Source organism: Nocardioides sp. CPCC 206347, assembly GCF_048654605.1.
GTDB lineage: Bacteria > Actinomycetota > Actinomycetes > Propionibacteriales > Nocardioidaceae > Nocardioides.
The window spans coordinates 109598-201593 of sequence record NZ_JBMCYZ010000008.1; the positions used below are offsets into that span (position 1 = coordinate 109598).

General features: G+C 70.2%; 86 protein-coding genes, 4 tRNA genes and 1 pseudogene. 37 read left to right on the plus strand and 54 right to left on the minus strand.

Going from position 1 to position 91996, the window contains the following annotated elements:
- Nucleotides 1-51: 51 nt before the first annotated feature.
- On the minus strand, nt 52-318 hold the full coding sequence (locus ACOACQ_RS22505; RefSeq protein ID WP_378603888.1) for a MoaD/ThiS family protein: 267 nt from the start codon (nt 316-318) through the stop codon (nt 52-54).
- A gap of 137 nt (nt 319-455) precedes the next feature.
- On the opposite strand from ACOACQ_RS22505, the gene ACOACQ_RS22510 reads away from it, so the two are divergent.
- Complete coding sequence (locus tag ACOACQ_RS22510) at nt 456-1190, plus strand: response regulator transcription factor (protein WP_378603614.1); 735 nt, start codon at nt 456-458, stop codon at nt 1188-1190.
- Between the two features lie 7 nt (nt 1191-1197).
- Here ACOACQ_RS22510 and ACOACQ_RS22515 read toward each other — a convergent pair whose 3' ends face one another.
- A complete protein-coding gene (locus ACOACQ_RS22515) occupies nt 1198-2748 on the minus strand; it encodes an FMN-binding glutamate synthase family protein (RefSeq protein WP_378603611.1) in 1551 nt (516 codons plus the stop codon).
- Between the two features lie 91 nt (nt 2749-2839).
- Between ACOACQ_RS22515 and mshD the strand changes: the two genes are divergently transcribed.
- The 3 genes from mshD to ACOACQ_RS22530 are packed head-to-tail and all read left to right on the plus strand — an operon-like array spanning nt 2840 to nt 8958.
- A complete protein-coding gene (gene mshD / locus ACOACQ_RS22520) occupies nt 2840-3709 on the plus strand; it encodes a mycothiol synthase (RefSeq protein WP_420289311.1) in 870 nt (289 codons plus the stop codon).
- A 30-nt stretch (nt 3710-3739) separates the two neighbouring features.
- Entirely contained in the window at nt 3740-8353 is a 4614-nt protein-coding gene (locus tag ACOACQ_RS22525; RefSeq protein ID WP_420289312.1) for a hypothetical protein, read from the plus strand.
- 11 nt (nt 8354-8364) lie between these two features.
- Nucleotides 8365-8958 (plus strand): hypothetical protein, encoded by a 594-nt coding sequence (locus ACOACQ_RS22530; protein ID WP_378596685.1) that lies wholly within the window; start codon nt 8365-8367, stop codon nt 8956-8958.
- 5 nt (nt 8959-8963) lie between these two features.
- On the opposite strand, the gene ACOACQ_RS22535 is transcribed toward ACOACQ_RS22530, so the two are convergent.
- Nucleotides 8964-9998 (minus strand): alpha/beta hydrolase, encoded by a 1035-nt coding sequence (locus ACOACQ_RS22535; RefSeq protein WP_420289313.1) that lies wholly within the window; start codon nt 9996-9998, stop codon nt 8964-8966.
- An 86-nt stretch (nt 9999-10084) separates the two neighbouring features.
- Between ACOACQ_RS22535 and ACOACQ_RS22540 the strand changes: the two genes are divergently transcribed.
- The 3 genes from ACOACQ_RS22540 to ACOACQ_RS22550 all read left to right on the plus strand — a co-directional run bounded on the left by ACOACQ_RS22540 (nt 10085) and on the right by ACOACQ_RS22550 (nt 14063).
- Nucleotides 10085-12226, plus strand: coding sequence for an RNA degradosome polyphosphate kinase (locus tag ACOACQ_RS22540; RefSeq protein ID WP_420289314.1), 2142 nt, complete (start codon nt 10085-10087; stop codon nt 12224-12226).
- Between the two features lie 188 nt (nt 12227-12414).
- Nucleotides 12415-13032, plus strand: a complete 618-nt coding sequence (locus tag ACOACQ_RS22545; protein WP_378596682.1) for a DUF47 domain-containing protein — start codon at nt 12415-12417, stop codon at nt 13030-13032.
- A gap of 2 nt (nt 13033-13034) precedes the next feature.
- Complete coding sequence (locus ACOACQ_RS22550; RefSeq protein ID WP_378596681.1) at nt 13035-14063, plus strand: inorganic phosphate transporter; 1029 nt, start codon at nt 13035-13037, stop codon at nt 14061-14063.
- A 9-nt stretch (nt 14064-14072) separates the two neighbouring features.
- Here the strand turns inward: ACOACQ_RS22550 and ACOACQ_RS22555 are convergent, their stop codons facing one another.
- The 6 genes from ACOACQ_RS22555 to ACOACQ_RS22580 all read right to left on the minus strand — a co-directional run bounded on the left by ACOACQ_RS22555 (nt 14073) and on the right by ACOACQ_RS22580 (nt 19835).
- Complete coding sequence (locus tag ACOACQ_RS22555; RefSeq protein ID WP_378596680.1) at nt 14073-14813, minus strand: winged helix-turn-helix transcriptional regulator; 741 nt, start codon at nt 14811-14813, stop codon at nt 14073-14075.
- Entirely contained in the window at nt 14813-15592 is a 780-nt protein-coding gene (gene pstB, locus ACOACQ_RS22560) for a phosphate ABC transporter ATP-binding protein PstB (protein WP_378596679.1), read from the minus strand. The genes ACOACQ_RS22555 and pstB overlap by 1 nt, the downstream gene beginning before the upstream one ends.
- A gap of 14 nt (nt 15593-15606) precedes the next feature.
- Entirely contained in the window at nt 15607-16665 is a 1059-nt protein-coding gene (gene pstA, locus ACOACQ_RS22565; RefSeq protein WP_420289315.1) for a phosphate ABC transporter permease PstA, read from the minus strand.
- Nucleotides 16662-17618: a phosphate ABC transporter permease subunit PstC gene (pstC, locus tag ACOACQ_RS22570; protein ID WP_378596677.1), complete on the minus strand. Its 957-nt coding sequence runs from the start codon at nt 17616-17618 to the stop codon at nt 16662-16664. Before pstC ends, pstA begins: the two co-directional genes overlap by 4 nt.
- A gap of 93 nt (nt 17619-17711) precedes the next feature.
- Entirely contained in the window at nt 17712-18800 is a 1089-nt protein-coding gene (locus ACOACQ_RS22575; protein ID WP_420289316.1) for a phosphate ABC transporter substrate-binding protein PstS, read from the minus strand.
- Between the two features lie 162 nt (nt 18801-18962).
- On the minus strand, nt 18963-19835 hold the full coding sequence (locus ACOACQ_RS22580; RefSeq protein WP_420289317.1) for an NUDIX hydrolase: 873 nt from the start codon (nt 19833-19835) through the stop codon (nt 18963-18965).
- Between the two features lie 47 nt (nt 19836-19882).
- On the opposite strand from ACOACQ_RS22580, the gene ACOACQ_RS22585 reads away from it, so the two are divergent.
- Complete coding sequence (locus tag ACOACQ_RS22585) at nt 19883-20956, plus strand: hypothetical protein (protein ID WP_378596675.1); 1074 nt, start codon at nt 19883-19885, stop codon at nt 20954-20956.
- Nucleotides 20957-20987: 31 nt separating this feature from the next.
- On the opposite strand, the gene ACOACQ_RS22590 is transcribed toward ACOACQ_RS22585, so the two are convergent.
- Nucleotides 20988-22433, minus strand: coding sequence for an MFS transporter (locus ACOACQ_RS22590; protein WP_420289318.1), 1446 nt, complete (start codon nt 22431-22433; stop codon nt 20988-20990).
- Between the two features lie 159 nt (nt 22434-22592).
- Here ACOACQ_RS22590 and ACOACQ_RS22595 point away from each other — a divergent pair, with 159 nt between their 5' ends.
- Genes ACOACQ_RS22595 through ACOACQ_RS22610 form a run of 4 tightly spaced genes read left to right on the plus strand, consistent with a single transcriptional unit; the run spans nt 22593 to nt 26481 of the window.
- Nucleotides 22593-22904, plus strand: coding sequence for a metal-sensitive transcriptional regulator (locus ACOACQ_RS22595; RefSeq protein ID WP_378596673.1), 312 nt, complete (start codon nt 22593-22595; stop codon nt 22902-22904).
- A gap of 43 nt (nt 22905-22947) precedes the next feature.
- Nucleotides 22948-23166, plus strand: coding sequence for a heavy-metal-associated domain-containing protein (locus ACOACQ_RS22600; protein ID WP_378596672.1), 219 nt, complete (start codon nt 22948-22950; stop codon nt 23164-23166).
- On the plus strand, nt 23163-24155 hold the full coding sequence (locus ACOACQ_RS22605) for a hypothetical protein (protein ID WP_420289319.1): 993 nt from the start codon (nt 23163-23165) through the stop codon (nt 24153-24155). The genes ACOACQ_RS22600 and ACOACQ_RS22605 overlap by 4 nt, the downstream gene beginning before the upstream one ends.
- A 25-nt stretch (nt 24156-24180) precedes the next feature.
- The gene (locus ACOACQ_RS22610) at nt 24181-26481 is read left to right on the plus strand and encodes a heavy metal translocating P-type ATPase (protein WP_420289320.1); all 2301 of its coding nucleotides are present in this window, start codon (nt 24181-24183) and stop codon (nt 26479-26481) included.
- A 4-nt stretch (nt 26482-26485) separates the two neighbouring features.
- Here ACOACQ_RS22610 and ACOACQ_RS22615 read toward each other — a convergent pair whose 3' ends face one another.
- The 4 genes from ACOACQ_RS22615 to ACOACQ_RS22630 form a co-directional block, all read right to left on the minus strand.
- Nucleotides 26486-26641, minus strand: coding sequence for a hypothetical protein (locus ACOACQ_RS22615; protein WP_378596667.1), 156 nt, complete (start codon nt 26639-26641; stop codon nt 26486-26488).
- 157 nt (nt 26642-26798) lie between these two features.
- Nucleotides 26799-27002, minus strand: coding sequence for a cold-shock protein (locus tag ACOACQ_RS22620; protein ID WP_109697153.1), 204 nt, complete (start codon nt 27000-27002; stop codon nt 26799-26801).
- Nucleotides 27003-27261: 259 nt separating this feature from the next.
- Nucleotides 27262-28329: an alanine/ornithine racemase family PLP-dependent enzyme gene (locus tag ACOACQ_RS22625; RefSeq protein WP_420289321.1), complete on the minus strand. Its 1068-nt coding sequence runs from the start codon at nt 28327-28329 to the stop codon at nt 27262-27264.
- A complete protein-coding gene (locus ACOACQ_RS22630) occupies nt 28326-29474 on the minus strand; it encodes a DUF1611 domain-containing protein (RefSeq protein ID WP_378596665.1) in 1149 nt (382 codons plus the stop codon). Before ACOACQ_RS22630 ends, ACOACQ_RS22625 begins: the two co-directional genes overlap by 4 nt.
- Nucleotides 29475-29682: 208 nt before the next feature.
- Here ACOACQ_RS22630 and ACOACQ_RS22635 point away from each other — a divergent pair.
- Nucleotides 29683-29755 (plus strand) — tRNA-Lys (locus ACOACQ_RS22635).
- A gap of 30 nt (nt 29756-29785) precedes the next feature.
- Here the strand turns inward: ACOACQ_RS22635 and ACOACQ_RS22640 are convergent.
- The gene (locus ACOACQ_RS22640) at nt 29786-30205 is read right to left on the minus strand and encodes a Fur family transcriptional regulator (RefSeq protein WP_378596664.1); all 420 of its coding nucleotides are present in this window, start codon (nt 30203-30205) and stop codon (nt 29786-29788) included.
- Nucleotides 30206-30376: 171 nt separating this feature from the next.
- Here ACOACQ_RS22640 and ACOACQ_RS22645 point away from each other — a divergent pair, with 171 nt between their 5' ends.
- Nucleotides 30377-31486 carry a hypothetical protein gene (locus ACOACQ_RS22645; RefSeq protein WP_378596663.1) on the plus strand — a complete coding sequence of 370 codons (1110 nt, stop codon included), beginning with the start codon at nt 30377-30379 and terminating at the stop codon, nt 31484-31486.
- A 57-nt stretch (nt 31487-31543) separates the two neighbouring features.
- A complete protein-coding gene (locus tag ACOACQ_RS22650) occupies nt 31544-32224 on the plus strand; it encodes a PaaI family thioesterase (protein WP_378596662.1) in 681 nt (226 codons plus the stop codon).
- 131 nt (nt 32225-32355) lie between these two features.
- Here ACOACQ_RS22650 and ACOACQ_RS22655 read toward each other — a convergent pair whose 3' ends face one another.
- Nucleotides 32356-33843 (minus strand): NAD(P)/FAD-dependent oxidoreductase, encoded by a 1488-nt coding sequence (locus ACOACQ_RS22655; protein WP_378596661.1) that lies wholly within the window; start codon nt 33841-33843, stop codon nt 32356-32358.
- Nucleotides 33844-34088: 245 nt separating this feature from the next.
- Between ACOACQ_RS22655 and ACOACQ_RS22660 the strand changes: the two genes are divergently transcribed.
- The 3 genes from ACOACQ_RS22660 to ACOACQ_RS22670 are packed head-to-tail and all read left to right on the plus strand — an operon-like array spanning nt 34089 to nt 35815.
- On the plus strand, nt 34089-35069 hold the full coding sequence (locus tag ACOACQ_RS22660) for an ATP-binding protein (protein WP_378596660.1): 981 nt from the start codon (nt 34089-34091) through the stop codon (nt 35067-35069).
- A gap of 30 nt (nt 35070-35099) precedes the next feature.
- Entirely contained in the window at nt 35100-35492 is a 393-nt protein-coding gene (locus ACOACQ_RS22665) for a fluoride efflux transporter FluC (protein ID WP_378596659.1), read from the plus strand.
- The gene (locus tag ACOACQ_RS22670; RefSeq protein WP_378596658.1) at nt 35486-35815 is read left to right on the plus strand and encodes a fluoride efflux transporter FluC; all 330 of its coding nucleotides are present in this window, start codon (nt 35486-35488) and stop codon (nt 35813-35815) included. Before ACOACQ_RS22665 ends, ACOACQ_RS22670 begins: the two co-directional genes overlap by 7 nt.
- Nucleotides 35816-35877: 62 nt before the next feature.
- Here ACOACQ_RS22670 and ACOACQ_RS22675 read toward each other — a convergent pair whose 3' ends face one another.
- The 3 genes from ACOACQ_RS22675 to ACOACQ_RS22685 form a co-directional block, all read right to left on the minus strand.
- Nucleotides 35878-36234: a metallopeptidase family protein gene (locus tag ACOACQ_RS22675; protein WP_420289322.1), complete on the minus strand. Its 357-nt coding sequence runs from the start codon at nt 36232-36234 to the stop codon at nt 35878-35880.
- A 65-nt stretch (nt 36235-36299) separates the two neighbouring features.
- Nucleotides 36300-36373 (minus strand) — tRNA-Asp (locus ACOACQ_RS22680).
- Between the two features lie 84 nt (nt 36374-36457).
- A tRNA-Glu gene (locus ACOACQ_RS22685) sits at nt 36458-36530 on the minus strand.
- A gap of 154 nt (nt 36531-36684) precedes the next feature.
- On the opposite strand from ACOACQ_RS22685, the gene ACOACQ_RS22690 reads away from it, so the two are divergent.
- The 3 genes from ACOACQ_RS22690 to ACOACQ_RS22700 all read left to right on the plus strand — a co-directional run bounded on the left by ACOACQ_RS22690 (nt 36685) and on the right by ACOACQ_RS22700 (nt 38967).
- A tRNA-Phe gene (locus ACOACQ_RS22690) sits at nt 36685-36758 on the plus strand.
- A 123-nt stretch (nt 36759-36881) separates the two neighbouring features.
- The gene (locus ACOACQ_RS22695; protein ID WP_420289323.1) at nt 36882-37673 is read left to right on the plus strand and encodes a phosphatase PAP2 family protein; all 792 of its coding nucleotides are present in this window, start codon (nt 36882-36884) and stop codon (nt 37671-37673) included.
- Complete coding sequence (locus ACOACQ_RS22700) at nt 37603-38967, plus strand: hypothetical protein (RefSeq protein ID WP_420289324.1); 1365 nt, start codon at nt 37603-37605, stop codon at nt 38965-38967. The genes ACOACQ_RS22695 and ACOACQ_RS22700 overlap by 71 nt, the downstream gene beginning before the upstream one ends.
- Before the next feature lie 126 nt (nt 38968-39093).
- Here the strand turns inward: ACOACQ_RS22700 and ACOACQ_RS22705 are convergent, their stop codons facing one another.
- The 6 genes from ACOACQ_RS22705 to ACOACQ_RS22730 all read right to left on the minus strand — a co-directional run bounded on the left by ACOACQ_RS22705 (nt 39094) and on the right by ACOACQ_RS22730 (nt 44468).
- A complete protein-coding gene (locus ACOACQ_RS22705) occupies nt 39094-39276 on the minus strand; it encodes a DUF3073 domain-containing protein (protein ID WP_378596724.1) in 183 nt (60 codons plus the stop codon).
- A gap of 178 nt (nt 39277-39454) precedes the next feature.
- A complete protein-coding gene (gene purM / locus ACOACQ_RS22710; protein ID WP_378596725.1) occupies nt 39455-40516 on the minus strand; it encodes a phosphoribosylformylglycinamidine cyclo-ligase in 1062 nt (353 codons plus the stop codon).
- A gap of 16 nt (nt 40517-40532) precedes the next feature.
- Nucleotides 40533-42023, minus strand: coding sequence for an amidophosphoribosyltransferase (gene purF, locus ACOACQ_RS22715; RefSeq protein WP_378596773.1), 1491 nt, complete (start codon nt 42021-42023; stop codon nt 40533-40535).
- A gap of 87 nt (nt 42024-42110) precedes the next feature.
- On the minus strand, nt 42111-43466 hold the full coding sequence (locus ACOACQ_RS22720; RefSeq protein ID WP_420289325.1) for a dipeptidase: 1356 nt from the start codon (nt 43464-43466) through the stop codon (nt 42111-42113).
- Between the two features lie 37 nt (nt 43467-43503).
- Nucleotides 43504-43863 carry a sterol carrier family protein gene (locus tag ACOACQ_RS22725; RefSeq protein ID WP_420289326.1) on the minus strand — a complete coding sequence of 120 codons (360 nt, stop codon included), beginning with the start codon at nt 43861-43863 and terminating at the stop codon, nt 43504-43506.
- A complete protein-coding gene (locus ACOACQ_RS22730; RefSeq protein WP_378596729.1) occupies nt 43863-44468 on the minus strand; it encodes a helix-turn-helix domain-containing protein in 606 nt (201 codons plus the stop codon). The genes ACOACQ_RS22725 and ACOACQ_RS22730 overlap by 1 nt, the downstream gene beginning before the upstream one ends.
- A gap of 81 nt (nt 44469-44549) precedes the next feature.
- On the opposite strand from ACOACQ_RS22730, the gene ACOACQ_RS22735 reads away from it, so the two are divergent.
- Both ACOACQ_RS22735 and ACOACQ_RS22740 read left to right on the plus strand, forming a co-directional pair.
- Complete coding sequence (locus ACOACQ_RS22735) at nt 44550-45818, plus strand: MFS transporter (protein WP_420289327.1); 1269 nt, start codon at nt 44550-44552, stop codon at nt 45816-45818.
- A 72-nt stretch (nt 45819-45890) separates the two neighbouring features.
- Complete coding sequence (locus ACOACQ_RS22740) at nt 45891-46919, plus strand: hypothetical protein (protein WP_378596731.1); 1029 nt, start codon at nt 45891-45893, stop codon at nt 46917-46919.
- Nucleotides 46920-46960: 41 nt separating this feature from the next.
- Here the strand turns inward: ACOACQ_RS22740 and purL are convergent, their stop codons facing one another.
- Nucleotides 46961-49285: a phosphoribosylformylglycinamidine synthase subunit PurL gene (gene purL, locus ACOACQ_RS22745; protein ID WP_378596774.1), complete on the minus strand. Its 2325-nt coding sequence runs from the start codon at nt 49283-49285 to the stop codon at nt 46961-46963.
- 158 nt (nt 49286-49443) lie between these two features.
- On the opposite strand from purL, the gene ACOACQ_RS22750 reads away from it, so the two are divergent.
- Nucleotides 49444-50874 (plus strand): glycoside hydrolase domain-containing protein, encoded by a 1431-nt coding sequence (locus ACOACQ_RS22750; protein WP_378596732.1) that lies wholly within the window; start codon nt 49444-49446, stop codon nt 50872-50874.
- A 54-nt stretch (nt 50875-50928) separates the two neighbouring features.
- On the opposite strand, the gene purQ is transcribed toward ACOACQ_RS22750, so the two are convergent.
- From purQ to ACOACQ_RS22770, 4 genes are all read right to left on the minus strand, one after another.
- The gene (gene purQ, locus ACOACQ_RS22755) at nt 50929-51597 is read right to left on the minus strand and encodes a phosphoribosylformylglycinamidine synthase subunit PurQ (RefSeq protein WP_420289328.1); all 669 of its coding nucleotides are present in this window, start codon (nt 51595-51597) and stop codon (nt 50929-50931) included.
- Entirely contained in the window at nt 51594-51839 is a 246-nt protein-coding gene (gene purS, locus ACOACQ_RS22760) for a phosphoribosylformylglycinamidine synthase subunit PurS (protein WP_182377931.1), read from the minus strand. The genes purQ and purS overlap by 4 nt, the downstream gene beginning before the upstream one ends.
- Nucleotides 51840-51894: 55 nt before the next feature.
- Nucleotides 51895-53451, minus strand: a complete 1557-nt coding sequence (locus tag ACOACQ_RS22765; RefSeq protein ID WP_420289329.1) for a long-chain-fatty-acid--CoA ligase — start codon at nt 53449-53451, stop codon at nt 51895-51897.
- 96 nt (nt 53452-53547) lie between these two features.
- The gene (locus tag ACOACQ_RS22770; RefSeq protein ID WP_378602753.1) at nt 53548-54444 is read right to left on the minus strand and encodes a phosphoribosylaminoimidazolesuccinocarboxamide synthase; all 897 of its coding nucleotides are present in this window, start codon (nt 54442-54444) and stop codon (nt 53548-53550) included.
- A gap of 79 nt (nt 54445-54523) precedes the next feature.
- Here ACOACQ_RS22770 and ACOACQ_RS22775 point away from each other — a divergent pair, with 79 nt between their 5' ends.
- Complete coding sequence (locus tag ACOACQ_RS22775; RefSeq protein ID WP_378602756.1) at nt 54524-55501, plus strand: sulfotransferase family protein; 978 nt, start codon at nt 54524-54526, stop codon at nt 55499-55501.
- Here ACOACQ_RS22775 and ACOACQ_RS22780 read toward each other — a convergent pair.
- Nucleotides 55498-56391: a hypothetical protein gene (locus tag ACOACQ_RS22780; protein ID WP_420289330.1), complete on the minus strand. Its 894-nt coding sequence runs from the start codon at nt 56389-56391 to the stop codon at nt 55498-55500. The two genes, ACOACQ_RS22775 and ACOACQ_RS22780, sit on opposite strands and share 4 nt — an antisense overlap.
- 92 nt (nt 56392-56483) lie before the next feature.
- Here ACOACQ_RS22780 and ACOACQ_RS22785 point away from each other — a divergent pair, with 92 nt between their 5' ends.
- The 3 genes from ACOACQ_RS22785 to ACOACQ_RS22795 are packed head-to-tail and all read left to right on the plus strand — an operon-like array spanning nt 56484 to nt 58111.
- Nucleotides 56484-56846 (plus strand): hypothetical protein, encoded by a 363-nt coding sequence (locus ACOACQ_RS22785; RefSeq protein WP_420289331.1) that lies wholly within the window; start codon nt 56484-56486, stop codon nt 56844-56846.
- 47 nt (nt 56847-56893) lie between these two features.
- Complete coding sequence (locus tag ACOACQ_RS22790; RefSeq protein WP_420289332.1) at nt 56894-57220, plus strand: antibiotic biosynthesis monooxygenase family protein; 327 nt, start codon at nt 56894-56896, stop codon at nt 57218-57220.
- A gap of 24 nt (nt 57221-57244) precedes the next feature.
- Nucleotides 57245-58111, plus strand: a complete 867-nt coding sequence (locus ACOACQ_RS22795) for an SDR family oxidoreductase (RefSeq protein ID WP_420289333.1) — start codon at nt 57245-57247, stop codon at nt 58109-58111.
- A 105-nt stretch (nt 58112-58216) separates the two neighbouring features.
- On the opposite strand, the gene ACOACQ_RS22800 is transcribed toward ACOACQ_RS22795, so the two are convergent.
- The 14 genes from ACOACQ_RS22800 to ACOACQ_RS22865 form a co-directional block, all read right to left on the minus strand.
- Nucleotides 58217-59503, minus strand: a complete 1287-nt coding sequence (locus tag ACOACQ_RS22800) for an ABC transporter substrate-binding protein (protein WP_420289334.1) — start codon at nt 59501-59503, stop codon at nt 58217-58219.
- A gap of 52 nt (nt 59504-59555) precedes the next feature.
- A complete protein-coding gene (locus ACOACQ_RS22805; protein ID WP_420289335.1) occupies nt 59556-60683 on the minus strand; it encodes a branched-chain amino acid ABC transporter permease in 1128 nt (375 codons plus the stop codon).
- Nucleotides 60680-61567: a branched-chain amino acid ABC transporter permease gene (locus ACOACQ_RS22810; RefSeq protein ID WP_420289336.1), complete on the minus strand. Its 888-nt coding sequence runs from the start codon at nt 61565-61567 to the stop codon at nt 60680-60682. The genes ACOACQ_RS22805 and ACOACQ_RS22810 overlap by 4 nt, the downstream gene beginning before the upstream one ends.
- Nucleotides 61564-63399, minus strand: coding sequence for an AMP-dependent synthetase/ligase (locus ACOACQ_RS22815; protein WP_420289337.1), 1836 nt, complete (start codon nt 63397-63399; stop codon nt 61564-61566). Before ACOACQ_RS22815 ends, ACOACQ_RS22810 begins: the two co-directional genes overlap by 4 nt.
- Nucleotides 63396-64223, minus strand: a complete 828-nt coding sequence (locus tag ACOACQ_RS22820; protein ID WP_420289338.1) for an ABC transporter ATP-binding protein — start codon at nt 64221-64223, stop codon at nt 63396-63398. Before ACOACQ_RS22820 ends, ACOACQ_RS22815 begins: the two co-directional genes overlap by 4 nt.
- Nucleotides 64220-65008: an ABC transporter ATP-binding protein gene (locus ACOACQ_RS22825; RefSeq protein ID WP_378604536.1), complete on the minus strand. Its 789-nt coding sequence runs from the start codon at nt 65006-65008 to the stop codon at nt 64220-64222. Before ACOACQ_RS22825 ends, ACOACQ_RS22820 begins: the two co-directional genes overlap by 4 nt.
- Before the next feature lie 134 nt (nt 65009-65142).
- Nucleotides 65143-65637 carry an SRPBCC family protein gene (locus ACOACQ_RS22830; RefSeq protein WP_420289352.1) on the minus strand — a complete coding sequence of 165 codons (495 nt, stop codon included), beginning with the start codon at nt 65635-65637 and terminating at the stop codon, nt 65143-65145.
- Nucleotides 65565-67004 carry an adenylosuccinate lyase gene (gene purB / locus ACOACQ_RS22835; protein ID WP_378604530.1) on the minus strand — a complete coding sequence of 480 codons (1440 nt, stop codon included), beginning with the start codon at nt 67002-67004 and terminating at the stop codon, nt 65565-65567. The genes ACOACQ_RS22830 and purB overlap by 73 nt, the downstream gene beginning before the upstream one ends.
- Before the next feature lie 29 nt (nt 67005-67033).
- Complete coding sequence (locus ACOACQ_RS22840) at nt 67034-67585, minus strand: GNAT family N-acetyltransferase (RefSeq protein ID WP_420289339.1); 552 nt, start codon at nt 67583-67585, stop codon at nt 67034-67036.
- Entirely contained in the window at nt 67518-68135 is a 618-nt protein-coding gene (locus tag ACOACQ_RS22845) for a hypothetical protein (RefSeq protein ID WP_420289340.1), read from the minus strand. The genes ACOACQ_RS22840 and ACOACQ_RS22845 overlap by 68 nt, the downstream gene beginning before the upstream one ends.
- Before the next feature lie 27 nt (nt 68136-68162).
- Nucleotides 68163-68702, minus strand: a complete 540-nt coding sequence (locus tag ACOACQ_RS22850) for a Uma2 family endonuclease (protein ID WP_378604521.1) — start codon at nt 68700-68702, stop codon at nt 68163-68165.
- Nucleotides 68703-68827: 125 nt separating this feature from the next.
- Nucleotides 68828-69325 (minus strand): GNAT family N-acetyltransferase, encoded by a 498-nt coding sequence (locus tag ACOACQ_RS22855; protein ID WP_378604518.1) that lies wholly within the window; start codon nt 69323-69325, stop codon nt 68828-68830.
- Nucleotides 69326-70609 (minus strand): phosphoribosylamine--glycine ligase, encoded by a 1284-nt coding sequence (gene purD / locus ACOACQ_RS22860; protein ID WP_420289341.1) that lies wholly within the window; start codon nt 70607-70609, stop codon nt 69326-69328.
- Nucleotides 70610-70630: 21 nt separating this feature from the next.
- Entirely contained in the window at nt 70631-71494 is an 864-nt protein-coding gene (locus ACOACQ_RS22865; protein WP_378596827.1) for an alpha/beta hydrolase, read from the minus strand.
- A gap of 112 nt (nt 71495-71606) precedes the next feature.
- On the opposite strand from ACOACQ_RS22865, the gene ACOACQ_RS22870 reads away from it, so the two are divergent.
- Both ACOACQ_RS22870 and ACOACQ_RS22875 read left to right on the plus strand, forming a co-directional pair.
- On the plus strand, nt 71607-72173 hold the full coding sequence (locus ACOACQ_RS22870) for a TetR/AcrR family transcriptional regulator (protein WP_378596828.1): 567 nt from the start codon (nt 71607-71609) through the stop codon (nt 72171-72173).
- 49 nt (nt 72174-72222) lie between these two features.
- Entirely contained in the window at nt 72223-74340 is a 2118-nt protein-coding gene (locus ACOACQ_RS22875) for a serine/threonine-protein kinase (RefSeq protein WP_420289342.1), read from the plus strand.
- 34 nt (nt 74341-74374) lie between these two features.
- Here the strand turns inward: ACOACQ_RS22875 and ACOACQ_RS22880 are convergent, their stop codons facing one another.
- Nucleotides 74375-75658: an adenylosuccinate synthase gene (locus ACOACQ_RS22880; RefSeq protein ID WP_378604509.1), complete on the minus strand. Its 1284-nt coding sequence runs from the start codon at nt 75656-75658 to the stop codon at nt 74375-74377.
- Nucleotides 75659-75864: 206 nt separating this feature from the next.
- On the opposite strand from ACOACQ_RS22880, the gene ACOACQ_RS22885 reads away from it, so the two are divergent.
- Nucleotides 75865-76239, plus strand: coding sequence for a nuclear transport factor 2 family protein (locus tag ACOACQ_RS22885; RefSeq protein ID WP_420289343.1), 375 nt, complete (start codon nt 75865-75867; stop codon nt 76237-76239).
- A 15-nt stretch (nt 76240-76254) separates the two neighbouring features.
- On the opposite strand, the gene ACOACQ_RS22890 is transcribed toward ACOACQ_RS22885, so the two are convergent.
- A complete protein-coding gene (locus tag ACOACQ_RS22890) occupies nt 76255-76446 on the minus strand; it encodes a hypothetical protein (protein WP_378604503.1) in 192 nt (63 codons plus the stop codon).
- 80 nt (nt 76447-76526) lie between these two features.
- Nucleotides 76527-77954 carry a carboxyl transferase domain-containing protein gene (locus ACOACQ_RS22895; protein WP_378604500.1) on the minus strand — a complete coding sequence of 476 codons (1428 nt, stop codon included), beginning with the start codon at nt 77952-77954 and terminating at the stop codon, nt 76527-76529.
- A 36-nt stretch (nt 77955-77990) separates the two neighbouring features.
- Between ACOACQ_RS22895 and ACOACQ_RS22900 the strand changes: the two genes are divergently transcribed.
- Nucleotides 77991-78944 (plus strand): diacylglycerol/lipid kinase family protein, encoded by a 954-nt coding sequence (locus ACOACQ_RS22900; protein WP_420289344.1) that lies wholly within the window; start codon nt 77991-77993, stop codon nt 78942-78944.
- A gap of 10 nt (nt 78945-78954) precedes the next feature.
- A complete protein-coding gene (gene lysS, locus ACOACQ_RS22905; protein ID WP_420289345.1) occupies nt 78955-80661 on the plus strand; it encodes a lysine--tRNA ligase in 1707 nt (568 codons plus the stop codon).
- A 35-nt stretch (nt 80662-80696) separates the two neighbouring features.
- On the opposite strand, the gene ACOACQ_RS22910 is transcribed toward lysS, so the two are convergent.
- From ACOACQ_RS22910 to ACOACQ_RS22920, 3 genes are all read right to left on the minus strand, one after another.
- Nucleotides 80697-81767, minus strand: coding sequence for an alkaline phosphatase family protein (locus tag ACOACQ_RS22910; protein WP_420289346.1), 1071 nt, complete (start codon nt 81765-81767; stop codon nt 80697-80699).
- Nucleotides 81764-82750 carry a zinc ribbon domain-containing protein gene (locus tag ACOACQ_RS22915; protein ID WP_378604484.1) on the minus strand — a complete coding sequence of 329 codons (987 nt, stop codon included), beginning with the start codon at nt 82748-82750 and terminating at the stop codon, nt 81764-81766. Before ACOACQ_RS22915 ends, ACOACQ_RS22910 begins: the two co-directional genes overlap by 4 nt.
- 92 nt (nt 82751-82842) lie before the next feature.
- Nucleotides 82843-83262 (minus strand): DUF3151 domain-containing protein, encoded by a 420-nt coding sequence (locus tag ACOACQ_RS22920; protein ID WP_378604481.1) that lies wholly within the window; start codon nt 83260-83262, stop codon nt 82843-82845.
- A 57-nt stretch (nt 83263-83319) separates the two neighbouring features.
- On the opposite strand from ACOACQ_RS22920, the gene ACOACQ_RS22925 reads away from it, so the two are divergent.
- Complete coding sequence (locus ACOACQ_RS22925; protein WP_420289347.1) at nt 83320-84876, plus strand: DHA2 family efflux MFS transporter permease subunit; 1557 nt, start codon at nt 83320-83322, stop codon at nt 84874-84876.
- On the opposite strand, the gene ilvA is transcribed toward ACOACQ_RS22925, so the two are convergent.
- Nucleotides 84873-86165 carry a threonine ammonia-lyase IlvA gene (gene ilvA / locus ACOACQ_RS22930; protein ID WP_378604475.1) on the minus strand — a complete coding sequence of 431 codons (1293 nt, stop codon included), beginning with the start codon at nt 86163-86165 and terminating at the stop codon, nt 84873-84875. The genes ACOACQ_RS22925 and ilvA overlap by 4 nt on opposite strands.
- Before the next feature lie 4 nt (nt 86166-86169).
- Complete coding sequence (fbaA, locus tag ACOACQ_RS22935; protein ID WP_378604472.1) at nt 86170-87201, minus strand: class II fructose-bisphosphate aldolase; 1032 nt, start codon at nt 87199-87201, stop codon at nt 86170-86172.
- A 115-nt stretch (nt 87202-87316) separates the two neighbouring features.
- Between fbaA and ACOACQ_RS22940 the strand changes: the two genes are divergently transcribed.
- The 3 genes from ACOACQ_RS22940 (at nt 87317) to ACOACQ_RS22950 (ending at nt 91898) form a co-directional block, all read left to right on the plus strand.
- Nucleotides 87317-88195, plus strand: coding sequence for a hypothetical protein (locus tag ACOACQ_RS22940; RefSeq protein WP_420289348.1), 879 nt, complete (start codon nt 87317-87319; stop codon nt 88193-88195).
- Nucleotides 88192-88689, plus strand: coding sequence for a SigE family RNA polymerase sigma factor (locus tag ACOACQ_RS22945; protein ID WP_420289349.1), 498 nt, complete (start codon nt 88192-88194; stop codon nt 88687-88689). The genes ACOACQ_RS22940 and ACOACQ_RS22945 overlap by 4 nt, the downstream gene beginning before the upstream one ends.
- A 71-nt stretch (nt 88690-88760) precedes the next feature.
- Nucleotides 88761-91898: a DUF7507 domain-containing protein gene (locus ACOACQ_RS22950; RefSeq protein WP_420289350.1), complete on the plus strand. Its 3138-nt coding sequence runs from the start codon at nt 88761-88763 to the stop codon at nt 91896-91898.
- Here ACOACQ_RS22950 and ACOACQ_RS22955 read toward each other — a convergent pair.
- A pseudogene (locus ACOACQ_RS22955) lies at nt 91895-91996 on the minus strand (IS481 family transposase); the annotation flags it as partial. The gene ACOACQ_RS22950 and the pseudogene ACOACQ_RS22955 overlap by 4 nt on opposite strands.

Sequence of the window (91996 nt, forward strand, 5' to 3'; positions counted from 1 at the left end):
GACGACCGGGGCGAGTCTAACCGTGCGCGTACCCCGCGCGCGGGAGCGTGTTCATCCCCCGGCGAACGGCGGCAGGAACTCCACCGTGTCCCCCGGTCGTACGACGACCGCGGCCGGGTCGCCGGACGACACCGGGCGGTCACCGACCAGCACCGAGCACGCCTTGACGACGTCGGGAAGACGCCCGTCGGGGTGGCGCCGCACCACCTCGGCGACCAGTTCGGTCAGGGAGACCGGACCCGGGACGTCGATCTCCTCCTCGGGCACCCCGGCAGCAGATCGTGCGGCCGCCCAGTAGCGCACCCGGATGACCTGCATCTCATTCACCGTCGTGTCCTTCCCCGTTGCACCGTTGTTTCGGTATCGTCCCCCATAGGAAAACCGGCCGGGACCCAGCGTTGCGTTTCGGTCTCACACCCGGCACGCGCCCACGCGTCGCCAGTGAGGAGACCCGAATGAGCACTCTCCTGCTTCTGACCAGCGCGTTGCAACCGTCGGCCGAAGTACTGCCCGGTCTCGCCCTGCTCGGCCACCAGGTCAAGATCCTGCCCGCCGAGGGCAGTGCCCTCCTCGAGGCGCCCGAGTCCGACCTGGTGCTCGTCGACGGACGTCACGACCTGGCCAGCTCCCGTGACCTGTGCCGCCTGATCCGCACCACCGGCACCGAGGTGCCCGTCATCCTCGTGGCCACCGAAGGTGGCCTGGCCGTGGTCAACCACGACTGGGGCATGGACGACGTCGTGCTCCACACCTGCGGTCCCGCCGAGCTCGAAGCCCGGATCAAGCTGGCCATCGGCCGGCTCGCTGCGGCTCGCGACGCGGCCGACCCCGACGCCCACGTGATCCGTTCCGGTGAGGTCGTCGTCGACGACGCGACGTACACCGCGAAGGTCGGCGGCCGGGTGCTCGACCTGACCTTCAAGGAGTTCGAGCTCCTCAAGTTCCTCGCCCAGCACCCGGGGCGCGTGTTCAGCCGCCAGCAGCTGCTCCAGGAGGTCTGGGGCTACGACTACTTCGGTGGTACCCGCACTGTCGACGTCCACGTGCGTCGCCTCCGCGCCAAGCTCGGCCCCGAGAACGAGACGCTCATCGGGACCGTCCGCAACGTCGGCTACCGGTTCGTGCTCCCGTCGAAGGACGCCGAGACCGACGCCGCACGGATGGCTGAGCGCAACTCGCTCGACGCCTGAGGTCCGCTCAGTCGGAGGCGTCGGGCTGCTCGTCGAAGTGGTCGCTGGTGTGCATCAACCGCGTGATCTCGTTCCTGAGGTCCGGTCCGATCTCACCCCAGCCCTCCTTGTATCCGTAGACCGACGCCAGTGAACGCGCGTCGTAGTCGCCGTTGAAGATGTCGACGTCGGCACAGGTGATCAGGGACGGGTGGGCGACGCCGACCGCGGCCGAGATGCGGGTCAGCTCCTTGCGCATCGTCCGGAGGTAGACGCCTGCGCGGTCCGCCTTGGACGTCACGTCGAGGCCGCGGACCAGCCAGGGGTTCTGGGTGGCGACACCGGTCGGGCAGTGGTCCGTGTGGCACTTCTGCGCCTGGATGCACCCGATCGAGAGCATCACCTCCCGCGCCACGTTGATCATGTCGGCACCGAGCGCGAACGCGACCACCGCGTTGTCGGGCAGGCCGAGCTTGGCAGACCCGATGAAGGTGATGTCATCGGTGAGCCCGAGCTCGGCGAAGGTGCCGTAGACCCGCGAGAAGCCCATCCGGTACGGCAGCGAGACCGAGTCGGCAAAGATCAACGGCGCCGCACCGGTGCCGCCTTCCCCGCCGTCGAGGGTGATGAAGTCGACGCCCCGGTCGCGCGGCGACATCAGGCGGGCGAGGTCCTCCCAGAAGTCCATCGCGCCGACGGCCGACTTGATGCCGACTGGGAGGCCGGTCTCGGCGCCCAGCATCTCGACGAAGTCGAGCATCGAGTCGACGTCGTGGAACGCTGTGTGCCGCGACGGGGAGGAACAGTCCTTGCCCTCCGGGATGCCGCGAATGGCCGCGATCTCCGGCGTCACCTTTGCTGCCGGCAACAGGCCACCGAGACCTGGCTTGGCGCCCTGGCTCAGCTTGATCTCCAGGGCCTTGACCGGCGCCGTCTCGATCATCGCCTTGAGCTTGTCGAGCGAGAAGTTGCCGGCGTCATCACGGCAGCCGAAGTACGCCGTACCGATCTGCACGATCAGGTCGGCGCCGTTGCGGTGGTACGGCGAGATCGATCCCTCGCCGGTGTTGTGCAGGCACCCCGCCGCAGCCGCCCCCTTGTTGATCGCGGTGATCGCGTTCGAGGACAACGACCCGAAGCTCATCGCCGAGACGTTGACGACCGACTCCGGGCGGAACGCCTTGGCCCGACCGCGTGGACCGCCCAGCACCTTGGCGCTGGGCAGGGTCCAGTTGTGGTCCTGGTCGCTCGGCAGCTTGTCGGCGAAGGTGCGCTGCTTGATGTACGCATGGCCCTGGGTGTGCTCGACGTCGAGGTCGGTCCCGAAGCCGAAGTAGCTGTTCTGCTCCTTGCTGGACGCATAGATCCAGGTGCGCTGGTCGCGGCTGAACGGCCGTTCCTCGTCATTGCCCGTGACGATGTACTGCCGAAGCTCCGGACCGATGGTCTCCAGCCAGTACCGGGCGTGAGCCACGACCGGGAAGTTGCGCTGGAGAGCGTGCTTCTTCTGGACGAGGTCGCGTACCGCGACCGCGCCGAGGGCCACGGCTGCCCCACTCACCGCGTGGCTGAGTTTCATGGGCCAGTCCTACAGCGTCACGGTGTCACATGTAAACGGTCTGTGGCGATCGGGTTCGGCCGCAGGTAAACCCGCGCGATAGCGTCGAGGTGTGGCCATCGACGACCTGCTCACCGGCGAGACCGCCCTCGCTGCCATCGCCGACGTCCGCCGGGCCTCCCGTGAGCACGACGGCGCGGACCCCCTCGACGAGGCCGCCCACCTGCGCCTCAAGCACCACGGCCTCGACGGCCTGGGCGCCTGGGTGACCAGGGACGGCTTCGCCCTGCGACGCGGCGAGGAGGTGGATCTCGCGGTCGCGCCGGCGGCCCGCCGGCACGGCACCGGCCGCGCGCTCGCCGACCTTGCCTGTGCCGCACCGGGGCCGCTGGCCGCGTGGTCCCACGGTGACCACCCCGCTGCCGCCGCGCTCGCGGGGCCCCTCGGATTCGCGCGCACGAGGGAGCTGTGGGTGATGCGCCGACCGACCGCCGTACCGCTCGCGGCGGCGGAGCCGCCTGCAGACGTGTCGATCCGTGACTACGGCTCCGGCGACGCCGCGGAGTTCCTGGCCGTCAACGCCGCCGCCTTCGCCCACCATGCGGAGCAGGGCGACCTCGACCTCCACGGACTCGAGGAGCGGATGGCCGAGCCCTGGTTCGACCCCGCCGGTCTCCTCCTGGCCGTCGACCGTGGCGGCCACCTGCTCGGTTTCCACTGGACCAAGCAGCATGACGCGTCGACGGGCGAGGTCTATGTCGTCGGCGTGGCGCCTGCCGCGCAGGGCCGCGGGCTGGGGCGCGCGCTCACCCTCGCGGGCCTGCACCACCTCGCGTCACGCGGAATCGAGGAGGTGCTGCTGTACGTCGAGTCGGACAACGTCGCGGCACGCCATCTGTACGACGGCATCGGCTTCACGCACGCTCCGACGGACACGCATGTGCAGTACCGCCGCTCGGACGTTCTGGAACATGCACCGTAACTCCGGCAGGCATGAGTAGATTTACCCTTCATGACTTCGTTCACTGACGGCGAGCCCGAGTCCGAGGACTCCGGGCACGCCGACGCGCCCTCAGGACGCGGTCGTGGACGACGCAACCGCCTGTGGCGGCGCCATGACCAGGACGCGCCGGCCGTCGGCGAGCTCGAGCCTGACGAGATCCAGGAACTGCTGCGCCGCAGCCACACCGCCGCCGTGCTGGACGCCGGCAGCGAGGCGCACCCCAGCGCCCCGGCGCTCCACGACCCCGACGGACTCGTTCCCGAGGACCCGGACAACATCGCGGCGCGCGTCGCCCACCGGGCCCACCCCATCGCCGAGCCGGCGCCAGGCACCGACGACGTCGACTGGGGCTCCCTGGTCAGCCCGGCCGCACTGACCGGGACCGACGCCGACGACCTCGAACCGCCCGTCGTCCCGGCCGACCCTGCGCAGGGCGCTCATTCCGGCCCCGCGGACTGGGCGGACGTCATCGACCGTGCGGTGGGTCGCCGGATCGCCGACCTGCCCGTCGAGGAGACCGTCGACATCGAGGCCGTCGCCACCGGGCGCGGCCTGTCCGAACGGCTCGAACGCCTGCGGGTGGACTCCCCCGCGGACGAGAGCGCCGCGATCACCGACGACGAACCCGTGGACGAGCCGGCAGCAGTGCCCCCGGCGCAGCCGGTCGACGAGGAACCGATCGACCCGAACGACTGGTCCGCCATCATCTCCCGCGCCACGCGGCGCCCGACGATCGATCCGCTGACGGACCCGCTCGAGCCCACGCCCGAAACGCTGCCCCTCGGGATTCTCGACGAGCAGGCCACCGCTCCGGGCGAGCCCGACGTCGAGGCAGAGGTCCCAGCAGAGGTCGCAGCAGAGGTCCCCGCTGAAGTGGTCGAGGAAGCCGTCGAGGCCGAGGTCGTGGCCGAACCGGTGATCGACTTCCTGTCCCCGGAGACGGCGTTCGAGGATCCTGCCGAAACGGCGCCGGAACCGGAACCGGAGCCCGAGCCCGAGCCGGAGCCGGAACCGGAACCGGAGCCGGAGCCCGAGCCCGAGCCGGAACCCGAGCTCGAGCCCGAGCCCGAGCCCGTCGCTGACCTGGTCGCCACGGAGGAGCCGGCGGACGTCGAGGAGACGCCGGACCACGCTCCCGAGGAACGTTCACTCGGCGACCGGGTGACCGACGAGGTCGCCGGCCAGCGCGTCATCGCGGCCGCTGTCGACGGAGGCTTCGCCGAGCCCATTCCCGCCCCCGCCCCCAAGGGCCTGGCCCGGTTGCGGCGCCGGGGCAGCGGGCCGAGCGCGGCGCCCAAGCCGGACGCACGCGTGATCCCGGACTTCGTCGATGCCCCGATGCTCGAGGAGCCGATCCCGAATGCCGACGGTCCGCGCGACGTCCCGCGCCGACCCTCCGAGGTGCTCGCGCACGCCCGCGCCGAGATCGAGGCCGAACTGACCCCGACCGTCGTACCGACGGACGGCGACGAGGAACGCGACAGCGCCGCTCCCGAGGGGCCGGACAACGCCGAGGTCGTGGCCGCGCTGGCCGCCCGCCTGCGCCGCGACGCCGAGCTGGCCGCGGCCGAACAGGCGGCCGAGCGCCTCGTCGCGGAAGAAGCCGCGCAGCGGGCCAACGTCGCTCGCGCCGAGGCCGACCGCCTCGCGCAGGAGCAGGCGGAGACCGCGGCGACCGCTCACCGAGCCCGGGTCGAGGCCGAGGAGCTCGCCCGCGCCGAGTTCGCCGCGCGCGAGGCAGCCGAGCGCGCCGCCCGCGAACGCGCCGAATCCGCCGACGCCGAGACCGCCCGCCGCGAAGAGGCCGAGCGGCACGCGATCGAGCAGGCCGAACGCGCCTCCGCGGCCCACGCCGAACGCTGGGCCGCCGAGGACCGGGCCCGTGAACAGGCCGAGCTCGCCGCCGCAGCCGCAGCCGCACGTCAGGTCGCCGAGGCCGCGGCCGAGCAGCACGCCGCCACCGCCCGCCAGGCCCACGACGACCGCGCGATCGCCGAGGAACGCGCCCGCGTCATGGCTGAAGCAGCGGCCGTCAGCGCAGCCGAGCACGCCGAGTTCGCACGACGCATGCTCGAAGAGCGTGCAGCGACCGAGCGAACCTCCGCCGAGATCGCCCAGGCCCGCGCCCTCGCCGAGGACGCAGCCCGGCAGCAGGCTGCGCTCGCCCAGGAAGCCCACAAGGCAGCCGAGGCAGCCGAGGACCGCGCCCGGCTGCTCGCCGAACAGGCTGCCGCCAGCGCCGAGGAGCACGGTGCCCTCGCCCGCCAGGCCGTGGAGGGACGCGCCGCTGCCGAACAGGCCGCTGCTGACCACGCGCGCCTCGCCCAGGACGCACACGAGTCGCGTCGGGCAGCCGAGCAGGCCGCTCTCGAACAGGCCGATCTCGCGCGCATCGCACTCGAGACCGCCGAGGCCGCTGAGCGCCGGGCCGAGGAAGCCGCCGAACGCGCCGAGGTACAGGTCGCGGCACGCGTGGCGGCCGACGAATCCGCAACCCAGCAGGCGCAACGCGCCGAGGAGGCCCACGAGGCCCGGCGCCTCGCCGAGGTCGCCGCGCGCGAACAGCTCGAGCTCGCCGCTGAGGCGCAGGCAGCGGCAGCGTCCGCCCACGCCTCTGCGGCCTCCCTCGCCGAGGAGAACCGTGCTGCGACCGAGGCGCTGACCCTCGCGGCCGAGTTCGCCGCGGGCGCGACGCAGGCCCGCATCGACGCCGAGACCCGCGCCGCAGCAGCACTGGCCGAGCTCGAGGCGTCGGCCGCCGTCCACACCCAAGCCGTGAGCAGCCTGCAGTCCGAGCTGCTCCAGGCTCAGGAAACCGCACTCGAGCATGCCCGGGCGCGCGCCGAGGCCGAGGCCATGGCGGCCGCCCAGACGCAGGCACGCGCCGAAGCCGAGGCCCTCGCTGCCGAGCAGGTGCGCGCACGTGCGGACGCCGAGGCACGCGTCACCGAGATCGCCCAGGAACGCGAACAGGCGATCACGGCCGCAGCGCTGGCTCGTGCCGAGGCCGAGGCGCTCGCCGCTGAACAGGCCGCAGCACGGGCCGACGCCGAAGCGCTCGCCGCAGCACGCGCCGCGGACAGCTCGCGTGCCGCCGAGCTCGCCCACGAACACGAGGTGGCCGCTGCCGACGCCGTGACTGCCCGGGCGCAGGCGGAGGCACTCGCCGCCGAGCAAGCAGCCGTTCGCGAGGCAGCCGAGGCCCGCGCCGCGGAGCTCGCCCAGGAACGCGACCGCGCCGTCGCCGAGGCCGAGCGTGCCCGCGCCGCCGCCGAGGCGAACGCCGCCGAACAGGCCACCGCGCGCGAAGCCGCCGAGGCCCGCGCGGCCGAGCTCGCCCAGGAGCGCGAGCAGGCCATCGCCGACGCCGCCGCGTCCGCCGCCGCCGCCGAGGCCAGGGCCGCAGAGCAGGCCGCCGCACGCGAGGCAGCCGAAGCCCGCGCCGCAGAGCTCGCCCAGGAGCGGGAGCAGGCCATCGCCGACGCCGCGGCGTCCCGCGCCGCAGCCGAGGCCAAGGCCGCCGACCTCGCCGCACAGGTCGCCCGGATCCGGGCTGAGGTGAGCGCCGCCTCTGCCGTACCTGCTGAACCGGACGTCGTGGTCGAGCCCGCCGCCCTTGCGGAGCCGGTCGTCGAGGCCGCGGACACCGAGCCGGAAGCGCAGCTCTCCCTGGTCGAGCAGTGGCGCGCCGGGTCGACGACGGATCAGGACCCGGCCGACGAGACCGACGAGCTCATCGACGTCGATCCAGTGGACTCGGGCGAGGACACCGGCGAGGAGTACGGGGAGGAGTCCGCGGACGCCGAACCCGTCGCCAGCCTGCTCGACCAGTGGCGTGCATCGGCCGAGCCCGAAGCGGCCGAGCCCGAGACCGTCGAGCCCGAAGCCGCCGAGCCCGAGACCATCGAGCCCGAAGCGGCCGAGCCCGAGACCATCGAGCCCGAAGCGGCCGAGCCCGAGACCGTCGAACCCGAAGCGGTACCCGTCGTCGATCTGGTCGACGAGGTCGACGAGGTCGTCGCCGAAGAGGCCGAGCCCGTCGTCGAGCCTGAGCCGGTTGACGAGCGTGAGCCGGTTGACGAGGTCGCCGACGAGGAGCCCGAGCCCGTCGAGGAAGCACCCGTCGCGGAACCCGAGCGCGACGACCACGCGACTGCGGTCGTCGCCGCCGTGAGCGCCGCCCCGGCGACCAAGGGGATCCCGTTCCACGCCAAGCGGGGCAACGACAGCCTCGGCCCGATCGCGATCCTCGCGGCCCTGGCCTGTGCGGCCGTGGTTGCCCGGATGGCGATCATCGGCACCCTGCGCGACGACATCGCCCTGAGCGGCACGATGACCGGCGCGGCCGCGATCCTGCTGATGTACGCGCTCAAGATGAGCAACACCTCGCGCAGCGTCCACATCGACGAGGCCGGCCTGCTCAAGGTGACGGTCGGTGACACGAGCAGCCGGTTCGACCTGACCAGCCCGAACACCAAGATCGAGCAGACCGGTTCGGCCGGGCAGCGCAACTGGCGGGTCCTGATCCTGCGTCGCAGCATGTCCCCGGTCGCCATCGATTCGCGGATGGTCGACCCCCACACCTTCATGGAGGCTCTGCGGCAGTGGAAACCGGACCTCTAGGCACCGACCCGGTGACCCCGCTCCAGGCCGAGCGGGATGCTCTCGCCCGCCGCTGCGCCGACGCCGAGGCAGAGGTACGACGCCTCAGTGACGAGCTCACCTCCGCGCGGGCCCAGATCGCCGCCCATGCGGCTGCGGAGTCGAAGGCCGGTTCCCTGTCGCTCTTCGACGGGGACTCCGCGGGCGACCGACTGACCGGCGACGGCAGCGACCCCCGCGTGCTCTCCTTCATCCTGGGCGCCACTGCTGCGGTGGCCGGCATGGTGACGCTGCTGGCCATGCTCAACGGCAAGCTGGGGAGCCTGTTCGGCCTCGCGATGCTTGCCCTGACCATCGGGCTGGCGTGGGGCGCGGCACGCACACGGATCATCCCCGTCGAGGTCGAGGTCGCGCGTGGCGTCGTCTACGTCAAGCACGGCGAGTCGACGCACCGCTTCGACGTGAAGAAGCCCGAGACCCAGGTGCTGGTCGTCGGTCGTCCCGGTGATTCCGACTGGGCCGTGCACTTCCCGCGTCGGGGCCTGGATCCCTTCGTCATCGACGCATCGATGGTCGACCCGCAGAGCTTCCTGCAGGAACTCCGGGAGTACCGTCCCGAGGTCTGAGTCCCTCAGCCCAGGGCCGCTCGCACCTTGCCGGCGATCTCGAGTACGGCGGCCCGGCTTGTGCGCCCCGCGCCCACGATGTTCAGGAAGCCGTGGATCTGGTCGACGTACCGTCGCAGTTCCATGGCCACGCCGGCATCGGCCAGGCGACGTGCGTAGGCCTCTCCCTCGTCACGCAGCGGGTCGAACCCAGCGGTCGCCACGTACGCCGGCGCGAGCCCGGCGGGCAGCTCGGCTCCGAGCAGGTGCACCCGCTCGTTCGTCAGGTCCGCTGCGGTCGGGAGATAGGTGCGGTCGACCATCGCCATGTAGTCGGCCGTGAGGAAGAGGTCCTCGCCGAAGAGCCGCAAGCTCTCGGTGTCGCGGTCCGGCCAGGTGCACGGATAGACGAGGAGCTGGAACGCGAGCGGCAGACCAGCACGCGCAGCCGCGATGGCGGTCCACGCGGCGACTGCCCCTCCGGCGGAGTCACCGGCCACACCGATCCGGGTCGGATCGACACCGAGCTCCCCTGCGTGCTCGAACACCCAGCGCAGCGCGGCCTCGGCGTCGTCGAAGCCGCCCGGGAAGGGGCGCTCGGGCCCGAGGCCCCACTCGATCGCCAGCACGGGTACGCCGGATTCCTCCGCCAGCACGCGACAGGGCGCGTCGTGGCTGTCGAGGTCGCCGTACATGAATCCGCCGCCGTGGAAGAACAACAGCACGGGACGCCCTGCCGTGGCGGAATGCGGGCCGTGAGGAAGGTAGTGCCGCGCGGGAAGTCCAGCCACCGTGAGCTCTTGAACGGCACCGATCGGCGGGGTGCCGCCCACGATCTGCGCATTGGACAACATGTCGGCCCGGCCCAGCGCGATGTCCGGCACCTCCACCATCGCTCGCTTGCGCGCCAGCTGCTGCACCCGCAGCATCAGCTGCAGGTCGGTGGCGAGCGTCTGTCCGTCGAGAACGAGCGGGCGTCCGGCCAGGACGCGCTGCACCTTCTCCGGAAGCGCCATGAGCGACGTCAGGAAGCGGGTCTCGACGGCGGTCTGCAGGCTCACGCGCCTCAACCTACTGAGCGCACCGGGCCCGGGGCCACCCGGCTCGTGGTCACCTTCCGTTCACCCTGAACTGCCACACTCGCTGCATGTCCACCGAGCAGCACGCCACTCCCGGGACCCCTGGGGCGCCCGGCCTCACCGCCGTCCCGCCGTACGTGCCCTCGTCCGCACTGGAGGACACGATCGCCGATGCCGCGGACCGCTTCCTGGACCGCGAGCTCTCCTGGCTCCACTTCAACGAGCGTGTGCTCGAGCTGGCTGAAGATGAAGGGCTGCCGCTCCTCGAGCGCACCCGCTTCCTCGCGATCTTCACGAGCAACCTCGATGAGTTCTTCATGGTCCGGGTGGCCGGGCTCAAGCGCCGGATCGCGACCGGCCTCGCGGTGCGGGCCGCGAGCGGAATGATGCCGCGCGAGGTCCTCGAGGCGATCTGGTCCCAGACGTCTGCACTCAGCCGCCGCCAGACCGACGTCTTCCACCACAAGATCGTGCCCGCCCTGCGCGACGAGGGCATCGAGCTCGTGCGTTGGGCCGACCTCGAACGCGACGAGCAGAAGTTCTGCAAGCGTCTCTTCAAGGAGCGCGTGTTCCCGGTCCTGACGCCCCTCGCCGTCGACCCGGCCCACCCATTCCCCTACATCTCGGGCCTCTCGTTGAATCTCGCGGTCCTGATCCGCAACCCGAAGTCCGGCAAGGAGCTCTTCGCGCGAGTGAAGGTGCCCTCGAACTTCGACCGCTTCGTCTCGCTCGGCAACGCGCGCTTCGTCCCGCTCGAGGACGTCATCGGCGCCCACCTCGGCCGGCTGTTCCCCGGCATGGAGGTGCTGGAGGTGCACACCTTCCGGGTCACCCGCAACGAGGACCTGGAGGTCGAGGAGGACGACGCCGAGAACCTCCTCGCTGCGCTCGAGAAGGAGCTGCTGCGCCGCAAGTTCGGCCCGCCGGTGCGCCTGGAGGTCGAGGAGTCGATCGACCCGTCCGTGCTCGAGCTGCTCGTCTCCGAGCTCGACGTCACCGAGGAGGAGGTCTTCCGGCTCCCCGGTCCGCTCGACCTGCGCGGCCTGCACTCCATCGCAGACCTGCCGCGCGAGGACCTGAAGTACCCCTCGTTCGTACCCGTCACCCACACCCGGCTGGCCGAGGTGGAGTCCGCTGCACCGGTCGACGTCTTCAAGGCGCTGCGCCGCCGCGACGTACTGCTGCACCACCCGTACGACTCGTTCGCGACGTCCGTGCAGCGCTTCATCGAGCAGGCCGCTGCGGACCCGCACGTGCTGGCGATCAAGCAGACGCTCTACCGCACCTCGGGTGACTCGCCGATCATCGACGCCCTCATCGACGCCGCCGAAGCAGGCAAGCAAGTACTGGTACTGGTCGAGATCAAGGCCCGCTTCGACGAGCAGGCCAACATCCGCTGGGCCCGCAAGCTGGAGCAGGCCGGCTGCCATGTCGTCCACGGCCTGGTCGGCCTCAAGACGCACTGCAAGCTGGCGATGGTGGTCCGCGACGAGCCCGAGGGCATCCGGCGCTACACCCACATCGGCACGGGCAACTACAACCCGAAGACCTCGCGCACCTACGAGGACCTCGGCCTGCTCACGACGAACGAGGCCATCGGCGAGGACGTCGCCCACCTCTTCAACAACCTGTCCGGCTGGTCGCGCAAGGCGACCTACGAAGAGCTGCTGGTGGCACCGGACTCGGTGCGCAGCGGCCTGATCGACCAGATCCACGCAGAGATCGCGCACCACCAGGCGGGACGACCCGCCGGAGTCCGGTTCAAGGCGAACTCCATCGTCGACGAGCCGCTCATCGACGCGCTCTACCTCGCGTCCTGCGAGGGCGTACCCGTCGAACTGCTCGTCCGCGGCATCTGTTCGCTGCGCCCCGGAGTCCCCGGCCTGAGCGAGAACATCAAGGTCCGCTCCATCCTGGGACGATTCCTCGAACACAGCCGGATCTTCGACTTCGAGGGCGGCGGCGAGCCGGTCACCTGGATCGGCTCGGCCGACATGATGCACCGCAACCTGGACCGTCGGGTCGAAGTGCTGGTCCGGCTTCCCGAGCAGAGTCGTGACGAGGTACGACGCCTGCTGGACCTCGCGTTCGCACCCACCACGCAGTCGTGGGAACTCGGCGCGGACGGCCAGTGGCAGCGCAATGACGGCGAGATCCACCTCCAGGAGACCCTGATCGAGGCCCAGCGGCACCGCCGACTTTCGCCCTGATCCGACGGCCGACGACACCCCGGAGGGGTGGCAACACCCCCTCTGACCTGCACGAACACGCGATGGCCCCGCCAGTGCGCCGTTGAGCGTGGGACGTGCCACACTGTCTGCGGTGCTGTGGGTTTGCGTTCATCCGAGCGTTTCCCCCTAGCATGAAGCCGTTCGTCTCCGCCTCAACGGGAGTACTTGTGGGTCTGCGTCTCCGTCCGGTCGATAACTCCTTCTACGTACTCTTCGCGGAGTCGGCTCAGCATCTGGTGGGTGGAGCCGAGCTCCTCGCCGAGATGCTGTCCGACGACTCCGACAAGGCCGACGTCGCCGAGCGCATGCGCGCCGCCGAGCACGCCTGCGACGAGACCACGCACTCGATCGTCAAGAAGGTCAACAGCACCTTCGTGACGCCCTTCGACCGCGAGGACATCTACGCGCTCGGGTCGGGCCTCGACGACTGCATGGACATGATGGACGAGGCCGTCGACCTCATCCTGCTCTACGAAGTGAAGACCTTGCCTCCCGAGCTCTCCGAGCAGGTCGAGGTGCTCCAGCGCTGTGCCGAGCTGACGGCCGCGGCGATGCCGCGCCTGCAGTCGATGCAGTCGCTCGACGACTACTGGATCGAGATCAACCGTCTCGAGAACACCGGCGACCGCAACCACCGGCGCACGCTGGCCAAGTTGTTCTCGGGCGAGTTCGCGACCATCGAGGTCCTCAAGCTCAAGGACATCGTCGAGTCCCTCGAGGGCGCCATCGACGCGTTCGAGCGGGTCGCCAACACGGTGGAGCAGATCGCCGTCAAGGAAGGCTGAGCGTGTCCCTCACCCTGGCGATCGTGATCGCCGTGGTCGTCATCGCGCTCGTTTTCGACTACACCAACGGCTTCCACGACGCGGCGAACGCCATCGCGACGTCGGTGTCGACCCGTGCGCTCACGCCCCGGATCGCCCTGACCCTGGCCGCGATCATGAACTTCCTCGGCGCCCTGCTGGGGCAGGAGGTCGCGAAGACCGTCGCCGACGTGATCACGATCGAGGACAAGACCGGCCATCTCCTGGTCGGGGTCCATCACGGTCTCGTGGTCGTGATGGCGGGCCTGCTCGGCGCGATCATCTGGAACCTGATCACCTGGTACTACGGCCTCCCGTCGTCCTCCTCACACGCCCTCATCGGCGGCCTGGTGGGCGCCGCGATCGCCGGCGGTGTCGCCGTCAAGTGGGACACCATCGTCCAGAAGGTCCTCATCCCGATGGTGCTGTCGCCGCTCTTCGGCTTCTGTGCAGCGTTCGTGGTCATGACGTCGATCATGTGGATCTTCCGCAAGGGCAACCCGCACAAGATCAACCGCGGCTTCCGGGGCATGCAGACCGTCTCGGCTGCCGCGCTCGCGCTCGGCCACGGCCTGCAGGACGCCCAGAAGACGATGGGCGTCATCCTGCTGACGCTGGTCATCGCCTACCCGGCGTCGTACAACATCGAGACGCTGCCCATCTGGGTGGTCCTCCTTGCGGCAGGCGCCATCTCGGCCGGGACGTACGCCGGCGGCTGGCGCATCATGCGCACGCTCGGTCGCAAGATCATCGACCTGGACCCGCCGCGCGGCTTCGCGGCCGAGTCGGTCGGCGCCACGGTGCTCTACTCGACGGCGTTCATCTTCCACGCGCCCATCTCGACGACCCACACGATCACCTCGGCTGTCATGGGCGCCGGCGCCACCAAGCGCTTCAACGCGGTCAAGTGGGGCATGGCACGCACCATCCTCACCGCCTGGGTGTCGACCTTCCCGGCCGCTGCCCTCGCGGCCTGGGGATGCTACGAGATCCTCAGCCTCCTGCTCCTCTGAGCCGAGCGGCTAGGTGCCGTCGACCGTCAGGCTGTAGCCCCGCCCGCGGATGCGTCGTACGACGGCAGCCTCGCCGAGGCGCGCACGCAGGCGCGTCACGTGCATCGCGATGGTGTTGCCTCCCGGACGGCGACCGCTGGTGCCCCAGATGGCGTCACGGAGCTCCTCGTCGGTGACGACGCCGGGCGAGGACAGCATCAGGGCACGCAGGAGCTCGAACTCCTTCAACGGCAGGTCCGCGATGCGCTGCCCGCCGACGCGCACCGTGAAGGCGGTGGCGTCCAGCTCGATGGGACCCACCTCGAGGCGGGCATGGTCCGCCACGGAGCGCGGCGCGTGCGTCATCAGGTCCCACACCTGCTGCGCCGCATAGGGACGGAGTACGACGGCCGAGGCGCCCGCGAGCATCAGCGGCCCGATTCCGTCCGACGGGGCGCGGTCACCGTCGCCGAGGTCGTCTGCACCGGCGATGACGTAGGGCGAGCCGTGGCGCCGGATCCGGCTGACGAAGTCGTCGGCCGCGATGCCGGGGGCCTCCGGGGCAACGACGACGGCGTGCGGATCGACGCGCCCGAACTCGACGAGTCCGTCCAGGGTGTCGCCCACCCAGGTGACATGAACGCCGTGGCCGGCCATCGCGTCGGCGAGACCGAACTCGTCGCCAGCCGGGTCGACCACCAGCAGCTGGGCACCCGACGTCTCGGTCCAGCGGTGGAAGTAGGCGCGGACCGACTGACGGCGGGCGTTCATCAGCCGAAGCGGCCGGAGATGTAGGCCTCGGTGGCCGGGTCGTCCGGGTTGGCGAACATCTTCTTGGTGGGGTTGAACTCCACCAGGTGCCCGGGCTCGCCGGTTGCCTTGAGGTTGAAGAAGCCGGTGTCGTCGGAGACCCGCGCCGCCTGTTGCATGTTGTGGGTGACGATGACGATCGTGTAGTCGTTCTTGAGCTGGTGGATCAGGTCCTCGATGGCCGAGGTCGAGATCGGGTCGAGCGCCGAGCACGGCTCGTCCATCAGCAGGATCTGCGGCTCGACCGCGATCGCGCGGGCGATGCAGAGGCGCTGTTGCTGGCCACCGGAGAGGCCCATGCCCGGCTTGTTGAGCCGGTCCTTGACCTCGTTCCAGAGGTTGGCGCCGCGCAGCGACTTCTCGACGACGTCGTCGGTCTCGGACTTCGACATCCGGCCCGAGTTGAGCTTGAGGCCCGCGACCACGTTGTCGGCGATCGACATGGTCGGGAACGGGTTGGGCCGCTGGAAGACCATGCCGACCTGGCGGCGCACGGCCACCGGGTCCACGCTGGCGTCGTACAGGTCCTGGCCGTCGACGACGATCTTGCCCTCGACGCGGGCGCCGGGGATCACCTCGTGCATGCGGTTCAGCGACCTCAGGAAGGTGGACTTGCCACACCCCGACGGACCGATGAAGGCGGTGACCGCTCCGGCGCGGACGGTCATGTTGACGCCCTCCACCGCGAGGAAGTCGCCGTAGTAGATGTTGACGTCGGAGACGTCGATGCTCTTGGCCATGATGAAACTCCCTCTCAACCCTTCTTGGGGGCGAAGATCTTGCCGACGATGCGTGCCACGAGGTTGAGCACCATCACGATGAGGATGAGTATGAAGGCGGCGCCCCAGGCGATGGCCTCTGCGGGGGCGTCGCCCCGGACGTTCTGACCGTAGATCAGGACCGGCAGGGTCGTCATGGCGCCGTCGAACGGGTTCATGTTCGTCCGGTCCGTGGCTCCCGCGATCAGCAGCAGCGGGGCCGTCTCGCCGATGACACGCGAGGTCGCGAGGGTGATGCCGGTGAGGATGCCGCCCAGCGCCGTGGGGAGCACGATCCGGACGATCGTCTTCCACTTCGGCGTACCGAGGGCGTAGGCGGCTTCGCGCAGCTCGTCCGGGACCAGCATCAGCATCTCCTCGGTCGCCCGTACGACGATCGGGATCATCAGCAGCGAGAGCGCCACCGAGCCACCGAAGCCGGACACGTAGGCCGGGCCGAAGATCAGCGTGAACACCGCGAAGGCGAAGAGGCCGGCGACGATCGACGGGATGCCCGTCATCACGTCGACCAGGAAGGTGATCACCTTGGCGATCTTGTTCTTCTTGCCGTACTCGACGAGATAGACGGCCGCCATCACGCCGACGGGCACCGAGATCAGCGCCGCACCCAGCGTCACGAGCAGCGTGCCGATGATCGCGTGGTAGATGCCGACCGGCTGGTCGATCTGGGTCTTGAAGAACGAGTAGCTCAGGAAGGTTCCGTCGATCCGCCCGGCACCCTGGTCGATGACGCGCCACAGCAGCGAGGCGAGCGGCACGATCGCGACGATGAACGTGGTCCAGATCAGGCCGGTCATCAACCGGTCGGTGGCACCGCGGCGGCCTTCGATCGCCAGTGACCAGACCGGCAGGACGACCAGGAACGAGATGCCGGCGAGGATCGCGGCACCGACGGTCCCCACACCGAGCACCAGGAGCAGGGCACCGAACGCAGCAGCAATCGCGGCGACGATCCACTCCGCGCGCTGCGGGAGCCGCGGGTGGGTGAGCGGGATGTGCGCGCGGTCGGCGGGCGCTTGTTCGAGCGTCGTCATCGTGCCATCCGCCTTTCGCTACGGCCGATGATCCATCGCGCTGCGAAGTTCACCAGGAAGGTCAGCAGGAAGAGCACGAGGCCGGTGGCGACGAGCACGTTGAGCAGGTCGGCGCTGCGCTCCTTGTACTTGAGCGCGATGTTGGCCGCGATCGACGTCGGGCTGGACTGCGCGATGACGTTCCACGACAGGTCGAAGCCGACCGAGAGGACCATGGTCACGGCCATCGTCTCGCCGAGCGCGCGGCCCAGGCCGAGCATGACCGCCGAGACCATGCCCGAGCGGGAGTACGGGAAGACCGTCATCCGGATCATCTCCCAGCGCGTGGCACCGAGGGCCAGCGCGGCCTCCTCGTGCAGGCGGGGGGTGCGCGAGAAGACCTCGCGCGAGATCGCGGTGATGATCGGCAGGATCATGATGGCCAGCACGATGCCGGCGGTCAGCACGGTGCGACCGGCCGTGCTCGGCTCGCCGAAGAGCGGGATGAAGCCGAGGTGCTCGTGGAGCCAGTCGTGCATCGGCACGAGCTTCTTGGCGAGGTAGAACGCACCCCAGAGGCCGTAGACGACCGACGGTACGGCGGCCAGCAGGTCGATCACGTAGGCGACCGGCGTGGAGATCCAGCGCGGCGCGTAGTGGCTGATCACCAGCGCGATCCCGAAGGCGAGCGGGACCGCGATGATCAGCGCGATGATCGAGGCGGCGAACGTTCCGACGAGCAGCGGGAAGACGTACCCGAGGAAGCTCTCCGCGTGCGGACCGTAGACCTCGCCGGACTTGGTGAAGCCCGTGGCGCCCTTGATCGCGAGGAAGATGAAGACACCGGCCAGCGCGGCCATGATCACCAGGCCGGCAGCGAGGGCCAGGCCGGAGAAGATGCGGTCGCCGACGCCACCGCGGACGCTCGCCCAGTCGTTGGGCTGCTCCTCGATCTCGGCGGTGGGGGCTGTCACTGGATTCACCTCGGGGTTAGGGGGTACGGATCGCGGGGCCGGCCCACGGGGTGAGGGGTGAGGACGGGATCGCCGTCCTCACCCCTCCGTGGATCACTTGGCGGAGATGCCCGCCACGATCTCCTGCGCCTTGGTGGCGGTCTCCGGCGCGAGCTTCGCGGAACCCGCGAAGTCGGACGAAGCGGCCTGGCCCTCGTCGGACACGATGAACTCGAGGTAGCCCTTGACGTTGGCGGCCTCGGCAGCGTCGTCGTACGTCTCGCAAGCGAGGAGGTACGACAGGAGGATCACCGGGTAGGCGCCGGCCTCGGTGGTGTTGCGGTCGACGTCGACGGCGATGTCGGTCTCGTCGCGGCCCTCGACGACCGGGGAGACCGAGACGGTCTTCGCGGCGCCCTCGGGCGAAGGAGCAACGAACTCCTCGCCGACCTTGACCGAGACGTGGCTGAGGTCGGTGGCCTGGCTGGCGTCGGCGTAGCCGATGGCACCGTCGATGTCGGCGATCTGCTTGACGACACCCGAGGTGCCCTCGGCGGAGAGACCACCGGAGACCGGGAAGGCGTCCTCGGCCTCGTAGGCCCAGTCCTTCTCCGCCGTCTTGGCGAGGTAGTCGGTGAAGTTCTTCGTGGTGCCCGAGTCGTCGGCGCGGTGCACCGCGGTGATCTTGGTGTCAGGCAGCTCGACACCCTCGTTGGTCGCGGCGATCGCAGCGTCGTTCCACTTGGTGATCTTGCCCGCGAAGATCTTGGCGATCGTGGCGGCGTCGAGCTTGAGCTCGTCCACACCCTTGAGGTTGAAGGCGATCGCGATCGAGGAGATGTAGGCCGGGACCTCGATGATGTTGCCGCCGCAACGCTCCTTGGCGGCCGCGAGCTCCTCTTCCTTGATGTAGGAGTCGGTGCCGGCGAAGGACAGCGCCTTGGCAATGAACTGGCCGCGGCCGTCCGTCGAGCCGAGCAGCGAGTAGTCGATGGTCAGGCCGCTGTTCTTGCCCTGGAATGCGGTCTTCCAGGCCTCCTGGGCCTTCTCCTGCGACGTTGCGCCGCCGCCCTTCAGGTTGCCGCTCAGGTCGCTGGACGCAGCGTCGTCGCCACTCTCGTTGGAGGCGCCACACGCGCTCATGAGCAGGGCGAGGGCAGCAACACCGGGGATCGCGGCGCTTCGAATGGTCTTGAAGTTCAAGGAACTTGCCTCTCAGAGGTGAGGGGCTTTGTCTTCTCGGGGCCCCCCGATTCGTACTGGACAACTGAGAAGTTAGGGAGCGTCGGTAACGCAAGTCCCCGGCCGATCTGAACGCATGGTGAACAGTGGCGGTCGGGGCGGGATTGCGGCGTGGTGCGGGTCTCAGACGACGAAGCGGGGGCGGTGCCGCTCGACGGCGACGACCGCTCCCTTGCGCACGTGGAGCACCAGCATCTCGGCGGCTTCCAGGGGCGGCGTGCCGCTCGCGCCGTCCAGCCCGAGGGCGTCGTACACGCACGGGAGGACGGGGCGGTGCGTGCACAGGACGACGCCCTGGTCGGAGTCGACGAGCTCCTCGACGATCCGCGTGACCGCGCGCTCCGTGGCGTGCTCCTCGCTCAGCCGACGCCGCAGGTCCAGGTCGTGGCCGGCCAGCTGCGCGAAGGGCTCGACGGTCTGCACACAGCGGGTGCTCGTCGAGGTCACGACCCGCGTGACGTCGTACGCGGCCAGCAGCGGGACGAGCCGGTCGGCCTGCAGCTCCCCGGTGCGCAGCAGCGTGCGGGCCGCGTCGTCGCCCTTCCAGGCGCTGCGGGATCGCGCCTGCGCGTGACGGAGTACGACGACCGCGCGGGTCTTGCGGCGTACGCGCAGTGCCGCGGCGAGGGTCTCCCGGTCGCGGTCGTAGGTCAGCAGCGCCGGAGCCTCGTCGAACGGCACCCAGCGGACCTGGTCGATCTCGTGGTTCGGGCGGTACCCGGACACGTCGTCGTCGCCGACCACGCGGCCGGTCCAGTAGTAGACGGTCTTCATCCGGCGGCCGACCGGGTAGCGCTGGGTCGGCAGCGGCGGTCCGAGACGGGCGTGGATGCCCGTCTCCTCCGCCACCTCCCTCACCGCGGCCGCGGTGGGGTGCTCGGCGCGGTCCAGCTTGCCCTTCGGGAACGACCAGTCGTCGTACTTCAGGCGGTGGACGAGGAGCACCTCGCGACCGGGACGGAACACCACCACGCCGGCAGCGAGGATGTCGGGCACGTGGCCTAGTCTCACACCAGATCGACCGAGTTGAGGAGACCCCTTCGGTGTTGCGCCGTCTGACCGCCTTCAGGGCCCGGTCCCGCTGGGTCGTCGTCGGCCTCGTGGTCCTGCTCGTCGCCGTGGCCGGCCTGGTGACCTGGCGGCTCACGCGGGACGACGCCAGCCGGTTCGCCGCGGCCGCGGCGCTGGCCCCGGAGTCCTCTCAGCGGTTCAGCTGGACCGACTGGGCCGGCGTGCGCGACGAGCTCGGCGCCGATCTCTCCGCTTCCTCGTCGGCCGACGAGCTCGCCGACTTCCTGCTCGCCGCCTTCGACCGCGACCTGTCGGCCACGACCGCCCTCGCGGAGTCCGCGCCCACGCTGCAGTCGACCTTCGGGTTCTCCCCCGCCAACGTCGACTGGGAACTGTTCGCGCAGGGCAAGGACGGCGCCGTCGTGATCCTCGGGATGCCCGACGACTTCGACTTCGACGGCCTCCGGTCACGCCTCGAGGAGATCGGCTTCGAGAAGCCCGATGAGGCCGACGGCGTCTGGCGCGGCGGGGTCGACCTGCTGGAGACCCTCGACGGCCCGGTCACGCCCGAGCTCGCCGTCCTGCAGATCGACGAGGAGTCCGGGCTCCTGTTCGGCAGCGACGACCCGAACTTCCTCGAGGAGCGCGGCGACGTCGAGCGCGGCGAGGCGGCCGACGGCATCGCCGCCGTCGTCGACGCTGCCGGCCCGGCCCTCAGCGCGTCCGCCTACACCGGCGACTACGCCTGCGCCGAGCTCTCGATGAGCGGAGCCGACCCGGCCGACCGCACACGGGGTGCCGAGCTGATCGAGGCCGCCGGCGAGGTGCACCCGCTGACCGCCTTCGCGATCGCGGCACAGCCCGCGGGCGACGTACGGGTGGCGATGGCGTTCGAGAACAACGACCAGGCCCGCACCGACGCCGACACCCGCTCGAAGCTCGCCGCCGGCCCGGCCCCCGGCCAGGGCGGCACCTTCCCCGAGCGGTTCAGGCTCGGGAAGGTCGCCGCTACCGACAAGACCGTCACCATGGAGCTCGAACCCGCGGAAGGCACCTTCGTGCTGTCCGACCTGAACCAGGGGCCGGTTCTCTTCGCCACCTGCTGAGCCGGGTTGGGCTCGGGTCAGCAGGAGCGGGTCAGGCGGCCACCTTGTCGGCGGTGTCCTGGGCGCCCGTCGCGGCGCCGGTGGCAGATCGGAACAGCGCCAGGGTCGACAGGGCGCCGACGCCGGCGACGGTTGCTGCACCGATGAAGGCGGCCGAGAAGCCATCGGTGAGCGCTGCCTTGTCGCCGATCTGGTCGGCCCCGTTGGCTGCGGCGATCGCCGTCATCACGGCCAGGCCGAGCGCTGAGCCGACCTGGTAGCTGGTGTTGACGATGCCGGAGGCCAGGCCTCCCTCCTCGGGCCGGGCCGCAGAGATCGCGGTGCCCAGGGTGGGGATGAAGGCGAGCGACATGCCGAGCGCTGCGACCAACGACGCCGGGAGCACGTCGACCGCGTAGGAGCCGTCGGGGTCGATCAACGCGAGCCAGGCGAGACCGGCAGCGAGCAGGACCAGCCCGGTCACCGTGGCGACCTTCGGACCGAGGGCCGCGAGCACGCGCGGCGCGATGGCCATCATCCCGACCATGATCAGCAGCGTCATCGGCAGCAGTGCCGTGCCGCTGGGGAAGGCGGTGTAGCCGAGGACCTGCTGCAGGTAGAGGTTCAGGAAGAACCACATCGGGATCCACGCCGCACCCAGCAGGAGCTGGGCGAGATTGGCTGCAGCGAGGTTGGGTGCACGGAAGATGCCGAGTCGCACCAGCGGCTCATGCCCCCTGGCCTGCCCGATGACGAACCCGACGAGCAGGACGGCTGCGACAGCGAGCACTCCCCAGGTCTGGCCGGAGTCCCAGCCGACCTCGGGCGCCCGGACGACGGCGTACACGGCGGCACCCAGGCCAGCAGTGACAGTGAGGGCACCCAGCAGGTCCACCCGACGGCCGGTCCCGGCTCCACCGGCGGGCATGACGGACGGCACGACCGCGAGGACGAGCAGAGCGATCGGGACGTTGAGGTAGAACACCCACGGCCAGGACAGGTACTCGGTGATCAGGCCTCCGAGGAAGACCCCGGCGGTGCCACCGGCCGGTGCCGCGGCGCCGTACAGCGCGAGCGCCTTGGGCAGTTCCTTCGGACGGGCACCGAACAGCATGAACAGCAGCGTCAGGGCCGAGGGCGCGATCAGGGCCGAGCCAACACCCTGGACCGCGCGACCGAGGAGCTCGACCTCGACGTTGCCGGCGACACCGGCGACCAGGGATCCGCCCAACAGGACGACCCATCCTGCCGAGAAGACCCGACGGGCGCCGAACACGTCGGAGAGCTTGCCGCCGAGCAGCAGCAGGCCGGCAAGGGCGACGACATAGGCGTTGAACACCCAGGACAGGTCCTCCTGCGTGAAGCCGAGCTCGACCTGCATCCGGGGAAGTGCGACCCCGATGATCGAGGTGTCCATGATCACCATGAACTGGGCCGCTGCGATGACTGCGAGCCCGAGCCAGCGGCGGTTGGGCGCCGGCGAGGTGGTGGTTGGCATCAGATTCTCCTTTGTCGGGACGTCCCGGGATTCGGGACTTCGTGGTTGCGATTAATACCCTAGGGGGGTACCGTATTCCACGAAGCCGGACCATAGCACCGAATACCGGAGGGGGGTACCCTGAGAACGACGGAGACATCCACCGAGAAGGACAGCCCGATGCCCCAGGACCACGACGCACACCAGCACAGCTACATCGCCAACAACACCAAGGCGGACTACCTCAAACGGCTGCGCCGCATCGAGGGCCAGGCCCGCGGGCTGCAGCGGATGGTCGAGGAGGAGAAGTACTGCATCGACATCCTCACCCAGATCTCCGCGATGACGAAGGCACTCGAGGCCGTCGCGCTCGGACTGCTCGACGAGCACATGGCGCACTGCGTCGTGAACGCCGTCGCAGCGGGCGGCGACGAGGCCCAGATCAAGCTCAAGGAAGCCTCCGACGCGATCGCCCGCCTTGTCCGCGCCTGAACCCCACCGATCCACACCACCTGACTCCCGAAAGGAATCAGCCATGAGCCAGCCCGCCAGCCACACCGCCAGCTACACCGTCACCGGGATGACCTGCGGACACTGCGTCGCCTCGGTCACCGAAGAGGTCCAGGAGATCCCCGGCGTCCAGGACGTCGCGATCGACCTGCCCACCGGCGCCGTCACCATCACCAGCGCCGAGATCCTCGACGACGCCGCCGTTCGGGCCGCCGTCGAGGAAGCCGGCTACCAGCTCGCATGAGCACCCCCATCAGGGTCGCCGGGTTCCTGGCCGCCATCGGCGCGATCTTCGGGATCGCCCTCCTGGTCGGCCAGGTCGTCGGCCCGGTGGACGACGAACCCGCGGGGACGCACGACACCGCCCACGGGGACGAGGAGGCCGCCGAAGGCGAGCACGGGGGCGGCCACGGCGACGGGTCGCCGGCCGAACCCACATCCCAGGAGGTCCCGGGAGGACTCATGGTCTCCCAGAACGGCTACACCCTCGGCCTGGCCGAGCCGGGTTCCCGGGCCGGCCAGGACCGGCCGGTCGCGTTCACGATCACCGGACCGGACGGCAAGCCAGTGACGTCGTACGACGTCGAGCACGAGAAGGAGCTGCACCTGATCGCCGTACGGCGAGACTTCTCCGGCTTCCAGCACGTCCACCCCGTTCTCGACGAGACGTCCGGGGTCTGGTCGATCGACCTCGACCTCACCCCGGGGACGTGGCGCCTCTTCGCCGACTTCAAGCCGGCTGGCGCCGACGCACTCACCCTCGGGACGGACCTCGCCGTCGACGGTGACTACCGGCCCGCAGGTCCCTCGACCGAGAACCGCACCGCGAAGGTCGACGACTACGAGGTCACGCTCGATGGCGACCTGACCGCCGGGTCCGACGCGAAGCTGACCCTGAGCGTCGCCAGGGACGGCCAGCCGGTCACCGACCTCCAGCCCTACCTCGGCGCCTACGGCCACCTCGTCGCGCTGCGCGGCGGCGACCTCGCCTACCTCCACGTCCACCCGGACGGTGAGCCCGACGACGGCACCACGAAGCCGGGTCCGGAGGTGGTGTTCTACGCCGCTGTCCCCACTGCCGGGACCTACCACCTCTACCTGGACTTCCAGCACGACGGCGTCGTTCGCACCGCGGCATTCACCGTCGACGCGGGCGGTGTCGCCACACCGGGCGACGACGGCCCGTTCGACGCCAGCCCTCCCGCCGAGCACGGCGGCCACGCCGGTCACTGACCGGCCCCTTCCACAGGAGACAACGATGACCACGCAGAGTCAGTCAGGCACCCCCGCCGCCGGTTCGATCGAGCTGGCGATCACCGGGATGACCTGCGCGTCCTGCGCCAACCGGATCGAGCGCAAGCTCAACAAGCTCGAGGGCGTCAGCGCCACGGTCAACTACGCCACCGAGAAGGCGAAGGTCACCTTCGAACCCGACGTGGCTCCCGAGGCCCTGGTGGCGGCCGTCGAGCAGGCCGGGTACGGCGCCCGACTCCCCCAGCCGCCCGACGCGCCTTCGGCAGGCGGTGCCGAATCACCCGAGGAGCACGCGCTCCAGGTGTTGCGGCAACGGCTCGTGATCTCGGCGGTCCTGACCGGTCCGGTGATCGCGATGGCCATGGTCCCCGCACTGCAGTTCACGAACTGGCAGTGGCTCTCACTCACGCTGGCCGCACCAGTGGTCGCGTGGGGTGCCTGGCCGTTCCACAAGGCCGCATGGACCAACCTGCGCCACGGCACCTCGACCATGGACACACTGATCTCCCTCGGCACCCTGGCTGCGCTCGGGTGGTCGCTGTACGCCCTGTTCTGGGGCACGGCCGGCACCCCGGGCATGACCCACCCCTTCGAGCTGACCATCGAGCGCAGCGACGGAAGCGGCAACATCTACCTCGAAGCCGCCTCGGGTGTCACCACCTTCATCCTGGCCGGCCGCTACTTCGAGCAGCGGTCCAAGCGCAGGGCCGGCTCGGCGCTGCGCGCCCTGCTCTCCCTCGGCGCCAAGCAGGTCGCGGTGCTCGGCCCTGACGGCACCACGGAAACGAACGTGCACGTCGAACAGCTCGCCGTCGGCGACCTGTTCGTCGTGCGTCCCGGTGAGAAGATCGCCACCGACGGCGTGATCGAACGCGGTACCTCAGCGGTGGATGCGTCGATGCTCACCGGCGAGTCCGTGCCGGTCGAGGTCAGCCCCGGAGACGCGGTGGTCGGCGCGACCGTCAACGCAGGCGGTCGCCTGGTCGTGCGAGCGACCCGCATCGGCAGTGACACCCAGCTCGCCCAGATGGCGCGGCTGGTCGAGGACGCCCAGAACGGCAAGGCCCAGGTCCAGCGCCTGGCCGACCGGATCTCGGGGATCTTCGTCCCGATCGTCATCCTCCTCGCCGCCGGCACGCTCGGCTTCTGGCTCGGAACCGGCAACGGTCTGGCGACGGCGTTCACCGCGACGGTCGCCGTCCTGATCATCGCCTGCCCCTGCGCCCTCGGCCTGGCCACGCCCACTGCCCTCATGGTCGGCACCGGCCGCGGCGCACAGCTCGGCATCCTGATCAAGGGCCCCGAGGTGCTGGAGTCCACCCACGCTGTCGACACCGTCGTGCTCGACAAGACGGGCACCGTCACCACCGGGAGGATGACCCTGCGTGACGTGATCGCGGCCGACGGCGAGGACGCCACCGAGGTGCTGCGGTACGCCGGCGCTCTCGAGGACGCGTCGGAGCATCCCATCGCCCGGGCCATCGCCGAGGCCGCAAGGGACGAGCACGGCTCGCTCCCCGAGGTCGAGGACTTCGCCAACGTCGAAGGGCTCGGCGTCGAGGGTGTCGTGGTCGACGGCTCCGACAGCACGGCGAGCCATGCGGTCCTCGTCGGGCGCCCGCAGCTGCTCGCGGAGTGGTCCCAGCACCTCACGCCCGACCTGCAGAAAGCACTCGAGGACGCCCAGTCGACGGGCGGCACCGCCGTCGCAGTCGGCTGGGACGGCAGGGCGCGCGGAGTCGTCGTGGTCGCCGACGCGGTCAAGCCGACCTCGGCCGCCGCGATCCGTGAGCTGCGCGCACTCGGCCTGCGCCCGGTGCTCCTCACGGGCGACAACGCTGCTGTCGCGCGGACCGTGGCCGCCGAGGTGGGCATCGACGAGGTCGACGTGTTCGCCGACGTCCTGCCTGCCGACAAGGTCGACGTGGTCAAGCGGCTCCAGGGCCAGGGCAGGGTGGTCGCGATGGTCGGCGACGGCGTCAACGATGCCGCGGCGCTTGCGCAGGCCGATCTCGGTCTGGCCATGGGCACCGGAACCGACGTGGCGATCGAGGCGAGCGACCTCACCCTGGTCCGCGGCGACCTCCGGGTGGCGGTCGACGCGATCCGGCTCTCGCGCAGGACCCTGAGCACGATCAAGGGCAACCTGTTCTGGGCGTTCGCCTACAACGTCGCGGCGCTGCCCCTGGCTGCCGCCGGTCTGCTCAACCCGATGCTCGCGGGTGCGGCCATGGCGTTCTCTTCAGTGTTCGTGGTCTCCAACAGCCTGCGGCTGCGCGGGTTCAAGGCACTGGCGAGCGGCTGAAGGATCAGGCGCTCAGCGGAGCAACGCCGAGGATCCGGTCGATCTCCTCGAGCGAGAGACGGTCGTCAGAAGCGCTGGCGGCGATGATCAGGTTGGTCGTCAGCTCGACCTCCACCATGAGGTCGCCGTCTTCGAGGGTCACGTCGAACTGGTCGCCCATGGTCCCTCCTCACGCCACCTGCAGACGGTCTTCAGGCACCATCTTCCCTCCAACCAACCCCCACAAACCCGAAAGTTCAGCAAAAATTCGTGCGGCCCCGCCGACTGGCGGGGCCGCACCGAAGACGCGAGGTCCTCTCAGGTCGAATCAGTCCCGCTCAGAGGGGACGGACGTTCTCCGCCTGCGGGCCCTTGGGGCCCTGGGTGACGTCGAACTCGACCTTCTGGTTGTCCTCGAGGGACTTGTAGCCGGAGGACTGGATCGCAGAGTAGTGAACGAAGACGTCGTCGCCGCCACCCTCCTGCTCGATGAATCCGAAGCCCTTCTCGGCGCTGAACCACTTGACGGTGCCCTGAGCCATTGTGCTCGTTACTCCTTGTGTCGGGGCGAGAGCCGCCACCTCGGCGACCCGCAACTTATGCGATGACACGTCGCTCCGACCCGTGATGGGACACCACAAACCAGATACGCCGTCGGCCACATGCTCCGCAGGCGTTCACCTTCGAACTGCATTCGCTGCGAGATCGAGCCTATCAATCGCAGACGACAGGGAAACCTCCCGAATGCCACGATCTTGCGCTCGTGCATGAAGGTTCTGCTACGCACACGTGACGTGCCTGCTAACAGCCCGTTCGTTCGCGGCGCGACACGAAGGGCGAGGTCGCCGCCCTGACCAGGGCGCCGTACCCGAGTCCGAAACGGATCTCCTCACCGACCGCGGAGGGGTGGTCGCCGAGGTCGAGCACCAGGTGGTCGCTGCTCATCCCGAGGACCGTGATCCCGTCCGGCGGCACCAGTCCGTCCGGATCGGCGTCCTGCCGACCGAGCGCGACGATCGCCTGGCGCACGGTGCCGGTGCCGGTCCGATCGGGGACGACACCGAAGGCGGACTGCGCCTGGTCGCCCCACGGCTGGAACGGCTTGTCGACGCGCTCGATGACCTCGCCGACCAGGGCGAACGCATCGCGGTGCAGGCCCTCCAGCGGCGTGCGGTTCAGCGGTTCGACGCCGAGCAGGATCGCTTCGCCGAGCCGCAGGTCGTTGATCCGCCCGACGTTCGTCGACGACACCGCCCAGTCGAGGTTCGCCGAGTTGCCGCCGGAAACCGTGGTGAGCGTGACGTCGTACGACGTCTCGACGGTGGTGACGAGGTCGCTGAGGACGCCCATGTTCCGGTCGTCGGGGACGACGCCGTTCTGGCAGGCCAGGTTGGCACCGAGGCCGGCGAGGCGGAGGGAGGGAGCAGCCAGCACGAGGCGTACGGCGGCGGCGACGTCCTCGACGGGAATGCCCTCGCGCAGGTCACCGAGCTCGACCATCAGGACGACGTCGTGACGGAGCCCGGCGAGCTCGGCCGCACCGTCCAGCGCCCGGAGCACCGCGGCCTCCGTGTTCAGGCTGCAGGTGGCGGCCCGTACGACGGCATCCACCTGGCTGAGCATGGGCGAACGGATCAACGTGCGTGACGTCGGTCCGTCCAGCCCAGCCAGTCGATCGAGGTTGGCGACCCGGGAGTCCGCCAACCCCTCGGCGCCGCCGCGGAGCATCGCTGCTCCGACCGCGGGCGAACCCAGGACGGCCTTGGTGACACCGGTGACGCGGATGCCCGCAGGGGCCAGCCGATCCACCAGGACGCGGGTGTTGGCCTCGAGCTTGTCGAGGTCGATCTCGAGCCGGGGTGCGCTCACACCACGGCGGCCCGGGCGGCCCGCACGCGCTCCCGGAGCTCCGGGTAGGCCTTGAGGACCATCTCGACCAGCTCGGAGCCGGGCCGCGTCAGCGGGTCGGTCACGGGCAGGCCCAGGCGCAGGCGATGCTCGGCAATCGAGTCGCTGAGCTCGTCGGCGGTCATCTCTTCGTGGTTGATGGTGACGCCGATGACGCGGGTGTCCGCGAAGGCCTCGATCAGCTTGATCTCGCTGTCCGCGGTCGGCATCGGCATCATCGGGAAGTCGCCCAGGACCTGGCGCTTGGGCGCGTGCTGGACGATCACTCCGTCCGGCCGGCTGCCGCGCAGGATGTGGCCCGAACTCAGGTACGCGGGGTGGCTGAGCGCCCCCTGGCCCTCGACCACGATCACGTCGGGGTCCTCGTTCTCGAACGCCAGCACCACCTGGTGCTCGACCTCGCCGGAGATGAACTGCGGGACCATGGCGTCCAGCGCGGCGCCGTACTTGCCGCCCTGGATCAGGGTCGTCTGGCCGGTGCCGACCATGACCGCCTTGATGCCGTGGTCGTTCAGCGCCTGGACCAGCAGCGTCGCGGTGGTGCGCTTGCCGATCGCGCCGTCGGTGCCGAGGATCGCGATCCGCGGGCAGGTCACGTCGAAGATGCGGCCCGTGAAGAGGTGCAGGTCGCGCTTCTCCTTGGGGCGGCGTACGTCGGTGATGGTGACCCCGGCGATGAGCGCGGCGGACACGAACTCGGCGTCGTCGTTGAGGAACTCGTGCAGGCCGTTGATGATGTGCATCCCGCGGGCGATGCCGTCGAGGAGGACGACGCGCTGCGTGTCGGAGAGCAGGCCGTCGGCCGGGGCGACCCCGCAGATCAGGTAGTCCGGGACGTGGCCGGCGTGCGCGATCGACTCACGCAGCGACGCCAGCACCGGGATGCCGTTGGGGATGTCGTCGAGGAACTGGCCCGAGTCGACGCCGGCGCGCATGCTGTCGATGACACTGAGCACTTCGTACTTCTCCGAGTGCCGGACCAGGCCGTTGGCCGTCTTGCCGTCCTGCTCGCCGAACTGCGCTTCGCAGTAGACGACCGCGGTCGAGCCGACCGGCAGGTCGAAGGGCTGCGCGGGCACATTGGTGTCACTGGTGAGCAAAGGCAAGTCGATTCCTCTGATTGGCTCAGAGGAGGCGACGGGCTTCGTGGCCGGGCGGTGTGGCCCAACGGTCAACGAGGCGTCTGCCCTGAGGTGGCCGACAAGCGTGTCGACTTCTTCACTGTAACCGGCCGGACACCATAAGCCTGCCTCGACGACGACCTCCGCCCGGCCCGCGGCGAGCTCTTGGCTACAGTTCCCCGGTACGGATTTCGGGCCCCTAGCTCAATTGGCAGAGCAGGAGACTTTTAATCTCTTGGTTGTGGGTTCGAGTCCCACGGGGCCTACTGATTGCCGCCGAATCGCCTGGCGATCACCTATTCGGCGGGCAGCGCGGCGCACTCCGCGCACAGTCCGACCAGCTCGACGGTGTGACTCACGTCGATGAAGCCGTGCTCGTCGCCCACGGAGTGGGCCCACTTCTCCACCGCCGATCCGGTGATCTCCACCGTCCGCCCGCAGGAGCGGCAGACCAGGTGGTGATGGTGCGAGGTGCTGCACCGGCGGTACGTCGTCTCGCCGGCCGGGGTGTGGCGTACGTCGACGTCGCCAGCGTCGGCCATCGCCTGGAGGGTGCGGTAGACCGTCGCGAGGCCGACCTTCTCCCCCGCCTGCCGCAGGCTGTCGTGGATCTCCTGGGCGCTCTGGAAGTCGACCCCCGCACGCAGGGCGTCGGTGATCGCCAGGCGCTGCCGGGTCGGTCGCAATGAGCTCGGTCGCTCGTCGGTCTCGGACACCACTCACCTCCAGAAAATGGGAACCGCTCTCAATCTACCCGGCCGTCGATGCCGCCGAGGGACCAGTCCACATGGTCACAACGGGCTATACGGAGAGGTCCTTCGAACCCAAGACGGAGAACTTCCTGCGGAGTACGCTCAGGCGTGGGAGAGGGAAGGGAGGACTCTGTCATGGGGAGCAATGACGAGTTCGGACCGGACACAGAGACGATTCGTGCCTGGCTGAACAAGCGCGCCAGCTACGCGAAGGACGCCCGGGTCATCGGAGCACCTCGCGGGGGCGGCGGCCTGGCGACCGCGACGGCACCCGCGGCGACCGTCACGCGGGGCGCATCGCCGCGCGAGGAGTTCGTGACGCCGACCCTTTCCAGCAGCCCCGACAGCACGTCCGTGGGCCGCTCGGTCCTCGCCGCGCTCGGCGTCGAGGGAGACGAACCCGCCGTCGACGTACCCGCCACCAGCGTCGACACCACGGCCGCCGGCCGCTCGGTCGTCGACGCCCTGCACGACCCGATCGAGGCCCCGCGCCGCGAAGCCAGGTCGAAGGACAAGCGCGCCAGGCCCGGCAAGCCCGAGAAGGCGGCCAAGCCGGAGAAGGCGGCCAGGCCGGAGAAGCCGGTCCGGCAGTCCGGACCCGTCGTCCGCGTCACCCGACCGGCGCCCACCGCTGGCACGGCCCCCTCGGACGGCACCACCGACACCCCGCGCGTGCGGGCGCAGTCCCTGGCGCCCACCACCGCCACTCCCCAGGTCCAGCAGAGCCGCTGGACCGAACCCGAGGAACACCTCAACGCCTACCACGCCACGACCGACGCCGACTTCCCTGCTCGCGGCACGGCCCGCAAGGTGCTGTCGCTGACCCTGGCTGCCGTCCTTGCGGCAACCGCCGTGACGTCGTACGTCGCCTATCAGGACCGTACGGTCTCCGCCATCGGCATCGCCGGGACGCTGGCGTTCCTGACCCTGGTGGTCTGGGCGGTACGGGCGGGCTGCACGACCACGAAGATGGCCATCCGCCGCGGCAAGCTGTCGATCGAGCGCGGTGGACATGTCGACCTGGTGGACGTGGGCAGCTCCTACACGCCGATCGCGATCGTCGGCGAGCCCGGTCACCGCCACTGGACGGTGCTGATCGAGCGCAAGGGGATGCCGCTGGTGGTCATCAAGTCGTCGATGGTCGACCCGCACTGGTTCACCACGGCGCTCTACCGCCTGCGCCCCGAGCTGCGGCCCGGCGCCGTCGACGAGAACGGCTACGCCACCAGCGACGCCTTCGCCTGACGCACGGTGGCGGGAGTCACGCTCCACTCAAGTGAAACGTGTTCTACCCTGAGTGACATGGATTGGTTCCCGCTCGACGACGATTCCGACGACGCGTCGATCACCCGCGAGAGCCAGATGTGGGCGCCGTACACGCAGGCCGTCCGCGACCTGATCGACGTGAGCGTCCGCACGTCGGTCGACGAGGACGAGATCCAGGCAGCCACCGCGCAGATCGAGGACGTCGTCGCCCGACTGCGCAAGGAGCAGCTGACCGAGACGCTCGGGATCGTCCACCAGCCGGCTGGCCGGCGCCGCCCCTGGGGCAACCCGGTCATCGGCGTCCGCAACCCGATGGCCCCGCTCCTGACCGTCAGGTCAGCCGAGGGCCGGGTCGAGTCCGACTTCCACTGCGGGGCCGCGTTCGAGGGCCCGCCGGGGCTGGTGCACGGCGGCGTCGTGTCGATGATCCTCGACCAGGTGCTCGGCCACGCGGTCGGCACCACCGGGCGACCCGGGATGACGGGCACGCTGACGATCGTCTACCGCCAGGGCACGCCCCTCGGCGACCTGCGCTGCGAGGCCTGGGTCGATCGCCAGGAGGGCGTGAAGACGTGGGCCAGGGGTCAGGTCATCGGCCCGAACGGCGTCACGGCCGAGGCCGAAGGGGTCTTCATCCTGCCGCGAGCGATCCGCGAGCGCCTCGCCGCGGCCGAGGCGGGCGGCGAGCCCGTCCGCGGCCTGCGGATCTTCGAGTGACCGTGGCCGTGCCCTCTTGTTCGTGACCGACCGGGTTTCGAGACGCGCGGATCCGACCTCGTGCCTCGGTCGGACGCGCCCTCAACCTCTTCGGACCACGCCGTTCGCGACTTCGTCGCGCCTGGCGGACCTCAGACCTTCACGCCACGCTTGTTCTCGTCGCTGAGGCGAGCCTCTTCCGCTGCCTGAGCCTCGAGCTCCGCCCGACGCCGCTCGGCGTCGTCGAACTCGCCGGGCTGGGACACCAGGTCCGTCGCACCGCGCTCGAGGCGCTGCAGCGCGACGCGGGCGAAGATCTGCTGCTCGGTCGAGGTGCGCTCCGAGCGACCGGTGCCGATGAACGAGATCAGCCAGTGCAGGACAGCGGTGAACTGGTTCTTGAAGCCCGTGATGTAGAAGAGGTGGACGACCAGCCACATCAGCCACGCGATGACGCCGGTCAGGCGCAGCCGACCGACCATCGCGACGGCGCGGAAGCGGCTGATGATGGCCATCGAGCCCTTGTCGAAGTACTTGAACGGCGACTGTGCGGGCTTGCCCTTGAGCCGGCCGTCGATCTCCTTGGCGGCGTACTTCGCGCCCTGGATGGCGACCTGGGCCACACCGGGGAGGTTGTCGAGGGCGATCATGTCGCCGACCACGAACACCTCGGGGTAGCCCGGGAGCGTCAGGTCGGGGTTGACCGCGATCCGGCCGGCGCGGTCGAGCGGGGCGCCGGTCTGGTCGGAGAGCTGCTTGCCCAGCGCGTTGGCCTGGACGCCAGCCGCCCACACCTTGGCGACGGCGTCGATGCGCTTCTCGGAGCCGTCCTTGTACTTCACGACGAGACCGCGCTCGTCGACCTGGGACACGAGGGCACCGAGCATGACCTCGACACCGAGCTTCTCCAGCTTCTCCTGGGTCCACTTGCCGAGCTTGGCGCCGAACGGCGGCAGCACCTGGGGCGCCGCGTCGACGAGGATGACGCGCGCCGTACGAGTGCTGATGGCCCGGAAGTCGCGGGTCAGCGTGCGGTGCGCGAGCTCGGCGATCTGGCCGGCCATCTCCACACCGGTCGGGCCGGCTCCGACGACGACGAAGGTCAGCAGGTGGTCGACGTTCTCGCCACGGGAGGCACCCAGCTCGGCCATCTCGAAGGCACCGAAGATCCGGCCGCGCAGCTCGAGGGCGTCGTCGATGCTCTTCATGCCGGGGGCGAACTCGGCGAAGTGGTCGTTGCCGAAGTAGGACTGGCCGGCACCGGCCGCCACGATCAGCGAGTCGTACGGCGTCACGAGCTCGCGACCGAGCACGTGCGAGGTGACCAGGCGGTTCTCGAGGTCGACGGTCGTGACCGTCCCGAGCAGCACCTGTGCGTTCTCCTGCTTCGCCAGCACCTCGCGGGTCGGCGGGGCGATCTCGCCCTCGGAGAGGATGCCGGTCGCGACCTGGTAGAGCAGGGGCTGGAAGAGGTGGTGCGTGGTCTTCGCGATCATGGTCACGTCGACGTCCGCCTTGCGGAGCGCCTTGGTGCCGAAGAGGCCACCGAATCCGGAGCCAATGATCACGACCTGGTGGCGGTCAGACCTGCGCACGATCGCGCGATCCGACGTCTCCGGCGTGGTGTCGCCTGCTGCCATGGCTTCCTCCTGGACGCTTGTGACGCCTCTTCGATGAACCTCTGTTCGGCATTCTTCCGCCTCAGGGCCGCCCGTCCCAACACGTGGCCATCGTCTGGTCGGTCACAGTCGGTCGGCACGCGTCACCAAATCTGGAAAACTCTGTTGGTTTAGTTGCGCGTTCAACGGGGTATCGCCTTCGGGATCGGCACCTCACGGACCGACAAGAAGACTCGGGCACGAAACCGCAGTGGAAGGTTCACCCCGTGCAGCACCGGCAGACCCTGGAGTTGGCCCCCGGGCCGCGCAGCGTCCACGACGCGCGCCGCTGGGCCGTACAGACCTGCCGTGAAATCGGCCGCGACGAGCTCGTCGACTGCGCCGAGCTGGCCATCTCCGAACTGGTCACCAACGCCGTCCTGCACGCCGAGGGCCCTGTTCGGACCCAGTTGCGCGGCACCACCGAGCACCCCCGGTTCGAGGTCCACGACGCGACCACCGTCGCACCCCAGCCCGCAACCCTGGCCGGCGGGTTCGACCTCGACGCCTTCGACCTCGACATGTTCGACGCCCTCGACGAGGAGCAGCTGCTCACGCTCACGACCGTCGGACGCGGCCTGGACATCGTGGCCCGCGCCTCGGTCGCCTGGGGCGCCGAGATCGAGGAGGACGGCAAGGCGGTGTGGTTCGAGCCCGCGACCGAGCTCTCGGAGACCGCCGGCGCGCCGTACCAACTGACCTACAGCTTCGCACCGCTGGCCGAAGAGCACACCCGCGTCGGCGAGGTCGCGGTCCAGATCAACGGCGTGCCGATCATCGAGTTCGGCCAGTTCCAGCGCCACCACCGCGACCTGCGGCGCGAGATCCGCCTGCTGGCCCTGGCCCACGAGGACGACTACCCCCTGGCCCGGGTGCTCTCGGAGCACTTCGACGCGCTCGAGCGCCCGTTGCGCGCGAACATGGGCCGCGAACAGGTCGACTCCGCCCACGCTGACGGCCACACCGCCGTGGACCTCCGGCTCCGGATGCCGCGCGAGGCCGCGCGCCAGATCGGCGGACTCGTCGACCTGCTCGACGCCGCCGACGACTTCAGCCGTGCCAAGCGCCTGCTGACCGCGCCCCGTACCCCGGAGCAGCGGGCCTTCCAGATCTGGTTCCTCGGAGAGTTCCGTCGTCAGTCGGCCGGAGCACCGCCGGTCTCCTGGCAGGGCAACGCCGGCTCCGGCGCGCCGTCGCGCGCACTCTGATCGCTGCTGGCGCACCTCTAGCATCACCGCATGAGTCCCTCCCCACGGCTGCTGCTCGCCGTGGCAGCCGGGGGCGCCGCCGGCTCCCTGCTCCGCTTCGGCGCGGGCGAGATGGCCGCTGACGGCGCCGGCTTCCCCTGGACCACCTTTGCGATCAATGTCGTGGGCTCGACCCTGCTGGCCGGGCTGCTGCTCCTGCCGCTGGCCCGCCGGTCCGCGGCGTGGGCGGCGGGGCTCGGCCCCGGTGTCCTCGGCGGCTTCACGACGTTCTCGGCGACCTCCGAGCAGGGTCGCGCCCTCCTGGCCGACGGCCGTACCGGCCTCGCCGCCACCTACCTCCTCGGCACCCTGGCCGCCTGCCTCGTTGCCGTGACGGTCGTGGGCGCCCTGGCGCCGCCCCTGCCCGAGGAGGACGAATGGTGACCGCGCTGCTGGTCGCCCTCGGGGGCGCCCTCGGTGCCCCGCTGCGCTACGCCCTCGGCCAGCGGTACGACGGCCGGTGGCACCACGGGACGCTGGCGGCCAACCTCGTGGCCAGCCTGCTGCTGGGCGCCTGCGTGGGCTGGTCGCTGGACGGTTCGGTGTACGGCCTGGTCGGGACCGGGTTCTGCGGCGGCCTGTCGACGTACTCATCGCTGGCGGTCCAGGCACGTGATCTGGGACCGGCGCGCGGGGCCGCCTACGCGGCCGTGACCCTCCTGGGCGGGCTCGCCGCCTGCGCCCTGGGTTTCGCCCTCACGCGATAGTCCCGGGTCAAAAGCACCGCGACACGCACCCATCCGGTGCTTTTGGCCCGGGACTACCCGCCTCAGGCGTAGCCGAGCTCGTGCAGCCGGTCGTCGTTGATGCCGAAGTGGTGGGCGACCTCGTGGACGACGGTGATCCGGATCTCCTCGGCAAGGTCCTCGGCGTCGTCGCACATGTCGAGCAGCGGGCCGCGGAACAGGAAGATCCGGTCGGGCAGCTGCGCGCCCATCGAGCCGTCGCGCTCGGTGAGGGCAACGCCGTCGTACAGGCCGAGCAGGTCGTCGGGCTCACCCTCGGGCGGCTCGTCCTCGACCAGCACCACCACGTTGTGCACGAGGCGGGCGAGCTGTTCGGGAATCTCGTCGAGGGCTGCGTCGACGAGGGCGTCGAAGTCCTCGGGGCTCATCTCGACCGGCACGGGAGTCATTCTTGCCTGTGTCCAAAAAGCACGACGCCCGGACCTTGCGGACCGGGCGGTACTCGCGACCCTGACGAGACTCGAACTCGCGACCTCCGCCGTGACAGGGCGGCGCGCTAACCAACTGCGCTACAGGGCCTTACGTTGCTACTGGTGAAGCGGTGGAACTCTAACCCAAGGGTCTCCGCGGAATCCAATCGGGAACCACTTCGTCCTCAGGCCGTACCCCCAACGGGATTCGAACCCGTGCTACCGCCGTGAAAGGGCGACGTCCTAGGCCGCTAGACGATGGGGGCCTGCCACGCCAGACCGGAGTCAGGCACGGCCGGGACAGCATAGTGCGAGCACGCACGAAGCGCCCAACCGCCGTCGTCCAAGGGCCCTTCCGCGGCCAGGGTCGCCCTCGCTTTCGTACGACGGCACCCCCTCCGGTAAGGTGTGCGACTGCCTGGCCAGGTAGCTCAGTTGGTACGAGCGACCGACTGAAAATCGGTAGGTCGGCGGTTCGACCCCGCCCCTGGCCACACGCAAGGAACACCCCCGTCGGGACACCGACGGGGGTGTTCTGATTTGTCTTCGCTGATCGTTCCCGGCGAAGGCGCCGGGCATTCAGGTGGCAGTCAGGTTGCCTCCCGCACGCTGCTCCCATGGCAACCACCACGCTGCTGCCGCAGGTCCCCGCGATCCGCCCGATGGCCACTCCCCGTCGGGGCGCGCTGAGCACGGCACTGCTCCTGGCGACGGCGTTCGTCGCGCTGGCTGCCGTCGTCCGCAGCGGCCTGACCGCGTCCACCGAAGGCCGCCTGCAATCGCTGCCGGTCTGGTCCGCCGAGCACGGCCTGATGCCGCTCCTGCGGGCCCTCGAGGTCGCCTTCCACCCGGACAACGTCGCCTTCGTCGGCCTGGTCATCGCGGGTGCGTACCTGCTCCGCGGGCAGGTGCGCGTGGCCGGGTTCGTGGTCGCCACCCTGTGGCTGACGCGCTACGCCACCAGTCACCTGAAGTCACTCGTCGGCCGGGAGCGCCCGTCGTGGCAGTACGGCGGCCACGAGCACGTCGGCGCGGCCTTCCCCTCCGGCCACGCCTCCGCGGCCGCTGCGCTCGTGGGCGTGATCGTGGTGCTCGGTCTCGTCAGCGCCACGAACGAGGGGCAGCGCCGCCGCTGGACCCACCTGGCCTGGACACGGGGCGCGATCGTGCTGGTCGTCGTCGGCGCGGACCGGATCCTGCTGGGGCGCCACTACCCCACCGATGTGCTCGCCGGATGCCTGCTGGCCGCCTGCATCACGCTGGTCGTCGCCGTTCTGGCCGGGCTGGTCCCCGCGCGCCGGGTTGAGCCCGGCACAGGCGACGCGGGACAGTCGTCGGGTGCTCCCCCGCTTCGAGACCATCGCCCGACACCGGCCGGTGGCGATCGTCGGAGTCCCGTGCGTCAGTGAGGAGTACGACGCGGGCGCAGGACCGCGGTCAGGAAGCGCAGCAACACCCCTCCTGGCGCCGTACGCCGCCATCGAGGTGGCGTTGCCCCCTGACGCCCGTACGACGACCCTGGCCCTCACAGGCACGGACGGCTCCGCGCTCGGGGTCAGCCTCACCGAGGGCGCGGTGGGGCTGTCGGTGGCCGTCGGTGGCTCCTCGACCGCGCACCGGAGCCGTCGTCACGGCCGCGTCGGAACCCCACCGGCCCGACTGGCCCTGACCCTCACCGGGACACACCTGGCGGCGCTGACGCTCGAGAACGGCGCCTGGGTGGTCCGGGGACGCGTCGACCTCCGCGGGATCGTCGACACCCGGGACGGCACCTGGCTGGCCGGACTGACCAGTTCATGGACCGGCGAGGTCCGGGCCTGGTCGGCCGGGGGCTTCGGGCAGCTCGGCCTGCGCGACATCCGGCTCGTGTCGCACGCCGACGGGTCGCCGTACCGCGATGAAGGAGGGGTGCTGTTCACGGCCACCAGCGCCGGCCCGGGCTTCTTCGACACCGGCCACACGTCGGTCTGGCAGCTGGCCGACAGCGGCCTGACCCACCGCGCCGACCTGTTCTTCCAGCGCCCGGACCGTCCCGGCGCCTTCGGCGACCACGCCACGCACCTGGTGCGTGACGGCGAGCAGTGGCTGGTGGCGACGAGCACGTGGGCCGACTTCCCCGCCGACAAGGCCGAGCGACGCGACGCGACCGTCCAGATCACCGTGGCGGAGTCGACCGGGGACCTGCTCCGTGGCCAGCACCTGCTGGCCACGCGGTCGCTGGAGGTGCCGACCGACGGGCCGAGCGTGGGCGTGTGGGATCCGCACCTGGTGCGCACCGAGACCGGTGAGTGGCTGGTCGGCTACGTCAGCGCGAGGAAGTTCTTCGACTTCCATCCCGTGCTCGCGTCCGGGCCCTCGCTCGACGACCTCACCCTCCGGGGAGCAGCGACCGACCGCCGCGCGACCGAGGGCACCACGATCGTGCGCATCGGGGACGACTGGCGAGTGCTCGCCAGTGACGGCAGGGACAACTCCAGGGCCACCCGCGGGCGGTTCCCGGTCTTCGACCTGGACCTCCGCGAGATCGGCACCCTGGAAGCGCCGTACCCCACGAACATCCCGTGGCCGACCGTCATCGCTCCGGACGAGTACCGGCCCGATGACGGATGGTCACTGGTGACGTTCGACGGGACGCCCGCAGGCGGGCGGCTCGCCGGTTACGGCACCCACGGGGATGTCGTGGTGATGCGCGCCAGCCGGTGAGGCTGACGGACGCGCTGTTTGATTCAGTCGCGCAAATTACTCAGTCGCGCGGCAGCGCGTCGGGAGGCGTCCCCCGGGCAGCTTGCTGCCCCGGATCTGCGTCGAAGACGCGCTCGCGCAAATGATTCAGTCGCGACGGTCGGAGTAGTCCGACCACTCGTCGCGCTCGTCGACCTTCTCGGCGACCTCTCGCGGAGCGGGCTCACCATGGAGCTCGCGCGCAAGGGCCGACAGATCGGTCTCGTGCGTCTGGTACTTCAGGTCGCGTGCGACCTTGGTCTGCTTGGCTTTCGCTCGGCCGCGGCCCATAGGGTCCAGCCCCCTCGCACACTTGGCCGGTAGCCCTCGGGGCCCCGGACTGCTGAATCTGAGTCTCGTGGGCACAACATTACATGGCCCGTGGATGTTCCCGTACTCCGGTCTCGGCGATCCGCCGGGTTTGAGGCCCACGTCACCAATCGGGTCCCCCACCGGGTTCCCGACCGCGTCACCAACCGGGGTGCCGGCCCACCAGTTCGACGGTGCCCTTGAGCTCCGGGTCGGCCGCGACGTCGCCGGCGACCCAGGCATTGATCCCGAACTCGGCCAGGCGGGCGATCGCGGCGTCGACCGAATCGGGCGCGACCATCGCGACCATGCCGACGCCGCAGTTGAGCGTGGCCTCGAGGTCAGGCTGGGAGACGTTGCCGAGCTTGCGGACGACGTCGAAGACGGGGCCGGGCGTCCAGGTGCCGCGGTCCAGAGTGGCCTTGAGCTCGGGCGGCATGACCCGCGCGAGGTTGTTGGCCAGGCCGCCACCGGTGACGTGCGCCATGGCGTGCGTCTCGGTCTCGCGGGCGATGGCCAGCGAAGGCTTCGTGTAGAGCCGGGTCGGGACGAGGAGCTCCTCGCCCAGGGTGTGGCCGAACTCGTCGACCTGGCGGTCGACCGTCCAGCCGGCCTGGGTGAAGAAGACGTGGCGGGCCAGGGAGTAGCCGTTGGAGTGGAGGCCGCTGGCCTCCATCGCGATCACGACGTCCCCGGCGCGCACGAGGTTGGCGCCGAGCAGGGCGTCGGCCTCGACGACACCGGTGGTGGCGCCCGCGACGTCGTACTCATCGGGGGCGAGGAGACCGGGGTGCTCCGCGGTCTCGCCACCGACGAGCGCACAACCCGCCTCGACACATGCTTCAGCGATGCCCTTGACGATGGCGGCGATCCGCTCGGGAACCACCTTGCCCGTCGCGATGTAGTCGGTCATGAAGAGCGGCTCGGCACCGCAGACGACGAGGTCGTCGACGACCATGCCGACCAGGTCAAACCCGATCGTGTCGTGCTTGTCCATCATCTGCGCGACGGCGACCTTGGTGCCGACACCGTCCGTGGAGGTGGCCAGCAGCGGGCGCTTGTAGGCGAGCAGGGCCGAGGCGTCGAAGAGTCCGGCGAAGCCGCCGAGGCCACCGAGCATCTCGGGGCGGCGGGCCTTCTCGACCCACTCCTTCATGAGGTCGACGGCGCGGTCCGCGGCCTCGATGTCGACTCCGGCGCGCGCGTAGGCGTTGTCGTTCATGGTTCTCCGGCCAGGATCAGGGGTTGTTGAAGACGGGGAGTGCTTCGCCGTGGGTGCTCGGCTGAAGCGTTGCTTCGAGCAGGTGCTTGCCGAGCAGGCTCTCGTCGGGAAGCTCGATCGGGTACTTGCCGGTGAAGCAGGCCGTGCACAGGGTGCTCTCCTGCTGGCCGGTGGCGTCGATCATGCCCTCCAGCGAGATGTAGCCGAGGCTGTCGGCGCCCACGGACGCGGCGATCTCCTCGGGCTCGAGCCCGTTGGCGATCAGCTCGGCGCGGGTCGCGAAGTCGATGCCGTAGAAGCACGGCCACTTGACCGGCGGGCTGGAGATCCGGACGTGCACCTCGAGGGCGCCTGCCTCGCGGAGCATCCGGACCTGGGCACGCTGCGTGTTGCCGCGCACGATCGAGTCGTCGACGACCACGATCTTCTTGCCGCGGATCATGTGCTCGAGGGCGTTGAGCTTGAGCCGGATGCCGAGCTGGCGCAGGGTCTGGCTGGGCTGGATGAAGGTCCGCCCGACGTAGGCGTTCTTCACGAAGCCCTGGCCGAACGGGATGCCGCTCTCCAGGGCGTAGCCAGCAGCAGCCGGGGTGCCGGACTCGGGGACCGGGATGACCAGGTCGGCGTCGACCGGGAACTCGCGGGCCAGCTGTCGGCCCATCTCGACGCGCGCCTCGTGGACGCTGCGGCCCGCGATGGTGGCGTCCGGTCGGGCGAGGTAGACGTACTCGAACACGCAGCCCTTGCGGCGCGGCTCGGCGAACTTGTGCGAACGAAGGCCGTCCTCGTCGATGACGATCAGCTCGCCCGGCTCGACCTCGCGCACGATGCTGGCGCCGACGGTCGCCAGGGCGGAGTCCTCACTGGCCACGACCCAGCCGCGCTCCAGTCGACCGAGCACGAGCGGCCGGATGCCCTCGGGGTCGCGGGCGGCGTACAGGGTGTTCTCGTTCATGAACACGAAGGAGAACGCGCCGTTGACGAGCGGCAGCAGCTCCATGGCACGGGCCTCGAGCGACTGGTCGGGGTGGTGCGCGAGCAGCGCGGTGACCAGGCTGGTGTCGTTGGTCGCGGCTTCGAGGTTGCGGGCGTGGATGTCCAGCTCGCCCTCGTCGCTCGGCAGCTCGGCGACCATCTGCGCCAGATCGGCGGTGTTGATGAGGTTGCCGTTGTGGCCGAGCGCGATCGAGCCGTCGGCCGTGGGCCGGAAGGTCGGCTGCGCGTTCTGCCAGGTGCTGGCGCCGGTCGTCGAGTACCGGCAGTGGCCGACCGCGAGGTGGCCACCGAAGGACGCGAGGGTGTTCTCGTCGAAGACCTGGGAAACCAGTCCCATGTCCTTGTAGACGAGGATCTGCCGACCGTTGCTGACCGAGATCCCTGCAGACTCCTGGCCCCGGTGCTGCAAGGCATAGAGGCCGAAGTAGGTCAGCTTGGCGACGTCTTCACCGGGGGCCCACACACCAAAGACTCCGCACACGGTGCTGAGCCTACCGGCCGAGCGCCGGATCCCTCATTTCGTCCGAGTTGGGGTTTGTCACCGTCGAGTTGGGGTTTGTCGACGTCGTACGGCGGTGACAAACCCCAACTCGGCGAATCAGGACGCGCCCAGGTTGCGGAGCAGCAGGGCCTCGGCGAGCAGGACCTTCTCGAACTCGGCCAGGTGCAGGCCCTCGTTGGGGCCGTGGGCCCGGGTGTCGGGGTCCTCGACGCCGGTCACGAGCACGGAGGCCTGCGGGAACGTCTCGAGGAACTCCGCGATGAACGGGATCGAGCCACCGACGCCCATGTCGACCGGCTCGGTGCCGTCCCAGGCCTCGGCGAACGCGGCCCGCGCGGCGTCGTACGACGGCCCGGTGGCGTCGATCTGCGTGGCCTCACCGGTGTCGACGACCGTCGTGGTCAGGGTGGCGCCCCACGAGACGTTGGCCTCGAGGTGGCGCTGCAGGCAGGCCAGGGCGTTCTCGGTGGTGTCGCCGGGGGCGATCCGGAGCGAGATCTTCGCGCGCGCCGCGGGGACGAGCGTGTTGGAGGCGCCGTCGACCTTGGGGGCGTCGAGACCGGTGATGCTGAGTGCCGGCTTGGTCCAGAGGCGCTCGACGGCCGAGCCCTCGCCGATCCACTCGATGCCGGCGGCGGCGCCGGACTCGGCGCGCAGGCGGTCCTCCGGGTAGTCGACGTCGGCGGCGGGGCCACTGAACAGGCCTTCGACGGCCACGTTGCCGCGGTCGTCGTGCAGCGTGGCGATCAGGCGGGACAGGGTGATCAGGGCGTCCGGCACGAGGCCGCCCCACATGCCCGAGTGCACGGCGTGGGTCAGGGTGCGGACCTCGACGTCGACGCGGACCAGGCCCCGGAGCGAGGTGGTGAGCGCGGGGACACCGATGTCCCAGTTGCCGGAGTCGGCGATCACGATGACGTCGGCAGCGAGCCGGTCCTGGTAGGCCTTGAGCAACGCGGGGAGCGTGTCGGAACCGACCTCCTCCTCGCCCTCGATGAAGACCTTCACCGTGACCGGCAGCTCGTCGCCGAACGCCCGCAGCGCGGCGATGTGGGTGATGATCCCGGCCTTGTCGTCCGCGGCACCGCGCCCGTAGAGGCGGCCGTCGCGCTCGGTCGGCTCCCACGGCGGGCTGTCCCACTCGGCGTGGTCGTTCTCGGGCTGGACGTCGTGGTGCGCGTAGAGCAGCACGGTGGGCGCACCGTCGGGGCCGGCACGGTGGCCGATCACGGCAGGCGGAGCGCCGTCGTACGCCCGGACGATCTCGACGTCGACGCCTTCGGCAGCGAAGAGGTCGGCCGTCGCCTGTGCGCTGACCTCCACCTGGTCGAGGCGGTCGGGGTCAGCGCTGACGGACTGGATCCGGACGAGGGCCTCGAGGTCCGATCGGACGCCCGGGAGGAGCTCGGCAAGACGCGTACGCAGGTCATGGGTGGAGACAGGTGCGGTCATGGGCCCCAACTTATGACCTGGCCGCGTGTCGCCGAAATCACCCCAGGGGGAGGTACGGCGCCAGGTCGGTGCGCTCGCCACTGGCACGGACCGTCCCCGCCTCGACGGCCTCGGCCCAGGTGAGGTCGCCGGTCGCGAGCGCGATCCAGGTCCCGGCGTCGGTCTCGATGACCGCCGGCGGAGTGCCGCGCGTGTGGCGCACCCCCTCGACCACCTGGACGGCGGCGTACGGCGGCACCCGCACCTCCACCGACCGTCCGGGCGCGATCGCCTCGAGCAGCGCGAGGTAGTGCTTCGTGAGCAGCCGCAGGTCGCCCCGCTCCGGGGTGTCGGACGCCAGGCGCCCGAGGGCGTCCGCGACCAGTTCGGGGTCTGCGGGGCGCAGCCGGGACGCCATCAGTCCTCGCCCGCCGAGTCCGACGAGCCCGACGAGCCCGACGGCGACTGGGGCAGCTCCGGGTACGGCTGGATCAGCTGGAACACCGAGTAGGTCTCGCGGTCGGCGTCGACACCGCCCGCGCGGCCGACGTCCCGGTACCGCTCGACCACGGCACCGAGCTCCTCCATCAGCTGCTCGGACTCCTCGGCCGACAACAGCAGCGACCACTCGGACACGCTCTTCTTCACCGGCGTCTCCGCCTGGTCCAGTGCGCGTTCGACCAGGTGCCGGCCCCACTCGATCGCGTTCCGCTGGAACACCGTGTACGCCGCCCGTCCGCCCGGGCGGGCGAGCATGTCCGAGGTCCGGAACCGGATGCCGTCCGGATCCACCATCCGCCACACCCGGTCGCGCCGGTCCCGGGCGGCGTCGGGGTCCTCCTCGACCAGGCCGTACTTGGCCAGCTGCCGCAGGTGGAAGCTCGCCTGGTTGGCCGGGATGTCGATGCGCCGGGCGATGTCTGCCGCGCGCAGCGACCCAGCCGCGGAGAGCTCGTGCAGCACCCGGTTGCGGGTCGGGTGGGCGATCGCGCGCAGGATCCGCGGGTCGTCGTACATCACCATGGGCGCAGCCTACCGACATGCGCACGACTCTTTGCGCAATATGTATTGCGCAATGGTTGTTGCGCAACTTATGGTGCGGGCATGTCGTCCTTCCGAGCGCTCTCCCGCAACCACGACTTCACGGCCCTTTGGGTCGGGGCAACGGTGTCCGAGCTCGGCACCCGGATCACCGCGTTCGCCATGCCGCTCGCGGCGTACGCGCTCTCGGGATCAGCGTTGTGGGCCGCAGCCGCCGAAGGGATCTTCCTGCTGGGCATGGTCGCGATGCTGCTGCCGGCCGGGGTGCTCGCGGACCGTCGGCACCGACTGCGCCTGATGCGCTTCTCCCTCGGTTCCGGCGTCGTTCTCTACGGCACCCTCGTGGTGGCCGGTGTCAGCGGCACCCTGACGCTGCCGCACCTGCTCGCGGTCGCGCTGGCCACCGGGGTGGTCACCGGGCTGTTCAGCCCCGCGGAGTACTCCGCGATCCGCAGCATCGTGTCCCAGGAGGAACTGCCGACGGCACTCAGCCAGCAACAGGCGCGCCAGCACGTCGCCGGACTGCTCGGCGGACCCGTGGGCGGCGCCCTGTTCTCCCTGGCGCGGTGGGCGCCGTTCGCCGCCGATGCCGTCACCTACGCCATCGGCTGGCTGCTCCTCGGCCGGGTCCGTGCCGACCTCTCCCCCGAGCCCGCCCCCAGCGACTCCCACCCGGTCCGCGACCTGGGCGAGGGACTCCGCTTCCTCTGGGACCGGCCGTTCCTGCGCGTCCTGCTGGTCTGGTCCCCCGCCGCCAACCTGTCGATCAACGCGCTCTTCTTCCTCGCCCTGCTCCGCCTGATCGAGGCCGGCTTCCCCGCCTGGCAGATCGGCCTCGTCGAGACGGCGATCGGGGCCTTCGGCATCCTCGGGGCCCTGGCCGCGCCCCGGCTGATCGACCGCTACGCGACCGGCCCCCTGACGATCGTGGTCGCGTGGAGCTTCGTGCCGCTGTCGCTCCCGCTCGCGCTCTGGAACCACCCGTGGGCGCTGGCCCTGGCCGCATCCGTCGGCATGTTCCTCAATCCCGCCGGCAACGCCGGGGTGATGGCCTACCGGATGGCGATCACCCCGCCCGCCCTGATCGGACGGGTGCAGTCGACCATGCAGTTCACCTCGATGCTGACCATGCCGTTGGCCCCGGTGCTCGCGGGCGTGCTCCTGTCCGTGCTCGACGGCGGGACAGCCGTCCTCGCCCTGACGGCCTTCGTTGCCGCCGTGGCCCTGATCCCGACCCTCGCGCGGTCGGTACGAACGGTCCCCCGTCCGCGGGACTGGCCGCGCCTCGCAGACCCGCGCGCAGACCTCGACCCCGTCCTCGCGCAGGCCTGAGAACGGGGCCTGCGGGGGGCGTGATGGTGAGCCACCGCGGTGCGACGAGGTCGCGCCCGTCAGAATGGGTCCATGGTTCTCCGTCGCTGTGCTGCCGCTGCCCTCGGGCTACTGGTCCTCGCACCGGGACTCACCGCCTGCGGTGACGACGCCGGGGTCGAGGTCGGCGACGTCGTGGCGGCCCGGGCTGACGACCAGTTCAGTGAGGGCTCGCCCTCCTCCGTGGTCCTGCCCCGCGGGCGGCTCGAGATCTCCTTGGGCGAGCCGACCGACAAGCTCGGCGCCGACGACACCCGCCAGCTGGAGGCCATCACCGCGCCCGCAGGCAGCACGTTCGTGCCGCTCACGTGGCAGTACGACGCCGCGACCTTCAACGACTACGCCGACTTCCTCACCACCGAGAGCACCCCTGCGATCACGCTCTTGGCCGACGGGGCGTCGTACCGCCTTCCTGCACCGCGGGAGACGGGCGAAGGGTCCGCGTCGTTCTACGTGCTCGTCTCGGGATCGGCGAAGGAACCCAGCCTCGCCGTCGACTTCGAGGGTGTGAAGCAGACGGTCGACCTGGCCACCGGGGAGCGCGACGCCGGCCTGGCGGAGCCCCTCTACGACCTCAAGCCCCCGAAGGACAAGGCCAGCAACTGCACCACGGACGCGACCTTCGCCGAGAAGGTCGTCGTGGCGGACTTCGCCTGCAGCGTGCGCCGCGTGGTGCGCCTCCCCTACGCCGGCAGCGCCTGGGCCGAGCCCGACCACACGTGGCTGGGCGTCACGATCCGCACCTCACTGGGCCGCTACGCCGTGTCCGCGGACGCCCGCTCCGGAGCGATCTACTACCCCCTCGAGGTCACGCCGACCTTCACGCTGGGCAAGGTCAAGTCCGCCGCCGTCATCGAGGACACCGCGTCCCGGTCGTGCCCCGACCTCACGCAGGGCGGCTGCACCACCGTCTACAACGTGGTCTTCGACCTGACCGAGGGAGCCTCGACCCGGCTCGGTGCGACCTTCACCTACGACATGACCCAGACGTCGATCTACGGCGGCGCGGACGCCGAGGAAGAGATCACGGCGGACATCGAGGTCCGCACCAAGGTCCGCTGACCCGCCCCGGGCGACGCCCGGAGCTGATCAGCCGAAGGCGATCAGCCCAAGGCAGCCGGCAGGGTCGCCGTCCAGGCGTCCCGCAGGTCAGCGACGGCGACGTCGAACTGGCCCTCGACCACGAGGGACTCGCCGCCGGTGGTGCCGAGCACGGTCATCGGGACGTCGTGGCGCGCACACAGCGCACGCAGCTCGTCGATGTCCACGTCCTCGACGGTGACGACGGCGCGCGCCGCCGACTCGGCGAACAGGCCCACGAACGGGTCACCCTCGAGCGTCACGGTGGCTCCGATCCCGCTGACCATCGCGCCCTCGGCCAGCGTCTGTGCCAGGCCACCGTCGGACAGGTCGTGCGCGCTGGTCGCCAGGCCCACGAGGTCCTTCAGGAGTCGGGCGAGGCTGCGCTCGGCGGCCAGGTCGACCTGCGGCGGCAGGCCGCCGAGGTGGCCGTGCACGACGTTGGCCCATTCGGAGCCGGACAGCTCCTCGCGGGTGGTGCCGAGCAGGACGATCTGCTCGCCGGCCGCCTGGAAGGACGACGGCGTCCGGCGTCGTACGTCGTCGACGACGCCGAGCACGGCCACGACGGGCGTCGGCAGGATGGCCGTCTCGCCGGTCTGGTTGTAGAGGCTGACGTTGCCGCCGGTGACGGGGATGCCGAGCTCGAGGCAGGCATCCTTCAGGCCGCGGCAGGCCTCGGCGAACTGCCACATCACGTCGGGGTCCTCGGGGGAGCCGAAGTTCAGGCAGTCGCTGACGGCCAGCGGGACGGCACCGCCGGTGGCCACGTTCCGGTAGGCCTCCGAGAGGGCGAGCTGGGCGCCGGCGTACGGGTCGAGCTTGGCGAAGCGGCCGTTGCAGTCGGTGGCGAGCGCGACACCGAGGTTGGTCTCCTCGTCGACGCGCACCATGCCGCTGTCGGACGGCTGCGCGAGGACGGTGTTGCCCTGCACGTAGCGGTCGTACTGGTCGGTGATCCAGGACTTGTCGCAGAGGTTCGGGCTCGCGACGAGCTGGAGCAGCGTGGCCTTCAGCTCCTCGCCGGTGGTCGGGCGGGCGAGCGCCTCGGCCTTGTCGGCCTGCAGCGCGTCCTGCCACGACGGGCGGGCGAACGGGCGCTCGTAGACGGGGCCGTCGTGGGCGACGGTCCGCGGGGGGACGTCGACGACGGTCTCGCCGTGCCAGTCGATGACCAGGCGACCGCTGTCGGTGACCTCACCGATCACGGCGGCTTCGACGTCCCACTTGGTGGTGATCGCGAGGAACGCCTCGATGTCGGCGGGCTCGACGACCGCCATCATCCGCTCCTGGCTCTCGCTCATCAGGATCTCCTCGGGCGACAGCGTCGAGTCGCGCAGCGGCACCTTGTCGAGGTGCACGTGCATGCCACCGTCACCGGCGGACGCGAGCTCGGAGGTCGCGCAGGAGAGGCCGGCACCGCCGAGGTCCTGGATACCGGCGACCACGCCGGCCTGGAACAGCTCGAGGGTGCACTCGATGAGGAGCTTCTCCATGAACGGGTCGCCGACCTGGACGCTGGGCCGCTTGGCCGGGCCGTCCGCGTCGAAGGTCTCGGAGGCGAGCACGGACACGCCGCCGATGCCGTCGCCACCCGAGCGGGCGCCGTACAGGACCACGAGGTTGCCCTCGCCGGATGCCTTGGCGAGGTGGAGGTCCTCGTGGCGCAGCACGCCGACACAGAGCGCGTTGACGAGGGGGTTGCCGAGGTAGGACTCGTCGAAGACGGCCTCGCCGCCGATGTTGGGCAGGCCGAGGCAGTTGCCGTAGCCACCCACGCCGGCGACGATCCCGGGCAGCACCCGGTGGGTGTCGTCGGCGTCGAGCGGGCCGAAGCGCAGCGGGTCCATCACGGCGACCGGGCGGGCGCCCATCGCGATGATGTCGCGGACGATGCCGCCGATACCGGTCGCGGCGCCCTGGTAGGGCTCGACGTACGACGGGTGGTTGTGGCTCTCGACCTTGAAGCTGACGGCGTAGCCCTGGCCGATGTCGATGACGCCGGCGTTCTCGCCGATGCCCGCGAGCATCGGGCCGATAGGAGTCTCCTGGGGAATCTGGGAGAACTGCTTGAGGTGCACCTTGGAGGACTTGTACGAGCAGTGCTCGCTCCACATCACCGAGTACATCGCCAGCTCGGAGCTGGTCGGACGGCGCCCGAGGATCTCCTTGATCCGGTCGTACTCGTCGGTCTTCAGACCGAGGTCGGCCCAGGGCTGTTCTCGGTCCGGGTCGCCGGTCGCGACCGCGACGGTGTCGAGCGCGGGACGTGCGGGTGCAGGAACGGAGTCGGCCACGGACGCAAATCTATCGGCCGGGGTCGGCGTTCCCTCCGCCCGCTCCCCCATGAGATCGCTCACCACCGCACTCCGGGGGTCCCGGGACGGCTCGCGCCGCGAATTACAGGTCTGTAGTTATCACCGAGGCCTGTTACGGATGTGAAAGTTGGGGTTACCGTGACATGGCCACCACGGCCCTTCCCACTTCCCCTGGAGTTGTTTCCGCCATGTCTGTCCGGCTCGTTCCCACTTCGGTACGACGACCCGCACCGCACGCACGCCTGCGCACGCAGTCCGGTCGACTCGCCACAGGGGTGCTGGCCGCCGTCCTCGCGCTGACGTTGCTCGGACAGCTCCAGGGCGACACACCGAAGGCGACTCCGCGTCCGATCGACCTGACCGCCGCCGGCACCAACCCGGTGACGCCAGGCAACTTCACCGGCTACGGGTTCGACCAGTGCGTGGCCCCGACCCAGGCGAAGATGGACGCCTGGCTCGAGAACTCGCCGTTCCTGTCGGTCGGCATCTACATCAGCGGCAACTCCCGTGCCTGCCGCAGCCAGCCGAACCTGACGCCGGCCTGGGTGACCCGCCAGCTCGTGCAGGGCTGGCGCCTGCTGCCGATCACGCTGGGCCCGCAGGCCAGCTGCAGCACGCGCTACCCCAAGTACAAGGACGACCCGACGATCAACCCGGACCCGACCAGCAGCTATGCGAAGGCCAAGGCGCAGGGCAAGCTCGAGGCGGAGCGCGCCGTGGCGGCGGCGAAGGCGTTGGGCCTGGCCCCGGCCAGCACGCTGTTCTACGACCTCGAAGGCTTCGACCTCGGCAACACGCGCTGCCGCCAGTCCGCCGTCGCGTTCATGCACGCCTGGACGCTGCGCGTGCACGGGCTGAGCTACAAGTCCGGCTTCTACTCCAGCGCCGGTTCGGGCATCAAGATGCTCGACGACGTCGCGAAGAACTCGCCCGGCGTCGCGTTGCCCGACCAGCTCTGGATCGCCCGCTGGGACGGCATCGCCAACACCACGGTCAGTTCCGCCTACCTGTCCCCCACGGCCTGGCTGCCCGGTCGCCGCGTGAAGCAGTACCAGGGCGGACACAACGAGACCTGGGGCGGCGTGACGATCAACATCGACCGCAACTTCCTCGACCTCGGCAACTCCACACCGGCGGCCGAGCGCCACTGCTCCGGCATCCGGATCGACCTGGTGCGGTACTCCGCCGTCAAGCCGCCCACCGCCTCGGTCGTGCCGAACGCCACCCGGGTCAAGGCGTTGCAGTGCCTGCTCCGCGAGAAGGCCATGTACACGGGCGCCATCAACGGGCTCTACAACACCGCCACGCAGGCAGCCGGGATGAGGTGGCAGAAGTCGCTGGGCTTCCGCACCAGCACGACCTGGAGCGTCAAGGACTGGATGTCCATCCTGTCCGCGGGCCACCGGCCGGTCCTCAAGATCGGATCCCGCGGTGTCTACGTACGACGCGCGCAGCGCGCGATGCAGGCAGCCGTGCCGACCCTGGAGATCAAGATCGACGGCATCTTCGACGCAGAGATGGCATCCGACGTCCAGGCCTACCGCGCCAAGGTGGGCATGCCGCGGGCAGGCATCGTCAGCACCGCGACGTGGGCCAACCTGCAGGTGGGCAAGTACTGACTTGACCAGGGTCGTCGGTGGTCGAGGAGGTTGCGCAGCAACCGTCTCGAGACCTCAGGCGAAGGTGCGCTCGACGAGCGAGGCGAAGAAGCCGATCCCGTCGAGGCCGCTGCCGGTGAGCTCCTCGACAGCGTGCTCGGGGTGCGGCATCAGGCCGACGACGTTGCCGCGCTCGTTGGTGAGGCCGGCGATGTCGTTGAGCGAGCCGTTCGGGTTCATCTCGAGGTAACGGGCCACGACCTGGCCCTCGCCCTCGACCCGGGCGAGCGTGTCGGCGTCGGCGACGAAGCCGCCCTCGCCGTTCTTCAGCACGATCCGGATCTCCTGGCCCTGCTCGTAGGCAGAGGTCCACGGGGTGTTGTTGTTCTCGATGCGCAGCAGCTGGTCACGGCAGACGAACTTGCGGTGGTCGTTGCGGATCAGCGCACCCGGGAGGAGGTGCGACTCGCACAGGATCTGGAAGCCGTTGCAGATGCCGAGGACGGGCATGCCCTGCTGGGCCTTGGCGACGACCTCGGTCATCACAGGGGCGAAGCGCGAGATGGCGCCGCAGCGGAGGTAGTCGCCGTACGAGAAGCCGCCGGGCAGGATGACCGCGTCGACACCCTTGAGGTCGGCGTCACCGTGCCACAGGGCAACCGCTTCGTTGCCGCCGATGCGGACCGCGCGCTGCGCGTCGACGTCGTCGAGGGAGCCGGGGAAGGTGACGACCCCGACCTTCACTGCTCGACGCTCACGGCGTAGTTCTCGATCACCGGGTTCGACAGGATCGTCTCGGCCATCTGGCGCACCTCGGCCAGGACGGCGTCGGTCACCTCACCGGCGAACTCGATCTCGAACCGCTTCCCCTGGCGGACGTCCGTCGCGCCGGTGAAGCCGAGTCGGGGCAGGGCACCGAGCACCGCCTTCCCCTGGGGGTCGAGGATCTCGGGCTTCGGCATGACGGAAACGACGACTCGGGCCACGGACCGCAGTCTAGTGACCGCGGGCCGTGGCCCGTGCATCGCGTCCGGTTGCGGACTACGACAGCTCGCGCTTGAGGATCTTGCCCGTGGCGGTCATCGGAAGCGCGTCGACGAACTCGACGATGCGCGGGTACTTGTACGCCGCCATCTGGTCCTTGCTCCAGGCGACGATCTCCTCGGGGGTGGCGGTGGCGCCCGGCTTGAGGATGAGGACGGCCTTGATCTCCTCGCCGTGGCTGTCGTGCGGGACGCCGATGACGGCGGCCAGCGAGACGGCCGGGTGGGTGAGCAGCACTTCCTCGATCTCGCGCGGGTACACGTTGAAGCCGCCGCGAATGATCATGTCCTTGGACCGGTCGACGATGTAGTACCAGCCGTCGGCGTCCTTGCGGCCGAGGTCCCCGGAGCGGAACCAGCCATCCTCGCTGATCGAGGCAGCCGTCGCATCGGGCCGCTTGTAGTAGCCCTTCATGATGTTGTGGCCCTTGATGGCGATCTCGCCGATCCCTTCGGGGTCCTTGACCTCGTCCCAGGTGTCGCCCTCGAGCAGCTTCATCTCGACGCCGGGGATCGGCGTTCCGATCGAGCCCACCCGCGGCGTCTCACCGAAGCGCGAGAAGCTCGCGACCGGGGAGGTCTCGGACAGGCCGTAGCCCTCGAGGATCGTGACGCCGAAGCGCTCCTCGAACTGGTGGTGCACCTCGACGGGCAGTGCCGCACCGCCGGCGACGGCGACCCGCAGGTTCGCGGCGAGCGTCTGGACGTCGACCGTGTCGTCGAGCGCACCGAGCAGGCCCCAGTACATCGTCGGGACGCCGCCGAAGAAGGTCACCTTCTCCTTGAGCATGAGGGCCAGTGCGGGCGCGGCCTCGAAGCGGGGCAGCAGTACGACGGTGCCGCCGTAGGCGAACGCGCCGTTCTGGATGACGGTCTGGCCGAAGGAGTGGAACAGCGGGAGCACGCAGAGGTAGGTGTCCGGGTTCGCGGAGTCCGCACCGAAGAGCGACTCACCCGTCAGTGCGTTGTCGCGCATGTTGCGGTGCCGCAGCTCGGCGCCCTTGGGCTGGCCCGTGGTGCCCGAGGTGTAGAGGATGACCGCGGTGTCGTCGTCATCGACGTCGACGGTCTCGAACGTCGGCGGCTGCGACCCGACTGCCTGCCCGAACGTCTCGGTGCCCTCGATCGGCGACGGCGCCGTCGGGTCGGCGGTGATCACGAAGAAGTTCTCGCAGCCCTCGGTCGCCTCGAAGCCGGCGTGGCACTCGGCACCGATCGGCAGGTCCGGCGTGCCCTGGAAGGCGAAGAGGGCCTTCGCGTCGGAGTCGGCCAGGTGGTAGGCGACCTCGCGGCCCTTGAGCAGGACGTTGAGCGGCACGACGGTCGCGCCGGCCTTGAGGATGCCGTAGTAGACGATCGTGAAGTAGGGCAGGTTGGGGCAGCTCAGGGCGACCTTGTCGCCCGGCTTGATGCCGCGCTCGACGAGCAGGTTGGCGACCTGGTTGGCGGCACCGTTGACCTGCGGGTACGACAGGCGGGTGTCACCGAAAACGATGGCGGTGCGGTCGGGGAAGTCGTGGGCGCTCTTCTCGAGAAAGCCGGCGAGGTTCGTCATGGCGAAAACCTACTGTCCCGCCGTGACCCGGGTCACTGTTCTCGTGACCACAACGTCACCCCGTGCTTTGTGCACCCGCCCAGTGGGCGGGGCTGGTCAGAACCGCTGACCAGTGAGGCGCTCGTAGGCCTCGAGGTACTTCGACCGGGTCAGGTCGATGACCTCCTGGGGCAACGCAGGCGGCGCCTCCCCCGAGGCCTTGTCCCAACCGGACTCGGCGGACGAGAGCCACTTGCGGATGACGTCCTTGTCGTACGACGGCGTCGGCTGGCCCGGCTGCCACAGGTCGGCCGGCCAGAACCGGCTCGAGTCGGGCGTCAGCACCTCGTCGGCGAGCACGACCGTGCCGTCCGGCCGCGCGCCGAACTCGAACTTCGTGTCGGCGAGCAGGATGCCGCGCTCGCGCGCGATCTCCTCGGCGCGGCCGTAGACCTGCAGGGTCAGGTCGCGCAGCGTGGTCGCCGACGCCTCCCCCACGGTGGCCACCACGGCCTCGAACGAGACGTTCTCGTCGTGGTCGCCGAGCTCGGCCTTCGTGGCCGGGGTGAAGATCGGCGCGTCCAGCCGGCTGCCGTCGACCAGGCCGCCAGGCAGCGGGATGCCGCAGACCTCGCCGCTGGCGTCGTACTCACGCAGGCCGGAGCCGGTCAGGTAGCCGCGGGCGACGCACTCCACCGGGAACATCGCGAGCTTCTCGCAGATCACCGCTCGACCGCGCACCTCGTCGGGCACGTCGGTGGACACGATGTGGTTCGGCACGAGCTCCGCCAGCTGCTCGAACCACCACAGCGACATCCGGGTGAGGATCTCGCCCTTGTCGGGGATCGTCGTGCCGAGCACCCAGTCGAACGCCGAGATCCGGTCACTGGCGACCATCAGCAGCTGGCCGACGTGCGGTCCCTCGGTGATCTCGTAGAGGTCGCGCACCTTGCCGGAGTGCAGGTGGCGGGCTCCGGGGAGCTCGGGTGCGGGCGGGATGTTGGCGAGCGTCACGGACCACAGCCTAGGAGGCTCGCGCCCGGCCGTGGACAGGCGCTCGCGGGTTCGTACAAAAGTATCTAGACTGATGTACATGACTATGGATCGGGAGCCCCGGCCTGACTTCCTCCTCGTCGGCGCCCCGAAGGCAGGGACCAGCGCCCTGCACCTCGCCCTCGCCGCGCACCCCGACGTGTTCGTGACGACGCCGAAGGAGCCGAAGTACTGGCTCTGCGAGAACGCCCCGCCGCCACACTGGGGCGGCCCCGGCGACCGCCACTCCCAGCGCGAGTGGATCTGGCAGGCCGACGCCTACACGGACCTGTTCCGGCCCGCTCCGCCCGACGCCGTGCGCGGCGAGAGCACCCCGTTCTACCTGTGGCACCGCGGCGCCCAGCGCCGGATCGCCGAGTCCCTGCCCGACATCAGGCTGATCGCCGTGGTCCGCGACCCGATCGACCGCGCCTACAGCAACTGGATGCACCTCTGGTCCGACGGCCTGGAGCCGGAGGCCGACTTCGAGACCGCGTTCGCCCGGCAGGACGAGCGCATCGCGGCCGGCTACGCGCCGTTCTGGCGCTACCGCGAGCTCGGGCTGTACGGCGAGCAGTTCCGCGACCTGTTCAAGCTGGTCGAGCAGTCGCGGGTGCTGGTCGTCCGCTACCGCGACATCGTCGACCAGCCGGTCGAGACCATCGATCGCGCCTGCCGGTTCCTCGGCATCCGCGAGGGCCAGGTGAGCGAGATCCCCCGGGACAACTCGCGGCCGTACGTCGCCCCCGGTTGGCGCCCTCGGGTCGTCGGACCGCTGGTCCGGGCCGGCGCCTGGGCCGGACAGTTCGCTGCGCCCGAGGTCTGGCGTGCCGCGAGCGTGCCGCTCGTCGCGCGCCTGCAGACGCGCGACGCCCACCGGCCGTCGCTCACCTCCGAGCAGCGCGAGCGCCTGCTGCCCGCCTTTGCCGGCGACATCGGCCTGCTCGCCGAGCTCACCGGCGAGGACTTCTCCGACTGGCTGTCGACCCGCGACCGCGGGTCCTTCGCGCAACGCCAGGCGAAGCGCGTCGACGCCTAACGCACCAGCGTGACGAGGTCGTGCGCGCCGTCGGCACGCGCGGCCTCCACGTAGAAGCGCGTCCGTCCGTCGGGGAGTGCCACCGCGCTGGCGTAGCGCCACGCGCCGTCGCCGTGCGGCGAGGAGATCGGCGGTCCCGCCGCCGGGACGAAACGGTCGCCGTCCCACGTCGCCACCCCGGTCGTCTCGAACCAGTTGGACTCGGCATCCGGACGGCCGTCATACAGGGCGGTCGGGGGTGAACCCACCCGCCACGGGAGTACGGCGGTGACGCGGGCGCCGCGCGCATCCCACTCCCCCGGCTGGCCGGCGAGCACCTCACCGTGGTCGGTCCAGGCCAGGCCGTCAGCGCTTCGCATCAGGCGCGTCGTCATCCGGTCCTCGTGGCCCGGGTCGGTCAGCGGGTGGCAACAGACGAACATCTCCCAGCTGTCCGCGTGCTGCACGATGACCGGGTCCTTGACCGCGACGGTCTCGTCACCCGGGAGCACCACGCGGCGCTCACCCTGCGGGATCTCCTCGGGCGTCGCCGCCGTCAGGCTGTCGATCCACCAGTGCTTCGAGTCGGGGGTTGCGCACGACAGGTAGAGACGCCAGCCGATGCCCGGAACCGGCACCAGGACAGGGCGTTCGAACGACTCGCTGCCGAAGGCCTCGCGGTGTACCTCGGCCACCGTTGTGAACCGCTCACCGTCCTCGGACCGCGCGATGACCACACTGACGCCGCGTCCGTCCGTCAACGGCCGGCGCACGCGATAGGTCAGCCAGTAGGTGCCGTCGACCAGGACCGCGCTGGCCGCTCCGGCCCAGTTGCCGGCACCCGCAGCCGGTGCTGGTACGACGACCAGCGGGTCGTCGTACGTCGGAACGGCCAGAGCATCCAGGGACATGGACCGATCATACTCGACCAATTGACTCGACTTTGGATGTCGACAAAGGGGGTGCCTCCTCCAGCTCCGATTGCGGGTGGCAGAGTGGCAACATGCCGGAGTCTTCAGCGACCTACCCCGACAGCCTGGGCACGAACTCGACCGCAGTGGTGTGGGAGGACGAGATCTGGGTCCTCGCCCGCCATGACGCCGGGGCCGCCCTGGGCCTGACCCTGCACGCCCGCGAAGCCGAGGCGCTCGGCCAGCTCGATGACGAGCACGCCTCCCAGCTCGGCCGGATCGCCAACCGCCTGGTCCGCATCCTCGAGCACGTCGACGGTGCCGCCACGGTGCAGGTCGGCCGGGTGGCGGGACCGCACGTCAACGCCACCTTCGAGGTCGCTGGCGTGAGCGAGGACCGCTTGCACGACATCGCGGTGAAGCTGTCCAACTGGGGCGGCAACGCACGCGCCTGAGGCGCCTGCTCGACCGCTCACTGCCTGACCGACCAAGGAGAATTCCCATGTCTGTCGTGAAGATCAACGCCATCCACGTTCCCGAGGGCGCCGGCGCCGAGCTCGAGCAACGCTTCACTGCCCGCGCCGGCGCAGTCGAGAACTCCCCCGGCTTCCTCGGCTTCCAGCTGCTGCGTCCGACCGCTGGAGACCAGCGCTACTTCGTCGTGACCCAGTGGGCCGACGAGGAGTCGTTCGCCGCCTGGCGCGACGGCCAGGGCAAGGCGGCCCACGCCGACAAGCCCGGTGAGGCACCCAAGAAGCCGGTCGCCACCGGCGCCGACCTCCTCGAGTTCGAGGTCGTGCTGGACGTCCGGCCTGCCGGACCAAAGTAGAACTCGTTCTACTACGATTCGTGGGTGGGCACCTACGCAGTCACCGGATCGGCATCAGGCATGGGCAAGGCTGTCGTTGACCGCCTCGTCAGCGAGGGCAATGTCGTCGTCGGCATCGACCTCCGCGACGCCGACGTGATCGCTGACCTGTCGGCACCATCCGGTCGCAGTGCGGCTGCCGCTGCCGTCATCGAGCTCTGTGGCGGCGTGCTGGACGGTGCAGTCATGGCGGCGGGCCTCGGCCCCGCGCCGGGGCGCGACCGGCCACGCATGATCGCCGAGGTCAACGTGCTCGGCGTCATCGAACTGCTGGAGGCCTGGCAGCCGTCGCTGGCACGCGCCGAGCGCGCCAAGGTCGTGGTCTTCGCCAGCAACGCGACGACGACCGTCCCGATGGTGCCCAAACGCGTCGTACGGGCACTCCTCGAAGGCGATGTCGATCGGGCCGTGCAGCGCCTGCGACTGCTTGGCAAGGCAGCGCCCACGTTCGCCTATGCCGCCAGCAAGGTCGCCGTCAGCCACTGGGTACGACGCCAGGCGGTCACCCCCGACTGGGCTGGCGCCGGCATCCGGCTCAACGCCCTCGCACCGGGCGCGATCATGACCCCGCTGCTCGAGCAGCAACTGGCGACGCCGGCCGAGGCGAGGCGGATCAAGGCCTTCCCGGTGCCGATCGGCGGGTTCGGTGACGCCAACCAGCTCGCGGCCTGGGTGGTCTTCATGCTCTCCGACGCCGCGGACTTCCTCTGCGGGAGCGTCGTCTTCGTCGACGGCGGGTCTGACGCATGGTTCCGTGCGACCGACTGGCCGCGCCCCGTGCCCGCCCGCCACCTCCGGCGCTACGTTGCCCGGATGCGGTCCTTCCGCCAACGCGCCCGGAGCGGAGCCTGAGCCGGCCGCATCCTTGAGCACTGATCGAATACCGATTGAGTACTGACGGACGAACGGCCCGCCGATCCGGAAGATCGACGGGCCGTTGTCATTGAACGGTGCCGGCTACTTCTGCAGGTAGCAGGGTTCGGTGAACTCGTACGCCTCAGCCGTCTTGCCCGTGAAGGGCTCGACTGCGACGGACACCTTCGACGACGCAGCCTCGTCGACCTTGTTCAGCTGCGTCACGCGGACGGCGGCCTCGTTCGGGTCGCCTTCGTAGTTGGCCGTCCCCTCCGGGAGCGTGCCCTCGCTGTCGATCCCGGTCAGGCTGTTGGCAGCGTCGACCATGCCTTCGCGGTCGAGCGAGTCGTCGGCGATGGCCTTCTCGAGGACAGCCTTGAGGACGTAGCCGCTGCTGTAGCCGATGGAGTACCAGTCGTTCGGCGCCTGGTCGCCCGCGGCGGCCCGCATCTTCTCCATGCCGGGGACGTCCGCGTCCCAGGCCGGGAACGAGGTGGCCTGCTGGTAGAGCGCCTTGATCGCCGGTCCGGCCGGCGACGCCAGCACGGCGGAGTTCCAGCTCGGGATGGACCCGATGAACTTGCCCGTGAACTTCTGCGCCGCGCTGCCACCGACGACCGAGGCCATCTCCTTGGGGCTGGTCGCGATCACGACGTAGTCGGGCTTGGCCTTGAGCAGGGCACCGATCGCTGCGGACTGGTCGTCACCACCGTCGACCGTGCCGGTCGTGATGTCGGTGAACTTGAGGCCGCGCTCCTTGGCGGCGATGCGGGCACCCACCATGGCGTCGTCGCCGTAGTCACCGGGGAAGTGCACGACGGCGACGGACTTCGCGCCCTGGTCCGCGGCGTAGTCGACGATGTTCATCGCCTCGGTGCAGTAGCTGGAACCGACCTCCAGCGAGATGTCGTCGAAGATCCAGTTCGAGCCGAGCGACGCCGGACCGACCAGGATCGACTCGTTGGTGGCGTCCTCGAGGATCGCGTTGGTGTGTGCGGTGCCCAGCGACTGGGTGACGGCGAGGATGTCGTCCTTGATCTCGTTGAACAGCTCGGCATGCTTCTCCGGGTCGTAGCCGCTGTCCTTGACGTACGTGGTCACGTCGACCTCGTAGTCACCGATGCCACCGGCCTTGTTGACCTCGTCCCAGAAGGTCTTCTGGCCAGCGGTGAACGGCTCGCCCACGCCCTTGAACACGCCCGTGAGGTCGGTGACCGTGCCGAGGTAGATGCAGCCCTTGTCCTTGTCGATGGCGTTCGGGCACGCGTCGTCGGTGACGCCCGGCGCGGCACCGCCGCTCGAGTCGTCGTCGCGCCCGCAACCCGCGATCGCCATGGTGACGGTCAGGGCAGTCGCAATGACTCCCAGTGATCTCGACCTTCGGTTCACGGTTCCTCCTGTGGTTGTGCTGCTGTTGTGATGGTGCAGCCCGGTTGGGCGGTCAATAAGAGAAGGGGAAGCTCTTCCAGTACGTGCGCACGCGATGCCAGATGCCGAAGAGACCGCGTGGCTCGAAGAGCAGGAAGGCGACGATCAGGACGCCGTACATGATCTGCTCGAACTCGAAGATGTTCGGGTGCTCGCTGGCCGAGCTCGACAGGAACGGCACGAACGCGGGCAGCTCGCTCGCAAGGCGCGGCAGCAGCGCGATGAGCATCGCGCCCATGATCGTTCCGGAGATCGTGGCAACGCCGCCGATCAGGACGATCGCGATGAACTGGACCGACATCAACAGGCTGAAGGACTCCGGCGTGAAGTGGCCGCTGGCCGAGAACATCAGCGCCCCGCAGATACCCGCGTAGAACGACGAGATCGTGAACGCGACGATCTTGTAGCGGGTGAGGTTCACGCCCATCACGCCGGCGGCGACGTCGCGGTCGCGGATCGCCGAGAACGCGCGGCCGATCCGGGAGCGCGCGATGTTGCGGGCCAGGACGGCGGCCACCACGAGGACTCCGAGGAACAGCCAGTAGAGCTTCTGCTCCTCGGTCCAGCCGCCCTTGAACCCGTTGTCGACGGTGAACTGGATGCCGAACAGCTCGGGCTTCGCGGCCTCGCGGCCGACCTGCGGACCGCCGCTCATCTCGTTCCACTCGAAGAAGAAGTACTGCCCGATGAAGACCAGGCCGAGGGTGACGACGGCGAGGTAGAGCCCGCGCAGGCGCGTGGCCAGGGGCGCGACCAGCGCACCGGCGATCGCAGCGATCAGGCCCGCACCGATCAGCCACAGCGGCATGAAGTCGACACCGAAGCCGAGGTAGCGGCCGTCGGGGTCGCCGGAGAGTACGGCGGCGGCGTAGGCGCCGATGCCGACGAAGAACGCATGCCCCAGGGAGACCTGGCCGGCGTACCCGGTCACGAGGTTGAGGCCGATGGCGCCGATCGCCAGCACCAGGCCACTGCCGAGAATGATCAGCAGGTTGTCGGACACCAGCATCGGCATCAGCGCGGCCACCACGAGCACGGCGATCGTGCCGAGCACCTTCGAGCGCGTGTTGAGCAGCGCCATGTCCTGGCGGTAGCTGGTGTAGAGCTCGGGGCGTCCCCACTTGCTCGTCAGGGAGGTCATACGCGTTCAACCTCTCTGGTGCCGAACAGCCCGTAGGGCCTGACGAGGAGCACGATCAGCATCACCAGGTAGGGCGTGATCGAGCCGATGTTGGTGTCCAGGCCCGGGAACCAGTCGCGGTGGTACGACGTCACGATCTGTTGCGTGACGCCGATGACGAGGCCACCCAGGACTGCGCCGCCGAGCGAGTCGAGTCCGCCGAGGATGATCACCGGCAACGCGAGCAGCGCGATGTGCCAGTGGTTCTGGTCGACCGTGCGACCGGCTGCGGCAAAGACCCCGGCCACGGTGGCGAGCGCGCCGGCCAGTCCCCACGACACGGCGAACACGGTGCCGACGCTGACACCCTGCGCCATCGCGGCTTCCTGGTCGAGGGCCGAGGCCCGCATGGCCAGGCCGATCGGCGTCCACCGGAAGAACGCGAACAGCGCCAGCACGAGCACCGTCGTCACTGCGAAGGCAGCCAGGTCGCGGTGCTCGATGTAGACGCCGCCCACCTCCCAGGCATCCAGTCCCCACGGATCGCCCACCGTGCGCTGGTCCGAGCCGACGAACATGCCGGACACGATCCGCACGATGATGTCGATGCCGATCGTGATGATGGCGATGACGAAGACGGCCTTGCCGACCATCGGCCGGATCGCGATCCGTTCGACGACGAGCGCGACGGCAGCGATCGCGATCGCACCGACGACCACTGCGGCGAAGAAGCCGATCTCGGGCGACAGGTAGGTCACCAGCACCGTGCCGGCGAGCAGGAACGACGGCTGCGCGAAGCTGATCACGCCCATCGACTTGTAGATGATCACGAAGCCGAGGGCGAGCAGGGCGTAGATCGAGCCCAGGCCGACTCCGCCGGCCACCGCGCCGAGGAACTGCGTCATGCCGCACCTCCCTTGGCCGGGGCGTACATCGACTCCACGAGGTCGTGGAACATCGCGTCGATCGACGCGCGCTTGACCTTCTGCGTGGCGGTCAGCTCGCCGTCCTCGTGGTCCAGCTCCTTGGGCAGCATCCGGAAGTACTTGATCTGCTCGACCGGGTTGTGGCGCTTGTTGACCTCGTCGAGGATCGACTGGACCAGCGTGCGTACCTCTTCCTTCTCGGCGAGGTCGCGGTAGGTCGTGAAGCCGAGCTGGCGCTGCTGCGCCCAGGCGCCGACGGTGTCGAGCTCGATCCCGATCAGCGCGGTGAGGAACTTGCGGCCGTCGCCGATGACGATGGCCTCCTTGATGAACGGCGAGGCCTTGATGCCGTTCTCGATCTCCGACGGCGCGATGTTCTTGCCGCCGGCGGTGATGATGATGTCCTTCATCCGGTCGGTGATCCGCAGGTAGGTGCCGTCCCACTCGCCGACATCGCCCGTGTGGAGCCAGCCGTCGGCCGAGACGGTCTTCGCGGTGGCTTCCTCGTCGGCCCAGTACCCGGCGAACACCGCGGGGTGCCGGGTGAGGATCTCCCCGGTCTCGTCGTCGACCTTCACCTCGATGCCCTCATGGGCCTCGCCGACGGTGCCCAGACGCACACGTCCGGGTCGGTTGGCGGTCGCGATCGCGGCGTTCTCCGTCATGCCGTAGAGCTCGTGCATCGGGACGCCGATGCCCATGAAGAACTGCAGGACCTCCGGTGCCACCGGTGCCGCGCCACAACTCGCGTGGCGCACCCGGCGCAGGCCGAGCCGGTCGCGGAGCGCCCGGTAGAAGAAGAGCCACCCGACGGCGTACGCGAGACGGGTGCCGAGGGTGTGCTGGCCACCGTTGGCGGCCAGCCGGGCCCCGAGCCCGTCGGCACGCCCCAGCCAGAAGCGCGACCAGCGCCGCTTCGCCCAGGTCGCGGAGTCCAGCTTGATCCGGGCCGTCGCGAGCAGCTTCTCCCAGATCCGCGGGACCGCGAAGAACAGCGTGGGCTGCACCTCGCGGAGGTTCTGCGGGACGGTCTCGATCGACTCCGCGAAGTTCACCTGGGTGCCGCCGCCCGCGTTGTACCAGGTCGTCAGGACCCGCTCCGCGACGTGGCACAGCGGGAGGTAGGACAACGTCAGGTCCTTCGGCCCGGGCGCCGGCCGGGCGAACGGGCTCCGCTCGAGCACCGTCTCCAGCGCGAACTCGGCGTTGCCGATCGTCAACATCGCGCCCTTCGGCGGTCCGGTCGTGCCGGAGGTGTAGACGAGCGTCATCACGTCGGACGGCTCCGCCGCGTCGACGAGCGCCTCGACCGCGCCGGGGTTCGCGGCACGGTGCTCCTGGCCCATCGCGAGCATGGCCTCCCACGCCAGCAGGCGCGGGTCGTCGTAGGACCGCAGGCCGCGCGGCTCGACGTACATGATCCGGCGCAGCTCGGGCAGGTCGCCCGACTCGAGCGCCTTGTCGACCTGTTCCTGGTCCTCGGCGAAGTGCACGCAGGCACCGCTGTGCGAGAGGAGGTACGACGTCTCGGCGGTCGGGTTCGTCGGGTAGAGGCCGACGGTGGTGGCGCGGATGGCCACCGTGGCCATGTCGAGGAACAGCCACTCGGGCCGGTTCTCGCTCTGCACCGCGACCCGGTCGCCGGGGCGAACCCCCAGTGCCAGCAGGGCGTGCGCGACGTCGAGGATCGTGTCCCAGTAGGCCGCCCAGGTGATCTCGTGCCAGATGCCGAGGCGCTTCTCGCGCATCGCGACGCCCTTGGGCGACTGCGCGGCCCGGTCGCGGATCCGGGTGACCATCGTGCGGGTCATGGCGTGGCCCCCTCGGCATCGCTCGTCTCGCCCAGGTCGCCCAGGTCGCCCAGGTCGCCGGCGTCGCCGCCGAGGTAGGCGCGGATCACGTCCGGGTTGCGCTGGATCTCCGTCGGCGTCCCGGTGGCGACGGGGGTACCGAAGTCGATCACCATGATCCGGTCGGCGATGTCCATCACCAGGCCCATGTCGTGCTCGACCATGATCATCGGGATCCTCAGCTCGTCGCGGATGTCGAGGATGTAGCGGGCCATGTCCTCGGTCTCCTCGAGGTTCATGCCGGCCACCGGTTCGTCGAGCAGCAACAGTCGCGGCTCCATCGCCAGGGCGCGCCCGAGCTCGACGCGCTTCTGCACGCCGTACGGCAGCAGCCCGACGGGGAACTTGCGCCACTGCTCGAGCTCGAGGAAGTCGACGATCTCCTCGACCCTCCTGCGGTGCCTGAGCTCTTCGTTGCGGGCACGCCCGACCCAGAGCATCGCCGCGAGCGTGCCGTAACGCAGGTGCTGGTGGCGCCCGAGCATCAGGTTGTCGAGGACCGTGAGGTTCGCGAAGAGCTCGATGTTCTGGAAGGTGCGCGCCATCCCGAGCCGGGCGATCGCGGGCGGCCGCATGCCGAGCAGCGAATGGCCCTCGAGGACGACCTTCCCCTGCTGCGGCCGGTAGACCCCCGAAAGGACGTTGAAGATGCTGGTCTTTCCGGCGCCGTTGGGGCCGATGACCGCGAAGAGCTCGTCCTCCTCGACGGTGAAGCTCACCCCGTTGACGGCCTTGACCGCCCCGAAGGAGAGGTGGACGTCGTCGAACTGCAGCACGGTCGTCACGACGCCCACCGCTTCCTGCGCCGGTAGTGCTTGACCGAGCGGAAGGATCTGGCCGCCTCGCCCTCGGCGCCCAGGCCGAGATAGAACTCGCGCACGTCCGCGTCGTCGCGGAGCTGGTCGGCGCTGCGGTCCATGACGACCCGGCCGTTCTCGAGGACGTAGCCGTGGTGGGCGATCGACAGCGCCATCGTGGCGTTCTGCTCGACCAGCAGGATCCCGGTGCCCTGGCTGTTGATCTCCACGATGATGTCGCGGATCTGCTCGACCACCTTGGGCGCCAGCCCGAGGGACGGTTCGTCGAGCAGCAGGTAGCGCGGGTCGGACATCAACGCGCGGCCGATGGCGAGCATCTGCTGCTCACCTCCGGACAGCAGCCCGGCCTGCCCGTCGCGTCGATCGCGCAGGATCGGGAACAGTCCGTAGACCCGCTCCAGGTTGGCCTTCAGGTTGCGCCGGTCGGCGTAGCCACCGACGCGGAGGTTCTCCTCGGCAGTGAGCTCCTTGAAGACCCGACGGCCCTCGAGCACGTGCTTGATGCCCTTGCGGGCGAGCGACGAGGGCTTCAGCTCGCCCACCGATTCGCCGTCGAGGGTCACCGAGCCCTTGCGGATCTCACCGTCGTGGATGTCGAGCAGGCCGGACAACGCCCGCAGCAACGTCGACTTGCCGCCACCGTTGGCACCCAGCAGGGCGATGATCTTGCCGTCGGGGACCTCCAGGCTGATGCCGCGCAACGCCAGCACGACGTCGTCGTACACGACTTCCAGGTTCTGCACCGCGAGCACTCGCGACCTCCCCGCCCACCCGTCGACCCTGTGACGCCCATCACAGTGGCTCGCAATGTAGCCGTCCTCGGGCCGCGCGGGAACAGCCGACGCGCAACTGGGTCGAAATGGTTATCGGGTGTTCGACACCCGGTTCAGCGAGACGCGGCGAGGATCCGCGACGCGCGGCGGAGGTCCGCGACGACCGTACGACGACTGGCCAGGCCGATGAAGCGGCCGGCACCGAGCATGGTCACCGAGAACTCGGCGCCGACCCGCGTGCCCTCGGGGCAGGCCGCGAAGGTCAGTGCGAGGCGCGCCCTCGCCGGGCCGAAGTGGCCCTCCTCGACCCACAGCAGCGGGTGGTCGGACTGCACGGTCCGCAAGGCGGGGCGCACGCCCGGCACCACGGTGACGTCGGTCCACGAGACGCCGGCAGCCGTGAACGAACCGTCTTCGGCGGGCGCGACGTCGGCGACCGCGCGCAGCGTCGACTGCCAGTCCGGCCGGTTACGTGGGTCGGCGAGATAGGCGAACGCCCGGTCCGGAGGGACCGGAAAGGTGACGATGGAGCCTCTCAGAGGATCGCGCCCGGGTTGTACGCCGCGGCGTCCGGATGCTGCTCGACCAGCGCGGCCACCTGGCGGCAGACCGCCTGCGTCTGGGCGACGGCCGCACCGGTGAAGGTGATCGGGTCGGCGACCAGGGACTCGAGCTGCTCGGCGGTGAGCCCGAGACGCTCGTCGGCAGCGAGCTTGGCGAACACGTCGTTGGTGGCCTGGCCCTGGCGCATCGCCAGCGCGGTGCCGACCGCTGCTTCCTTGATCGCCTCGTGCGCGGCCTCGCGACCGACGCCGTTGCGGACAGCGGCCATCAGCACCTTGGTGGTGGCGAGGTAGGGCAGGTAGCGGTCGAGCTCGCGCTGGATGACCGCGGGGAACGCACCGAACTCGTCGAGCACGGTGAGGAACGTCTGGAACAGCCCGTCGACGGCGAAGAACGCGTCCGGCAGCGCCACCCGTCGTACGACGGAGCAGGAGACGTCACCTTCGTTCCACTGGTCGCCGGCGAGCTCGCCGACCATGGAGAGGTACCCGCGCGTGATGACGGCGAGGCCGTTGACCCGCTCGCAGGAACGGGTGTTCATCTTGTGGGGCATCGCGGACGAGCCGACCTGGCCCTCCTTGAATCCCTCGGTGACGATCTCGTTGCCGGCCATCAGCCGGATCGTGGTCGCGAGGTTGGACGGCGCCGCCGTCAGCTGGACCAGCGCGGAGACGACGTCGAAGTCGAGCGAGCGCGGGTAGACCTGGCCGACGCTGGTGAGCACCCGGTCGAAGCCGAGGTGGGCGGCGACGCGCTGCTCGAGATCGGCCAGCTTGTCGGCATCGCCACCGAGCAGGTCGAGCATGTCCTGCGCCGTGCCCATCGGGCCCTTGATGCCGCGCAGGGGGTAGCGGGCGAGCAGCTGCTCGATCCGCTCGACGCCGATCATCAGCTCGTCGGCGACCGTGGCGAACCGCTTGCCGAGGGTGGTGGCCTGGGCCGCCACGTTGTGGCTCCGGCCGGCCATGACGGTCGTCTCGTGCTCGGCCGCGAGGCGGCCGAGGCGGGCAAGGGTGGCGACGGCACGATCCCGGAGCAGGGCCAGGGACTGCTTGACCTGCAGCTGCTCGACGTTCTCGGTGAGGTCGCGCGAGGTCATCCCCTTGTGGATGTGCTCGTGGCCGGCGAGGGCCGCGAACTCCTCGATGCGGGCCTTCACGTCGTGCCGCGTGATCCGTTCGCGGGCCGCGATGCTCGGCAGGTCGACGTCGTCGATGACCTTCTCGTAGGCCTCGATGACGCCGTCGGGCACCTCGATGCCGAGGTCCTTCTGCGCCCGGAGCACGGCGATCCAGAGCTGCCGCTCGAGAACGATCTTGTGCTCCGGCGACCAGATCTGCGCGAGGTCAGCAGCGGCGTAGCGGGTGGCCAAGACGTTCGGTACGACATTCGGGACGGTCACGTGCCTCATTCTCCCACGGCCAGAGGATCGAACCGACATCAGCGCTGCGGCCGGACCAGCACCAGTTCACCGTCCTCGTTGGCGCCGCGAAGACCGGTGAACCCGGCCTTGGCAGCCACGCGGAGGCTCGCCTTGTTGGTCGGCTCGATGCTGGCGCGCAGCCGCACGTGCTGCCGGTCGACCGGGACCAGCAACGCCTCCAGGGCCTCGGTGGCCAGGCCCAGTCCGCGTGCCTCCTCGACCAGGCCGTAGCCGACCTCGGCTTCCGGGACGCCGTCGTCGGCGGTCCCGGGAGGCCCGAAGAACCCGATCGAGCCGACGACGAGGCCGTCGTGGACGATCGACCGGGGACCCCACGGGTCGCCGTCGTGCCACAGCGACGCAGCGCCGAGGTCGTCCTCGCGCGGGAAGTCCCGGTGCCAGCCGGGCTGCCGGGCGCCGGTCCTGATCGCCTCGACCGTTGTCGCGTCCCAGAGCACCAGGCGCAGGCGTGACGTCACGAGACCCGCCGGTTGCGGCGACTCAGGCATCGACCGTTGCCCTGCCGTCGTACGACGCCAGCTGCTGCGCCACGGCAGCGAGGTCCTCACGCCACGGCTCCTCCGGGCCGGGCGGCAGGATGTCGTCCCAGTCCACGGCGAACGAGCCGAGCACCGACGGCAGGCCGCGGGTGCGGGCCATGAACCAGATGTGCAGGTGCCGTGCCCCGTCGCCGATCCGCTGGACGTGACAGCGCCCGATGTTGGGCAACCCCTCGATGATGCGGGCGATGCGGACAGCGAGGACGCCGTACTCAGCGGCCATGGTGTCGTCCAGGTCGTCGAAGTCGAGGTGCTCCAGCGGCTCCAGGATGACGACCAGGGGAAGCCCGCTGCGCTCGGCCAGGTGCTTGAGCCGCCACCGCTCGTTGGTCCAGATCACGCCGGCCGGATCGGTCGCGCAGATGCGGCAGTCCGTCCCGTCCTCGCCCTCCCGCGGCTTCTCGGGGGCCGGGTCGGCGAGGCGCTTGGTCGCCAACGCGCCGTCGACGACCTCCCACGGAAAGATGTCCCACTCGGCAACCGACGGCAGCGGCATCCGGCCGTGCTCGTCGGCGGCGGCCATCACGCGGGCATGGACCTGGTCAGCAGATTCAGCCATGGCGCCACTCTGCCAGCCGCGGCGGCATCACCCGTCGAGGAGGTCGTGCAGGTCGATCGCCACGACGCCGTGGTCCCCCACGACGACCTCGCCCTTCGGTGTCGCCTTGTCGAACAGGGCAGACAACTCCCAGTGCCCGTCGACCAGGACGTGAACCTCAAGCGTTCGATAGTCGCGATTCACGATCCAGTACTGACCAACGCCTGCAGCCGCGTACTCGGGCGCCTTGCGCAGGAGATCCTCGGACTGGGTGCTCGGCGACAGGACCTCCACGACCAGGACCGGCGAGGCCTCCACCCACGGGCCGGTGGGCAGGTCGCGCGTCACCATCACGTCGGGACCGCGAAGGCTGTGCTCCATCTTCAAGCCCGCCTCCACCATCACCCGCAGCCCCGGCAGCCCCAGCTTCAGCGCGAAGACCAGGTTGGCGCTCACGACGCCGTGGTGTGCCGATGGCGGCGGGCTCATGATGGCGATCCCATGGGACCACTCGGTGCGTTCGGGAGCGGGGAGAGCCAGGTACTCCTCCCACGACATGGGGATGCGCTGCAGGGTCTCGACCTCCACGGCACCTCCTGGGAACGGCGTCGACACATCCGGACCCCTTCCATTCTGCGCTCCTGTCGGGAGCGAGGGAAGGAATGCCGCGGCACTCGGCCGACGAAACGGCGAGAATCGCCTGTCCACAGGCCTCAGTCAGTGGCCAGCATCTTCTGCCACCACACGACGTCGATCCACCGGTTGTGCTTGCGGCCGACCTCGCGCAACACGCCCTGTCGCTCGAACCCGCACGCGCGGTGCAGCGCCTCGCTCGCGTCGTTGGGCAGGGAGATGCAGGCCAGCGCCGTGCGCATGCCGCCGCTCGCGAGGCGGGCCAGCAGGTCGTCGTACAGGCGCCGGCCGAGGCCGCGGCCCGCGGCGGCGGGGTCGAGGTAGATGGTCACCTCGCGGGTGCCGTCGTACGCGCCCTTCGGGCGGAACGCCGAGGAGTAGGCGAATCCGAGGACGGTGTCGCCGTCGGTCGCCACCAGGAAGTGGTCGCCCGGGTGCGTGGAGGCGAGCAGGCCCTCCCACTTCGAGCGGGGCGGCGGCGCCAGGTCGAAGGTGGCCGTGCCTTCGTGGACCTCACGTGCGTAGATGGCCGACACGGCGTCGAGGTCGGCGTCGGTGGCCGGGCGGATCGGGCTCACTCAATCGTCCTTGAGTGAGGCACCCTCGACGACACCCAGCGGCTCGGCAGCAATGTCGGAGCGGCGCTGGAGGCCGTCGAAGGTGATCAGGTCGGCAGCGGCGTAGGCCCGCGAACGAGCATCCTCGACGTCGTACCCGATCGCACGGACGGCGAGCACGCGGCCGCCGTCGGTGACCAGCTGTTGTCCGTCGGGGCCGTCGACGAGCTTGCTGCCGGCGTGGATCACGTCGACATCGCTGACACCGTTGGCGGCACCGACACCCGTGATCACGTCGCCCTTCGACGACGACTCCGGGTAGCCGGCCGAGGCGAGGACCACGGTCACCGAGGCACCGTCACGGAAGGACGGCGCCGGCGTCCCGGCGAGGCGGCCGTTGGCCGCGCCCGAGAGCAGTTCACCCAACGGGGACTCGAGCAGGGCCAGCACCGGCTGGATGTCCGGGTCACCGAAGCGGCAGTTGTACTCGATGACCCGCGGGCCGGACTCCGTCAGCGCCAGGCCGACGTAGAGGCAGCCGACGAACGGCGCACCCCGGCGGTTCATCTCGTCCAGCGTCGGTTGTACGACGGTCGCCATGACGGTTGCCGCCAGGTCGGCCGGCGCCCAGGCCAGCGGCGAGTAGGAGCCCATGCCGCCGGTGTTCGGGCCGCGACCGCCGTCGAAGATCCGCTTGAAGTCCTGCGCGGGCTGGAGCGGGTGGGCCGTGGTGCCGTCGCAGACCGCGAACAGCGAGACCTCCGGGCCGTCGAGGAACTCCTCGATCACGACGCGGCCGCACGCGGCGGCGTGGGCGATCGCCTCGTCCCGGTCGCGGGTCACGACGACGCCCTTGCCCGCAGCCAGTGCGTCGTCCTTCACGACGTACGGCGGTCCGAACTCGTCGAGCGCGGCAGCGACCTCCTCGGCCGTCGTGCAGGTGTAGGAGCCGGCGGTCGGCACGCCGGCCGCGGCCATGACCTCCTTGGAGAAGGCCTTCGATCCCTCGAGCAGCGCGGCAGCCTTCGACGGTCCGAACACCGCGATGCCCTCCGCACGGACCAGGTCGGCGACGCCCGCGACGAGCGGCGCCTCGGGGCCGATCACCACGAGGTCGGCGCCGATCTCCGCCGCCAGGGCAGCGACCGCCGTGCCGTCCATCAGGTCGACGGGGTGCAACGTGGCGAACGCGCCGATGCCCGGGTTGCCCGGTGCCGCGTGCACCTCCGCCACCGAGGGGTCGCGGGAGAGTGCGAGCGCGAGCGCGTGCTCGCGGCCGCCGGTACCGATGACGAGGGTCTTCACGGAGGTCGATTCTAGGGAGACTCAGGCACCGAGCCCGTTGCGGCCCAGGAACTCGAGCGACGCGTCGGCCACCTCACGCCAGTGGCTGTCGATCACCAGCGAGTGTCCGACGCCGGGAATCTCGACGATCTCGGTGACGTGGTGCTTGTTCTTCCGCTGCTTCTTGTAGCCGGCGTTGGCCAGGGCGAAGGGGACGATGTTGTCCTTCTCGCCGGTGATGACGAGCATCGGGCCGCGATCGGCGTTCTTCTTGGTGGCCTTGGTCTTCGCCCACGGATTCGTGTTCGCCGTGGCCGCCTGGAAGAGCGGTCGTCCGGGGGCGGGCGTGTGGGCAGTCGCGTACAGCTGGCGCGCCTCCTCCTCGGAGACCGCGTTGGCGAAGCCGTAACGGAACTGATCGAAGGTGAGGGTGACCGTCCGCCCGTAGTTGAGCGGGTTGCCGAGCACCGGGAAGGCCGCCTTCAGGGCCGAGAACGGCAACGGCAGGACCCCCTGGCTGGGCGCCGGGTCGATGGAGACGGTCCCGGCAGCGAGGCCGCGACCAGCAATGATCTGGACCAGGAGCCCGCCGAAGGAGTGGCCGATCACGATCGGCTTGCGGTCAAGGCCGCCGATGACCTCGGCGACGTGGTCGGCGACGTCGACGACGGAGGTCCCGGCGAGCGAATCAGGATGGGCGTGTGCGGCGTCGAAGGACGCCTCGTCACCGGGCCAGTCGACAGCAATCGCTGCGTAGCCCCGGCTCTCGACGAAGTCCTTCCACGGGGTCCAGCTGTCGTGGAGCAACCAGAGGCCGTGGACGAAGACGATCGGCTGGCGGCCGGAGTCGTTGGCAGCGCGGACCTCGTTGGCCTCGCGGACGGTGACGGTGCTGGTGGTGGTCATGGCTTCTCCTCGATCGATGGGCTAGTCTGGTAGAGAGAACGTTCGTTCTTCTGCACAACCATGGAGGCACACCATGCATTCCGTCAAGGGCGAGATTCGTAGGATCGGTTCCGTGCCCCCCTCCGAACCCCGCGAGCGACTGCTGCGTACGGCGACCAGGCTGTTCTACGAAGAGGGCATCAACGGCGTCGGAGTCGACCGGGTGGTCGCCGAAGCCGGCGTCACGCGAGCCACGATGTACCGCCACTTCCCGGGGAAGCAGGCACTGGTCGTCGCCTACCTCGATCACGAGGACGAGGTCATCCGGGAACTGTTCGCCAACGCCGCCGAGCTGGCCGCCGCCAGCAAGGCCTCGCCGCAGGAACTGCTCGCCCTGGTGATCGACGGCATCGCCGACGACGCCACGCGCCTGCACACCCGCGGCTGCCCGTTCATCAACGCCAGTGCGGAGTTCCCCGATGCCGGCGGCCCGGTCCGCCAGGTCGTACGACGCCACCGCGACTGGTTCCGCCAGACCCTGACCGAGCTGACCACCGCAGCCGGCCTCGCCGATCCGGCGAGCACCGCGGCCGCACTGGTCCTGCTGCGCGACGCCATGCTGGTCGGCAACTATCTCGACGGGAGCGACGTCGCCGTCGACTTCCGTGCCACCGCACGCCGGGTCGCCGGCCTGGACTGACCCATCGGGCACACTGGGGCCGACGTCCACGACCTTCTCGGGGGAAATCATGCGCGTGCCCAATGTGGGTGAAGAGTTCGGCCGCTACCGGCTCGACCGGGTGCTCGGACAGGGCGGCATGGGCATCGTGTTCGCTGCCACCGACCTGCGGTTGAACCGCACCGTCGCCCTCAAGGTCATCACCGGGGTGCTCGCGCAGTCGCCCGAGTTCCGCGCCCGCTTCCAGGCCGAGGCCGCCTCGCTGGCCCGCCTCGACTCGCCGCACGTGATCGCGATCCACGACCACGACGAGATCGACGGGACGCCGTACATCGTCACGCAGTACGTCGAAGGCGTGGACCTGTGGACCCAGATCAACGAGCACGGCGCGATGCCGGCGAAGCAGGCCCTGCAGCTGTGCGCGCAGCTGGCACGCGGGCTCGCCGACGCCCACCGGGTCGGCGTGATCCACCGCGACGTGAAGCCCGGCAACGCGCTGATCCGTGGTGCCGGCACGCCCGACCAGCACGCCTACCTCTGCGACTTCGGCATCGCCCGCGCCGACGGCGTCGAAGGTCCCGCGCCGACCGCGACCGGCATGGTCGCCGGCACCTGGTCCTACCTCTCCCCCGACCGGACCGCCGGTGCGCCGGCCACGCCCTCCAGCGACGTCTACGCCCTCGGCTGCGTGCTCTGGGCCTGCCTCACCGGCCGCGAGCCCTACACCGGCACGGACGTGCAGGTCGCGATGGCGCACCAGCAGGCACCGATCCCGCGGCTGCCCGGCAGCGGACCCTTCACCGACCAGCTCAACGCCGTGGTCGAGCGCGCGCTCGCGAAGGACCCCGCCGACCGCTACACCGACGCGTCCGAGTTCCGCGCCGACCTCGAGAGCCTCGCTGCCATCGCTCCGGCCGACACCCTCGACGGCCCCGCGGGCGCGCCGGATGCGCCGACCGCCGTACGGATCCCGCCCGGAGGGGCCGCGCCCACCGTGGTCCCCGGTGGCAAGAAGTCCGTTCCCGTGCGTCGCCGGCGCTGGCCGCTGGTCGTGGCAGCGGTCGCCGTCGCGGTGCTCGCGGTCGTCATCGCCGCCCTGACCTGGCGATCCCTGGACGACCCGACGAGCGAGGCCGAGGACCCGGCACCCGTCGACTGGGTGACCGGCGACCTCGACGGCGACGGGAACGGCGATGCGCTGGTCCAGCAGTCCCGCTTCGACTCGCTCAGCCCGCTGCCGACCTGGACGCTCGCATCCACGGGTCAGCTGTTCACGAAGGCGCAGCGAACAACCAGCGCTGCCGGGACGCCTGTGCGCGGAGACGTGGACGCCGACGGTCGCCCCGACGTCGCCTGGCTGGAGGAGACGTCGGACGAGATCCTCGCCGTGCACGTCGAGCCGGCCCGGGGCGAACCGTGGGACACCGAGGTCCGGATCGAACCCGACTACGACCTGCAGGACTTCTCAGCCCGGATCGGCGACGTGACCGGCGACGGACGCGGCGACATCGTGCTGATCGGGGACGCCGGTGACGTCGACACGATCCACGTGGCGGCGGGCACCAAGGAAGGCTTTGCCGCACCGGTGCCGTGGTACCGCTCCGAGCTCTCCCAGGGCAGCATCTGGATCGCCGACTTCGACGGCGACGACACCGATGACGTCCTCTACGCCGCCGACCTCGACGACGGCCCGGTTGACGCCGACCCCGGCACCGAGGACGTCGCCGGCCTGATCCGCGTCCTGCTCGCCGACGGTGACGGCTTCACCGCGACGAAGGACCTCGACCTGACCCAGGCGCCCCGCGCGCCCCTGCTGTCCGACTGGGCCGTCGGTGACGTCGATGGCAACGGGGACGACGAGCTGGTCATCATCGGTGCCACCAACACCGGGATCATCGTCTACGACTTCGTCGACGGCGCCATCACCGAGCAGGGGTTGTGGTGGAGCACCAAGCGGACCCAGGAGGAGCGGCGCGAGGAGTTCGCCAAGGACGCGTTGGCCGATGCCACCCTCTCCGACGTCGACGGCGACGGCGACGCCGACCTCGTCCAGCTCCTCGACACCGAGGAGGACTCCCTGGCCCTCGGCGTGCGCCTCTCCGACGGCTCGAAGTTCGCCGACATCGAGGGCTGGGGTGCCCTCGACTGTGGCGCCGAGTGCGACGACAGGTTCGCGTTCATCGACTGAACCTGCGCCGCAGCCCGGCCCGGCACGGAGGGAATCAGCGCAGCGCGTGCCGCACGATCGCCTGCTCGCGCTCGGGACCCACGCCGATGACCGAGATCCGGGCGCCGGAGCGCGCCTCGACGTACTCGACGTAGTCCTGCGCGGCCTTCGGGAGGTCCTCGAAGGTGCGGCAACCGGTGAGGTCCTCGGACCAGCCGGGAAGGTTCTCGTAGATGGGTACGGCGTGGTGGAAGTCGGTCTGGTTGACCGGCATCTCCTCGTGGCGGACGCCGTCGACGTCGTAGGCGACGCAGACGGGAACGACGTCGAGGCCGGTGAGCACGTCGAGCTTGGTGAGCACGAAGTCGGTGACGCCGTTGACCCGTGCGGCGTAGCGCGCGATGACGGTGTCGTACCAGCCGCAGCGACGCGGCCGGCCGGTCGTCGTACCGAACTCGAAGCCCTGCTTGCGCAGGAACTCTCCCTTGTCGTCGTTCAGCTCGGTCGGGAACGGACCCTCGCCGACGCGCGTCGTGTAGGCCTTCACGATCGCGATGACCTGGTCGATCCGGGTCGGCGGGATGCCCGAGCCGGTGCAGGCGCCGCCGGAGGTGGCGCTGCTGGAGGTCACGAACGGGTAGGTGCCGTGGTCGACGTCGAGCAGCGTGGCCTGGCCGGCCTCGAGCAGCACGACCTCGCCGCGGTCGAGGGCCTGGCCCAGCAACAGCGTCGTGTCGCAGACGTACGGCGCCAGCCGCTCCGCATGGCTGCGCAGCTCCTCGACGGTCTGCTCGACCGAGGGCGCGCGGCGGTTGTAGATCTTGGTGAGCACCTGGCCCTTGAGCTCGAGGGCGCCCTCGACCTTCTGGGTGAGGATCTTCTCGTCGAACAGGTCCTGGACCCGGATGCCGATGCGGTTCATCTTGTCGGCGTAGGTCGGACCGATGCCGCGGCCGGTGGTGCCGATCTTGCGGCTGCCGAGGAAGCGCTCGGCGACCTTGTCGACCTGGCGGTTGTAGTCGGCGATGACGTGCGCGTTGGCGCTGAGCTTGAGCTTCGACGTGTCGATGCCGCGGGCCTCGAGGCCGTCGATCTCGTGGAAGAGCACGTCGATGTCGACGACGACACCGTTGCCGATGACGGGCGTGCAGCCGGGCGTCAGGATGCCGGAGGGCAGCAGGTGGAGGGCGTACTTCTCGTCGCCGATGACGACGGTGTGGCCGGCGTTGTTGCCGCCGTTGAACTTGACGACGTAGTCGACCTGGCTGCCCAGGTGGTCGGTGGCCTTGCCCTTGCCCTCGTCGCCCCACTGGGCTCCGACGATCACGATCGCAGGCATTTGGTTCTCCTTCGTTCCGGACGGAGTCCCTCCGTCCGGAGACGGCTGCTCGACGCGCCACTGATGATGCTGGTGGGTGTGACAAGCAAGAAGCCCCGGCAAGGACCGGGGCGCTCTTGCGGCGCAACGTTACCAAATCGCGACCGAGGGGCTAGATTCGGCGAAACAAGAACACGTTCTACTTATTCGTCGTCAAGGAGAAGCAAGTGGCAGCCAGCAGGGAAACCATCCTCGGGACCGTCCAGAACTACATCGACCTGGTCGCGAACGGCACCTCTGCCGAGGTCGTCGCCCTGTACGCCGACGGCGCGACCGTCGAGGACCCGGTCGGCACCGAGGTGCGCACCACCCGCGAGTCGATCGCGGAGTTCTACGGCGCCCTGGACGGGCTCGAGCAGGAGGCCCGGCTGATCCACGCCCGGGTCGCCGGCAACGAGGCGGCCTTCGCCTTCGAGCTGGTCACCAGGGTCGGCGACCAGAGCTACACGCTCGCCCCGGTCGACGTGATGACGTTCGACGACGAGGGCAAGATCCTGAGCATGCGCGCCTTCTGGTCCTCCGACGACATGCAGGTCAGCTAGAACTGCACCCAGCGATCAGATCCGGGGGTCGATCCGGGGGTCGTCACCCCGGCGCACGAAGGCGTCCCGTCGCCACGGCGGCGTGTAGATGAGCGACAACACGATCGCGATGATTCCGGCAACGATGAAGATCGTGCCCAAGGCATCCTCGTTGATGTACTTCAGGTCAGCGGTGATGACATCCAGGGCCAGGATGAGCCCGGCCACGAGCAATACGATTCCAAGTCCGATGTACATGTCGCGGCAGTACCCGATCGGCGCCTGCCCATACGGGGCAGGGAACGCGGTCAGCCGAGGCGGGCCGCCACCTCGGAGGCGACCGCGCGGGCGAGGGTCTCCGGGGTGTCGTCGTCCCGCTCGGGGATGACGCCGTGGACGTCGCCGGAGGCGAGCAGGTCGAGGGCGCCGACCTTCTGCCGGGCGGCCATCTCGGCGGCGTGGCCGGTGTCCCCGTGCACGATCACGCTCGCGCCCTCGGGAGGCAGCGGTGAGAGCCAGCCGCGTTCGGTGGCGAGGACGGTGCGCGCCGGGAGCAGCGCGAGCGCGCCGCCACCGCAGCCCTGGCCGAGGATCACCGACACGGTCGGCACCGTCATCGTGACGAGGCGGGCGATGCAGCGGGCGATCTCCCCGGCCATGGCGCCCTCCTCCGCCGCGGCCGACAGCTCCGCACCCGGGGTGTCGATCACCGTGACGAGCGGCAGGCCGAGCTCCTCGGCAAGGTTCATGGCGCGCAGGGCCTCGCGCAGGGCGCCCGGTCCCATGGCGGCGGCCTCCGACTGCCGCGACCTGTCCTGCCCGACCAGCACGCACGGCTGCCCGTCGAGGCGGGTCAGGGCGATCAGGACGGAGTCGTCCCGCTCCCCCTCGTCGGTGCCGCGCAGGCGCAGGGTGCCGGCGGCGCCGTACCGGAGGAGGTCGCGGACACCGACCCGGCCCTCCGCCCGCGTGAGCTCGATGTCCTCCCAGACCGGGTGGTCGGCGGTCGTGCCCGGCGCGATGGGCGTACGACGCTCGAGACCGGCAGGGGACGCCGCGTCGACCAGCACCCCGAGTGCGTGGTCGAGCAACGTCGGCAGGTCCTCGGCGAGGACGACCGCGTCGATGACCCCCTTCGCGGCGAGGTTCTCGGCGACCTGCACGCCTTCGGGGAACGGTTCGCCCTTCAGCGCTTCATAGACCTTCGGGCCCAGGAAGCCCACCAGTGCGCCCGGTTCGGCCACCGTCACGTGCCCGAGCGATCCCCACGAGGCGTAGACCCCACCGGTCGTGGGGTGCCGCAGGTGCACGACGTACGGCAGGCCCGCCGCGCGGTGCTCCATCAACGCACGGGAGATCTCGACCATCTGGACGAACGCCCGGGTGCCCTCCTGCATCCGGGTGCCACCGGACGCCGTACTCGCGACGACGGGGAGGCCCTCGGCTGTTGCCCGTCGTACGGCGGCGGCGATCCGCGCAGCGGCGGCGATGCCGATCGAGCCGGCGAGGAAGCCGAACTCGTTGACCACGAAGGCGATCGGGCGACCACGGACGTCGCCACGTCCGGTGAGCACGGACTCGTCGGTGCCGGCCTTCTCGGCGGCGGCCCGCAACGCCGCCTGATAGCTCTCGCTGTGGCCGGAGATGTCGACCGGTGAGTCCCACGACTCGTAGGTGCCGTCGTCCAGCACCAGGTCGATCAGTTCACGCGCGGTCCACCGGCGACTCGTCCCCATGGCCCCGAACTCTAGGCGTGTCCCTACGCTGGCGTCGTGAGTGACTCGATCGTGGTGATCACCAACGCCGACGCCGGTACGGCGGACGACGAGGCCCTGGACTCTGCCCTGGAGGTGTTGCGGCGCGACTTCACGGTCGAGGTGCATGCGACATCGTCACCGGACGAGCTGGACGAGGTACTGGACGGCCTCGGCGACCTGGGCGACCGCCGGTTGGTCGTGGTCGGCGGCGACGGCAGCGTCCACGCGGTCGTGGCCGCGCTGCACCGCCGCGACGAGCTCACCGGTCGGGTGCTCGGTCTCGTCCCGCTCGGGACGGGCAATGACTTCGCCCGGACCCTCGGCATCCCGCTGGACCCGGCCGAGGCCGCCGAGGTCGTCGCCAACGGCGCGGTCCGCGACGTCGACCTGATCGTCGACGACCTCGACTCCGTCACCGTCAACGGCGTGCACCTGGGCGCGGGCGCGGAGGCCGGCGAGAAGGGCGCTCGCTGGAAGACCCGGCTCGGCTCCGTCGGGATCGGCAAGGTCAACCTCGGCAAGGTCGGCTACCCGATCGGCGCACTGCAGACGGCCCTGAACCCGCCCACCCTGCGGGTGCGGGTGGAGGTCGACGGCGAGGTCGTCGTGGACGTCGACCGCCAGGTGCTGATGGTCGCGCTCGGCAACGGCGCATCGGTCGGCGGCGGCACCGAGCTGACTCCCGACGCCCACCCCTTCGACGGACTCGTCGACGTCCTCGTCGCCACTCCGGTCGGCACCCTGTCGCGCCTCGGCTACGCGCTGCGCCTGCCGTTCGGGCGCCACGAGGACCACTCCGACGTGCAGATCGTGCGCGGCCGGTCCGTGCGGGTGTCGGGCAGCGAGTTCACCTGCAACAGCGACGGAGAGATCGACGGCCCGGTGCGCAGCCGTTCGTGGCGGGTGCTCCCGGCGGCCTACGCGATGGTGGTGCCGGTCGAATCGGAGTCGGAGCCGTCGGACAACTAGGCTTCGCGCCGTGGCACGAGGACAGCGCAACCAAGGTGGAGACCAGCAGGACCCGAGCGACTGGGTGACCCGCACCGCCGACCTGGCGCTCCGGCACGCGGAGGCCGTCAACGGCGGCACCCTGCCCGAGGTCGTCACCTGCGCGTCCGGCATCAGCCCGTCCGGCCCGATCCACCTCGGCAACCTGCGCGAGTTCCTCACGGTGCACTTCGTCGCCGAGGAGATCCGGCGCCGCGGCATCAACGTCCGCCACCTCCACAGCTGGGACGACTACGACCGGTTCCGCAAGGTCCCCGCCGGCGTCGACCCCTCCTGGAGCGAGCACATCGGCAAGCCGCTCTCCGCGGTCCCCGACCCGACCGGCGAGTTCCCGAACTGGGCCGAGCGGTTCAAGGCCCCGCTCCGCGCCGCGCTCAAGGACCTCGGCTGCGAGATGGTCGAGGTCGACCAGACCGAGATGTACGCCGCCGGCGCCTACCGTGAGCAGGTGCTCACCGCGATCGCGAAGCGTGGCGAGATCGAGACCGTGATGGCGCGGTTCCGCACGAAGAAGGCCGCCGAGCCGGTCGAGGGCGAAGAGGTTGCTGAGTCCACGGCCGAGGAGGACTCCGGCCACGGCGCGAACGAGGACCTGGCCCGCTTCCCCTACAAGCCCTACTGCCGCGGTTGCGGCCGCGACACCGTCACCCTGACGTCGTACGACGACGACACGACTGACCTGGCCTACACCTGTGACGTGTGCGGCGACTCCTACGTCACCAACGTCGCCACTCAGAACGAGGGCAAGCTGGTCTGGAAGGTCGACTGGCCGATGCGCTGGACCTTCGAGGGCGTGCACTTCGAGCCCGGTGGCGTCGACCACGCGAGCCCCGGGTCGTCGTACACGGTCGGCAAGGAGATCGTCGGCCCGATCTTCGGCGGCTCGGCCCCGTCGTTCGTCGGCTACTCCTTCGTCGGTGTCGCCGGCATGCCGAAGATGTCGTCGTCCAAGGGCGGCGTACCGACCGCCGAGGAGGCCCTGCGCATCCTCGAGGCCCCGATCCTGCGCTGGCTCTACGTCCGCCGCCAGCCGAAGCAGGCGTTCAACGTCGACTTCGGCCAGGAGGTCCTGCGCCTGTACGACGAGTGGGACGCGCTGACGAAGAAGGCGGCGATCCCCGAGAAGCGTGACGCCGCGGTGCTCGCATGGGAGCGGGCCTCCGCGACCTCGACCGCCGGCACGCTGCCGACGCCAGCCGTCGTCTCGCCGTTCCGAATGCTGTCGTCGGTGGCCGACGTGACCGCGGGATCGCGCGAGATCACCGCGCGCACCGTCGGCGCGAGCGAGGCGGACCTCGAACCGCGGCTCTCGAAGGCAGCCACCTGGATCACCGCGTACGTCGACCCCGAGGACCGCACCGTCGTCCGCGAGTCCGCCGACACCGAGCGCCTGGCCGCTCTCGACGAGGACGAGCAGCTCTGGCTCGGCCAGCTGCTCGACCGGCTGCCCGACTCGTTCGCGGACTCCGACGAGCTGACCACGCTGATCTACGGCGTCCCGAAGCTGGCGCGCGGGCTGGCCCTCGACGACCCGCCCACCGATGAGGTGAAGGCGGACCAGAAGGCGTTCTTCAAGCTGCTCTACGAGCTGCTCGTCGCCGCCGAGCGCGGACCCCGCCTGCCCACGCTCTTCATGGCCCTCGGCCCGGACAAGGTGCGCGCGCTGCTCACGCCCTGAGCCCGGATCGGTGGATTCAGGCTGAGTCACCAGCGTCACCAGCGCAGGTCGGGTGGCCCTTCATCGGGCGGGACCGGCGGCAGGCCGAGCACGCGCATCGCCGCGTCGGCGAGGTCCAGGTTCCGGATCGGCTGCGGTCCGTCGTACGACGGCCGCCCGGTTCCCGGGTCGCGGCGCTCCGGGTTGCGGTCGTAGAGGTCGCCGGCGGTGACGTCGGGTCCCCAGATGGTGAACGGGATCGTGTAGTTCTCGGCCACCAGGGCTCCGTGGTCCCGGGTGCCGGCGGCGAAGCCGTGGTCGGCGGTGAGGATCACCGTGGTGGTGCCGTCGAGCGCGGGCGTGCGTTCGATGGCCGCGATGACCTGGCCGACGAGTCGGTCGACCCTGCGGACCGCATCGAGGTACGGCTGGCTCATGCCTCCGGCCCGGTGCCCGGCGGCGTCGGGACCGGCAAGGTGGAGGAAGGTCAGGTTCGGCTGCTCGGTCACCAGGTGGGCGATCGCGTCGGCCACCAGGCGCCGCTGGGGCTTGCGCACCTCGAAGTCGTCGATCGACCTCGGCCACGAGTCGCGCATGATGTCGAACTTCGTCTTGCCGGCGAACAGCGCTGTCGTCAGGTGGTGCCGGTGAGCGACCGAGAAGATCGACGCGACCTTCTCGCCCGCGGCGGCTTGCACGGTGTCGTCGATCGGGTTGCCGTTCCACACGACTCCGTGGCCGCCGCCGGTCGCGTCGATCCGGCGGCCCGTCACCATGCCCACGTGGTTGGGCAGGGTGACGTTCTTCTCGTAGGCGGAGCGGGCATTCAGGGTCGAGGCACCCTCGTCGAGGAGCCGGTGCAGGTGGGGTGTCTCCTCCTCGCCGAGCTCGAGGAGCGCCTCGACGGCGAGGCCGTCGACGGAGATCGCGACGACGTGGGACGGTTCCGCCGGCTCGGTGCTCGACGTGGTCGCGCCGGGCTGGGTGCTGGACGAGCTGGCCGGACTGGTCGAGCCGGTCGGCGCCGCGGTGTCGGGATCCCCGTCACCGGCGCTGCAGGAGACCAGCCCGAGGCTGGCGGTCCCGAGGCCGAGTGCGACTGCCCACGCGCCGAGGCGTCCCCTCACTGCTGCGTCGCGATGTCGACGCGCGGGGACCACACATGGCGGCCCGGGGCGTAGTCGTAGTACTCCGCGTCGCTGACCATCTGCACGTTCACCCTGATCGTCTCGCGGGGGCTGTCCCCGGCCCCGAGCCGGAAGGGGAAGGCGAGGCCGTCGCGGGGCGCTGCGGAGGAGTCGTCGGAGAACCGCGCGTCGTCGGCCTGCGAACCGTCGAGGATGTCGCGGCCGTGGCCCCACCCCCCGACCGCACCGGAGCCGGTCGCGCCGGTGGTCACGTGGCGCCACGAGACGAAGTCGGGCGTGCTGTCACCGTCCACGTCGAACCGCACGATGACGCCCACCGGCGGCGAGGCGTTGCCGGCGAACTCCACGATCACCCAGCCGGGCTCGCCGTCCTGCTGCGGGAGGATCTGGACCTGCCTGAGGTCGCCGCCCGAACTGGTCTCCGGACCCTGGCCCCGCAGCAGCGCGTCACCTGTCTTGTCGCTGAGCGTCACCGGCCGGAGCGGCACGGCCTCCTGCGTCGGCGGCGTGCTCGAGGCCGTCGTGGGGTCCGGGGTCGACGACGTCTCCGCCGACGCCCTGTCCCTGTCCCTGGCCCCGGTGTCCGCGTCGTCCGGACCGCTGGTGGCGAGCAGGTAGGCACCCGTCCCGCCGGCCGCGAGGAGCACCACTGCGGCCACCACCGCGCCGACGACCAGGGGCGTGCGCCGACGGGGTGGCGTGCCGGGTGGCGGGACGTAGGGCGGCGGAGCAACGGGCGGCAGGGCCGGCGGCGGCCCCGGTGGGCCGTTCGGCAGCAGCACGTACGGCGGCTGCACGGGAGTCACCGGGACGGTCATCGGTGACGGGTCGGGCGCCGGGCCCGACGCCGGGCCGCCCCCAGATGCCTGCATGCCGTCCTGCCCGCAGTTGGAGCAGAACCGGCGGCCGTTCATCGGCGCACCGCAGTTGGTGCACCAAGCGGGACTGGGAGGGTTGTCCACGGCGTCACTCTCCTCATCGACCCGACCGTCGTACCTGACGATTCTGTCGTCAATCGGCCGATCTCACGACCGTTTCGTCAGGTACGACGCGATCAGAGCAGCTCGTCGGCGGCGGTGGGGCTCGAGTCGCGGAGGAAGGTCGAGCAGCGCTCCCACTCCTCGGTCTCGCCGATGGCCCGAGCGGCGAGGGCGAGCAGGGCCAGCGAGCGCAGGAAGCCGCGGTTGGGCTCGTGCTCCCACGGGACCGGCCCGTTGCCCTTCCAGCCGTTGCGGCGCAGCAGGTCGAGCGAACGGTGGTAGCCGACACGCGAGTAGGCGTAGACGGTCACGTCATCGGCACCCTGGTCGCGGGCCTGCTCGGCGAAGGTCGCCCAGGCAAGGGGCGAGGCCGGCAGGCGTCGTACGACGGCCGCGGGCGCCTCGCCCGCAGCGAGCAGCTCGGCTGCGGGGTCGACGGGCAGGTGCGTGGGCGGGGGGCCGGCCATCAGGTCGGCGCCGGGAGTGAGGCTCATGGAGCCATTGTGGTCACACATGCGACGGGTGTCGGCGCGCGGGTGTTGACTCTCCCCGTGACCCAGAGCGCGAGCCCGATCCCTGCCACGTCCACCGAGGACGTCAACCCGTGGCCGGCCCTGTGGGCCCTGGTCCTCGGGTTCTTCATGATCATGGTCGACACGACCATCGTCACGGTGGCGACGCCGGCGATCATCGAGGACCTCGACGCCGAGGTGAACAGCGTGGTCTGGGTGACCAGTGCCTACCTGCTCGCCTACGCAGTGCCGGTGATGATCACCGGCCGGCTCGGTGACCGGTTCGGCCCGAAGAACCTCTACCTCATCGGCATGGTCGTGTTCACGCTCGCCAGCCTGTGGTGCGGGCTGACCTCGACGGTCGAGGGGCTGATCATCGCGCGGGTCGTGCAGGGCTTCGGCACCAGCATGATCACGCCGCAGACGATGGCGATCATCACCCGGATCTTCCCGGCCGACCGCCGCGGCCAGGCGATGTCGCTGTGGGGTGCGACGGCCGGCGTGGCCCTGCTTGTCGGTCCGCTGCTGGGCGGCGTCCTGGTCGACGCCTTCTCCTGGGAGTGGATCTTCTTCATCAACATCCCCGTCGGGATCATCGGCATCGCGCTCGCACTGCGCAACGTGCCGTCCCTGCCGACCCACCAGCACAAGTTCGACTGGCTGGGCGTGGTGCTCAGCGGCGTCGGCATGTTCCTGCTGGTGTTCGGCATCCAGGAGGGCCACCAGTACGACTGGGGCAAGGTCACGGGTTTCCTCACCGTGCCGATGCTCATCGTCGGCGGCATCGTCGTGCTCGTGCTGTTCGTCCTGTGGCAGCACTACAACACGCAGGAGCCGCTGGTCCCGCTCAGCCTGTTCCGCGACCGCAACTACTCACTGGCCAACATCGCGATCAGCTCGATCAGCTTCACCTTCACCGCCCTCGGGTTCCCGCTGATGCTCTACGCCCAGCTGGTCCGCGGCTACTCCCCCACCGAGTCGGCCCTGTTGATGGTCCCGATGGCGTTGCTGTCGATCGTGCTCGCTGCGCCGGTCGGCAAGCTGACCGACCGCGTGCACCCGCGCTACCTCTGCAGCGTCGGGTTCGCCACCGTCGGCATCAGCCTGGTCTGGCTCTCGGCCGTCACGACGCCCGACTCGGCCGTGTGGGAGCTCGCCCTCCCCATGGGCCTGATGGGTGCCGGCAGCGCTGCCATCTGGGCTCCCCTGGGTGCGACCGCGACCCGCAACCTCCCGATGCAGATGGCCGGTGCCGGTTCCGGGGTCTACAACGCGACCCGTCAGGTCGGCGCCGTGCTGGGCTCGGCCGCGATCGCCCTGTTCATGGACGCCCGGCTCTCCGCCAACGGACTCACCTTCGACCCGTCGAAGGCACCGGAAGGCGCGAGCAGCGGCGCCACGCTGCCACCCCAGGCCCTCGACCCGTTCGCCACCGCGATGGGGCAGTCGATGCTGATCGCACCCGCGGTGATCCTGATCGGCCTGGCAGCCGTGCTGTGCTTCGCGCGACCGAAGGGTCTCGACGCGGCCGTTGGTCGAGGAGGGCCGTCTGACGGCCCGTCTCGAGACCCGCGACCTCCTCGGCCAACGGACTAGCTCACGAAGCCGAACAGCGGGCTGTCCGGCGGGACCTTCTCGACGCGCAGCCGTGACTCCTCCATCCGGGCCAGCAGCCCGGTGAGGTCGTCGGCGTGCTGCATCTCGATGCCGACCAGCGCCGGACCGGTCTCCCGGTTGTTGCGCTTGGTGTACTCGAACAGCGTGATGTCGTCGTCCGGCCCGAGCACCTCGTCGAGGAAGCGGCGCAACGCGCCGGGCTCCTGGGGGAACTCGATCAGGAAGTAGTGCTTGAGACCCTCGTGGACCAGGGCCCGCTCCACGATGTCGGCGTAGCGCGAGACGTCGTTGTTGCCGCCGGAGACGACGACCACGACCTTGCTGCCGGGCGCCAGCGCCCCGGACAGCTCGGGCAGTCGCAGCGCTGCTGGTGCCAGCGCCCCGGCGGGCTCCGCGATGATCCCGTCGACCTGGTAGAGGTCGAGCATCTCGACGCAGATCAGTCCCTCGGGGACCGACACCACCGACAGGTCGACAGCGGCGCGTGCCGCGGCCACCGCGGCGTAGGTCAGGTCTCCCACGCGTCGTACCGAGGCACCATCGACGAAGGGGTCGACCGATTCCAGCTCGACCGGTCCGCCGGCCTCGAGTGCCGCCGCCAGCGACGTCGCGCCGAGGGGTTCGGCGGCGATCACGGCCACGCCGGGCAGGCGCTCGGCCAGGACGGTCAGGCATCCGGCGATCAGGCCGGCACCGCCGACGGGGAGAACCAGCGCGTCCGGAGTCCAGCCGTGCGACGAGGACTGGGCCAGGATCTCGGCGGCCACGGTCGCCTGCCCGGCGATGATGCCGGGGTGGTCGAACGCCGGGATGACGGTCGCCCCCGACGCAGCGGCGAAGTCCGCAGCGGCGACGGCTGCGTCGTCGTACGCCTCACCGGCGATGACGACCTCGACCTGGTCACCGCCGAGCGCGGCCACCCGGTCGCGCTTCTGGCGCGGGGTCGTGCGCGGCAGGAAGATCGTGGCGTGCACGCCGGCGCGGGCGCAGGCGAAGGCCACGCCCTGTGCGTGGTTGCCGGCGCTGGCACAGGTGACGCCGCGGGCCCGCTCCTCGTCCGTGAGGCCGGACAGGACGGTGTAGGCACCGCGCGCCTTGTAGGACCGGACGGGAGTCAGGTCCTCGCGCTTGAGCCACACCTCCAGCCCGGTCAGGGCGGAGAGCCGGTCGGCACGCTGGAGCGGGGTCGTCGGGATGACGGGCGCCAGCAGGTCCGCCGCCCGGTCGACGTCGGCCGCTGTGGGGAGGTTCTCGACAGGCTCGCCCACCGGACTAGCCGACGGTCTTGCCGGCCGACCGCAGGTTCTCGGCGGCCTCGACGACACGGGCAGCCATGCCGGCCTCGGCGGCCTTGCCCCAGGCGCGCGGGTCGTAGGCCTTCTTGTCGCCGACCTCGCCGTCGACCTTCAGGACGCCGTCGTAGTTGCGGAACATGTGCTCGGCCGCCGGGCGGGTGAAGGCGTACTGGGTGTCGGTGTCGACGTTCATCTTCACGACGCCGAAGTCGACCGCCGCAGCGATCTCCTCGGCCGAGGAGCCGGAGCCGCCGTGGAAGACCAGGTCGAACGGCTTGGAGCCGGCGGGCAGGCCGAGCTCGGCGACGACCGCGGCCTGCGCGTCGCGCAGGATCTCCGGGCGCAGCGTCACGCCGCCAGGCTTGTAGACGCCGTGCACGTTGCCGAAGGTGAGCGCGGTCATGTACCGGCCCTTCTCGCCGATCCCCAGTGCGGCAACGGTCTGCAGTGCGTCGGCCGGGGTCGTGTAGAGCTTCTCGTCGATGGCACCGACGACGCCGTCCTCCTCGCCCCCGACCACACCGACCTCGATCTCGAGGATGATCTTCGCAGCGACCGAGAGGGCCAGCAGCTCCTCGGCGATGATCAGGTTCTCCTCCATCGGCACGGCGGAGCCGTCCCACATGTGCGACTGGAACAGCGGCGCCTCGCCGCGGGCGACGCGCTCGGCCGACAGCGCCAGGAGCGGACGCACGAAGCCGTCCAGCTTGTCCTTGGGGCAGTGGTCGGTGTGCAGCGCGATGTTCACGGGGTAGTTCTTCGCGACCTCGGCGGCGTAGGCGGCGAAGGCGACCGAGCCAGTGACCATGTTCTTGACCGAGGGTCCGGAGAGGTACTCGGCGCCACCCGTCGAGACCTGGATGATGCCGTCCGCGCCCGCGTCCGCGAAGCCCTTGAGGGCCGCGTTCAGCGTCTGGGACGACGACACGTTGATGGCCGGGAACGCGAACGCGCCTGCCTTGGCGGCGTCGAGCATCTCGGCGTACTTCTCGGGAGTTGCGATGGGCATGCTGGCTGGCTCCTGCGCGCGATCCGGTACGGACGTGTGGATGGTCACTGATTATCGGCCAACCTACCGTGGCAACCGATCGGCCGTGCCTTGCGTATCCCCCGATGAGCGACCCTTGAGCAGACACCCGGAGGAACCCGTGCAGGACATGATCGACAGGTTGGCGAAAGAGCTCGCCCACGCGCCGGAGCCCGGCTTCGACATCGCGAGCACGGTGGCCTCCGGCCGCAAGGCGGTACGACGACGCCGGATCGCCGCAGGTGCGGTGGTCCTGGCCACGGCGCTGGTCGTCGGCGGCACGGCGTGGCTGGTCGCACCGGGCAACGACGACCAGCCCGACAGCAGCCAGGTGGCGGTGGAGCCGAAGGCCACGCCGACGCCCACGCAGACGCCCACGCAGACGCCCACGCAGACCATGAGCGCGGGCCTCGAGGAGGAGGCCGAGCCAGTCGTCACCGGGACGGCTGGCGAGCCGGCGATCAATCCCGCTGCCGCGGTCATCGAGCGGGACTCCTTCACCGCGAGCAACGGCAAGCAGGCCGAGATCTACCATCTGCGACTCCACGGCACGGAGTACTACGTCTACCTGCAACCCGACAGTGCTTCCTCGTTCCCGCTGCCTGCGCAGGGCCTCACCTTGCGCGAGTGGGCCGAGGTCCAGCTGGTCGGCCCGGACATCGAGGACGACCAGTGGCTGCGGTTCGACCGCGGCTCACACGTCACTCCGGTGCTCTTCGGCCTGGAGATCGTGAAGCAGGTCCAGAACCCCGGTCTTGGCGAGAACTTCGCGCCGGCAGGCACGCCGACCGCCCTGGTGGAAGCGCGCCTGGACGGAGTCACCTTCTTCCTGGCTGTCCGGTCGATCGACGGCCAGAGGGCCGAGGCCATCTCCTACCGCCGTGACGACCGGATCACCACGCTCCAGCAGTTCCGCACCTTCGCGCTCAACCAGTACGCGGAGAACGAGTCCGGCGGCAGCGAGGGCCTGCGATGAACCGCACCGAACGGGAGCTCGCCTACGTCGAATTCGCCGCTTCGCGCCGCGACCAGCTGCGCCGGATCGCCTACGGCATGTGCGGCGACTGGCACCAGGCCGACGACCTCGTGCAGAACGCCCTGATCAAGCTGTACGTCGCCTGGCCCCGCGTCGTACGCGGCGGGAAGGAGGACGCCTACGTCCGCAAGATCCTGCTCAACGCGGCGATCGACGAGTCCCGTCGCCCGTCGCGTCGGGAGCGGACGACGGAGGCCCTCCCGGAGGTTGCGACGGCGGCCGCGACGACCGTCGAGGACCGCGACTCCCTGGTGAGTGCCCTGCAGGAGCTGCCCGCCCAGCAACGGGCGACGGTGCTGCTGCGGCACTGGCTGGGCCTGTCCGTCACCGAGACCGCCAGGGAGCTCGGCATCGCCGAGGGGACCGTGAAGAGCCACTGCTCACGGGGCCTCGAAGCGCTGCGCGGGCTGCTCGCGCAGGCGGAGACAATCTAGGCGCGACTGCGCCCCACCGGCTGCTAGCGTCGGGCGGGTTCGGCTCGTTCGACTCCGCCCCCGGGAGCGCCATGAAGCACGTCCACCGTCTCGCTGCTTCCGTGCTGCTCGCTGCCGGGTCGGTCACCTTCGTCGGCGTGCTGGCGCCGTCCCCGGCGCAGGCCGCAGCCGAACCGATGGGCCTGCTGCACGAGGAGCAGGTCTACGGCGACTTCGAGGTCACCGGCAACACGGTGCTCGACTGCAACCCGGCCGCGACCGGGTGCCTGGCGGCGCGTGACCGCCTGCGCGCCGCGAGCGACAGCCCGAACAACAACAACAACGGCTACGCCATGCAGTACGTCGACGTCGACGACGACGCGGGCACCTACAACTCCTCCACCGGGACCGTGACGATCCCCGCAGGCTCCCGGGTGACCTGGGCCCGCCTCATGTGGGGCGGCAACTACGACGGCCAGCAGTGCGGCATCGGCCAGCCGGGCGCCTACCCGGCCGGGTCGTCGGCGACCGCCCCGGTGCGGCTGACCGTCGGCGGCGGGGCCTCGCGGGACGTCGTACCCGGTGAGCACTCGTTCGACCCCACCTCGATCGGCTACTACAGCGCGGACGCCGACGTGACCGCCGACCTGGCCGGCCTGCCGTCCGGGCAGGACGTCACGATCACGGTCGGCAACGTCTACGCGCCGACCGGCTCGGGGTGCCACGGCGGCTGGTCCCTGTCCGTGATCCACACGCTCGACGCGGCCGACTGCGGCGCCGAGCGACGCCAGGTCTTCGTGTACGACGGCCACGTCCGCCAGAGCACGACCCCGAACTCCACGTCCATCCCGGTGAGCGGCTTCCGCGTGAGCGGCCTGCCCGTGCGGGCCGGGATCGTCGCGTACGAAGGCGACTCCAGCCAGAACGGCGACCGCTTCTACATCAACCCGCCGCCGACGCTGACCACCACGAACGGGATCCCCGAGCCGACGACGGCGCTCGGCCCGAACAACTTCTTCGTGTCGGCGGCGGACAACAAGCTGGAGCCGAGCCACCCCAACACGTTCTCGATCGACGCCAAGAAGTTCGACGTACCGGCCGGGCTGATCGACCCCGGCGACACCAGCGCGGAGATGCGGACGTTCACCAACGGTGACTCCTACATGGTGCAGGCGCTGATGCTCTCGGTCCCGGTCCCGGCGCTGTGCATCGAGAAGTCGGTCGAGCCCGCGGTGGCGCGGGTGGGCGACGAGCTCACGTGGACGATCACCGTCCGGAACCCGACCACGGCCCAGGCCCTCGGCGTCACCGTCTCCGACGACGCCGTCCCCGACTGCAACCGGTCCTTCGGTTCGCTCGCGCCGAGCGGTTCGCAGACCTACACGTGTACGTCGATCGCCACCGACGACCTCACCAACGTCGCCGAGGCCGCCGGTGTGGGCGCCGACGGGACGCCGTTGAGCGCGTCGGGCGCGGCCACGGTCGACGTCATCCATCCGTCCGTCGCCCTCGAGAAGACGGCCGACCCCGGCGTCGTCCGGGCCGGCGAGACGGTGACCTTCACGGTCACGGCGACCAACGACGGCGACGTCCCGCTCACCGACGTCACGATCAGCGATCCCGACGCGCCCGGGTGCACCGGCTCGGCCTCCCTCGCGGTGGGCGCCTCGGCCTCGATCGAGTGCACGGTCGTGGCCGGCACCGACGACTTCACCAACACCGCGAGCGTGACCGCGACGCCGCCCATCGGTGACGACGTGACCGACGTCGCCGCAGCCCCCGTCGACGTCATCCACCCCGACGTCACGCTGATCAAGACGACCGAGCAGGACGCCGTCACCATCGGTGACTCGATCACCTTCACGATCGAGGTGATCAACAGCGGCGACGTGCTCCTGACGGACCTGACGGTCACCGACGACGCCGCTGCCGACTGCGCCCGCACCGCCGGGACCCTGTCCGACCTGGCTCCCGGCGAGAGCCTCACCTACACCTGCGCAGCCATCGCGGACACGGAACCGGAGTTCCGCAACGACGCCACGGTCAGCGGTACGCCGCCCGACGATGTCGAGGTCAGCGACGACGCCTCGGCGCTGGTCGAGGTGCAGGACCCCGGTCTCACGGTCACCAAGACGGCGGACACCGACCTCGTGCACGAGGGTGACGACGTCACCTTCACGATCACGGTGACGAACTCCGGCACCGTTCCCCTCGACCCGGTCGTGGTCGAGGACCCGTCGTTCCCGTCCTGCGACCGGGCCGACCTCGGCCCGTTGGGGGTGGGGGCCTCCGTCGACTACGACTGCACCGTCGCCGCCCCGTTCGACGACATCACCAACACCGTCATCGCGTCGGGCACCTCGCCCCTCGGCATCGAGGTCAAGGACACGGCGACGGACTTCGTGGACGTGTTCCGGACCGGCCTGACCCTGACCAAGGGCGTCGACGTCGCCCGCGTCCTGCCCGGCGACCCGGTCACCTTCACCCTCACCGTGACGAACACCGGGACGGCCACGCTGACCGACCTGGAGCTGGACGACCCGGCGTACCCGGCCTGCGACAGCGCCGTTCCCGACCTCGCGCCCGACGCCAGCACCGAGCTCACCTGCACGATCACCGCTGGTGCCAACGACATCGTGAACACCGCCACGGTCGCGGGACACTCGCCCACCGGCGCCGTCGTCCCCGCCTCGTCGGGAACCGTCCTCGTCGACGTGATCCACCCGGCGCTGGCGCTGACGAAGACCCCGGCCGTCGCCAGCACGACACCGGGCAGCACGGTGACCATCACCATCACGGTCGAGAACACCGGCGACGTGCGGGTCGACGCCATCGAGGTCACCGACGACCAGGTGGCCGGATGCGGGCGCTCCGTGGGCGACCTGGGCGTGGGCGCGCGGGCGTCGTACACCTGCGACGTGACGGTGGCCGCCGGCGGTCACCACGACGTGGCCACCGCGACCGGCTCGGTCGACTGCCCCGACTGCTCGAGCACCGCGGTGACGGCGTCCGACGACGCCACGATCGCTGCCGTGGCCGACCCGGACACCGATCCCGACCCGGAGCCCGGACCCGGTCCGAACCCCGACCCGGAGGTCGCGCCCGACAACGACGCGGCCCTGCCCGACACCGGGGCGCCCGCCCACACCGGCCCACTGGTGGGCCTCGGCGTCACCCTCGTCCTGACCGGGCTCGTGCTGGTGCGCCGGCGACGGGGCGAAGCGGTCTAGCTGTGATGTCCGGGGACGTTGGTCAGTCGGGTGACCGGTGGCTTGGCTCCGATGGCGGAGTGGACGCGGTGATGATTGTAGAAGTGGAGCCATCCGGG

Bases quoted from the DNA above. Each gene is read 5' to 3' on its own strand.
- ACOACQ_RS22505 (WP_378603888.1), bottom strand. From the start codon at position 318: ATGCAGGTCATCCGGGTGCGCTACTGGGCGGCCGCACGATCTGCTGCC.
- ACOACQ_RS22510 (WP_378603614.1), top strand. From the start codon at position 456: ATGAGCACTCTCCTGCTTCTGACCAGCGCGTTGCAACCGTCGGCCGAA.
- ACOACQ_RS22515 (WP_378603611.1), bottom strand. From the start codon at position 2,748: ATGAAACTCAGCCACGCGGTGAGTGGGGCAGCCGTGGCCCTCGGCGCG.
- ACOACQ_RS22525 (WP_420289312.1), top strand. From the start codon at position 3,740: ATGACTTCGTTCACTGACGGCGAGCCCGAGTCCGAGGACTCCGGGCAC.
- ACOACQ_RS22540 (WP_420289314.1), top strand. From the start codon at position 10,085: ATGTCCACCGAGCAGCACGCCACTCCCGGGACCCCTGGGGCGCCCGGC.
- ACOACQ_RS22555 (WP_378596680.1), bottom strand. From the start codon at position 14,813: ATGAACGCCCGCCGTCAGTCGGTCCGCGCCTACTTCCACCGCTGGACC.
- pstB (WP_378596679.1), bottom strand. From the start codon at position 15,592: ATGGCCAAGAGCATCGACGTCTCCGACGTCAACATCTACTACGGCGAC.
- pstA (WP_420289315.1), bottom strand. From the start codon at position 16,665: ATGACGACGCTCGAACAAGCGCCCGCCGACCGCGCGCACATCCCGCTC.
- ACOACQ_RS22590 (WP_420289318.1), bottom strand. From the start codon at position 22,433: ATGCCAACCACCACCTCGCCGGCGCCCAACCGCCGCTGGCTCGGGCTC.
- ACOACQ_RS22595 (WP_378596673.1), top strand. From the start codon at position 22,593: ATGCCCCAGGACCACGACGCACACCAGCACAGCTACATCGCCAACAAC.
- ACOACQ_RS22600 (WP_378596672.1), top strand. From the start codon at position 22,948: ATGAGCCAGCCCGCCAGCCACACCGCCAGCTACACCGTCACCGGGATG.
- ACOACQ_RS22605 (WP_420289319.1), top strand. From the start codon at position 23,163: ATGAGCACCCCCATCAGGGTCGCCGGGTTCCTGGCCGCCATCGGCGCG.
- ACOACQ_RS22610 (WP_420289320.1), top strand. From the start codon at position 24,181: ATGACCACGCAGAGTCAGTCAGGCACCCCCGCCGCCGGTTCGATCGAG.
- ACOACQ_RS22615 (WP_378596667.1), bottom strand. From the start codon at position 26,641: ATGGGCGACCAGTTCGACGTGACCCTCGAAGACGGCGACCTCATGGTG.
- ACOACQ_RS22620 (WP_109697153.1), bottom strand. From the start codon at position 27,002: ATGGCTCAGGGCACCGTCAAGTGGTTCAGCGCCGAGAAGGGCTTCGGA.
- ACOACQ_RS22645 (WP_378596663.1), top strand. From the start codon at position 30,377: ATGGGGAGCAATGACGAGTTCGGACCGGACACAGAGACGATTCGTGCC.
- ACOACQ_RS22650 (WP_378596662.1), top strand. From the start codon at position 31,544: ATGGATTGGTTCCCGCTCGACGACGATTCCGACGACGCGTCGATCACC.
- ACOACQ_RS22655 (WP_378596661.1), bottom strand. From the start codon at position 33,843: ATGGCAGCAGGCGACACCACGCCGGAGACGTCGGATCGCGCGATCGTG.
- ACOACQ_RS22665 (WP_378596659.1), top strand. From the start codon at position 35,100: ATGAGTCCCTCCCCACGGCTGCTGCTCGCCGTGGCAGCCGGGGGCGCC.
- ACOACQ_RS22670 (WP_378596658.1), top strand. From the start codon at position 35,486: ATGGTGACCGCGCTGCTGGTCGCCCTCGGGGGCGCCCTCGGTGCCCCG.
- ACOACQ_RS22695 (WP_420289323.1), top strand. From the start codon at position 36,882: ATGGCAACCACCACGCTGCTGCCGCAGGTCCCCGCGATCCGCCCGATG.
- ACOACQ_RS22705 (WP_378596724.1), bottom strand. From the start codon at position 39,276: ATGGGCCGCGGCCGAGCGAAAGCCAAGCAGACCAAGGTCGCACGCGAC.
- purM (WP_378596725.1), bottom strand. From the start codon at position 40,516: ATGAACGACAACGCCTACGCGCGCGCCGGAGTCGACATCGAGGCCGCG.
- ACOACQ_RS22720 (WP_420289325.1), bottom strand. From the start codon at position 43,466: ATGACCGCACCTGTCTCCACCCATGACCTGCGTACGCGTCTTGCCGAG.
- ACOACQ_RS22725 (WP_420289326.1), bottom strand. From the start codon at position 43,863: ATGGCGTCCCGGCTGCGCCCCGCAGACCCCGAACTGGTCGCGGACGCC.
- ACOACQ_RS22730 (WP_378596729.1), bottom strand. From the start codon at position 44,468: ATGGTGATGTACGACGACCCGCGGATCCTGCGCGCGATCGCCCACCCG.
- ACOACQ_RS22735 (WP_420289327.1), top strand. From the start codon at position 44,550: ATGTCGTCCTTCCGAGCGCTCTCCCGCAACCACGACTTCACGGCCCTT.
- ACOACQ_RS22740 (WP_378596731.1), top strand. From the start codon at position 45,891: ATGGTTCTCCGTCGCTGTGCTGCCGCTGCCCTCGGGCTACTGGTCCTC.
- purL (WP_378596774.1), bottom strand. From the start codon at position 49,285: ATGGGGGAGCGGGCGGAGGGAACGCCGACCCCGGCCGATAGATTTGCG.
- ACOACQ_RS22750 (WP_378596732.1), top strand. From the start codon at position 49,444: ATGTCTGTCCGGCTCGTTCCCACTTCGGTACGACGACCCGCACCGCAC.
- ACOACQ_RS22765 (WP_420289329.1), bottom strand. From the start codon at position 53,451: ATGACGAACCTCGCCGGCTTTCTCGAGAAGAGCGCCCACGACTTCCCC.
- ACOACQ_RS22775 (WP_378602756.1), top strand. From the start codon at position 54,524: ATGACTATGGATCGGGAGCCCCGGCCTGACTTCCTCCTCGTCGGCGCC.
- ACOACQ_RS22780 (WP_420289330.1), bottom strand. From the start codon at position 56,391: ATGTCCCTGGATGCTCTGGCCGTTCCGACGTACGACGACCCGCTGGTC.
- ACOACQ_RS22785 (WP_420289331.1), top strand. From the start codon at position 56,484: ATGCCGGAGTCTTCAGCGACCTACCCCGACAGCCTGGGCACGAACTCG.
- ACOACQ_RS22790 (WP_420289332.1), top strand. From the start codon at position 56,894: ATGTCTGTCGTGAAGATCAACGCCATCCACGTTCCCGAGGGCGCCGGC.
- ACOACQ_RS22805 (WP_420289335.1), bottom strand. From the start codon at position 60,683: ATGACCTCCCTGACGAGCAAGTGGGGACGCCCCGAGCTCTACACCAGC.
- ACOACQ_RS22810 (WP_420289336.1), bottom strand. From the start codon at position 61,567: ATGACGCAGTTCCTCGGCGCGGTGGCCGGCGGAGTCGGCCTGGGCTCG.
- ACOACQ_RS22815 (WP_420289337.1), bottom strand. From the start codon at position 63,399: ATGACCCGCACGATGGTCACCCGGATCCGCGACCGGGCCGCGCAGTCG.
- purB (WP_378604530.1), bottom strand. From the start codon at position 67,004: ATGAGGCACGTGACCGTCCCGAATGTCGTACCGAACGTCTTGGCCACC.
- ACOACQ_RS22845 (WP_420289340.1), bottom strand. From the start codon at position 68,135: ATGGCTGAATCTGCTGACCAGGTCCATGCCCGCGTGATGGCCGCCGCC.
- ACOACQ_RS22865 (WP_378596827.1), bottom strand. From the start codon at position 71,494: ATGACCACCACCAGCACCGTCACCGTCCGCGAGGCCAACGAGGTCCGC.
- ACOACQ_RS22875 (WP_420289342.1), top strand. From the start codon at position 72,223: ATGCGCGTGCCCAATGTGGGTGAAGAGTTCGGCCGCTACCGGCTCGAC.
- ACOACQ_RS22880 (WP_378604509.1), bottom strand. From the start codon at position 75,658: ATGCCTGCGATCGTGATCGTCGGAGCCCAGTGGGGCGACGAGGGCAAG.
- ACOACQ_RS22895 (WP_378604500.1), bottom strand. From the start codon at position 77,954: ATGGGGACGAGTCGCCGGTGGACCGCGCGTGAACTGATCGACCTGGTG.
- ACOACQ_RS22920 (WP_378604481.1), bottom strand. From the start codon at position 83,262: ATGAGCCTCACTCCCGGCGCCGACCTGATGGCCGGCCCCCCGCCCACG.
- fbaA (WP_378604472.1), bottom strand. From the start codon at position 87,201: ATGCCCATCGCAACTCCCGAGAAGTACGCCGAGATGCTCGACGCCGCC.
- ACOACQ_RS22945 (WP_420289349.1), top strand. From the start codon at position 88,192: ATGAACCGCACCGAACGGGAGCTCGCCTACGTCGAATTCGCCGCTTCG.
- ACOACQ_RS22950 (WP_420289350.1), top strand. From the start codon at position 88,761: ATGAAGCACGTCCACCGTCTCGCTGCTTCCGTGCTGCTCGCTGCCGGG.